The sequence below is a fragment of the Pedobacter sp. ok626 genome, assembly GCF_900100435.1.
GTDB lineage: Bacteria > Bacteroidota > Bacteroidia > Sphingobacteriales > Sphingobacteriaceae > Pedobacter.
Genome location: NZ_FNEX01000020.1, coordinates 57,672 through 143,013, shown reverse-complemented (window position 1 = coordinate 143,013; position 85,342 = coordinate 57,672). Strand labels below are relative to the sequence as shown.

Sequence of the window (85,342 nt, the reverse complement as noted above, 5' to 3'; positions counted from 1 at the left end):
ACATAACTACCTCCTTCGTATATTAATGATGCACGTTTCCAGTTTCTTGTCCAATGTTCATCTGTTTTAACATGTCCTTTACGCACATATTTAAATACATTTTGCGCAAAATCATCTGCGGTGTATCCGTCAGCATTCCTAGTAACGATCCCTTCCATAGTCGCTTTTACTTTGTGTTGAACATCATAAGGATCAAACGTACCTGAACCATTAACCAAGGTCAACATTTCTCTTTCAAACAGCTCTTTATTTTCCGGTTTCTGTTCCGTTTTAATAACCGGAACTGTGGACAAATCGATTAGATTAGCATAAAACTGAGTTTCTTCCCAACTTAACCAACGATCATGTTCGCGAATCCCAAATACATAAAAATGATGTTCTAAATTCCGGTATTCTATAGAATGGATTGCATACAGGTTCTCCATAAAGAACTCCAGATCGCCAAGATCATATTTAACGAGTTGCCAAAACCGTCTGAGACTCTCTGTCCAGGGCGATGTAGTTGGAGCGGCATGTGAGCGGGCAAATACACCATGTTTTGACAAACAGTTATTCTCTCCGTCTAGTTTCTCAGTATGTATTAGCGTCGGTATTTGTTGTAAATATTTCCAATAGTCGTGCTGAATCCTATCATCGCTCGTTGTCCCCGGCGAAAACGGATAGTGAAAAGTACGACCATATTTTTGTGAAATAGCCATATTGTAATAAGTAAAATTAAAAAAATAGTAATTACTCCCTCCCCGGCTGGGAAAGGTCATTTAACATTATATGCGAAATGATATTACATGACTCAAGACTTAAACAGTTGATATATTTACAAATGTAAACATTTTGAATAACTTGAATGATTTATTAAAAAATACGAACTTCTTATTTTAAGTACTGATAAAGGCGGAATACGAATGCAAGAAAGTGTACATCTCAAATGTCAATTTCTATTTGATAAGTTCCTCAATTATTTTGGTAAAGTAATTGCCTTTATCATTAAGATCTAAAGGGATTGAATTCGCATTTACAGGATAATTTACGAATATGTATCTTAGAACTCCGTCTTTATCTAGAAACAGGTTTCTTGGTAGTGCTCGCAATTTTAATTCCTTTTTATATAACTGACCATTTTCTAAAACTGGAAAATTGAAGTTTTTATCTTTTAGGAAGTCTGCTAAATGATCGTTAGTACCATTATTTTCTGTAATTGATATAAAGTTCATTTTATCTTTATATTTCTCTTTAAGCTTACTTAATTCTGGCATTTCAGCAATACAAGGGCCACAATAAATTGCCCAGAAATTTATCAATGTAGGCTTTCCTATTAATTGAGATAAAGAAACTTCCTTCCCACCTAATTCCTTCAGTTTAAATGCGGGAAGTCTATTATTTAAAAGCAAAAAGGTAGAATCTTGTTTATAGGTAAATTTAAATATCGGTTGTTCCCCGGCAACTCTTTTCCTAATTGCAAATTCAATAAAGTTGACTATAGTATCTTTTTTAGTTGTTGTGTGAAAAATGTTCGGTACGAGAATTTCGGAAGATGGCAATGATTGACTAACAGATTCAAACGCTTTTTTTATCTCTGCTTCAGTGAAAACAGAACTGGAATTGAAAGTATAAACTGTCGTCTGTGCGAAACTTTTCTGTAATGCGAACGTTAAAAATACAACGATTATTAATCTCATGTATGTAGTTTTATTTTCAACTAAGTTAGGATAATCTGTGAAAAAGCTGGAGCCACTTTAATATAAAAACAGTATACTATATAAAGCTGCTTTTTTCAAGAATCCAGCTTGATCCCAAGTTTAATAATAATTAACATTTCTTAACCCATCACACCTTAACTTCAGATGTATAATAACTTCTAGGATAGCAAAAAAGCCGCTTTTCTTATCGAAAAACGGCTTTTTTCGCTTGTGGGCCCAACTGGCCTCGAACCATTTCTTGTCTGATTTGCGTTTAATCGCGAATTTGTTTGATAAAAGATAACACCAACCGATTGCCTTTGAAGTAAGAAGTCTTGTATATTTGAATATTACATATTCCATTAGAATGGCAGGTTTTGATAAAGAAGTGCAGATAACCTATATCAGCAGCGTTAATAAGGCGTTGCAATTTATGGATGAAAATCTTGACACAAATTTGTCTCTGGAAACGATTTCAAAAGTTGCCTGTTTTTCCCCGTTTCATTTTCACAGGATATTCAAGGCCATTACGAATGAGACGTTAAATTCTTACATCAATAGAAAGAGAATCGAAAAAGTAGCCTCTGTTTTAATACACAAACCAGAAGTAAGTATTACCGAGCTTTCACTTCTATTCGGTTTTAATAGTAATTCTTCTCTTACAAGAGCTTTTAAAAAATATTACAGTATAAGCCCATCTGAATTCCGTAAACAAAAAAGCAGCAGATTTAGCAAGATCAGTCAAATTGAAAGCAAGAATGGACAAGAGCGGGTAGTCTTTGAGGAATACATTTGCAGCATTAATAATCTTAAAAATTGGATCGAAATGAATGCAAAAATTGAAATCAGGGAAATAGCTAATTTAGAATTGGCTTATGTCACAAGCATTGGAGAGCAGGGAATTACTACAGCTTATGACACGTTAGTCAAATGGGCAACCCCATTGGAATTGTTAAAGAATCCCGACACAAAAATGGTCACTATTTATCACGATAGTTTTAAAACCACAAATCCCGAAAAAGTTAGACTAAGTGCTTGCATTACGCTAACTGAACCCCTGAAGGTGTCAGGAAATATAGGAAGAACCTCCATTGAAAAAGGAAAATTTATTGTTGGAAGTTTTGTAATCGGCTTAAATGAGTTTGAAAAATCCTGGAATAGCCTTTTTGTATGGATGGCCGAAAATGGATATAAAAAGGCTGATAGAGATCCTTTTGAGATATATCATAATGATTACAGAGTACATCCTGAGAAAAAGTGTATTGTAGATTATTTTATACCGATTTTGTAATATAGCTCAATTATAAGAAAATTTTGAGCCGATTACGCGAAATAATCGGCTCAAAACCCAGATAATATCCTGAACAATATCCTCCGCGATGCTGTTGTCCTGCATTAATTTTCCAGAAAACCTGAATAAGAGTTGCCAGTACCTGTCATAGATTTCTCTATACGCAATTGCATCTCCTTTCTGAAATAATTTCAGTAGATCTGTATCGCTATATCTGGAATAATCTAACATTTCGTTGCTGCAGTTCGGGTTGCTAAATTAGCGAATAAACTTCATCCATTTGTTTCCCTTTCAAAAACTTACGTGGTGAGGAATTACAGCAAAAATTGCATGAAATATTAAACAATTAAAAACCCGGTTCAAAAATATTCGAACCGGGTTTTTAATTTTGTACCATTCTATTTCGCCGCTCTCCGTCAAGGCCAATATAGGGCTTTTAATTAAAATGTCAAATCAACGATTATCTTCATAGTGTATTTGCTTTTTTAACGGGACAACGCTATCATCGCAGAAAGTTCCTTAACCGCAGCTTCATCTGGCCACACCAATCCACTTTCCTTAAAGCGTATTTTGCCATTGCCATCAATGATAAATTTTGCCGGAATTCCCTTCACACCAAATGAAGATACTGCAGGATTGGCTTTTGTAACGGGGTCTTTAACATCCATGTATAGGGGCAGATCCAGGTTATGTGTCAGCAAGTAATTCACAGCATCCGATTTAGGATCTTTAACAGTCTCCCAGGTATGTATAAAAAGAAACTTTACATTCGGATCATTCTTGTATTTTTTGACCAGCATTTGCATCGCGGGAAGAGATTTTTTACAAGGTCCGCACCAGGTCGCCCAAAAATCAAGAACAACGATTTTACCCTTAAAATCTGACAATGACACTGTTTTGCCCTTGATGTCTGTCACTTTAAAATTTGGCGCCTGCTCATCGAGCATTTTGGCAGCTATTGTTGTCTTGTATTTTTCTTCAAACTGATTGGTCAATGCTGCGAGGTACGCATTTGAATCTTTTCCTGGATTCACTTTTGCGTAGGCTCTTTTTAATTCGGCCTTATAGTGATCATCGGCTAAACCTGCCAGCACTGCTTTTTCCAGCTCTGGAAGCGCTTCCTTGTATCCGCCTGTTTTGCTCATCAGGTAGTAATACTCTGCGGTCAAGCGCGCAGGTTTTCTTACAGCCTGCTCATAACATTCTTTGATAGCAGCAAAGGCTTTTTTATAATCTCCTTGCTTATCCATTACCTGACTATACAGATGCAACACGAACTGACGGTCTTCCGGCGCATTGGTCGAATTTGCCAGTTCTTGCTCAATTAAAGTTTCGGCAGCTTTTAAATCGAAAGCCATGATTCCTGTCGCCACAGATCCTACATACATGATCCTTGCAGTTTCTACGATCTTGTTAAAATGAAATAAAGCTTTTGCCGAGTTTTTTGCAACAACAAAATTATCAACAACTATAGCCCTGTATTGGTCAAAACTATTGCCAGGATGCGCTTTCACCAGTCGTTCAAGAATCGCTTCTTTTTTTAAAGGATCAATGAAGATCTTCAGAGAATCAAGACTTGCCTGATAAGCTGGTTGTGCCTGCTGACTGTATCCTGAGTATCCTGTTGACAGGATGCCGATGAGCATAAGTATCTTTTTCATATCGTCTACAGATTTTGTCTGGCTTGGGCAACTTGTACAATTTCACCAAAGCCGGTAAACTTTTTAGCGTAGGTATTATTGCTGAATTCTCCCCGGATATCAATGTCAAAATAATATACCTCGCCCACCGAACCATTATTCACACCAATCACCAGCTGTTTGCTGGTGCTGCGCAGCAACTCTATGTCTTTAATTACGTAGCCCGCAGGAAAAGTATAAATCAGGCGTGATGAATTTCCAATGATGTCGTATAAATACACCCTATTGCCTACAGTATAATAGAGTTGTTTTACAATTGACGATGTTGCAAAGTTAGTTGCACTGGCAATTTCCGGACTATTTACCATTTTTTGATTAACCCCAGGCTTGGTATTGAAAAAATTTTCATCATATGTCAGGGACATCAAGTAGCGGCCATTATTATCTTCCATGATAAAATACCACTCAATTTCTTCTCCAAATAGCGTTGAAATACCACGATCATGGGCAATCATTTTTCTTCCAACATTTGCCATGTCAAACGAGCCTGTTGTGCCAGGTGCATCTTCCAAAATTCTTGAAAAAATACCCATTCGCATAAAGCGCATATTCGCATTATCATAAAAATAGGTTATGTCATAAGTATTAGGAAACACACCCGGGAATAGGTCATAATCCCCAGGAATTCGTTGGCTGAAAGGGCTGATATCTTCTGAAGTCGAGCCTGAAATCCCGGCATATAAGCCGCCATCCGCAACAATGAACTGGTCAAACCTTGAGGCGTTCAAGATAAATACCGGTGTACTTTTAAACGGAAGCGGTGTAGCCAAATTAGGAAGTATAGAACTCTTATCACCAAGCTCCAGCCAGTCGTTCATGTTAAACCGATATACATTTTGATCGGTGAAATAATAAAAGAAACCACCTTTTCCAAAATTATATAAGGCCAATGGCTTTCCTGGATAGGTCTTATTATTGGCCACTTCCATAGGATTTTCAAAGATCACGTCATCGCTACGGATCAACGAAACCCTGCCTTTTCCATCTTTACTATTGACAATGTACCAGCCATTTGGATACACTCCATTTACCACAATGGTATAACGCTGTAGCGCATAAATACCATTTTTATTACTGGTTACCTTATAAGTTATCAAATACGTACCTGGACTTAAGGTCACTTTTATGCGCAAATTTTTAGATTGAGCAATCACTTTTGAGTCCATTGTCCAACTGTAGGTGAATGAATCACCTTCAGGCATTGTTTCTGTTAATGTTGGCGTAATGATCAGCGAATCCAGTTGAGGTATCGTAAAACTGGTTGTTGCATCGGTAATCTTAATGTCGTTAATTGGCTCGTATTTAGATAGATTGTTATCTTTACTACAGGCAAATGTTAGCATGATTGCAGCAATCATGCTAAGCTTAAAAATATGTTTTAAATACATCATATCTAAATTAAGGGAAAGAAATCGGTTGACTATTCTCATTTTCATCTAACCATGGACCATTTGCAGCTTCATAAGCGGCCAATGCGTTTCTCAGCGTCACGGGGAAGTTTAGATAACCGTCAAGCCCGATATTCTCGTAAGAGAAATCCGTTATATCGAGTACCTTAACCATGAATTTGTACTTTCCAGCACTAAATTCTCCAAAATCTCCCTCTAAAACATCCCAATAAGCAGGCCTGTTATACATATTGGATACCTCTATCTTCAGATATCTGAAGTTCTCCTCCGTCTGAACAGTGGTGGTCCGGGGCGTCTGGCCTAAAGTGCCTAAAGTAAAGTCCTTTGTTTCTGCCGGCTCCAACACGATTTTATAAACATTGCTTGCCATTCCAACAGAGTTGATCAGTATAAGGGGATAGTTAAACATGGAGACGCCAGGCGGAATGGTCACTTCTTTTAGCTCAAAATCGACACCCGCCGTTGCAGTCGTTCCCTCAGCTGTCTTTAGCAATACGGTACGCGGCTGATCGGACAGCTTTCCGGTAAGCCTCATAGGTATATACATGGTATCCCTTGTTTTTACAGTTTTTTGAAACGCAAAAGAGTAACTTCTTGTCGCTGTGGTATGTAATTGTTGATAGGTGTAAGCAAAAAAGCTAACACCATCTTTTCCTTGATAAGTTTCTACCGCTTCTTTCTTACACGAAAAAAGGGAGAAGACCAACGTCACATATAATAAGTATTTCATAATACGAGTGTGATTAATTAGCATAATTCGGATTAAATTGAAGTTCAGCACTTGGAATTGGCAGCACATACTGCTCTTGCGCCATACTTGGACCGAACTGCATTCTTGTTGACTTGATACGTTTATAATAAAAGAACAACTGCCCTTCCGCATAAAATTCCTTCTGGTACTCCTTGGTAATCTCCGCCTTCAGTGTGGCAGCTGTAATGGTTGTTGCCAGATTGGAAAGTCCCCTGTTTAGACGCACGGTATTTAAATATCCAACGCCAATGGCGGGAGTTGAAGCTGCTTCAGCCAGGATATAGTACATTTCGGCAAGTCGTATACCTGGCACATACTGATCAAGTAATTTGTCGGTAATCGGCGTTGTAGCAGTAGAGGCCTGCCAGAATTTAGAGGGGAACTTGTTTCCTGCCTCCTCCTCAAGGCGGAACCTGTACCTGATGTCTGTACCGCCGCCGCCTGATACGGTTTCATACAACGTATTGAAGTTGGCAGCGGTACGCGTAAGCGTTTCTCCTACACCGCCCCTAAACCTGAAATAACGTTGTACGGTCGGCAATATATCCCTAACCCTGATCATAAATATCTGCTCATTGAAATACAAGCGGTCGCGTACCACTAATCCCGAACTGACCACTCCAGCCGCTGCCTCGGTCACAAACTCATATTTCGTCGAGCTGATCACTACATTTGCGGCAGCAGCAGCACCGGCTTTATCACCACTGTATAATTTTATTCTTGCTTCCAGTGCTTTTACGCCATAATAATTCAGCTTATTCCGCCTGGTGCGCAAATCACTGGTCACAATAGGATCAGCTGGCAACAACAAAGCTTCGGCTTCTTTCAGGTCTGCCAGGGCGAATTTTACCACATCAGCAGTTACTGCCGGCGGATTTGCGTTTTCATTAACATCCTTTTTGTAAGGAATGGCCTTTAAATTGGCACCCTCAGTATACTCAGGCCCAAACATCCGCAATAAATCAAAATGTAAAAATGCCCTTAAGGCCAGAGCCTCACCGCGCAACAGTGCATACGAATCATTGTTGAGCACAGAACGGTTTTTTTCTGTATTTATAATGATCTTATTTGCAGCTGCGATTGAACTGTAACCGGCAGACCAGATGGCGTTGGTATAGCCGATCACTTCTGTTGAAGTGTAGTTCATATTTTGCGTTTCCTGCAGTTTAACCTCTGACTGGGTATTAATTGGTGAATAATTTTGTGCCAGCGCAGAAACGAAACCCATAGAAAGGTTATCTCCGTAAAGACTGTTACTGGCCAACTGGCCATATACGCCTGATAAAGCCTGTTGAAAACCCGGCTCTGAAGTAAATAACTGTTCTTCAGATAAATTTGTTTTGGGCTCTACATCCAAAAATTTCTTACAACTGGAAAACACTGCACCTAGTGCCAGAATTCCTATAATTAATGTTGTTCTTTTCATTGGGATATGAATTTGTTTTTTGAATTTAAAATCTTGCACTCAGACCAAATGTGTATTCTCTTGCAAACGGGTTATCCGTACCACGTTCAATTTCAATGGTGCTGAAGGTGGCCAGGTTATTCGTTGTTGCACTAAGAGTCAGGTTCTGCAAGCCTAATTTTTTAACGAATGGGTTTTTGAACTGGTAAGTCAAATTAACCGAGCTGAGCTGGATATTATTGTCGCGCTGAACAAAGCGTGAGGTAAGTTTTGTTGGCGTTGGCGACCCCGTAATCCTCCGGTATGGACTGATACTGCCAGGTCCGGTCCAGCCCAGATCATATGCCCTCCGGTCTACGTTATTTGAAGCATCAACAGCTTCAACCCTGTTTAACAACGTACTGTTATACAGATCGGCACCATAGTTATAACTGATGCTAAAGTTTAAACCAAACCCTGCGTACAGGAAATTGGAATTTACAGCTCCTGTCCACTTGGGTCGGCTGTCACCAACATAGGTCTTATCATTAACGTCCCAGACAAAAGTTGGGGTACCATCTAATTTCAGATAAACTTCCTGACCGGTAACCGGATCAATACCCAATGACCTCACTGCATAAATAGCCGTTGTTGACCTGCCTTCAATAAACTGGGCATTTTCAACAGTCTGATCGGCGTTATTGGTATTCAATGCAGCATTGAAAGCCTTAAGTTTCTCCGAAATTTCTTTTAACACAGATTTATTAGTGGCTGCGTTCACCGCAACGTTCCATTTTAAACCTTTACGGGGTTGAGACAGTATGGTATACCCCAGGTCGAGCTGAAGTCCCTTGTTCTGGATTTTACCTAAATTTTCGGTATATGAAGGAAAACCGGTACTGGGCGCCAGTGACACTGTAGTCAGGGCATTCTGGGTTACTTCGTTATAAAACTCCGCGTTGAAAGTCAACCGGTTATTCAGAAATGCTGATGCAATACCAACATTCGACTTCAGCACTTGCTGCCAGCTCAAATTCGGGTTTCCAAGTCCACCGGGAAAGGCACCTACTTCACCAAAATAACCCGTCGATGTGCCCAGGTTGTACCTGAATTGTGCTGCATAAGGATTTTGTACAGACGTACCCGTAGAACCGTAGCTACCGCGGATCCTCAACAGGTTAACTGTTTCGCTATCCTTCAGGAATTTTTCATTATTTATATTCCAGCCTAAACCTGCAGACCAGAAATTACCAAATTTATTATTTTGTCCATAAGCGGAAGAGCCGTCCCTGGTATAAGTGAAATCTGTAAAATACCGGTTATCATAAGAGTAGTTGGCACTTCCGGTATAAGAAAGATTGTTAAGTGTACTTTCGGTTCCTGTAGGCCTGCTGTTTAAATATTGCGCGGCAAACAGGATGTTATCTAAACGATCAAAAGGAAAACCCTGCGTAGAAACAGCATAGGAATTTAAGCGTGAGCTGGCCAGCCTGAATCCTGCGTAGACTGTAACACCGTGCATCCCGAAATTTTTGTTATAATTTACCGATCCTGTTCCGTCCATGGTAAAGGAGGTACTGTTGTCGATGGAATAAGTCCCCCTTGCATTTAAATCCGAGACACCATTGAACCGGCTATCCAGAGCCGAATAGAAATTATCTACCGTTCCGTTCACTTTTGTGATGCCCAGGGCACCATTAAACCACAATGATTTATTGACATCGTAACGCACCGTGGTATTGTTCCTTAAATTGAAATTCTTATTTCTATTGTCAATGGTATTGTAGGTAATATCCATCAATGGGTTTAATACAACGGAGCTTACCCCTGTTGCGCCGAAGCCTGTATTGATATTTTCCAGGTATTTGTTAACATTCCCATTTTCATCGTAAGGTTTCCAGTAAGGATTCAAATCCAGATACTGGCTAAATGTGCCGTAAGGTGAATCGTTGGAATTCACCTGAGTTGCTATGATATTATTTTGGAATGTCAGTTTATTCGTTCTGTAACTCAGCGTAAAACTTCCGGAATAATTTTTCCTGTCCTGTCCCTTCATCACACCCTGTAGCAGATTACCGCTGAAGGTCAGGTTAAAGGTCAACGACTCGTCACCACCCCGTAAAGACAAGTTGGTCCTGTTGTTGATCCCGGTTTGAACAGGAATAGATTTCCAATCCGTATTTACACCGCTCACCACCGCTTTATACCGTTCAGAATTGATAAAATCACCACTATAACTGTTGACAAATCCTACACGACGCTCAAAATCCAGTTTTTCTGTTGCATTCAACATGTTGTAAACAGACAGGTCTGGAGCAGATAAAGTAAAATTATTGCTGATAGAAACCTCTACTTTTCCTCTTGGTGGCAGGATTGTGGTCACAACCATCACACCATTACCCCCACGGGAACCGTACATTGCAGTAGCCGAAGCATCCTTTAATAAAGTTACTGAAGCAATTTGATTCATGTCTAAGTCTACAATTGCCTGTAATGAAACCTGAAATCCATCAAGAATGAACAGTGGTGTATTTGGGTTTCCGACAAGTTCTGACCCCAGGGTTGGATAGGATGTTTGTCCACGCATGGTTACGTCCGGAAGTGCATTGATGTTCCCTCCTATTTTGTTGTTGGGAATCATTCTAAAAGATGGATCAAGCACAGCAATACCGGCAAACACATTGATCGGATTCACGGCTTTAAGCTCAGCAGCCGTCATGGTTTTGGCGGCACCAGTATAAGTACTTAATTTCCTGTCCACCATCCCCGTAATCACCGTCTCATTCAGCACCTGCTGATCCTCCTCCATGTAAATTGTGTAATTCGAATTAGATGAGATGGGCACATCAACAGTCTTGTAGCCTAGAAACCTGAATTCCAAAGACTGAGCACCTTTAGGTATGCTCAAAGTAAACTTTCCATTTTTATCCGTCTGAACCGCAGATTTGGTCCCTACTATAGAAACCGTTACGCCTGGAATGGGTTTGCGGTCTTTGGCATCACCAACAAACCCGGAAATAATTTCCTGACTTGCCGGTTGGCCTGCTTTGATGACCACCGTTTTGTTGCGTATCAGAAAATCCAGGTTTTGCCCTGCAAAAATCTGTTTAAGCACAGCTGATAAATCAACATCTTTAACGTTGATGGTCACTGGAGACGAATTTTCCAGCAAGTTGTCCGTATAAAAAAAGTTGTAACCTGTCTGTTGGTTCAATTCCTTAAAGACGGACCGAAGTGAAGCACTTGACTTGTTTAACGTCACTTTTTGGGCAAGGCTCGACGCACTTACCTGCATAAAGCATGCTATTATGATTACGATGGTTAGGCGCATAGTTAGCAATAATTTTAGGTACAGCCGTTTAGGCATACCAAATTTCCTTGATTTTTGATACATTAGTAGTCGGTTTGGTTAAGCAGCCTCTTTTGCGTTGGACCGTAGAGAGGAAGCGATTATAACTTTGATTTTTAATTGAATGTTCCAAACTTTTACCAGGTCCGGATGTCTAGTCGGGGCCTGGTTTCGTTTACATTGTTTAGCTAGCGTAGTTTTCTTTTCATATGGTTTAGTTCTAGATTAGTATTCTGTTAATTAATAGGTTAGTTGTTTATTTTGACACATATACGGTTCGTCCTTTGACATCGAAACGGGCTTCCCCTGTCGATTCTACGATTTCAAGTACTTTTGACAATTTATCAAACCGTGACACTTTGCCGCTGAAGCGCTGGGTGGTTTTTTCGCCAATGTAAACAACCTCCACATTATACCAGCGACTGATCATTTTCATGATCGTTTCAATGTGCTCACTTTCAATTACAAATTCATTGTTTTTCCAGGCGACAGCAAGGTCTGTATCTGTTTCATTGATCTGGATTTTGCCGCCCGACAGCTTAGCCTGTTGCCCTGGTCTCAGCACTTTGGAACTACCTGCTGCAGACAATTTCACACTCCCTTCCAGCAAAGTGGTTTTTTCTACTTCATCGTCCGCATAACTGCTGATGTTAAAATGTGTTCCCAACACTTCTACTTCCTGCTTGTTTGTTTTCACAACAAATGGATGTTGTTTATCCTTAGACACTTCAAAATAACCTTCGCCAATAAGCTTAACTATACGTTTTCCATTTTCGATCAATGAGGTGGTATAAGTGAGGCTCGAAGCTGCATTCAGGTAAACGACTGAACCGTCGGGCAATCGTACCTGATAGGTCTCTCCCCTGGCGGTTGACAAGGTATTGGAGGCGTTAGGGTCAGCAACTTTTTCATCTATTTGATACACGAGTCTGCCATTACCGGATTTAGAGATGATGATCCCAGATTCCCGTCCAATTTCTCCATTCGACGCACTGGCTAAACTGATCTTCCGGCCATTTGCCAGGGTAAGTGTTGCTCCAAAATCACCCGGTTTAACATCATGTACCGCAATTGGGCTGACAGCGGCAACCTTTTTCGATTGATTGTTGAAGAAGTAAACTCCTGTGTATGCCAAGGCTAAAACAGCAGCAACACCAGCAATTTGTAACCAGAGTTTAAGCGTTTTATTTTTTCTGGTGGGAATAATCCCTGTTGTATCGTTAATCTGAACGAACAAATCGCGGTCAACCTTCGCCAGCACCTCGGCAACTGCATGGTTAGTTTCATAACTCTTGTCCTGATTTTCTAAAACGTCGATGATGATATCTTTTAACATTTCCTGATCTTCATCAAGCTCAAAATAATTCATCAGACGCTGTGTTTCTTCAAGGCTACACAAGTTGTCCAGGTATTTTTTAAAGAGAATACGGAGTTGATCAGATGGTTCCAAGGTTCGATTTTTACAGCTAATACGGAGCTGAGCAAAAATATCCTTAGTCTGTTAATAAAAAATTAACAATTAATTTCCAAAAATAACGATCAGGATCAAAAACCTTTGAATAAAACACTTATAACTACAGAAATTGTAAGTGCAGCCGAGTCCTTAAAATATGCCCTGAGAAATCTATTGGCCTGCAGCATATGGCTACTTATGGTTTTGGCATTGATCCCCATAATCTCTTCTACCTCTTTGTAAGATTTACCTTCTAATTTGCAGAGTGTAAAGACCATTTTACGCTGAGGAGGCATCAGATCTATCGCCTGCTGCAATTTCTGCCCTTCCTCTTTACTCAGCATATCTTCTTCAATATGAAGGTACAGCTCTGAGCTTGAAGCCATGATTTTAGCCAACAAACGTTTGTCTTTTGCCACTTTCCGAAAATAATCATACACCAGATTCTCTGCGACGCGAAAAAGATAAGATTTAAAAGACTTTTCGGGATCAATCTGTGTCCGCACTTCCCATATTTTGAAAAAAAGCTCTTGCAGGATTTCTTTGACAAGGTCGTCAGATTTGAGGAGTTTGAATAAGTTACCTGCGATCCGAAATTTATAATTGTTGTAAAGCATTTCAAATGCATGCTGATCACCGTTTTTCAGTTGAAGCAATAAAGCCTGCTCATCAATTTGATTAACGTTAACCATTCGTCCTAAAAATATACAATTACTAAAGAGCAAGGTAGAAATATTTTTCGAACTTTCCCTAAACCTTCCGTTTCGTAAAGTTCAAAGTACTATTGTTTGTTTAATGGCTGATTTAGCTAAAAAAATTGCTTAGGTTATTTATAAGTAATCAACGGTGTTAGTGATTTTAATTTTCAACTTATTTTTTGCCTTTTCGTTGAAAGGCTGAGTATACAATAATTACACTAGTAGCCATTAAAACTGATGCAAGGAAAAATGGCGCTCCTGAAAACTTGACAGGCGCTTCATCATGTGTGAAGTAATAAAACAAGTTTGTCATGATAGGTGGGGCTATGATTGAAGTTGCACTCACTAAGGCTGTTAAGGCTCCTTGCAGTTCGCCTTGTTCATTAGATAGAACATTTTTAGAAATTACTGATTGAAGTGCAGGGCCACAGATACCACCCAGACTGTAAGGTATAAGGAAAACAAACATCATCCATCCCTGATTTGCAAATGCAAATAATAACAATCCCACAGCATAGCATATCAGCCCATAATAAATGCTTTTCTGCTCTCCGAACTTAGGTGTTGTCCATCTTATTAAGATGCCCTGAACCAATCCTAGCAATAATCCAAGCGCCCCAAGAGAGAGACCGACCATTCGCTCAGTCCAACCAAATTTATACATGGTAAAGAAATGCCAATTGCTCTGTACAGCATGAATACCAATATAAATCAATGTCAGGGCCATGACCAAACCTGAAATTTCAGGATGCTTTCTTAAGAATTTAAAAGATCCAACTGGGTTTGCACGTTTCCAATCAAATGCCCTACGTTTGTCTTTATCTAAACTTTCTGGAAGAATAAAATATCCGTAAAGAAAATTTAACATGCATAGCCCAGCTGCAGCATAGAATGGAACTCTTGCCCCATAGTGACCTAGCAATCCTCCAATGGTTGGACCTATAATGAATCCTAGCCCCAAAGCAGCTCCAATCATACCAAAATTTTTTGCCCTATCCTTATCGGTTGAAATATCAGCTATATAAGCACTTGCAGTTGAGATACTAGCTCCCGTCAATCCGGCAATGACTCTTCCTAAGAATAGCCAACCGATAGACGGAGCAAAAGCAAGAAATATATAATCTACGGCAAATCCAAAAAGAGAAATTAAAATAATAGGGCGTCGTCCATATTTGTCACTAAGGTTCCCCACCACAGGTGAAAATATAAATTGTGTAAAAGCATAGGCAAAACCAAGCCAACCACCATATTTGGCAGCCTCAGTAATATCACTATGAATAAGTTCTTTAATAAGTTTTGGGACCACTGGAAGTATGATTCCCCATCCAGTAATATCAATCAGCAAAGTCACAAATATGAATCCAATAGCTGCTTTTTTCGTCGAATTTTTCATGGTGTAAAAATAAACAGCGCCTGAGCGTGTTTTTTTCACACATTTATGGTAGTTACATACAATTTGTAAGATACGGTGAGGTTGCTCACAAATGTTGCCTATTGCCCATTTCTAAAAACCCCTGGCGAAACTCCGGTGATTCTCTTAAAAAACCTGCAGAATAGGCTTGTTTCTCCAAAATGCAACTCATTGCTGATTTGCTTGATTGATAAACCAGAAGATTTGAGCAATGTCTTAGCATGCAATATCATGGCATGATCAACCCATTGCAAAACTGATTTTCCTGTTTTTTGCTTCAGAAAAGTAGAAAGATACTGAGGGGTTAAATGAAGTTTTTCTGCATAAAATTTAACACTCCGTTGCTGAGTTGCATACTTTGAAATCAATATGTAGAAATCGTCGATGATTTCATGTGTGCGGTTCTTCACTAAACTGTTATTGTCAGTTAGACCCGAATATGCTTCAGAAATCATATACATTAAAGCAATAACAAGATGTCGCAGCATTTCAGTTTTCCTGGGGCTCTGGCTTTTATGATAGAAGTTTTGTATAAGTTCTACCAGTTTATTCTTTAGCGTTACTTCTGCAGGTTGAAGTCTGACAACAGGTTGCCATCGAATTTGATTGTTCATTACAAACTCACGCAGGATTGGAAACGCCGCAATAAAATCTAACGAAAGGCCAATCGTCACTATTTCTGCATTTTTGCTCAGTGATTTTGTATCTATCATCAATTGTGGTTGCAAAACTGCGATGTCGCCTGCGTTGATTTCGTATTCTAAAAAATGTATTTGGGCTTTCATGGAACCCTGTATCATAAAGCCTAGCAGCAATCCATCAAATAGACGACTATGCTCTGTATACTCCTTTTCGGGGTGGTTCTGTTGATGCAGAACGACTATCCCTTCCATCTTTTTCGAAGGATCAATGTTGTACAGTTTATAGACATTGTCCAAGGTTAAGAATAGGGCCATGTTCAAATGTCGGAAAAATGCACATTTATATCAAAAATTGGCTGTCAAATGTTCAATCTCATCTTGTAAGGATCGAAAAAAATGAATTTGATTAATGGAATGAGTTTATGATAATTTCGATTTCAAAAATTCAAGTATGGAACTTACAACCTGATCAGGCTGCTCTTCCTGAATAAAGTGACCAGAGTTGTTAATCTCCCTTAGCTGTAAATTCTTTATATATCCCGGCAAGGAAGTTTTGAGCATTGCAAGTCCGGCACTACTGCCAAGTCCCAGGCTTGGTGCCTCAATCATCTTCATTTTTTTTATATCCTGGATATCTTCTGGAAATGCCTGGTACCAAGCATTAGAGCTCATGATCGCATCCTTAGTTTCATAAGCTTTTGCATATACCTTCCTGTCAAAATCATTTATACTCTTTTTGTCGACCAGCATTTTATCAAAGACCCAACTCTGAACAATATGAAAGCGTCCTTCCAACAAAAGCTCTGGTAATTCCTTTACCTGGTTGAAAGCCACCCACCATGGATGCACGGGCATACCGATTGGCAACATCGGCAGTTTATAAAGATCCTCTTCAGGGTGTGGTGTGTCCAGAACAATTAGTTTGTCGGTATGCTCGGGAAAGTGGCCCGCAAAGCTGATTGCAATGCTTGCGCCTATGTCGTGGCCTGCAATACTTACTTTATCAAGTCCCATTCTTTTAATAAGCGATGCGATGTCGCCTGCCATATTTTTCTTACTGTAACCTTCGCTTGGTTTGCTTGAAGACCCCATGCCCCTAAAATCGATAACGATTACTTTATGGTACTTTGCTAGCATCGGCATGATTTTGTGAAAGGCCCACCAAGTCTGAGGCCAGCCAGCCAGGAGTATCAATGGCGAGCCTTCACCACCCTCTACATAATGGAGCCTGGTTCCGTCTACATCCTGATAATGATTGGTGAAGCCTGGCAATAGACTCACAAGATGTTCGTCATCATATTGTTCTTTTTGCGGTAATGTAGGTTTTGAATTCATAGATTTTTTGATTTATTTTCATCCCGTTAATTGATTATTCCAATACTTCCTTTGAAAGCCGCCCACGAAAGCTTTTTAATGTCATTTACCGCTATATCTCCGCTTGCTTGTGCAGAGATTGCGATGTCTATCATTCCTCCAAAAAGGTTATAAATCCATGGAAGTGGAACGGCACTTCGTATTACACCTGTCTTCTGAAGTTTTTCTATTAGCATGAACCATTTGTATTTGACATTATCATAAACTTCCATTTCGCTATTAACCACATCAGAATATCCACTACGATCAAAAAGCTTTTTAACGAAGGAGTATTCTGTACCAATAGTCAACGCGGCATAAAACATGTTTTCGACCTGTTTCAGGGCGTCATCGCTACTTTCATAGGCTTCATTCATAGCTTTGTTACACGTGGCCATCATTTTCTCCCGACAACATTGAATTAAGGTACTTCGATCTTTGAAATACCTATGTATTGTTCTTCTATTTAAGTCCAGATGATTTGCAATCTCATCAATGCTTGCCTTTTCATTCCTGTTCAAGCAAAAAACGGCAGCATCAATAATTTTATCTTTTGTACTTTTCATGACTCAAATATAAGACAAATGTCTCAATTATGAGACATTTATTTAAAATAATCAGTCGTTTTCTGATGTACACTTTTGTATTTTCACATAACATCGTTCTCTTATGCTCCTATTCTAATCTTTAATACTTGGTCGGAATTGACCAGTCTATCTGAACAAAAAACCTCCATGGACTCGAATCAAAAAACAGCCTTTTCACTAACATTAAGGCCGATTAATTTTCCAGTAAAAAAACCAAACCCTCTTTACGGATTGTAAAGAGGGTTTGTGACCCAACTGGCCTCGAACCATTGACCAAAAGGTAATATGCATTGCGATAAAAACGAGAAATGACGAGCTTGTAATTTTAACTAACCCAGTCACAATATTTTTTTATACGCTTCCATCCCGAGCCATTTTTCTTATATAATAGACAAAAGAAAAGACTAAGGAAGACCTTAATCCTAATACCTGGATTCACTAACATATTTCAATAACCTAAAAATAATTTAAAGAAGACACATAAGGTAAAATTTAAATTCAAAATACTTAAATAAAAATTCATCAAGTTTACCGACCTACAATACGAAGGTAAAAAGCGTATGCAGGTTGACGAATTTTTAAGAGGAATGCGATTGTGAGTAGATTTATTTTATATTACCAATTATACATATTGAGCCAATTAAAATAATTAATCGGCTCAAGTATAAGAAAATTTTGAGCCGATTAAGCGAGATAATCGGCTCAAAATTTCGCCGAACATAGCTAAAACCGCTCCAATTGTTCAATCGCATCTGGATATGATAAATAAAATTCATGACAGTATGAAATAGGAAGTAATTAAGACAAGTACTTCAGATAATAATTGTATTTTACAATACAAAATCCATTTCAAAACCGTAAAAATATTTCGGGGGTTGCTTTACTGTTAAAACAACCCCCTGTCTAAACTTAAGTGGTAACAGATACTGCGCAGGCAAACGCAGCCAGCCGGGCATATTGTAATAGTTAATGTTTAACAGTGAGCCCAACTGTAACCCTACTGAAGGCACAAAGATCAGTGATGTTTCCCGATTACCATATTGAATGCCCCCTTCCATATATCCATAAATCCCAATAAACTTTTTATCGCTTAGCCAGTAGTCAAAATTACTCCTGAGCCCTGCTCTGAACTGATGGGTTGCACCCTTGTGGAACTCATCTCTGTAGGGACCTGTTTCTCCCCAGCTGTATGCTAATGTATATCCATGCCAGTAATCCCATACTCCCTTCTTCCCACCCTTAGAATTAACAGAATAGCGGTTTGAAATGGAACCTGCATTAATTCTAAAATCGAATGCACGATAATAATTTTTAGTAGAAAATGAAGGTCCGTTTATCCCAACAACGACAGAGTTTCCAATTCTGCTTCTTACAAAATTACGGTAAGGTAATATTTGGTTGGCTTTTTTCATGGAATCTGTTACCAAAGTGTTTTCAAACAAGGAAGGCAGGTCAGAGTTATAAGGGATGGGAACCAGTTTAAGCGCCGGAATATTATTGAGCAAATAGTTTTCCTGCATTTTTTTTTCTTCGGGAATGCGCGTTATGAAATCAGCCTCAGTCTGCGTCAAGGCAGCATTTTCATAAGCCATCCACAAATCGGATAATGATAGTTCAACAGCTTCAATTACCCTGGCCGATTCATTGATAAATTCAGGCTTGTTAAATGTTCCATCTCCATGTGCTTTCCAGATTTCGGCCTTTCTATTCAGCACAACCGTACCGTTTGCAGAATAAAAATCATGTAGCGCTTTATTGTTCACAACAGATGCAACCACAGTCCTTTTTACCACCAGGTGTCCCGAAGAAAAGGAGTCTTCTAAAAAGTGATCTGCAAAACCATTAAACAACAATGCAAACCTCATTAAGTTCCTTGCCTGCTCGGGCTGATCCTTGAGCCTCCCGCTTTGGGCTGCCCAATCCATAGCCACCAAGTGAAGCGTGACATACATGTTGATGGCGTTGGTTTTATTCAATTTGTTAAAGGCAGCCTTAACCAGTTCCGGGCGCTGACATTGCCGGATTATTGCCTGATCAAAAGGACGCAGTTGCTCTTGGAAAGATTTACCATACCGATAAAAATGTGAAAGATTTTTCATCGCCAACATGGCATATCCAAAGTCAAGTTTAACCAACTTGCCGTCGGGAGCCGCGCTAGAACCCATGGCGATGTATTCATCATGAAGGGCCATGATCTTATGAAGTGCAGAACTGCTGTCAGAAAGTAGTTCAATCAACGCGTAAGGATCACCTACATGATCTCCACTCAAGCCATTTAATGTCCCATAAGAAATGTTGGCACCTCCAAGTTTCAAATCCGAAAATGAAAGGAAAGTTACAGCCCTACCACTTTCCTGAAGCGAACGGACAAATTTTATAAATGCCTGGTCGCCTATTGCCTTATGCTCACCGTAGTTGTATGCACAAACACTGGCGGGCAAAAGAAACAACAACGCAACAAGTGCTAAAATCTTTATTTTTTTCATCATGCATCGGTTAATTTCAAAAGTCTCTTCTCATAGCCTAATCATTACCAATACAACTGCAAGTAAGTGAGGGGACTAGTTACATCTCAAATATTTTGCTTTATCATATCTTAATCTGTAAATTCATTAATTTAAGAAGAGCATTGGAGAATCCAGCCTACATTAATCATACTTTAGTAAGAAGACAACTTATGGATCAGTCAATTAACGATCTCTTGAATGATATAAAAAAGATCGAGCATGGTTTCAAGCATATCATTTCGGCAGGTAACAATATCCTACTTGATCAAAAAATCGATCATTTTAACCTCTCCATTACGTTGCTGGATGATGAAAGTTACCAGTCTAGAATGCTGGCAGTCTATCTTCTAGGCCAGCTCTCGACCGCAAATCCTGATGTGCTGTATATTCTTGAGAATAAAGTGGCTAAGGATGAAAACTGGAGGGTTCAGGAAATGCTCGCCAAGGCTTTTGATTACTACTGCCTAAAAACAGGATATGAAAGCTCACTACCAAAAATCAGGCAGTGGCTCTTTGATCAAAATCCAAATGTGAAAAGAGCCGTAACTGAAGGCCTCAGAATCTGGACTTCACGATCTTATTTTAAGGAAAATCCGCAGGTAGCAATAGAACTGATTAGCCAGAATCACTCAGATGAAAGTGAATATTTGCGAAAATCTGTCGGCAATGCACTTCACGATATCCGTAAAAAATTTCCTCAACTCATTAAAAGTGAAATCGAATCATGGGACCTTAGCAATAAATACGCCCGGTATACACAAAAAATAGTTCTTAATTGAATAATTACTCAATATTCTGGTTATCAATATTATTATAATTTATTGTGGCACCTGTGTTTAACCTATTTTTTCTGAAAATAGCGCGTAATCCCGTCACATCCTTGGAAGTGAAATTGACTGTATCCAAGTTTTTAATTACCCTGATATGAAACTTAATTTGGAAGGCTACAGGGCGTGTGAGCTCTGTTTTTTTCTCTGCAATTAGATTTTTTATTAACTGTTTTGCAGACACCTGATAAGTTGTATCTAAATGAATTGGGTAGTCTGCATTTAAAATATCTTGACCTGGCGCGAGGATGATATCGTTACGGGTACTAAAGTATTGAACCTGGCATTGATCCTGTGATTTAGTGATAGCTACGACCGCTTTACCAAACATTGTTCTATGACCGCTTACTATCTCAATTTTTACATGATCCTTTTTACTGAAGCCTGATTTTATCATATCAACAATTTGGTCGTAAACGGAGTCTACGGATGCTTTTTTACTACAGGAAAAAAAAAGAATAGCGTAAAGAGCAACAAGAAATAATCTTTTATTCATCAGGGGGTATTTTATGTCCTTTAATGGGATTCAATTTCTTTTGATTTCCATAATTTCAATTCATATAAGATAAACTATTCCGAACAGTCATCCCAGTAGGAGGAATTGCAACTACCACAACTGAGTTATACCGGAAATCAATGATGAAGCTATAAGTGAAGCTATAAGTGAAGTTATAAATGAAGCTATAAGTACACAAGTAAAAGAAAGATTTACTAGAGAAGTCAAATACATATATCAACAAGGCGGCGTTAACAGAAGAAAAGGTTTCAATCGGTAACAGGAATAAGAACTCATCTGGAACTATATTGTAAATATGTACAAAATTCTAATTACCTTTAGGCTACATTGAAAAAGTTAGCCGCAATATTGTTTCTCACTATTCATTTGTTTTCTACAAATGAGGTTTATCAATTGATGAAACTACCGATTTTCTTTGACCATTATGCAGAGCATAAAATACTAAGTCCAAACATCTCATTTTTTGACTTTCTGACCATGCATTATGTTAATGACAATGCAAAAGACATTGATCATGAAAGAGACATGCAGTTACCATTTAAAGCATCGAACAATTTTTCGGCACCAATTACACTAGCTTTTATTCCAGATTCTACAGTATCCTTCCACCTCAATTCTTTGCAAATCACCTCGTCAAAAATCTACATTTCGGACGATTATTTTATTCCATCTGATTTTATGCCAGGCATTTGGCAACCACCAAAATCCTGTTAATTAGTTTTCAATTTATTAATGATTTATGTCCTGTGACGCGTCCCTGAGGGAAGCTTTGCTGCATATCCTATTTACTAATTTTCTTGATTTTTTAAGTTATGCTGAATAACATTATTGCCTTTTCCATTAGGAATAAGCTCATCATTGCGCTTTTTATGCTCGCCCTGATCGGATACGGCAGCTACGAAGTGACTAAACTGCCCATTGATGCTGTTCCAGACATCACCGACAACCAGGTACAGGTGATTACCATTGCGCCTTCATTTGGTGCAACAGATATTGAACGCCTGGTAACCTACCCTATTGAACAGGCCAATAGCAATATATCTGGTCTTAAGGAGATTCGGAGCTTTTCAAGGTTTGGTTTATCACTGGTCACTATAGTTTTTGACGATGCTACCGATATCTACTGGGCCCGTCAGCAAGTTGCCGAACGTTTACAACAAGTACAATCACAAATCCCTCCAGGTATTGGAGTTCCTGAACTTGGCCCCGTCAGCACTGGCCTGGGTGAAATCTACCAGTACGTAGTAAAACCCAAACCAGGGTATGCGGGCAAATACAATGAAACAGATTTACGTACCATACAAGACTGGATTGTTCGCCGGCAATTACTCGGCGTAAAAGGAATTGCAGAGGTCAGTAGCTTCGGTGGTAAACTCAAACAGTATTCTATTGAAGTCAAGCCAAATGAATTATCCTCGCATGGCATCAGCATCACGGATGTCTTCAATGCGCTTGAAAAGAACAACCAAAATACCGGTGGCGCCTACATTGAAAAAGGACCAACCGTTTTGTATATCAGGAGTCAGGGACTTTTTAAAAGTACGGCCGATATTGAAAATACATTGATCAAAACTACTGCTGGAGGTGGTCCACTCTTCATTAAAGACATTGCTGAAATTAAAACAGGTTATGCTACGCGCTATGGAGCTATGTGCTACAATGACGAGGGCGAAGTTGCAGGAGCCGTAGTGATGATGCTAAAGGGAGCAAACAGCAGCGATGTGATCAAAAATGTTAAAGAGCGCATCGCACAGATCCAGAAAACCCTACCTGAAGGAGTGGTCATAGAGCCTTTTTTAGACCGCACCAAGATGGTTGACAACGCCATTGGCACGGTGACTAAAAACCTACTTGAGGGTGCACTCATTGTGGTCTTCGTACTGGTCTTATTCTTAGGTAATTTCAGGGCCGGAATTTTAGTTGCCTCGGTTATTCCTCTGGCCATGTTATTTGCCATCATCATGATGAATCTTTTTGGGGTTAGTGGTAATCTGATGAGTTTGGGGGCACTGGATTTCGGCCTGATTGTAGATGGAGCAGTGATCATCGTTGAGGCAGTAATGCACCGGCTGAGTCATGGCAAACACAGCAGAGCGAATGATCTGTTAAATCAAAAAGAGATGGATATTGAGGTAAATGCCTCTGCCAGTAAAATGATGAACAGCGCGGTATTCGGACAAATCATTATCCTGGTGGTTTACTTACCAATATTCACACTTCAGGGGATCGAAGGAAAAATGTTTAAGCCAATGGCACAAACTGTTGCCTTTGCACTATTGGGTGCTTTTATACTTTCACTCACCTACATTCCGATGATGAGTGCGGTTTTTCTAAGCAAAAAAACAAAACACAGTCCTAATGTATCTGATCGGATCATGGCCTCCATAGCGCAAAACTATCAGGCTGCACTCAACTACATCATCAACTTTCCAAAGATGGTGATGCTCGGTGTTGGTGCTTTATTTATCTTATCTATATTTCTGCTAAGCACTCTTGGTGGAGAGTTTATTCCCGCTTTGGAGGAAGGTGATTTTGCTGTTGATACCAGGGTATTGCCGGGAAGTAGCATTACAACTACGATCGCGAATACACAGAAAGCAGCCAAAATCTTAAAAGATCAATTTCCGGAAGTAGAAAAAGTAGTCACCAAAATAGGAAGTGGCGAAGTGCCAACAGATCCTATGCCCATGGAGGCAAGTGATATGATGGTAATCCTGAAACCCAAAAAGGAATGGACTTCTGCAAAAACCTTTAATGAACTGTCGGAAAAAATGGGAAAAGCCTTACAGGATGTACCGGGAATTACTGCCGGATTTCAGTTTCCTGTTCAGATGAGATTTAATGAGCTAATGACGGGTGCCAGGCAGGATGTGGTCTGCAAAATATTTGGTGAAGACCTGGATACCCTATCCCATTATGCCAATCAGCTCGGCAAAATCATCAACACTGTCGATGGCGCAAAAAACCTTTATGTAGAAACAGTAGTCGGTATGCCCCAGATCATCATCGATTACAACCGCAATACGCTGGCCCAATATGAGTTAAATATCGAAGATGTGAATAAAATTGTGAACACGGCCTTGGCAGGACAAAGTACCGGAATGCTGTTTGAGGGTGAAAAACGTTTTGAGATTGTGGTCAAAATTAGCGGATCGGAAAAAAAAGACCTCAAGGATATTCAAAATCTATTGATCCCAACACCTAAGGGTACGCAGGTTGCCTTATATCAATTGGCAGATGTGCAGATCAAAGATGGTCCCAATCAAATACAGCGGGAAGATGCAAAAAGAAGAATTGTTGCCGGCTTTAATGTCAGAGGTAGGGATGTTCAAACAATCGTTAAGGAACTTCAGCAAAAGGTAAATCAGCAGATGAAGTTACCCACCGGCTATTACATAAGCTATGGAGGTGCCTTTGAAAACTTAAATGCAGCAAAGAATCGTTTAATGATAGCGGTCCCTGTCTCCTTATTTCTCATCTTTTTACTGCTTTATTTTGCTTTCAATTCGCTGAAACAAGGCTTACTGATTTATTCGGCAATTCCACTATCTGCCATTGGCGGCATCTTATTTCTAGCCTTTAGAGGAATGCCATTTAGCATTAGCGCTGGTGTAGGTTTTATTGCACTCTTTGGTGTAGCGGTATTAAATGGTATTGTACTGATTTCAGAATTTAACCAGCTTAAGCAGGAAGGAATCAAAGACCTTAGGCGCATTGTGTTGATGGGTACCAAAGTGAGGTTAAGGCCTGTATTGATGACTGCCTTTGTGGCTTCACTAGGTTTTTTACCTATGGCACTGAGCAATGGAGCAGGTGCAGAAGTTCAAAGGCCGCTGGCCACTGTGGTTATTGGGGGCTTACTGATTGCAACCTTCCTTACCCTATTTGTTTTACCAACACTATACATCATGTTTGAAACAGGCTTCAAAACCGTTATAAAGAAACCGGCTATTACAGGGGCAGTCCTCCTACTATTCATCGGAATAAGTACTACTGCTCAGGCCCAAACACCAATCATCCTACAAGCTGCGATAGACACAGCAGTAAAAAACAATCTGAAGGTAAAAAATGAAAAGCTAAGGGCGCAGTACCGGCAAGCATTAATCAGCACTGCTGCAAACATTCCTCAAACAAATATTTTTGCTGAAGCCGGACAGATCAACAGCAGCTACACTGATACGAAATTTGGAATCAACCAATCCTTCAGCTTTCCGACTGTTTACGCAAGGCAAAGTAAATTGTTGCGTGAAGACTGGAAGAGCAGTGTGTTTGGCGTAGCATTCACAGAGGCGAACTTAAAGAAGGAAGTGAGCGGAGTATTCTATATGATGGTTTACCTGCAACAAAAAAAGAATCTGCTGTTGCAATCTGATAGTCTTTATACAGCATTTTACAAAAAGGCTGAACTCCGCTTTTTAAAGGGAGAAAGTAATATCCTTGAAAAAGCAAGTGCGGAAACCTTATTGGCACAAATTAAGTTGCAATTGAGACAAGTAGAATCCGATGAAGAAATTTCACAACTTCAGTTTCAAGTATTGCTCAATTCAACGGGTACTTTTAAACCAAAGGCTGAAATCAACCCGATAGCAGGCCCTGAACTGAATCATTTTGACCCTGAAGCGCATCCGGAAATTAAAGTTGCTTTGCAGGAACAACAAATTGCCAAAGCCGCTATCGCCGTCGAAAAAAGCAAGCTACTTCCAGAATTGTCATTGGGATATAACAACGGCAGCATCCAAGGTATCGGTGCCGATGAAAAGTTCTATAGCGCTTCAAACCGATTTAGTTCTGTACAGTTGGGCATAGGCATTCCGGTTTTCACCGGGCATCTAAAAGCCAAAATCAACAGTGCCAAAATCAATATGCAACTGGCAGAAAGTGACTATAACCTCCGTTTACAAAAACTATCCGAGACCTACCAATCTGCACTGGTACAGTATCGAAAAAACCAGCAAACTGTAGCATATTTCGAAACGAAATCATTGAAGAACGCTGATTTGATTACTAAAACAGCAAATCTACAACTCAACAATGGAAATATCAACTACCTGGAATGGGTGCAACTGGTAAACCAGGCCATTGCTGTAAAAAGCGATTATCTGGAAGCTGTTAAAAACCTTAACGAAACACTGGTGCTACTTAATTATCTAACTCATCCTTAATTTCATCAATCATGAGACTCCTTACCTACTTGTCCACAATACTTATATTACTATCCGGCTGTGGACAGCAAAACAATACTACACCTGAAGATGTGGCGATCGATTCGAACACTGTGAACCTAACAGCTGCGCAATTCAAAAATGCAGCCATTACCACCGGCAAAGTGGAACGGAAGCAAATTTACACGACCTTAAAGCTCAATGGAAAAATAGACGTTCCACCTCAAAATATGGTATCAATCAGTGTGCCTTTAGGTGGATATTTAAAATCCACCAACCTATTGCCGGGTATGCACATTAAAAAAGGCCAGGTAATTGGCACTGTAGAGGATCAGCAATACATCCAGTTACAACAAGATTACCTTACAGCAAAGTCAAAGATCAAATATTTAGAAAATGAATATAAAAGACAAAAGGACTTGAATCATAGTCAGGCCAGCAGTGACAAGGTCTATCAACAGTCGGAGGCAGATTATAGAAGTCAGCTCGTCCTGATCTCTGCTTTAAAGGAAAAACTATCCATGGCGGGAATCAATGTGAACAACATCAGTGAAACTAAAATCATCAAAAGTGTAAACATTTATGCGCCAATTAGTGGCTATGTGTCGAAGGTAAATGTCAATATCGGGAAGTATGTCACACCAACCGAGGTATTATTTGAATTGGTTGATCCTTCTGATATCCATTTGGCGCTGAAAGTATTTGAACGTGATTTGGATAAACTTTATGTTGGTCAGCAGCTATTTTCATATACGAACAATGAACCGGAAAAGAAACACAAATGTACAATTCTAATGATTGGGAAGGACTTATCTGATGACAGGAATACCGATGTACATTGTCATTTTGAAAGCTATGACAAGCTGCTCATTCCGGGCACCTACATGAATGCTGATGTGGAGGTAAAAAATGCAATGGCCACCGTACTTCCGACCGAAGCCATTGTACAATACGAGGGCAAGAATTTCGCTTTTATCAATAAAGGCAACAGGACATTCGAAATGGTCGAGTTGAAAACAGGCGAAAACGAAGGTGGTTATACCGCCATCCTATTCGCAAATAATAGCGGCCTTGAAAATCAAGATTTTGTGTTAAAAGGAGCTTATTCCTTATTGATGATGATGAAAAATAAAGAAGAATAAGATTTGGTTTAAATTGATAATCGGCATGGGCACCATCGTATTCGATGTAGCCCATGCCTTTGACCATCTATTTCTGATAAACGCGAACATAATCGATTTCAAAACGTTTAGGAAATTTAGCATCATGAGGTTCGCCACCGTTTATTCCGCCAATAGCCAAATTTAAAAGCATATAGTGTGGCTGTTTAAAAGGATTTATACCCTTCTCATCCTTATTGTGAAGTTTATCCATATTCACTTTAATAAGCAGCTCGTCATCTACATATAATGCAATATCTTTTTCTGTCCAATCCATGCGCCAGATATGGAATACGGAGGCCCATTCCTTGCCTCCTAATTCCTCAACGGACTTTGTTCTGCTGTGCCATTCTGCCGTATACCGCTTACGCGTACCTATAGCGATATTGGCCAGAATCTTTCCTTTATAATACTCCATAATGTCAATCTCTCCATTTGAAGGCCATTCACCTTTTTTACCCAATGTCCACCATGCCGGCCATAGCCCTGCGCTTACATCTATTTTAGCCCTCATCACAAAACGACCGTATTGCCAGGTATGCATCCCAGCGGTATTGATGCTAGAAGATGTATATTCAATATTTTTCCGGCTACTCCGCCATTGATCGCTCTCCATTTTATATGAAGGATTTAGCTTATTTTCTTTCCTGGCTTCGATGATTAGCAAACCATTTTCACACCAGGCGTTGTCTTCCTGGTACCATTGCTTTTCTTTATTCCGTACAAATCCCTTTTCATACTTCCAGTTGGCAGGATTGGGCCCATTTTCATTAAACTCATCCGCCCAAACCAGTTTATACCCTTCTTTAAGATAAGAATGAACTTGTTGATCCATATCGTTCTGAGCGTATCCAGTTATACACATGATAAAGACCGGAAGAAGAATACATAAGATTTTACATAAGTATCTCATAAAAGGAGTGTGCTTATTTATCTAGTAAACTAATGGTATAACTATAACTGTACTTTTTATCTAGTAAAAGATATTGACGATGCGGGTATGCGCCCCAGCTGTCATCTCCACCAACTCCGCGTTGTTTCAGGTCTATGTTAAGAAAAACCTGATTTCGTGGAGGCAAATCTGTTGGATGCTGCTGCTTCTTGGTTAGTCCAGGATCAAGATCTTCTGTACTGTGATTGATCGCTGTGAAAGCGATTGGCTGCAGCCCTTCAATTTTAATCCCCCGTCCCTTGCTATCCGTTAATGTCAGCCAACGGACATCCGTTTTATTCCCACTTTCCTGTGGACGGATGTATCCTTTATAATATTGGTTTTCAACTTTGTCGTTGTACACACCGATAAATGACCCCAGATTACGATCTGTGTAATTTTCATAAGGTCCACGACCATAATAATTTAAAATATTATGAGAACCTGCCAGCGTAGTACGCATTCCAAAACGTGGCAGCTCAGGTAAATCCCTCCCTGCCATATCTATACTGGCTGTAATCCGTATGGCTCCATCATTTTGGATGAGATAAATAACCCGATAAGGAACCCCAACATTTGAAAGTTGCCAGATAACCTCAATTGCTAAGCCATCTGCATTTTGCTGCCCAATGCTTACACTTTTTAATTGTTTTTGCTGATGTGCAGAACGCCATACCCCTAGTTTTGATGGCATTCCATTTCCAAAATCATTATCAGTAGGTGCCCTCCAAAAATACGGCTCCGGAAAATTGTTGAACCAACTGTTTCCCATATTATATCTACTAAATACCCCCGCTTTAAGATCAAATTCTCCATTTACCTTTCCTGCTGTAAAACGGATCTTTTTATCATCTTTAGAAAAGACCAATTTACTTTCATTGGGATTTTCCTTCGTAAAATAATCACCTCCATACTTAAACTGTTCCCCAGCGATTTCAAAACCAGCTGGTAACATTTCGGTTTTAGTCTTTGTAATCGTATAGATATTTAAGAAATATTCCATACCCGCAGCAGATTTGTATTTAGGAAAACTAAGTCTTACCTCCTTCCCCTGATGTGGCTGAAGCGCTACATTAAACTTACCTTCATTAATTTTCTCCCCATTTCTTAACAGTTCCCACTTAAAATCGTACTGATTTAAATTGGTAAAATCGAAGCTATTTCTAATACCAAGCAGCCCATTATTGAGATCTATAGCTGTAAATATGATATTTTGATACACTTTTTTAACTTCATAGGCACCTGGATCAGGTATACGGTCGGAACTGATAATTCCATCAGCAACACCGTTTTCATCATTTTGCAAGTAAAAACCACCAAGATCACCCCCATAAGCCCAGAAAGGTTTACCGTTCACATCTTTTGCTTTAATACCCTGATCTACCCAATCCCATATAAAACCACCCTGCATATTTTTACTATTCCTGATAATCTCAAAGTATTCCTGAAAATTGCCATTGCTATTCCCCATAGCGTGCGAATATTCGCACATTATATAGGGCCTTTTCTTGGTGGTATCCGCTGCGTATTTTTTCATACTCGCAATACTCGGATACATTGGACAAACAATATCGGTATTCCAGTCTTCTCCCGCTTGTTCAAACTGGACTGGCCTTGAACTGTCACGTTGTTTTATCCATTTGTAGCCATCATGGAATACCGGGCCGTTGCCACATTCATTACCCAATGACCAGATGATAATCGAAGGATGATTTTTATCCCGCTCTACCATCCTAACTATTCGATCCATATGTGCAGGTGCCCATTCTGGTAAATAAGCTGGATGTTTAGCCTTATCGAACCAGGCCTGAAACTCGGCCCCCATGCCATGTGATTCAATATTAGCCTCATCAACAAGATAGAGTCCATACTGATCGCACAATTTATACCATAGCGGGTCGTTGGGGTAATGTGAAAGCCTCACCGCGTTCACATTAAGCGCTTTCATTAATTTAATGTCCTTTAACATAAGCGCTCTAGTGGTGGTGTGCCCAGTAACGTCATCATGTTCATGTCTGTTAACCCCATGAATCGAAATGGCAACACCGTTCACCAGTAATCTTGCATTTTTTATTTCTACTTTCCTAAAACCCACTTTAGAAGCTACCACACCCAGAGTTTTACCCTCATCATCTTTCAGCGTCAATACACAATCGTATAAATTAGGTGATTCTCCGGTCCATTTAAGTGGTTTTTTAATTAAAGAACTAAAATTAATCGTCTGAATGCTGTCCAAATTCAGCTTAAAATGCTCCGTTTTGCTAAAAACTGACTTACCTGATTTATCCAGCAGCACCAAGGATAAACTGCCACGGTTAAGCGTATTACCTTTAAACTGTCTCACATCAATAGCCGCATTAAAACGTCCGTCTATATATCGTTCATCCAGATCTGCCTTGAAGAAAAAATCCCAGACAGAAAGTTTAGGCAAGGCGTAAAGATATACATCGCGTTCTATCCCACTCAAACGCCAGAAATCCTGATCTTCCAGGTAGCTACCATCGTGCCATCGAAAAACCTGTACCGCAAGCAGGTTTTGTCCCTTCTTCAGATAACTGCTGATGTTAAATTCTGATGGTGTTTTGGATGCTTTGGTCATCCCCACTTTATTACCGTTCACATAAATAAAGGCGCATCCGGAAATTGATCCGAAATGGAGCAATACCTCCTTCTGTTCCCAGTTTTCAGGAATAGCAAATGTTTTCCGGTAGGTACCCACTGGATTATCCGCACCTATAAATGGCGGGTTCTTGGGGTGCGGGTAAGTGATATTGGTGTAAATCGGCACACCGAAACCATTCAGTTCCCAATTGGAAGGAACTACTAAATTTGCCCAGCCGGAATCATCTGCATTAGTTTTGTAAAAATCAGTTGGTCTGTTCTTATGCTGGTCTACATAATTGAACTTCCACTGCCCATTGAGTGATTTGTAGTTGGCAGATTTAGTATAATCGTCAGCAAGGGCATCTTGCTGACGATCAAATGAGACAAAGGTGACGTGTGGCTTTTCCTTTCCATGGTCCACCATTTTTGGATTTTCCCAATCGTTGGTTTGCGCACTAGCCGATGTAAGGCAACCAGCAATTATCCATATTGCACTATTTTTTTTTAGATTCATTCGTATACTCTTGTATGCCAATCGATTTGAAAGAATTATCCTTCGCTTCGAGTAAACTTCCCTTTAAATTGCAGTGTAACCCCAGCCACAGTATAATTATACCACAAATCGAACACCCTCGTAGCAGGATTATAGGTACCGCCTCCGGCAGTAATCGCCAGGCTTCCCCAGGGCGTAACTGTCAACGTATTGTTGTCTTCAATTCGGACTTTAACTCCGGATTCGACCGCATTTACTACAGATTCCGGTGTGGTGAGGTGATAGAAGCGAACTGTCCGGTAATCAGTGGCTTTCATTGTTCTGATCAGTCCTACTGAAGTAGTATCTGTTAGTCCGGCATTGAACTTATAGGATTTTCCCTGAGCCTGGTAACTGCCAGAGTAGGCATTGCTGAGCGCAAAGGAAAGCATAAGCACTGTATCTATTTTGCGAATAGAAATGTAATTCGGTTCTGATACGGAAGCAATTTTTACGGTAACCGCATAAAGTGAGTCACAGTGTAATCCTGCGGTTTTGACGTAAACTGGTAGCGTGCCATAAGTATCACCAGAGTTGACCTGCACATTTTTCTGAGGAATGGCGTACAGCGTGGGAGCCAACATTTGGTAGCGGATATCGGTACCAAAGCGATATAAATAGTTGTATCTGGTGACCATTTCTATTCCCGCCTCGGCAAGGGTAACAGTTATGTTTCTATCGATACTTTTGCTTCCGCCCGTGCCGACAGCAACATAAGCGACCTGCTCTTCGTCGGCCGTCTTCCCGTAGGGTAATTTTACAGTGGAAAGCCCTTCGTTGTTGGACTGATTTGCGCCGACAATAAAGACCTGCTTAATGTACTGCTCATTGTCAAGCGGATTCTCTTCTTTCGAACAGCTGGTCATAACCGTAATCAAAGCTACCAGCATAGACGATGTAAATTTTATGTTCTTCATCATGATGAATTCTTGTTCTTTTTATTGATTAGTTGTTACCAGCTTGGGTTCTGTACCAGCTTAGCGTTTTTGTCCATTGAGTTTTTTGGGATCGGCCAGAAGTAGTTTTTGAAACTCCAGACCCGAACGGTTAACGGGTTGCTGAGTGTGGTACGGGTAAAAAAGCGATCACGTTGAGTACTCGTTGCCTTTACGTTCATGCCCACAACAGGTTTACTGTAGGCAGTCGGTGCATCCAGCCATCTGCGCAGGTCGTGATAGCGACGACCTTCTAAGGCAAATTCTACCTTACGTTCCAGTTTGATTGCATTCCTAATGGTTTCCTGGCTCGCCAGTTCAGCGGGCGACAGTCCCGGCAAACCTGCACGGAATCTAATCCGGTTCACCGCAGCCTGGATCTGTGACAAGTCGCGCATAACCGTAATCCCGGTAACAGCATCCGTGTAGGATCCGTTCAGTTCATTTAGCGCCTCCGCATAATTGAGCAATACTTCTGCATACCTGAAGATTGGAAAAACCTTGTTCATGATGGCGCCGGTCTGCTGCATATTGTCTAAATGATGGTTGTATTTGATACAGGTATAGCCGGTATGGTTGTAATCATTTGGAAAATTAACGGTAGGCGCGGCGGAACCATTGGAATAGTAGGTTACTTCCAGGTTCTTGAAGGCACCCGATCCGGTGTAGGAAGTTCCTTTCCAGTAAGAATGGTTAAACCCAATGGTTGCATAAAAACGGGCCTCCCTGTTGTTGTACATTCTCGCTGTGTTGGAAACCAGCTGCACATCAGAGATGTTTTTGGTCGCGCCGATAGGCTGATAAACCGTAGCCGCATTGGGATAAGGAAAAATTGCACTCGATGCATTGATGTCAAATCCGTCTTTCATTTTGTAGGAATCTACCAGGTCCTGGGTAATGTTCAGCCCATTTCCGCCGTTCAGCGACGCCTGAGAAGAAAGCCACAAAGGAGAATTATTGCCAGTGGGGTTCGACCGTGTGCACCAGATGATTTCCGGGTTATTGTTTGCTGGCACCTCGCCTATAAAAGTATATTTATAAGAACGGTAAGGGTCAATACCTCCAGCACCATTAGGGTAATTGGCAGTAGGCACATTATAAGCCAGGGGATCAGTATCTGCACTCAGCGGATAAGTATACAGCTCATAAACACCAGTTTCCATAATTCGTTTGGCTGCAGCCGCAGCAACTCCCCATTTGGCGTTGTCTTTTATTTGAGAGATGAAAGGTTTACCATCGCTACGTACCCATCCGGAATAAGACTGGTTGCCGTTGAACATCGGGCTGGCTGCTGTCAGCAATACCCGCGACATGGTGGCCAGTGCCGCACCTTTAGTGGGACGATAAACGTCACTTAGAGCATCCTGTGTATCAGGTAGATAGTCGTAAGCCTGCTCCATATTCTGAACGATATACTTCACACAATCGTCATAACTGCTGCGTTCTTTGGAAATGGCTGTGCCATCGGCATCCAGGCTCGGAACGATATCGTCTGGAATTACCGCTGGGCCATATTGCTGAACAAGCAGGTACATGAAATAACCTTTAAAGAAATGCATTTCACCCAGAAACTGCCGCTTTGTGGTCAGCGATAAAGATTTGGCTTCATCGATGCGGTTGATCACGGTATTTGCTTTGTTGATTCCTTTGTACCAGTTCGCATAGTTATTGTAATAGGAATTGGCGGTAAATGGCGTGATCTCCCCTACCATAAATTTAATAGCCGCATGACGGGAATCATTCCAGGAAGTAAAATTTTCATCCGTAGCCCCCTGAAAAGGCGACCAGGCCGAAGTCCAGAGCCGGTCTTCATCCGGCAGGTACAACGCAATCCCGTTGATATAGGTCAGCAGCTTTTCCTGGTCTGCAAAAACACTGTCGATATGTGTTAAATCATAGATATATTCATCCACGTTCAGGTAGTCTTTTTTACATGCGTTGAAGGTGGTACTGATCATGCCCGATACCAGTAATAAGGCAATTATAAGTTTAAGTCTTTTGTTCATCTGATTGGTTGTTATTAAAATGATACAAACATTTGCAGGGTATACATCCTTTGGAGCGGATAAACGGCACCATTATCGGATGCCTGTTCAGGATCCCAGAGCTTTACTTTATCCCATACCGCCAGGTTATCCCCTACCAGGCTGAAGGTAGCCGAAGAAATGCCATAACGTTTGAGCCAGGTGGAATCCCAACGGTAAGCGATCTCCGCATTTTTGAGGCGCAGAAATGAAGCATCCGCCGTCCAGAAAGTAGAAGCGCGGTTGTTGTTTTCATTCACCCCGTAAGTAAGTCTGGGAAAACGGGCATTTGGGTTCTCTGTGCTCGTTGTACCAGAGTAAGAGGCCGGGGTCCAGCGATTCCCCTGGTTGCCTACAATATTTAGAATATTGCCTGTCGCGCCGCCTTGAAAAGGATAATAACCCGATCCACCAAGGAAATAACTTACCTGGTCCTGTCCGGTAAAGAACACGTTAAAGGACCATTTTTTCCAGCTTACGGAAGTTGCGAAGCCATAGATAACTCTCGGCACACTGGAATAATCGAGCGGTACAATATCATCCGTATTCACAACTCCATCTCCGTTAACATCCCTGTACTTGATGTCGCCCGGCATATAATTATTGGTAAAAGTTTGTGTTGGGCTGTTGGCGATATCTGCCTGGTCTTTAAACAAACCAAGGGCGATCAGGCCTCTTTGTACTCCAAAAGGAACATTAGTGAAGGACTGGTAAGGAAAATTGATGCCGGTCTGCTCCCAGTGGGTCACTTTATTTCTGGCGAAGGTAAAATTACCTTTCAGGGTAAAGGAAAGGTCTTTAGTAACCGTCTGGTTGTAGCTCAGGTTACCATCAAGTCCCCAGCTCTTCATGGATCCGACATTGAGATAAGGCGCCTGCGGTGCACCTACCTCATCAGGAATACTCAGCCTTTGCTGATAGATGTCATCGGCTTTGGTCAGGAAGGCATCGACCGTAAAATCGATCTTGTTGTTAAATAGTTTCGCATCGATCCCCAAATCATATTTAGTGGAGGTCTGCCATTTTAATCCTTTTGTCCCGACTTTGGATTCGGCAATGGTAGTTCCCCAGTCATTCCCTTCGACATTAAGGATGGTCTGGTAAGGAAAGCGGACCAGCTTGTTGTCATTATTAGTGATTTTAGCATTTCCGACTTTACCCCATGAACCACGGATTTTTAAGTAATCGATAAAAGCTGCGTTTCTCTTCATCCAGTCGTATTGGGTAGGAATCCAACCTGCAGAAAGCGCCGGAAACAAGCCATACTGCGCACCCGGCTCGAAGTTTTCAGATCCTGAATAACCCACATTTGCTTCCAGCAAATAGGTATCTTTGAAGGAATAGGTTGCCCTTCCAGACAGCGCCTGGTAACGAAGCGGGATAATACTCATATAACGATCGGAATAGGCATCTACATCCGAAGTGATGTCTTCCTGACGGTAGACATGGAGTAACCCTGTCACATTGTGTACGGAATTAAACATGCGGTTGTAGTTTAGCTGTCCTTCCATATACATCTGTCTTTTGATCAATGAACTTTGAGCATAGTTGGCGCTAAGACTTGTAATCGTTCTCGAGGTGACTAGCGAGCCGTCATTTGCCCGGCCACTAGCCAGAAAAGATTCCTCTCCAATTTTTACGAGCGTAGACCCATTATTTCCGAAATAAGTCCAGGAGAATAGTCCACGTGCCGTAAGGCCTTCTGTCACAAATTTCAGGTCCTGTTCGAGGCTCAGCTTTGCATTAACATTATTTTCATTAGTCTTCCGGAATCCAGTATAATTTAACAGTGAATATGGGGTCATCGATGTTCCTCCACTCCCGAAACCGGCAAGTTGTCCATTGGAATACCTCAATGGCGTGCTCACCGGGGTAATATTGGCCTGGGAAGTCCAGAGGAACCTATTGTCAGTACCAAATGCCGGCGAGTTCTGCAATGTGATGGCATTGTCCAGGTTCAGCGCCATTTTGGTAGTTTTAGTTAAGTCTACATCAATATTGGCCCTGAAATTGTATTTTTTGTAATTCGTATTGACATCGTACTTATTGGCATCCGGATCCTGTTTAAAAATACCTTCTTTGTTGAGGTAACCTAAACTCATGTAATACCGGGCATTGGTACCCCCACCTGAGATGTTTAGGTTATACTGGCTATATCTCGTATAATCCTTCAGCATAATGTCTCTCCAGTTGGTGTTCGGATAAAGATCTGGGTCCAAACCGGTTTTAAAAAGCTCCATCTCCACCGGGCTATATACCGGGTTCAATCCTCTTACCACACGGGCTTCGTTGGCGAGTTCGGCATATAGCGATGCATCTGCATATTCCGGCATTCTGGCCGAATGGCTCAGTGTGCTGTTGGCCCTGAAATTTAACTTAATGTTACCCGCCTTACCTCTTTTAGTAGTGATCACCACTACTCCATTTGCGCCGCGGACACCATACACCGCCGTAGCAGAAGCATCTTTCAAAATGGAAAAACTCTCAATGTCCGAAGGATCAACATTGTTCAGGTTTCCTTCTACCCCATCAATCAAGATGAGAGCGGAAGAGCTGGCACCAAAAGTGCTAATCCCCCTTACCCAGAATTCTGAGAAGTCGCTGCCTGGTTCCCCACTACGGGTTACCGCAATGATGCCCGGTACACGACCACCCAGCATATTGCTTAATGAAGTTGCCGGAACCTGTAGGTCTTTTACATTAATGGTACTGATGGCGCCCGTTTGCGTGACTTTACGCTGTGTACCATAGGCCACTACCTGCACTTCATCGAAGGAATTTAATTTTTCCTTCAGTACAATTTTCAGCTTATCTTTTGAGCCTGCCACGGTGTACTCCAGGTTTTCAAAACCGATATAGGAGAACAGGAGCACACTATTCTGCCCCAGGTTCTCTATACGGAATTTACCTTCTGTATTAGATGAAGTTCCTTTCTTTGAATTGCCTTTTACCATAATGGATACGCCCGGAAGTTCATTTCCTTTTTCGTCCATAACTGTTCCTGCTACGCTGATCTGACCGTTATCCTGTGCAAAGGACACCGCATACGAGGAAAATAAACTGATCAGGACCAGATATAATATTTTTTTCATAAAATTTAATTATGCTTTACTCTTGTTAAATAAAATGGAGTTTTGATGCGTACCGGCGGTTATTCAATAGCTAGTTTTCGGATGGTACAGCCCCAGCTTTCCCCGATATAGATGTTATCACTGTCATCCAGATGTATCGAATAGGGGTAGTTGAAACTGGACAGCATTGGGGCGCCATTGGCACCTCCAAAAACACCTGCCGTTCCGGCAATGGTAGATACATACCCGGAGCTTTTGTTGATCTTCCTCACCAGATTGGTATTGGAGTCCAGCACATATAAATTGCCTTCACTATCTACTGCCATTCCAGTCGGAGAGTTAAAGGAAGCCTCTCGACGAGGCGCATCCTGTTTGCCGAGCCCGTTGAAACCGGCATATTCTTCTACCGTTTTTCCATCCTTACTTACTTTATAAACGCCGTTAAAGCTTTGCACGGTAAAAAAGAAACAATCATCTATCTTACTGTAGATCATGTAGCAATAGTCTGTATTGCCGACATTGCCACAGGCAGGATTTAAAATCTGTACATTGGTGGGTTTGGCAATTTCCAGGCGGCCAAATACTCCATTTTTATCCCTGAAATACAGCCATTCTTCTGTATCGTCTAGTGCTGCGGCGAAAATCACACCTGTAGAGCCAGGAATTTGGGCGGCTATAATCTGTGGCTGCCATAAACTATTTTTATCATAGGCATAAACCTTGTGTGGAACTGTCCTGCCTATAGCGTACATTTTATTCCTTGCTTTGTTCAAAGCAGGCTGTGTCCCGTCAAATCCTGTCTGAAGGGTAGCGATTTTATTGTCTGCAACCGAGATGTACCTAACCGAGCTGGAAAGCGTTTCAAAAGAAATCAATTCATCATTGTTCAGTGCGGCTATACCGAAAGTCCGCTGGATCCTGCCATCTCCCAGACTTCCGTTAACGGAACCTGCGACACCGGAAACCCCAACAATATTGGAGACACTCTCGGCTACGGTATATAAAAACAACTTTGATGACGCCCCGATAGTTGTCCCAACAACCACTTTAACGCTATTATTACCGCCGGCTTGTTTGGGCACCAGACAATAAATAGTTTCATTGTCTAAGCTAATTATAGTTGCTGGGCGTTCTTTTTCATTGTCTATAAAATATACCTTGACCTTGGTTTTATCTGAACCGAAATTAGATCCCTTGATAATAAATTTAGTCCGCACACCGCCTGAATCAGGCATAAAAGAATTTAGCTGGACTGGTAAATTTGGATCATATGTGTTGATTTCTTCAGTCTTATTCTTTTTACAAGCAAAAAGGAACAACAAAACTACAAATGTCAACACAACAGACCCGCTGCCAATTTTAACCGGAAAACTCGTGTAAAATCGATGGAGTAGATTTTTATTCATATTAAAATATTTGGTTTGAATGCAAATTAACTGCAAACAGCAAGCTGTTATGAGGGGTATAATGGTAAAATTAAAGGGGTAAAATCATTTTAACCACCGACTTTGGTCAGAATTGATATATTTGTTAAGACAAACCTAACCAAACCATTTCGCCTCCTTTCTTCATGAAAAAATATTTATGTGTAATATTCATGTCCTTTATTTATCTTTCCTCAAAGGCTATAAATAATCCATATCTATATTATTTAGGAATTGAACATGGTCTTTCTAATAATGCAGTAACCAGCGTATATCAAGACAAGTATGGTTTTATGTGGATTGGAACATATGAGGGGCTGAACAGGTATGATGGATATACGTTTAAGGTTTTCAGGAAGAATTTAAATGACAAGAATTCCCTTCTTAATAATTGGATTGTAGCCATTCACGAAGACAGTCACCATAATCTATTAGTAGGAACTAAAAAGGGGGCAAATTTATACCATGCAGCAACAGGCAAGTTCAGTATAATTAAATTCCGTTCGGCTAATAAAAAAAGTATACTTGAAGCCTCCTATCCAATAAACGCATTTGATAGTGATGTAGAGGGCAATGTGTTTATTGCAACCGCCGGACAAGGTTTGCTGATTTATGAAAAAAACAGTCTGATAGCCACACAGGTTCCCTATAACAGTAATAAAGGCAGGTTAAATTCTTACCATGTTCAATCTGTTAAGGTTGATAAAAACAAAAGGGTTTGGCTATTTATCCAGGAATATGGTTTATGCCTTTACAACTATAAGGACAAAAGCATTAAACAGGTTGAAGCATCTTTGCAAACCGCCTTGTGTATTGCACCTGATAATTTCGGCAACGTGTGGATTGGTAATGAAAATGGACTGTATAAGTATAGTATTGCGGGTAAAACATTAAACGGCTATACTGAGGCTGACGGCTTTTTATCGCATAACAATATCTATGGTTTAATGGTAGATAATAATGGTTTACTCTGGATTAGCACTGATGGGGGTGGAATCACAATATATGATATAAAAAACAACAGACTGAATTACCTGCGCCAAGGCAAAGAAAATGGTATGCTTACCAGTAGTGCCGTAAATACCGTTTTTGAAGACAAGGACCATAGAAAGTGGATTGGTACTCTACGGGGCGGAATTAATGTACTGGATAAAAACAAAAATAGGTTTAAGACCATTGCCTCCAACCCTTTAAGAAAAGACGGACTGATCAGTAATTTCATCATTTCCTTTTGTGAAGATCCCAAGGGGAATGTATGGATTGGCACGGATGGAGAAGGCTTAAGCTATTGGGACAGGAAGCATAATCATTTTTCCAATTACTGCCATAAACTTAATGAGCCAGGTTCCCTGACAAACAACAATGTAGCCCGTATTATTAAGGATGATAAAGATGAAATCTGGCTGGCAACTTATGGTGGTGGAATTAATAAATTCAATAAGCAAACCAGTGCCTTCAAATATTATCCTTGTTTCAATACTGCTACAAAATCTATAGACAGAAATGCCTGGAGCATTTACGAAGATCGATTTAAAAATATTTGGGTAGGGACCTGTACAGATGGGGGCCTCTACAAATTAAATAGAAACACGGATAAATTTGAACTTTTTAGTTCAAAACTTACGAATGTAATCTCCATAAATGAAGATAAACAAGGGACTTTATGGCTAGGAACTTTTTCTTCATTGATTCGTTTAAGCAAAGACAATAAGAATGTCAAAATATTTCAGCTTAACACCGCGGTAAGGGCAATCTATGAAGATAAAAAAGGAAACTTCTGGATTGGGACCGAGGGATCCGGATTGCTTCTATTCGATAGAAAGAAAGGGACTTATAAAACTTTCTCTGAAGAAAACGGACTTCCAGGGAATACAGTATTAAACATTCTGGAAGATAATTCCGGGCAATTGTGGATCTCCACCTTTAATGGATTGAGCAGTTTTAATCCCATTAGCAGGGAGTTTAAAAATTTCCATAAAACTGATGGTCTCCAAAGCAATCAATTTAATTACAATGCAGCGTTAAAGTTAAACTCTGGTGAATTTTTGTTTGGCGGAATTAAGGGTTTTAACATATTCTATCCTGAGGAAATAAAACCTCTTATTATGGAACCCCGCCTTTTAATTACCGGACTGAGAACCAATAATATTCCTTATGAACTCGATGAAAGTTTTACCGATAAAAAAAGTGTTTATGAGGTAAATGAAATAACTCTACCCTATGATAAAGCAATACTGTCAGTTGATTTTGCCGCTCTGGAGTATTCTTCGCCCGATAAAATCTCCTATTCCTATTATCTGGAAGGATGGGATAACAATTGGAATAACGCAGGAAATACCAGAACGGTCAATTATTCAAAATTACGTGAGGGAGATTATCGCTTAAGGATCAAATCAACCAATGCTGAAGGAGTATGGCTTAACAATGAGCGCGTATTACAGGTAAGTGTTTTACCACCATGGTGGCGGTCAATATGGGCATATATATTGTATGCCGCAGGTCTTTTGGGATCACTCTATCTCTACTCCCGCTATGAAAAGCGGCAAACGGCCTTGAAATATCAAATTGAGTTGGCAAACCTGAAAATTGAGCAGGAAAAAGATCTTAATGAGAAAAAGCTAGCCTTCTTTACCAATGTTTCTCATGAATTCAGAACTCCATTGACATTGATCATTAACCCCATCAAAGAATTTTTAAACAGCAGCAATCCAATTGATTCTAAGGAATTGACTGTGGTATACAGAAATGCCAGGAGACTGTTAAGCCTGGTTGATCAATTATTGCTTTTTAGAAAATCGGACACGGAGAATCTTAAAATCTCAAAGACTAATCTTGTTATTTTTTGCAAAGAGGTGCATGCTTGCTTTAGTCAGCAGGCAAAAACAAGAAACATCAGGTTCAATTTTTCTAGCACTAAAGAAACCATTGATATTTACGTAGATAAAGAAAAGATAGAAATCGCTTTATTTAACCTGATTTCCAATGCTTTCAAATTTACACCGGATGGCGGTAAAATTATATTGGCGATCAATGATTTATCTGAGGAGGTTGAAATTCATATCACAGATACAGGAAGTGGGGTTTCAGATGCGGTTGGCAATAAACTTTTTGACAGGTTCTACCAGGTTTTCGAGAAAAATGCCTCATCCAAACCCGGATTTGGGATTGGGCTTTATCTCGTTAATAAATTTATCAAACTCCATCTCGGAACGGTTACCTATACAAGTAAACCCGGTGTGGGAACAGATTTCCTGATCAAATTATTGAAAGGTAAATCACATTTCCCTTCGGAGATTATCCACGATAGCATGGATGAAGCCCTGGTATTTTTGGATGAGCTAATCGTTGATGAGGAAAATTATCTGTCTGCTGACCAGCTGGAAGATGAAGCAAATGAGATCATAACCGAAAAGCAAGGAATTCTGATTGTTGATGATAATGATGATATCCGGAATTACATTAAACAGTTATTTAGGTCGACTTACCTGGTTCACGAAGCCCGAAGTGGCGAAGAAGGACTGGTGATGGCAAGCAAACACATGCCAGACATCATTATCACTGATGTTGTAATGAAAGAATTAAGCGGGGTTGAGCTTTGTACAAAGCTAAAGAAAGACCCAGGACTAAGCCATATTCCTGTTATTTTACTTACATCAAGCTCCTCTGCAGAAATTAAACTTAAAGGAATTGAAGCCGGAGCGGATGATCATATGACCAAACCATTTGACAAGGATATACTTATTGCAAGGGTTTCCAATCTTTTAAAAAGCAGAACCACGCTACAGAGTTATTTTTTTAATGAGATTACCCTGCAATCAAACGATACTAAAGTATCTAAAGAAAATAAAGAGTTCCTGGAAAGATGTATCTCAATTACTGAAGATCATTTGAACAATTCGGATTTTAATATAAAAATTTTGGCTGATGAAGTGGGAATGAGTCATTCCGCACTGTATAAAAAAGTGAAGACAATTTCAGGAAAGTCGATAAACGAGTTCATCCGCTACATCCGTCTTCGTAAGGCCGCGCAACTGTTTATCAATTCTGCACATAACGTAAATGAGGTCGCTTTTCAATCAGGATTTAGCGACATCAAATACTTTAGAGAGCAGTTTTATAAATTATTTGAATTGCGTCCTTCAGAATATATCAAGAAATACCGCAAGAATTTTAACAAAGGTTATAAACTGGACAAAAAGATTCGTTAGTGCCCAAACATCATGATCTTTTGTTACATTACAATTACTTTAGGCGCTCGCTATGGTCATTTGGAAAATTCTCGCCAGTCCAGATTTTTTGCGCTGTCCATTTCTGATCAGCATCTGCCCAGAACGGATCTTTCTCCGATAATCCTAAAGGAAGGAATATACTGGTAGCGAGATATGGACTACCCTGATTATTGTAAAAATCACCCAGATTAGGTTGCAATCCATATAAACCCAGTGTAAGCCAGCCATCCTGATAGGTTGTTGGGCTTTCCAAAGTCTTCCTTAATACTGCTGTTAAAGCACATCGCACCTGAGATGCGCTCAATTGTTTGGGTAATGCTTTACGCCATGCCATATCTGCAAGATGGTGAAATGCAGCCCCACGATAGATTATGGAACGGCCAGTGGCGGGATAGGTCCCATCAGTATTGATAAGTCTCTCCTGAATAACGGCATAACGTTCATTACGGTTTCTTACCTTATCAAACATCAGCTGATAGACATTTGTCTTCTTTCCAATGATTTCTGCAATGGAAGCCAGATAAGGATGAATGACAAAACTATTGTAATAATCGTAAGCAAAAGATTCACCATCCATGTACATTCCATCACCCACATACCATTGTTCCATTTGTTGCAAGGCATAATCTACACGCATAGGATCCCATTCCGATCCAATTTTTGCCAGGAAAGCTTCATTCATAGCAGAAAAAAGCAACCAATTTGAAAACGCAGGTTTGAATTTTCTGGTCGTTTTTATTGCGCCCACCAGGCGGGCCTGCTCTCGTTTAGGAAGATGCTCATAAATCCAGGGTGCCCTTACAACCGCCACTGCCAAAAAGGAAGCATCTACCAGTTGCTGTCCACCAATATCAAATCGCATAAAATCTTTTGCATTGGAATCCAGCGCATTGGTTAAACCACTGAGCACCCATTTTCTGTACTGCTTACGCATTGCCATTTCTTCCTGATTACCATCTTCAAGCTGAAGCCATGGTGCAATACCCGACAGCACCCTACCTAAAATTTCCAGATACTGCACTTCTATACGGTGGGCTTTATTGTCCACATGAATAGATGTCACTTTGGGCATGGTGATTCTCAAACTATCCGCCGCCAGGTTTTTCAACACAGGTCTAACCATTTTGTCCATTTCTCCAAGCCAGTATTTCCGATCGTTGAGCACCGGTGCTTTCTTAGCGCGCGATTTTTTTTGCCCAAAAGAGAGGCCACCAATCTGCAAAAGCAAAAAAATGGCCATTACTACTTTATAATTTCTCATTTATCAACTATTGTTTATCCAAATACCTGTACAATTCAGCACCGGCCAATAAAAAGGCACCTACACCAAAATTGGCGGTGGATTTTGCATTGACAACCTGGCCTGGAATCGCTTTTTCCCCAATCGGCTGAACATAGCCAACACGACCATCCTGCTGTAAGGCTACTTCAGATAGATATTTCCAACTTTTCAATGCTGAATTTAGATATATCTTTTCTTTCAAATATCCGTTGTTAATACCCCACAATAAACCATAGGTAAAAAAAGCTGTACCGCTGGTTTCCGCTCCCGGCGCATGATCTTTATCCAACATACTTCTGGTCCAATACCCCTCAGGTTGCTGACTTTTCAAAATGGCCTTTGCCAATCTCTTGTATTTCGAGACATATAATTCACGATGCGGATCATCCTGAGGCAAGTCCTTTAATACCTTTGCCAGACCGGCAAAGACCCAACCGTCGCCTCTTGCCCAGAAATCCTTTTTACCATTTACGCTTTTGTGCTTAGGATATACATACTTGGCATCCCTGTAGTACAGGCCTGTTTTCTGATCAGACATTATGCTGTTTGCATACTCAAAATAGTCGTGTAGTTTTTCCAGATAAAATCGGTTTCCAGTCACAGCATACAACTTCGTCATCACCGGCATCACCATATACAACCCATCAGCCCACCACCAGTAATCGTTTGCAGCGGTGCTCATTTGGTATTCCATTACCTCTCGGGCCCTTGCTATTTTATGTTTTCCCGGGTTTAAATGATATAAATCAATGTAAGTCTGGAAACAGATTTGCCAGTCTCCAAAAAGCACATAATCATCCTTTTCACCGTATTTATACTTCCAGACTGATTTATCGGCAGATTTAGCACCCATCCATTGATTATAATCGGCCCAACGCTCTGAATATAATCTATAGCTTTCATCGCCTGTAAGGCTAAATGCTTCCATATTTCCTGTGTGATAAGCGGCCTCATCCCAGAATGCCCAGACTTCGGGTTGATGATTGGATTGCCAATAATTATTCGCCTTTTTGATCAGCTTGAGTACTTCAACTTTAACAGGTTGATTTTGGGCCGATACAGGTAGGTTAAATAACATTAACAAGAATGCAATTGATCTTATCATCATTAATAATTAGTTTTATACCATTATGGTTCCCTCTCCACTAAGAGCAATATAGGGCTTTTAATTAAAATGTCAAACTAACGATTAACGTTCCGTCTGTCTGTAATTGCTGTCCTTCGATAAGTAGCTGGACACTATCAAACCTGGTATAAAAAATGGATTGTTGTCAGACAGCTTTTTTAGAAATATCAATCATTGAGGATAATTCTGCAACCGCTGCACTGTCTCCTCCCGAAAAGCCCATCATTTTAAAACGAATTTTCCCGTTACCATCAATTACAAACTTAGCAGGAATACCTTTTACCCCAAAGGCAGTAACTGCCGGATTGGTACCAGTTTTCGCATCCTTTGTATCCATGTAAAGATCAAATTTATAATTGTTGCTGTTTAGATATGATTGAGCATCTGTGAGTGGTTGCTGAACCTTTTCCCAGGTATGGATAAATAAAAACTTTACGTTTGGGTCATTTTTATACTTATTTACTGCCATCTGCATAGCCGGAAAAGATTTCTTGCAGGGCCCACACCAGGTTGCCCAAAAATCGAGAACGATGGTCTTCCCTTTAAAATCGGCCAGCGAAACAGTTTTCCCATTCACATCCTTAACTGTAAAGTTAGGGGCAGCTTCGTTAATCAACATTTTGGCAACTTCAGCTTCAATTTTAGATTTCATACCCTGTTCTAAAATAGTCAAATAAGCTACAGCATCTTTATCAGGATTTACCTTAGCATAACTTTCCTTAAAAGCGAGCTTTAAATCCTGATTAGCCTTTCCTTCGGCAATTTGTTTTTCCAATAGCGGTAGTGCTTCCTGATGTTGTCCATTTTTGCTCAAGGCCAAACCGTAGTTTCCTGTCAGCTGATCTGTTTTACGGGATGAACCCAGGTAAGCTTCTTTCGAATACTTAAGTGCTTCCTGGTACTTGCCTGATTTTAACAGAATTGTGCTATACAAATCAAGGAATGCAAAATAGGAGGCTCGAGCCTCATTAGCAGGCGAAGGCGTACTACCAGCCGCTGGCTCTGGGGGAACACCCTCTTTCATTAGAGCTTCAATTTCCTTTCTTGTGATCCGCTCTGCGGCAGGCAAGTCGTATTTCATCACCGCCTCTGCGGTAAGGCGGGCCGCAGCCGAACGGAAGCGCACATCTTTAATCTGGTTTACATATTCACTAACTTTCGCAACGTTTTTATCATTCGCGTAAGCGTAAGCCACTGAATAAAATGCATAATCCAAATTATTTGCGGGGAACTTCGCTTTCATCTTCTTGAAAAGTATCTCCTGCTCAGCACCGCTTTGTGTGGTAAAAAGTTCATTCTGAACTTGATTAAATGCCATTTCACCTTTCGGGAAACGCTTTACCGCTAATTGAACAAGCGAATCTGCCTTCCCGGGAGTGTCATTATAAAATTGTATCAACAGCTGGAGCTCTTTTTCAGAACCATTTTCCAGTTTTTGTAATTTCTGCTTTAATACCCCAGGGTCCTTCTCATTCTTTAAAGAATCCAGGGCAGGGTTAGCCCTACGTTGCTGTGCAATCGCTAAATGGACGGTAAACAGCAGTAAGCCGATTGTCAATACTCTTTTCATTCTGGTATTTTTTAGTGTTTATTTACAATTGGCGCTTCTTGAGCTTTCTTTAGCATTTCTTTGGCTTTAACCTTATCTCCCGCCTTTTCATATAAAGCGGCCATATTTTTATAAGTTTCAGGAAAATTCATACTCCATGGATAATTGTCCAATTGCGCTTGATAACATTCTGCGGCAAGGACATACAGTTCCGGGATCAGCCCTTCTTTTTTATAGACTGCATCTGTTACGGTCGAATACCCCGGATAATCGTTGGCTGCAAACCACTCCCGGGCAAACTCCACCGCTTTTTTCTGATCTGTTTTAGTTAACGAATAAAATGTAAAATGCCCCATTTTTGGGAAGTACTTCAATCCAGGCTCAACAGTCAACATACTGTCTATCTTCTTCAAAGCAGCTGCTGGTCTGCCTGGGTTACCCATGTATGGATTCAATGTATTAACAACATTGTTCCCGTCTATGGGTGCCAACCTTTGGTATTCTTTTCTTTTTTTAGCTGCGAGCTGTATGTCCCAGTTTCCTTTTACTACCTGAGCTAGCACCTGGTCTAGATTTTTTGGAGGTCCGCACCAAGCTATCCTACCCTCCCTGTCCACTACAAATGAAAAAGGGATTCCTCTCTCGGCATATGCCGTCATCCAGTGCTCAGCCATCATTTTTCCTTTTTCAGCAGCAACATGATAGTCCATTTTATCACCCTTGTCAGCAACAAACTTTTCTATTACAGGCATCGTAGTCCCTCGCTCAAAAATACTAACCCCTATAACCGTTACATCTTTTTTATACTTCCGGGCCAGGTCAGATAGATGAGGCATTCCTGCAATACAAGGCAGGCACCAGGTGGCCCAAAACTCTACAACATACACTTGTCCTTTTTTAAATTCAGCAATGCTATCTCCTTTTAGCCATTTAGAAATATAGAGTGGCGGAGCAGGTTCTCCGATCGATTTTGGTATTACTGATTTTTCCTGAGCTGATGCGCCGAACGCAAGGAAAAGGCTCCACAACAAGAATATTACTTTTTGTTTTTTCATGTCTAATACTTAAAAAGCAGCATGTATATCCCATATGGGATACACATGCTGGGTGAGTAATAAATTATAAGCTTATTTCGGGTATCCGAGGTTTTGGCTAAGGTTTTTATTGTATAAAATTTGGGTGGCTGGTATAGGAAATAATACAGCTGTAGATGTCCAGGTTGGCTTTTGCGATCCAAGAACCGCATCCGCCCTACCTGTTCTTTTTAGGTCGAACCATCGGTGCCCCAATTCAGAAAATAGCTCATGTGCTCGCTCGTTCTCTATCGCAAGCAGCATGGAGCCCTGGGTGGTAGCCGTAGTCCCAAGAAGCCCGGCACGGTTTCTCACCACATTTAGATCTTCCGCAGCGCTAGCCGTTCCGGTGATCTTATTGAGTTGTGCTCTGGCTTCTGCCCGGATCAGGTATTGTTCTGCCAAACGCAACAACACGTTAAATTCATTTCCTGCTGTAGCATCACGCAACTTATATTTAAAAGGATAATAATAGGTTACAGCACCTACTGCAAGTGGCTTCATCCATTTCCCTGTACGCTGATCAGTTGGCTCAAAACTAGCCACAAGGGAGGGATAAAGTACATAACTAGGCGTGGCCCCTGAAGGGACAAAATTTCTGCCAAAAACGGTATATCCATTAAAAGTGAAACGCTGCCAGATCACTTCATTGCTCGTATTCAGGAAAGCATTATCCAGGCTTTCCATTTTATAAGCGTTGTTGTTTATAACCGTTGTAGCCTGAATTTCCGCATTTGAATAATCTTTAGTATACAAATAAATTCTAGCCAGCAATGCAGTTGCTACGGCTTTATTGGCCCTTGCCCGTTGCCCGGAAGGGTAAGCATCAGAAAGGTTGTTTTGCGCAATTTTCAGATCGCTGATGATCATCTGATAAATCTCCGCTTGCGGGGCCCGAGGCAATGTTAAATTCACGCTGGTTACCGTACTCGTAACCATGGGTACATCGCCAAACAAATTGCTGAGATAGAAATAGGTGAAAGCACGCATAAAATGGCTTTCGCCCAGGAGCTGCTGTTTCACTGCTGCAGAAACCCCGGTAGTACTATTTAGCCCTTCAATGGCCGAATTTGCAGCAAAAATAACCGCATAGGCGTTATTCCATGGATTATTGACATAATTACTGGTTGGAAGTACTGTATTTGTTTTAAATTGATCCAGGTAATCCAGCGAACTCAGATAAATGTCATCAGCGGCCATACCGCCTAAGCCAGTTACGGTACCAAGTAAAGAGTTTTCAAGATTTCCATTGGCGGGGATTAAATTCGTATTGGCATATAGGCCAAGCACCGAACTTAGAGCCGTAGCATCATCCTGAAAGGCCTTATCTGAACTAACCTGATCGATTGGAGGATCCACCTCAATAAATTTTTTACAAGAAGAAAGGGTCATGATCATGCCCAGTGTTAAAACTAAGCAGATCTTATGTGAAGGAAATAATTTCATGTCGATTTTTAGTTTTTAAGTTAAAAAGAAGCATTTAGGCCAACAACAATTGTACGTAGTGCCGGCATTCCCGGGCCACCTCCTTGTCCGGCACCCATTTCAGGATCAAGCACATTTTTATGATTGGAAATTGAAAAGAGATTTTGTCCCTGAGCATACACCCTTAAATTGGAAAGCTTTGCTGCCGAGATCCAATCTTTAGGAAAAGTATAAGCCAGGTTAACATTCTTAAGCTTTAGCCATGAAGCATTACCAAAAAAGGCTGTAGAACTGTTATATGTAAAGCTGTAAAGATTAAAAGCCGGATTACTCGAATTCGCTGTTGGCGCGCCAAATTGGGTATTATCGTTTGCTTGTCTCCAATGGTCAAGTGTACTACTGTTCTGATTGTTTAACGAACCCAAAGACCCGGTTACACTATTGATATAGCCCATTTGATGTTTGAATTGGAAAAAGAAACCAAAGTCAAAGCGTTTATAGGAAAAAGTATTAGTCAATCCACCATAATAAGGGCTTCCAACTGGAGTTGGCTGCTGATCAACGAGAAAAGTAGGTACGCCGTTTGCATTTGCAGTTTGATAAGTAATCGCCCCGTTGGCCGGATTTATCCCATTAAATATATATTGCCTACTAAAAGGTACCGGATAACCTACGATAAATGAGTTGGCATAGAAGTTCAAACTCGCCAGGTTATCAAATTTGACAATTTTTGAGTTGTTCAACGTAAAATTGAAAGCAGTGGACCATCTGAAATCACCCCTTTCAATATTCTTTGTATTCAACTCAAATTCAAGTCCCTGGGCCTGTATAGTAGCAGGAAAATTTCCCGTGTAACTAGAAAAACCGACCTGTCCGGCTGTTGAAATACTTAAAATCTGGTTGCCTACTCTATTTCTGTATGCAGCTACGTTAAACTGTATCCTGTTATTAAAAAGCCCCAGTTCAAGTGCTAGTTCTGCTTTTCTGTTACTTTCCCATTTGATATCCGGATTGGCTAACCTTGCAGGATTTTGAATTGTAGTTCCCTGATAACCGCTTGATGACCCAGCAGCATTGTAAGTCGCTAGGTTTTGATAATTGGATATCTGGTCATTACCTGTGATACCATAACTACCCCGTAATTTTCCGAAGCTTAAAAAAGGAAGATTGTCTTTAACGAAAGCCTCGTCAGAAAATATCCATGCCGCTCCTAACGCTCCAAAATTCCCGAAACTGTTATTCAACCCAAAACGGGATGAACCATCCCTTCTCATCGTCGCATTAAGAATATACTTTCCGAGGTAATTGTAGGTTACTCTTCCAAAAATAGAACTGAAATTGTAATTGTCGTATCTTGTACTGCCAGAAAGTGTGCCTGCAGCGCCAATACTCCCCAATAGTGCATCGTTAGTGTAATTAGCTCCGTTCACTGTGTTGGTTGTACTGGTATTACTTTGAAAAGTTGTTCCAACCAAAGCTGTCAGTTTACCTTTTCCAAGTTCTTTAACATACTCCACCTGTGGTTCTACAATGTAGGATCTGGCTGTTGTAGCAGCAAAAAATGCACTACTGGTTGCCGTATTAAAAGCTGGGTTAATTGTTAAACCCGGAGTTTGTCCGTTCTGATCAAAATTTAAAGTCGTATACCCTAAATTTGCTTTTAAGCTTAAGCCAGAAAGAATGGTATACCTAAGGCTCATATTACCAATAAGATTCGCTGTTGTGCCTTTGTATTTCTGAGCAAGGAGTGCATAGGGATTATACTGATAAGCACTAACAAAATTAAATGCCCCCGTAGCAGTATACGGATCATAGTTTGGAGCAAGATTGTAATAGCTGCTCAGGTCTCTTATAGGCAAATTATTTTTGTCGTAGGAATAGGCTACAGAAACCAATGCAGCGAACCTTTTGTCTCTTGAATTATGGTCCACATTTAATCTCGCCGAAATCCGGTCTTCAGCAGAGCTTCCTGGAAACACAGTCCCTTCGTGATGGTAACCAGGACTGAAAGCAAAGCGCGTATCCTCATTTCCGCCACTTAGGGTTGCCTGAGCGTCGGTATAGTGCGCAGTACCACCTATGAGATCATCTTGCCAGTCTCTGAAACTTGTCTGACTCCAGGAAGTTAAATCAGGAGCATTTACTATTGTTGGCGTAACCTTATCATTGGCAAAAGCTTCTTTACGCAGAGCCAGATACTGTTCACCACTCAGCATGTCAATCTTACGTCCGACTTTACCGATTCCGGAACTTAAATTGACATCCAATTTAGTTTTTCCGGCTTTCCCTTTTTTAGTTGTGATTAAAATTACACCATTACCACCTCTTGCACCATAGATTGCCGTCGCATCGCCATCCTTAAGTACATCGATACTCTCAACATCCGATGGGTTTAAACTATTAAGTGGGTTAACCGTGCCATTTGCTCCAGTCTGGAAAACGTTTAAACTAAAATTAAACGGAACGCCATCTATCACGTAGAGTGGCTCAACACCACTTTGAATAGAATATTGTCCTCTTATTTTAATAGAGGTTCCCGAACCTGGCAATCCGCTAGATTGCGATACCTCAACTCCTGCCATCCTACCTTGCAAGGCATTGATCACATTACCCACTGGTTGTTCCTGAATGATTTTCGCATCAACCCTCGCGACTGATCCAGTGAGATCTTTCCTTGTGGAAGTACCGTAACCAATAACTACAACCTCATTTAAGCTCCCGGATGATGGCTTCATACGTACCGACACCGAAGTTTCAGTGCCCAACTCAACTTCCTGCGTCTGGTAACCCATATAACTGAAAAGCAAAACCCGTACACCTTTTTCAGGTATATCTATTCCAAAATGCCCATTTTGATCTGTAGCCGTACTAACAGATCTATTGCCTTTTATCATCACAGATACCCCAGGCAAAGGGCTCCCAAATTCATCCAGAACAATTCCGCTAATCCTTACAGCAGCCAGGCTTGCAGATTTTGGAATAGACAAGATCTGAATATTGTTATTGTTTAACTGTGTAACTCTGAAACGCTGGTCGTTGAATACCAAACGCAGCAATTCTTCAACCGATCGCTTTTTTAATGGAAGCTCCAATTCCTTTAATTCCTTAATCTGATCGTTTCGATAAACAAATCTGAAATTTGTTTGGCTTTCAATCTTTTTAAGCACGGCAACTGCTGACTCTTTTTTCAGTTCAATATTTACCTCAACCTGGGACATTGATTGTCCGCTGGTGCGAGATGCAAGCATCAATTGAGTACTTGCGATTGTCAAAATAGCTGTAAATAAGCTTAAACGCATAATCTTATAGATTAATGTTTTCCTTACAATGCTGTATAGCCCAGGAAATACAATAGTCGTATACCCCGCTGACTTTGCAGAAAATTTCATAATTTTAAATGTTTAAATGATTCCCAAAAAATTTGTTTAAACAGCTTGCTTTAGTGGCAACTTAAGCAAACTCTTTTCTGACTCCCTGTTTAGCCACAGGGAGTTTCTTTTGCTCAAATACGTAACTGGTAGTTTTTTCTCATTGTGTTCTGGTTAATGGTTTAGGTATTATTGTTGATTATTTTCGCAGTTATTACCCGAGATGATGATTTGCCCGGGTTTGGTAGTATAAGTTGCCCCGTTAAAAGCGGTAATTACTTTAATGATCTCTTCTAAGTCTTGTGCCTTTAAAAAGGTAGCGGTGAATCGGCAGTTTTTACCGGCGTTGTTGTTAAATGAAATTTTAATATTAAATCTTTGCGAAAGCAGATCTGCTGCCTCCTCCATAGTTGCATCTTCAAAAAACAGGTCGTTTTTTTGCCAGGCGATTGATTCTTCTGCTTTAACTTTTAATGGTTCTATTTTCTTTCTATCTGCGCCACTTAGGGTCACCTGCTGGTTTGGTATAAGCACAGCTAAGAGCTTGCCTTCGTCCTCAACACTTACTTTTCCACGCGTTACGGTTACAACCACAGGTTTACCAACCAACGCCTTGACATTAAAGGCCGTACCTAAAACTGTAGTTTTTACCTTGCCCGAATGCACAATAAAAGTCCGCTTAGCATCGTGTTTAATATCAAAATACCCTTCTCCTGTCAATACAACCTCCCGGCTTTTTTCTGAAAAATCTCTAGTATAAGTTATAGAACTATGATCGTTCAGTATTACCGAACTTCCATCAGGAAATTTTACTTTCTTATGAGCTGTTCCGGAAAAAATCTTTATCGTTGCTACCTGTTGTAAGCTTTGTGGAGCCTTTGGTTCTTTCTCGTAGAAAAAGAAAACTGCTGCAGAGCAAAACAGTAACAATACCGCAGCCCATCCTATCCACGAAAAACGTCTGATTGAAGCCGATCTTGCACCGCCAACTACCTTTTCAAAAATCTGATCTGCATTGGCCTCGTCCATTTCAAACTGAGGTTGCTTATCGTCCCAAATCTGCACCATCAGCTCGCGAAGATATTCCAGGTCTTTACCAAAGTGGATAAACTCCATCAATTCAGCTTCCTCATTACCAGTAATCCCATTACTGGCATATTTTTTTACAAGGTATTGGAGTCTTTCGTTTTCCATAGGGGTATTTTAAGCTAGCGCCCGGAAGCAGCTTTATAGAGCTGACGATTGAAAAACAAAAAAGGAGTAGTTGTGTTAAAGAAAAATTAAAATAATGTTTATTTATCTTAACATTCCCAGAAAAAGAAAGGCAATCAGCGGTATGGACTCCCCGTTTTTAAGCAATGCTTTTAGGCCTTTTGTGGCCTCCCGTAAATGAACCTTAACGGTTAAAGGTGAAATATTGAGCTTTTCGGCCACTTCCTTTTGTTTTAATCCATCGATTTGGCACATCTGGTAAACCAACCGTTGCTGTTTGGGTAATTTTTCGAGAGCCAGGCTGATATAACTCTTGGCATCTTTAGAAAAAATAGCATCTTCAGTGGTATTGTCGAGGTCGGACCATTCCTGCAAACTTTCGTTTTGGTGTCGGTATTCCGAAGCTCTCTTTTTTAAGGCATCAAGGGTAGCGTTATTGGTTATGGTACGCAAATACCCACCAAAGTTGACAATCTCTGTTAAGCCTTCCCGTTTAAGCCAAAGCTTAAGGAATACATTCTGTACGATTTCCTCGGCCTGCTCTCTGGATTTAAGGTAGCGAACTGCATAGGTAAAAACCTTATTTCTATAGGCATCAAACAAACTACGAAAGGCCAACTGATCTCCAGCCGATACTGAAGCTAGTAAAGATCTATCGTCGTCCGGTCCGTTGTAATGCATACGCTAAGGTACGACATTTTCACCCAATTTTTTGAGGGTAAAACGAGCGCTACGCATCTATTACGTCCTAATCTTCCATTTTGTAAACTTTAAAGTACTGTTATCTTTGTAATCGATCCAGAACGCAAAAAGTTGCTTATCTTGAATTACCAATTTTTGATAGGCCCCTAAGTATTCATTAAACGTAGTTAATGCTGTTGGTTTTAATAAATTTTCTTCTTTAAGTAAATGGTACCTGGTATCTAACATCTTGTATCCCACAAAGAAATGCTGGTTTGCAAAGTCTGAGTAGATGCAATGAATATTTCCTTTTTCATCGAAAGTCGCCGAGGCCAGGTTTCCAAACGACGTTAGCATAATTGGTTTGGCCCAGCTGATGCCATCATCTTTACTATACGACAAATAGGTTTCACTTCTCTGATGTGGGTTTTGCCAGGTCAGGATCAATCCATTTTTATAAGCTGTTAATTCAGTCATTGCAGCCCCTTGTTTCGTCGAAATCGGACTTACAATGGTAGGCTTCTCAAAAGCAACGCTATCGGAATGGACCTTTCTGGTAATCAAAATGTCCTTTTGCCCGTATGCTCCGATAGAAATTATGACCTGCTTGTTTTTTGAGATTGCAATCGAAGGCCCTAAATGCCCGCCTATATTGCCGCCAAATACATCGACTGCTTTTGTCCAGGTTTTCCCTTTATCTTTAGACATCTGGTATTTCACAGCATTCTTCATCCTTTTTGGATAGGCAACATACACCAGGTGAATTTCATCTCCAGAGGTTGCAAAAGAAGGTTTATCCAGCAGATTATCATCACTTTTAATCGGAACGGATTTTAACTCAAACTTCTTTTTCCCGAAATCAAATTCATACAAAGATATGTTCCCGGAGTAAAAGTCTTTTCCGATGTGCATACAAACCAGATAAGTAGCACCTTTTTCATTGTTTGCAATAAAAGGATTCCCCGTAGCAAATGTACCCGGCAAATCTACAATCCCTTTTTCCGTCCAACTATTTCCGTTATCAGCAGAGGACTTGTAAGCCACTCGCATATCCGCAGCATTTTCATCATTATCTTTTCGTTCCGGCCTTTTTTCCATCCATACAGTCACCATACTCTTTTTAAAGGGATTGCAGGCTGATACCTCAAATGTTCTGGTATCACTTAAAATCTGTGCAGGTGCAGTTTGTGCTTTGATCTCTGAACTGGCCGACCATAGCAGGATTGTATAACTAAGTGTTAGTTTTAATAAAAATTTATAGGAATTCTTGCACATATTTTTATTTTAAAAACGGCCAGTGTTAGGCCGGCCGTCTTATCATTTAATTTAAGTAGTGTTTATTTAGTTGTTATTAACAGGCTTTTTTGCCAACTCAATCATTGTGCTGATTTCAGGTATTGCTTCGTCCAAGCCAATGAATCCCGCAGTCCTGAACCTAATGATCCCATCCTTATCAATGACCAGCTTTGTTGGCAACCCCCTGACTTGAAAAGCCGACAGCATGGGATTTTTACCAGTGGTTTTGTCTTTTAAGTCCATATACACGTCAAAATTGTGTTTTTTAGCGGTAATCATCTTCTTAGCTTCTTCTGTAGCATTGGCATTTTTTTCGGCGGTATGGACGAACATAAATACGACTGACTTGTCATTTTTATAATAGTCCACCGCCTTTTGCATGCCCGGGAAAGAAGCCACGCAAGGCACACACCAGGTTGCCCAAAAATCTATGAATATGGTTTTGCCTTTCAGGCTTTTTAAAGACACCGTTTTACCATTGAAATCCGTAACCTCGAAACCCGGGGCTGGTTCATTTACTTTCATCTTTTCCACTTTGGCCAACATCTTTTTAGACTCGGCGGCAGAAACAGAATCTAGCTTAGCCTTAAAGCCACTGTCATTGCCATATTTTTTGACATAAACGGCTTTTGCTTCTTTCTGAAAATCAGCTCCGAAATGTCCGGATTTGCCCATTATTTTGTTTATTTCAGCAAATGCCTGATCTATGTCGTCTGTACGACTCAATGCAATAGCATATAATTCCGGATTGCCATTTCTAATCCCTTCTACAGGCCTCAGGTAAGGCAAGGCGTCTTTATATTTCCCCTGCTTAAAACGAATGGTACCAAATAAGAATCCAAACTGCTGTTTGTCTTCCTCCCCAATCAGACTTTCGGCCTCGCTCAATTTACCTGCATCGATTAAGGTCCTGACCACATTGGAAAGTGTAGCGACTTTCCAATCAGCAGTCTGGACTTTAGTTACCCAATATTTTGCTTTGGCGATATTTCCTGCTTCAGCGAAAGCAACTGCCGTGTTCTGCGCACTCGCATCGATCAGCATCTGGTCGTGCTCGCCTGTTGATTTTTTGATCATTTCGTTGACCATCAACTCCATTCTCGAAGCGTCGACCTCCGACTTTACTGAATTAAACAACCCGGTAAAACTCGTATCAGCAGGTAAGGATTGTGCGAAAGCTTGGCCGGAGAACGTCAGCCCGATTGCTATTGCAATTATGTTTAAGCTATTTCTTTTCATATCACTACGTTATTACTGTTATGATTTCGGCAGAACGGGCTTCTTTGAAAATTCTATCATCGCGGAAAGTTCCATGACCGCGGTATCCGCATCTGGATGCGCACCTACCGTATTAAATCTGACAAAGCCGTCAGCATCAATGATGATCTTGGTAGGGATGGCTTTAATGCCAAAACTTTTGGCCACAGCTGAGCTCAGGGTTTCTTTGTTTCTGAAATCCATCAGCACATCGAAACTATAATTATTTTCTTTTATGTATTTCCGGGCATCCGCTGTCGGATCAGCAGCTTTATCCATAGTATGTACGAAATAGAACTTTACGTTAGGATCATTTTTATACTTGTTAACGGCCTTTTGCATGCCCGGGAAAGAGGCCTTGCAGGGACCGCACCAGGTGGCCCAGAAATCCAGCACCACAACTTTACCCCGAAGGTCTTTTAAGGCTACTTTATGACCCGATAGATCCGTCAAGACAAAATCTGTTGCAGATACTTTCACTGCCTTTTTGGCTACTTTCGCAGCCAGACTTGTCTCCATCCCCTGAATCAGTTTGTTTTCATAGGCGCTAAAATCAGCGTTGGCACCATTTACTTTTAAAAAAACGTCCTTAAATTTAGCCTTTGTTTCCGGTGAAACCGTCATTGCAACGACTTCCTTCTCCATTACAGGCAAAGCCTCAGCGTAGCGGCGGGTCTGAAGCAGGACCTGAATATACGCTTCATTTAAAATCGGGTTCTCCATTCCTTGCTCACCGATCAAACCGGAAATGTAATCATAAGCCTCTTTGTCTTTTCCATTTTTCAGCAAGGTTTGGGTATATATAGCACATGTAGTTTGATAATTGCGGGAAAAGACAGGCTTAACAGTACCATTGACCTTTGGTTTAGGTTTCTGTGAAACCGTCATTTCTTTAAGCAAAGGTTCGGCATCTTTAGGATTAGCACCAGCCAGCGACTGAACAGCAATCGCATAAGCTGCCTTACGATTAAACGAGTCAACTTTATTGTAGTATTCCATCATTTTTTTCGTATCACCAGCCCTGGCAAATTTAATCGTCATGTCAAAAACCAACAGGCCGAAATCCCGTTCATCATATTTTTTCGCAGCCTCTTTATACAGTTCCTCCATCTTTCTTAAATCAGGTTCAGCCTCTATTTTTTTCAGCAGATCGGCACTGATCTTCAGCGTGTCCTGACTTGATTCACTACCCGGTTGCTGACTATAAGCGGCAACTCCAATAAACAGATATAAGGCAGATAATAGTATTTTTTTCATAATTTTAAAATTTAATGTGTATTAATTTCTGTACCCCAGATGTACAATTTCCCCAAAGCCTTCGAATTTCTTAACATAGGTATTGCCCACAGCATTCCCCAGATTGTCGAGGTCAAAATAATAGACTTCACCCGCTGTGCCCTTGTTTACAGCTACCACCAGACGTTTGCTGGTGGCACGGAGCATTTTGAGGTCCGCAATCTTTGTGTCGGCAGGAAAAGTATACACCAGACGCGATGAGTTGGCTAAGATATCGTATAGATAAATTTTCTCACCGGATGCATAGTACAGATGTTTGACCACACTAGAAGTGGCAAATTTTGTAGCCGTGGCAATGTCAGGACTGTTGCCGATGAGCTGATTTAAGCCCGGCACAGTTCCATTTATGGACAACAAGTAACGCACTCCGGCATTATTTTGCATCACAAAATAAAACTCATCATTAGACGAACCCCTTACCCCATAATCGCATGCGATCATTGTCTTGCCCACATTGCCTAAATCAAAGCTTGCGGTACTGCTTCCTGTTGCAGGTACAATGGCGCGGTCCAGGTAAGCAGCCTGCATAAAACGCTGGTGTTTATTATCGTAAAAATAACTGGAGGTTTGCGTACTGGAAATGATCGCCGGAAACAAGGAATAATCTCCTGTAAACCGATCAGAATAAGGCTTTAAAACCTCTCCCGGAAAAAAAGACGGACCTAAACCTGCATAAAGGCCGCCCTCACTCACAATATATTGGTCTGTTACCAGCTTGTTCAATCCATAAACCGGCAAAGTACTAAACTGCTTTCCTTCAGGAAAAAGAGATGCGGTATTGCCATTTTGTGTAAAATCATTTGCATTGAACCTGTACACACCTTGATCGGTAAAAAACAGAACCAGCGCAATATTCCGGTCGATTCCGCTGTATGCAGCGATAGCCCGTCCCGGATAGCTGGTATTGTTCGCCGATTCTGCGGGTGCGGCAAAAACCACATCATCGGTACGGATGAAGGACATCCTTGCTTTGCCATCTTTGTTGTTAGAGACCAGCCAACCCTGGTAAAATGCGCCGTTTACCGTAACGCGGTATAGGTTGAACGAGGCAACACCTGTTTTTTTACTAGCCACCTTATAACGAAGTGAATAACTACCGGGAGGTACGTTAATTTTAGCCTTCAGGTCTTTCTCTGTAGATAAGATTTTCGCTGTGTCGGTACCGCCTACCAGGTACATCTTCCATTCGTAGGCGAACCCTTCACCGGAAGGTAAAGACTCAGTCAGCGTGGGCGAAACCTTTAAAGTATCCAGTTGTGTCACTGTAAAGGCAGTGGCACTGGTCGAGATCGTTACCTCATTTTGTTTTTCGTATACAAAAGACTGCTCGTCTTTCTGACAAGCCATCACCAGCATCACCATACTGATGAACAGGCTTTTTATGAAAATATGTTTGTGCATGAGCTTAAAAGTTTAATAAAAAATTAGAAGGTTACACGGTTTCCGTTCTCGTCAATGAGTGGTCCGTTGACGGCTTCGTAGGCTGCAAGCGCGTTACTCAGTTTAACAGGGAGGTTGTAATAGCCATCAACGCCAATGGCTTCATCTGAGAAATCGGTAAGACCGGTTACTTGGATCATGAACTTAAATTTAGCGACACTGAAGGGGCCAAAGCTGCCTTGTACAGAAGTCCAGTACGTAGGTTGTACGATCCGGTTGCTCACATCGATTTTTATCGATTTTAAAGCAACGGTCTCGCCTGTAATGTCGGAACCAAAGGCACCGGTCGCGAAATCTTTATTCGGTGCTACCTCCACAACAAGCCTATAAGTGTTGGTCAGCATACCGGGCGAATTGAGCAATACCACGGGATACATTAAGATTAAAGCACCCGCTGGAAGCTTCGCTTCAGACAACTGGTAATCTATACCTTCCCTGGCGGTAGTGCCACCGACAGCTTTGACAGCAACGGTCCTGGCATAACCCACTGCCGGGCCCTGCACACGCATTTTAAGAAAAATGGTATCTTTTTGTTTCGGTGTAATGGAAAAAGCAAAGGAATAGCTCAGGCTATCAGTTTCATATTGACCTCTGTAAAAGGTAATGCCATCTTCACCACTATAAGTAGCCACATCCTGTTTTTTACAGGCCAGTGTAAGGCACAATAGGCTAAAAAATAACAGATATTTCATGTTTATCAGGTTTATCGTTAATAATTTGGATTATATTCTTTCTCACTGTCCGGCACTGGCAGCTGATATTTGCTGAGTGGAATGTCGGCGGTCATAAATTGCATGCGGACAATTTTTTTCCGCTTGTAATAATAAAACAGCTGACCCTCTGCATAGAACTCCTTCTGATATTCTTTAGTGATTTCCGTGTTTAATAAAGCCGGTGTAATGGTGGTCGCAAGCGGAGCGAGTGCCCTGTTCTGCCTTACTGTATTGAGGTAACCTACACCATCCGACGTAACTGACGCTGCTTCTGCCATGATGTAATACATTTCAGACAATCTGATCAATGGCACGTGCTGGTCAAGGCGGTTGGTATCCAGGGTATTGAACTGGTACGTTTGCCAGAATTTAGAAGGAAATGGTGAAGTCTGGTCCTGCTCAATGCGGTATAGGTACCTGAAATCCGTTCCTCCACCTGCAGCGGTTTCATATAAGGTATTGAAGTTGGCCGTGGAACGCGTGAGCTTGAAATTTGCGCTACCATTAAACTTAAAATAACCTGGATCAGCCCAGGTACTGATGTCCCGCACACGGACCATGAAGACCTCTTCATTAAGGTATAGGCGGTCGCGCGAGCCTGCGGCGGCAGAGGCAGCGGCACTGGTTACAAAAGGAAATTTACCTGAACTGGTTACTACCTGTGCAGCAAGAAGAGCACCAGCTTTATCGCCTGAGTACAAGCGGACTCTCGCTTCGAGTGCCTTAACCGCATAATAATTCATTTTTGACCGTCTGCTCACCTTATTAACAACGATAGGATCCCTTTCCTTTAACAGTGTTGCTGCTTCAGTCAGGTCGGCAAGGACTAACCTGATCACTTCTTCTGTAGTTGAAGGCACTACGGCAAACTCGTCTACGGCAGTTTTATAAGGGATGGCTTTTTCAGCTGCCCCCGCAGTGAATTCAGGTCCAAACATCCGCAGGAGCTCAAAATGCAGATAAGCCCGCAATCCCAGCGCTTCTCCGCGGATCATTGCATAGTTCTGGTCAGAAAGCACATTTCTTTTCTCCAGGGTATTTTCCAGTACCTTGTTTAAACCTGCGATGGCAGAATAGCTGGTATTCCATATCGCGCTGGTATACCCCATCACTTCCGCCGACGTGTAGTTTAGTGCTCTGGTCTGTACAAATGGAGCTCCCGTACCGGAAACCGCATAATTTTGCGCCAAAGCACTTACAAACCCCATAGAAAGGTTGTCACCGTATAAGCTACGGGTAGCCATCTGCGAATAAACGCCTGTCAGCGCCTGCTGAAACCCTATTTCTGAATCAAAAAGCTGCTCTTCAGAAAGACTTGATTTGGGGTTCACATCCAAGAATTTTTTACAGGAAGTCAGCATCACTGATGAAATCAAAAATAATGTGATCAATATTTTAGTATTCATAATTCTATTTTTTTAAAAACCAACTCTTAAAGACAATGAATAAGTCCGGGCGAAAGGATTGCTTGTTCCCCGTTCGATCTGGATACTGCTGATCCTGAAAAGATCATTTGTAATCGCAGTGACCTGCATACTCCGCATGCCTATTTTTTTAAGAAAAGCCCTTCTGAAAAAATTGTAGCCGATGGAAGCGGAGCTTAAAGTCAGGTTGTTGTCATCCTGTACAAACCTTGAGGTTAATCGGGTGTCAGCTGTTGAGGTACCAATGCGGGTATAACGGCTCACATCGCCAGGGCCCGACCAGCCCAGGTCGAAAGCGCGGCGGTCTACGTTGAAAGCAGGATCTACAGATTCAACACGGTCAATCAGCGTCTGGTTATACAGCTGCCCACCAAACTGATAATTAAAGATGAGGTTCAGGTCAAAGCCTTTATACATAAAGTTAGAACCAAAGTTTCCGTTCCATTTTGGCTGAGCAATTCCAAAAGCGACTTTATCCACGGCATTCCAGGTAAAGGTTTTCTCCCCGTTTTTTGTCAGATATAATTCCGATCCTGTTGCCGGATCGACCCCTAATGAGCGCACGACATAGATGGTATTGAGCGACTCGCCTTCCTGAAACAACACATTAGGCACCACCTGATCGGTGTTTGCATTGTTTGCGATGTCATTGGAGGCTTTCAGTTTGTTAGAGATCTCTTTAAGGATATTTTTATTGGTGGAACCATTTACATTTACCGACCAGAGCAGGCCGTTGGCCGCATTTTCAAGGATCTTGTAGCGCATTGAGAACTCGAAGCCTGTATTCTGGAGTTGTCCGAGGTTTTCAGAATAGCTGGTAAAGCCCGTTGAGGGGGCCAGGGAGATGGTAGTGAGGGCATTCCTGGTGTTTTCCCGATAAAAGTCAACGCGCAAATCCAGTTTCTCTTTGAACAGGACTACATCTGCGCCGATATTGCCTTTATAAACGTTTTGCCAGCTCAGTTTTTCGTTCCCCAGTCCGATCAGTGTTGAGCCCAGTTCACCGTAATAACTGGTACTGGTACCAAAGTTATACCTGAATTGTGAAGCATAGGCAGGTAGGTTTTGTGAGCCTGTAGGGCCATAACTGGCCCGTATTTTCAGGCGGTTGACTACGTCGCCCTTTCTAAAGAATTTTTCATTGTGGATGTTCCAGCCAATACCTGTTGACCAAAAGGTGCCAAACCGCTTTTTAGAGCCGTACTGGGAAGAGCCGTCACGACGGAAGGATACATCAGCAAGAAAACGGTTGTCGTAAGTGTAGCTGCCACTATAAATCAGGCCCAAACTACGTACCGTACTCTCATCACCTGTTGGACGGCCGTTGGCCTGGTATTGTGTGGCAAAGAGCAGGTTATCCAGGCGATCGTATGGGAATCCTTCAGCGGTGATGCTATAATACTCAGAATTACTGTTCCTGATATCGAAACCTATATTTGAAAAGATCTGATGGGGGCCGTAACTCAGATTCAGGTTTGCGGTGGTCAGACTTTGGTAACTTCCTGTATTTTCATTCCTGACCGTATAGCTCCCTTTCCTGTTGAGGTCAGTAATTTCTGAAAAGCGGCTGTCTTCGGCAGAATAGAACTGATCTGCGGCCGAGTTTTGCTTATTGAGACTCAGTCTGCTTTCGAGGTAAAATGCAGACGAAGCTGTATATCTGACCGTTAGGTTGTTAGATAAACCAAAATATTTACTGCTGTTCACAGAATTTAAAGTCGCATCGTATACCGGACTGGTCTGGCTATATACCGTATTGTCTATGCGATAATCTTCCAGCATTTTTTTTGCTTTTCCGTTTTCATCATAAGGGGCCCAGTAAGGGTTCATCGTTACGTATTCACTAAAATTACCATATGGAGATTCATTCGCCTTATTCTGGAAAATACGGATGGAATTGCTGAACTGGAATTTTTTAACTACATAGTTCAGGTCAAACTGTCCCGAATAATTATTTCTCGTCTGCCCTTTCATGACGCCTGAGGCCATATCACCTGAAAACTGGAGGCCGTAACGGATGGTTTCATCTCCACCCTGCAGGTATAGCGAACTTCTGTTACTGTAGCCGTTCTGTACAGGTAAGGCCAGCCAGTCGGTGTTCACGCCACTAACCATCGCTTTGTACCGTTCGTTATACAGGACATCCAATTTGTTTTGCTGCTGGTTACTGCCACCGGCATAAACGCCGGCGCGTTGCTCAAAATTAAGTTTATCTTTGGCATCCAACAGGTTATACACCGACAAATCGGGTGTGGTAAACCTGAAGTCATTGTTAAAGGTCACCTGAATTTTACCAGCTTGTGGCACCACTGTGGTCACTACCATAATTCCATTGGCACCTCTGGAACCGTAAATAGCGGTGGCCGACGCATCTTTTAACAAGGTAATGCTACTGATTAAGTTCATATCCAGATCCACTATTCTTTGCAGGCTCACCTCAAAACCATCTAAGATAAAAAGCGGTGCATTGGGGTTCCCTGAAAGCTGTCCGGTAAGATTAGGGAATGAATTCTGCCCACGCATCTGAATTTCAGGCAACTGGTTGATATTACCACCTGCAACATTATTTGGTACAATGCGAAATGCAGGGTCTAGTGCCGCTACGGCTGCAAAAACATTATTGGAGCTTACTTTTTTCAGCTCAACACCGGTCAGCGTTCTTGCTGCCCCCGAAAAACTACCGGACTTCCGGTCAAATATACCTGTTATGACCGTTTCGTTCAGTACTCTCTGATCTTCCTCCATATAGATGGTGTAATCGGCATTTACAGTAATCGGAATTTCTATGGTCTTGTAGCCTAAATAACGAAATTCCAACGCTTTGGCACCACTGGGTACACTGATCGTAAATTTTCCGTTCTGGTCTGTCTGCACGGATGATTTTGTTCCCTTAATGGCAACTGTGACCATTGGAAGTGCCTTGCGGTCCTTTTTGTCACCCACAAAACCTGAAATGATATTCTGTCTTGTCACTGTGGCTGCTTTGACGATAACCGTCTTATCCCGGATTAAATAGTCCAGTTGCTGCCCGCTAAAAATCAATTCCAGTACATCGGCCAGGTCTGAATTTCTCACGTTGATACTTACAGGCCCGACATTGTCTAATAAATTGTCGGTATAAAAGAAATTATAACCTGTTTGTGCCTTTAACTCCTTAAAAATAGCCTTTAAAGGCGTATTTGATTTAGATAAGGTTACTCTTTGTGCAAGGCTCGAGGCACTAACCTGCATAAGACATGCTATTAATATCACGATGGTTAAACGCATAGTCAGCAATATTTTATGGTATAGCCGTTTAGGCATACCAAATTTCCGTGAATTTTGATACATTAGTGTTTAGGTTTGGTTGAGCAGACTCCTTTTCTTTCCAGGATCCAGGGATCTGCGGTTAACGTTGATTTTTAAAAATTAAATGTGCCAGACTGAAACCAGGGGTGCTAAAGGCATTTCTGGTTTCTTTTTCACGATGCGCTTATGGTAATCTTCTTTTCATGCTTTCAAATTAAAGGTTAATACTCTGTTAGTTTAGGTTATTACTTAGAGACGTAGATTTTTCTTCCTTTTACAGTAAAATGGCTGGCACCCGTCGCCTCCACAATGTTGAGCACTTTAGATATATTATCAAATCTTGACACACCGCCACTGAACCGCTCTGTGGTTTTCTCACCCACATAAATCACTTCAACATTATACCAGCGTTCCACCATCTTCATCAAGTCTTCAATGCGCTCACTTTCAAACATAAACTCATTGTTTTTCCAGGCCACAACCAGGTCTGTATCGGTTTCAATAACAGTCAGTTTTCCGTTTCTGAGTTTACCCTGCTGACCAGGTTTCAAAATCCTGGAAATACCCGCAGTACGTAGTCTGATACTTCCTTCCAGAAGTGTCGTTTTTTCTACCTCATCATCGGCATAACTGCTGATGTTAAAATGTGTACCGAGTACTTCGACTTCTTGTTTATCCGTTTTTACAATAAAAGGATGCTGCCTGTCTTTAGCGACTTCAAAATACCCTTCACCCTTCAAGCTAACCACACGTTTTCCATTTTCAATTAAAGAGGTTTTGTAAGTCAGGCTCGAAGCCGCATTTAAATGGATCAATGTACCATCAGGTAAGTGGATTTCATAGATTTCACCATTGGCGGTAGCAATAGTGTTGACCGCATTTTCAGCAGAAACCGATTTTTCAACTGAATAAACCAGCTGGCCATCGGCGGTTTTAGAAATAGAGATACCGGCTTCCTTCGCCAGTTCGCCCTTTGACACGTCAGCCAACCTGATCTTCCTGCCATTAGCCAGTGTCAGTGTAGCACCAAATTTCCCTGGTCCAACATCATTTCGTTGCTCATTTTTAACCATGGGTTTATCTGCAGGGGGCGTTGCAGTGTAGAAAAAGTAAACACCCGAAAGAATAAGCGCAATTGCTGCAGCTAACCCGGCAACATACAGATATAATGATTTATTCTTTTTCGGCTCCTGAATATCCAGAGATAAACGGGACCATATCGCATCCTTCGCTGAAATCACATCAAAATCGACGGGTTTGCTGGCCTCTTTTTTCGTAATGAAATTATACCATTCGTCGACAACCAGTCTTTCCTCCTGACTCGCGGTTCCATCCTGATATTTAGCGATTAAATTTTTGATGTCTTCATGCTCCATTTTACAAGTTTTTTTTTCCAGGATATATTGGTAAGACACTTTGCTAACCTGGAATGACTAGCCATCATCAAAAAATATTTAAAAAAATAATAAAAATTGAACCAGGAGCTAATAATCTACGCTGGAAAACAAAGTAATTGAGGAGGATCAGGGCTTTAACAATAATAAGATCAACAATGACGGTAGATCTAGCCGGTCCCGCAGGATATCTTTCGCCCTTTTAATCTGATTTTTGACAGTCAGCTCAGATTTATTGAGTTCGAGCGCGATTTCAGCGTTGCTCAAATGTCGCTTCCGGCTCATTTCGAAAACTTTTCTCATTTCTTCAGGAAGATTTTGAATTTCCTGCTCAATCAGCGCCTGCAATTCTTTTAAATGTACCAATTCATCCGTGGAAGTTGCTCCCTCCTGGTAAAACCGCTTTAGATCAGCGAGGTAGTTGGCCGCTACACGCTCATGACGGATGTCATTCAGGATCGCATTCTTTACGGTTCTATACAAATAAGAATTTAAACTGGTTGTTAGCTGAAGGTCAGCTGCTTTCTTCCATAACGTGGCAAACACATCATGCACAGTATCTTGCGCTAAATCATCGTCGTGCAGCAAACGCCTTGCATGGATGTATAATACAGACCAGTAGCGTTCATAGATTTCTGTAAAAGCGCTATCGTCTCTATCCTTTAATAAGGTTACCAATTGCTGATCTGTATAGCTGCCGTAGTCTTTCATAATTCCGAGCGCCATAAAAATACATATTTAATCGGTAAGGATCGAAGATAACGACTCGGTTAATGAAATATACTAGTCGGTTAGTTTATAGATATGGTTACCTCTTCCAATATTTCGAATGCCGTCTCAGCCATTCGATTGCCTTTGTTGTCCAGCAATGGATTAACTTCTACCACTTCAAAGCATAACACCTTTTGAGAGACAATGATCCTTTTTACAATAGCCACAATTTCATGCTGGTCAAATCCTTTTGAAACGGGGGTTCCGGTTCCATGAGAGATCAGATCGCAATCCATACTGTCTACATCAAAAGAAACATAGATCAAATCACAATCTGATAGTTTTTCCAGCGCTTCCTGCACACAGATTTCTAATCCTCTGAAACGTACTTCTTCTACCTTATAGTTTTTAATCCCTAAATTCTGGATTTGAAGATCTTCAGCTTCTTCCGTGTCTCGAACTCCAAAATAGATTAAATGTTCTGGTTTTAGTTTGTATGCAGTGGTTCCGATTGTTTTTAATTTATCCCAGAAAGCTAAAGTCTCTCCCTCAACCTGATTAACCTGGCAACTTAAATTATCGTTAGCCAAGGCAGCGGCAAGCGGCATTCCATGTATGTTTCCCGAAGGAGAAGTATAAGGCGAGTGCAAATCCGCATGTGCATCTATCCAGATTACACCAAGGGTTTTATCAGGATATGCAGTTTTGATGCCACTAATAGTACCCAAAGCAGAGGAATGATCGCCTGAAAGCACCAAAGGGAAGTAGTTATCCAGTAAAGTATTTTCAACCGTTTTGGCTACACGGGAGCATTGCTGTAATACATGCTCAATTCTTTTGGCAAAAGAATTCCGGTCTTTGTTATAGATCGTTTCATTATGTGTTTCTACATCTACAAAAGGGAAATTGTTAAAGTATTCACTCCCCTTGTTGATGGCCGCAATTTCAATGGCATCTATGCCCATATCAGATCCCCGGGTTCCTGCCCCAATATCGGATCTGTTTTTTATGAGCCTGATCGGTCTCTTCATAAATTTCTAAGCAAACTCCAGTAAAGATTTTTCGATGATGGCCAGACTTTCGGTAATTTGTGCTGCTGTAATAACCAACGGAGGAGCGAAGCGGATTTTATTGCCATGGGTAGGTTTGGCCAGTAAACCATTCTCTTTAAATTTCATGCAGATGTCCCAGGCCATGTCAGATTCTTCGCTACTATTGATTACGATTGCGTTAAGTAGCCCCTTTCCTCTCACCAATTGAATTAAATCTGTTTTTTCAGCAATGGCTTCAAGGCCAGACCGGAATTGTTCACCAAGCTTCTGGGCATTTTCAGCTAAGTTTTCATCAATCACGACCTGCAAAGCCTCCTTCGCCACGGCACAAGCCAATGGATTTCCGCCATAGGTTGACCCATGCTCGCCAGGTTTGATGGTCAGCATAATCTCGTCATTGGCCAAAACTGCCGAAACAGGCAACACACCTCCTGAGATGGCTTTCCCCAGTATTAAAATATCAGGTTGATCGCTTTTTTCCTCAGTATTGACATCATATGAAGCCAACATACTTCCGGTACGCGCAATTCCCGTTTGGATTTCATCCGCAATGAAGAGTACGTTGTGGGCCTGACAAAGTGCTTTAATGCGTTTTAGATAATCGCTATCGGGCACAACAACACCAGCTTCTCCCTGTATCGGTTCGACAATAAAGCCTGCAATATTATGATCAGTTTTCAATAAGGTTTCAAAAGCATCTACATCATTATACGGAACATGTGTTATTCCAGATACGAAAGGTCCAAAATCTTTTCTTGCACTTTCATCGTTAGAAGCTGAGATCACTGAAATGGTCCTGCCATGGAAATTCCCATCGGCAAAAACAATTTTAGCCTGATTTGCTGGAATTCCTTTGATTTGGTATGCCCATTTCCGACAAAGCTTCATGGCTGTTTCCACAGCCTCAACGCCTGAATTCATGATCAGGGCCTTATCATAACCAAATAAGTTACAGACAAACTCTTCAAAGTCACCTAATTTATCGCTATAAAAAGCTCTTGAAGTCAACGTGAGTTGCTCTGCCTGGTTTTTGAGGGCATCAATAATTCGAGGGTGACAGTGTCCTTGATTTACAGCTGAATAAGCCGAAAGAAAATCGAAATATTTCATTTCCTCTACATCCCATACATACACGCCTTTTCCACGGGTTAATACAACTGGTAACGGATGATAATTGTGCGCGCCATACTTATCTTCCTTAGCGATTAACATTTCACTAGCGCTTTTTTCTATTAAATTCTCCATTGTCGAATACTTGTCAGCCGAAGCGAAGTTAGCAAAATTTCATATTACTAGGCTTAAAAAAGTTTTATTTAACTTATTTGCTACACTTATAAAGTGAATTTAACTTAAAATGTTCGATATTTGGATTTGTATTAAACTGCAAAAAACATGAATGGTATTGACGATTTTGATATTCAAATTTTAAAAGAACTTGAAAAGGACGGCCGAATGGCGTATTCAGCTATTGCGACTGCCCTGGGTGTATCCAATACAATGATACATCAAAGGATATCGAGGTTAACTGAACAAGGCATTTTAACAGGTATCAAACCCGTGTTAGACGAAAAAAAGATTGGTTATGACTGGGGCGCATTTACCGGAATAACACTGGAAAAAGATCAGGATTCAAATCGCATTATAGCAGAACTAAAGAAAATCCCTGAGGTTACCGAGTGTTATTATATTACCGGTAATTATACGCTATATATTAAGATTGTGGCTAAAAATCATGAGCACATGAGAAAGGTGCTTTATGAAAAAATTGATAATATACCTGGTATTGCCAAAACAGATTCTATTATCGAGCTGGGCTGCGCCTTTAAAAGAAATCTCATTTTATAGAATCTGTTACTGTATAGCGATTTTTAAAAACTGTTCAGCTTTGCGCTTAACAGCTTAGTCATCTCGTTAAAATAACGTTTACGGCCATAGCCCATTACCCAACGTATACCACTAATGGCATTGGTGATGAATACCTCTTCGGCAGCTTTTAATATTTCTGGATTAATCTGTGCCTCAATCACAGGGATCTCGTGTGCTTTGGCCATGCTCATTACTACATTACGCATTACGCCAGCCACACAGCCCTCAGATAATGCAGGGGTGTAGATCTTTTTATCGTAAACAACAAAAATATTAGAACTAATACTTTCGCATAAAAAACCATGTTGGTTTAAAATAAAGGCATCATCAAGGCGCTGCTGTTTCTTATAAAGTCCGGCCATTACATACAGCAAAGAATTGCTTGTTTTATAGTTAGAAAGACTATTTACAGGCTTAGTCAATTCATCAAAAACATCAATGATCAGCCCTTTTTTATTCAACTCGTAGTTACCTTCTTCAAGTGCAGAAGCTTCTAAAACATAACCCGACTTATTAACATTAGGTGTGTATAACCCGTCTCCGGCACGGTAAACCGATAGCCTGAAACGGACATTATCTTTTAATTTATTCTTTTTGCAAAGTTCGGATGTTTTCTGCTTCAAAAAATATTCATCAAGCAAAGCGCTACCATCCATTTTCAGGGCCATCATCCCTGCACGTAACCGATCCGCATGTAGCTCGGCAAATTTTAGCTTGCCATTGCACATGCGCATCGTCTCAAAGAGCCCATCGCCGTATTTAAATCCACGGTTACCGGCCGTAAATATTGGGTGATTGATGGCTACAAACTCATCATTATGTAAAATATATTCTTGCATCTATCTGCGCCAGCGTATTAGGAAGGTTGTACAATGTAATTTCTCCATTTATTCAATGCCGAGTCGAAATCGGAAGGCAAAGGTGCTTCAAATTCCATATATTTTTTAGTCCTCGGATGAATAAATCCTAAAGTTTGTGCATGAAGTGCCTGACGCGGTAAAATATTAAAGCAGTTTTGTACAAATTGCTTGTATTTGGTAAAAGTTGTTCCTTTTAAAATTTTATCTCCACCGTAATTGGCATCGTTAAATAAAGGGTGACCAATGTGCTGCATATGCGCTCTGATTTGATGTGTACGGCCAGTTTCTAGCTGGCAACTAATTAAGGTTACATAACCTAAACGCTCTAACACCTTATAATGTGTTACCGACCACTTACCTTTTTCTTCATCATCGTATACATCCATTACAATTCGGTTTTTTAAGCTTCTGCCTATATAACCCGTAACGGTACCGTCTTGTTCTATATCACCCCAAGCCAAAGCCACATATTTTCGGGTAATGGTATGGTCAAAAAACTGTTTAGCCAGCTTCGTCATCGTCATCTCATTCTTGCTAATCAGCAACAAACCAGATGTATCCTTGTCTATACGGTGTACCAAACCAGGTCTCCCCTCGTTACCTGGTAACTGTGGCAATTGTTCAAAATGAAAAGCCAAAGCATTAACCAGGGTTCCTGTATAATTGTTAAAACCAGGGTGCACAACCATCCCAGCAACTTTATTTACGACCAATAGGTCCTCATCCTCATACACAATATCCAATGGAATATCCTCAGGATAAACTTCAGTATCACGAGGTGGATGCGGAAATACAATGGAAATCTCGTCTAGCGGTTTTACCTTATAGCTAGGTTTAACTGTTTTCTGATTAACCAGTACGTTGCCGGCATCAATTGCATTTTGGATACGGTTACGCGACGCATTTTCCATGCGTTGCATCAAAAACTTATCTACGCGCAACAAAGACTGCCCCTTATCTACAACAATGTTAAAATGTTCGTATAAATCTTGCTCTTCTAATTCCGGCCCTGAGTTGCTGTTTTCCATTTAGTTTTTAATTCTTATTTATCCATAATGGAATTTGCAGCAGCTTTTAACATCGCAGATTCCAAGCTGCAAAACTAATCTTTAAGTATTACATATTTAAAAAGAAATTGGTCTGCTTTTTGTTAAGTTACTGCACATACCTAATATTATAACTTATGAGACAGTTACAAACCACTCGATATACCATGTATCCGGAGCATAACCAACTCGTAATTAATGAGAAACACAAACCTACTACTATGAAAAATTTTACTCAAAATGTTAAAATCATCTTAAATTTCTTCCCCTACTTACTTAAAAAGATTTATTTCAAACCATAATAGCTAAGTAAAGGCGGCTATATTTGTAGCAATGTTTATAAATATACCAAGCCCTCTTCAACAATTAAAAGATTTCGCGGGACATCAGGTACTGGTAAAAAGGGACGATTTAATCGATCCTTATGTATCTGGCAATAAGTGGCGTAAGCTAAAATATATTTTGGCTGCAGCTGATGCGCAACAAAAAAATCATTTGGTAACTTTTGGTGGTGCCTACTCCAATCATTTGGTTGCAACCGCTGCCGCTTGTTCAAAAGCCGGTTTAAAAAGCACAGCCTTTGTGCGTGGCGATGCGGTGTCCTGTATTCACAACGAAATGTTGATGTTGTGTAGGTTATTTGGTATGGAGCTGATTTTTACAGACAGACTAAGCTACAAAAACAAAAAATTATTATTTGAAACGCAATTTACTGAGGATCAAAATGCCTTTTTTGTCGATGAAGGCGGTGCTAGTCCGGAAGCTGTTAAAGGCTGCGCCGAGATTATCGCCGAATTACCGGAAGATATTGATCATTTATTTTGTGCAGCAGGAACGGGTACTACTGCCGCTGGCCTATTAACCGGCATCCATCAAAGGGGATTAAAAACAAAATTACACGTTATACCTGTTTTAAAAGGTGGCGATTTTATTGCCGATGAAATTTCAAAATATACCGGTGGCACAGCCCAACTGATATTGCATACCGACTATCACTTTGGCGGCTACGCCAAAACCTCCCCCGATTTAATCGATTTTATAAAGAATTTTACCGCAGCTGAAGGCATACTGATAGACCCCGTTTATACTGCAAAAATGTTTTACGCTATTGAGCATTTACATGCCAGTGGCTATTTTAAGCCTAGCGACAAGATCGTAGCTTTGCATACCGGCGGATTACTTGGCTTACTGGGAATGAAAGATAAATTTGAGCAGATATAAATGAAAAAAAATATAGCGCTGATTGTACACGCCTGTGATAGATATGAATTGCTATTTAAAGCTTTCGATTATTTCTTTGCGAAAAATTGGGATTTTGAAATCCCCGTAAATTACTACTTTGCTACAGAAGAGAAATCTGTCGACTTCAAGAATTTCAAAAATATTAAATCAGGAAAAGGAGAATGGAGTAACCGTTTGTCCAACCTGCTTGATCAGATTGAAGAAGAATATGTCATTTATTTCCAGGAGGACATGTGGCTAAACAAGCCTGTAGATAAAGACGTATTTACGGAGCTATTTAAGCTCGTATTGGCCAACAAATGGAACCTGGTAAAGCTCAACTCATCTGATGTGTTTAAGACAACCAGCACCGACATATTTATCAAGGGTTTTAATGTTTCTAAACTAAATAACCAGGAGAGTAACTTTTTAATGTCGCACCAGGTATCCCTGTGGAACAAAGCTTTCCTGAAGCAACAACTTAAACCCAATGAGCATCCATGGCGGAATGAAAGAAAGGGAACAAAAAGGCTAAGAAAACTGGATCCTGAGATTTTCCATATTGATTATTTTGCAGAGAATGGCAGTTTGCCAATCAATAAAAATGCAGCCGATATAGTGATAAGCGAATATCAGAGTATTTCTTTTAATGCAACGCTTAATCACAACGCAGCCCCTTTTTTAGAAGCGCTTAAATCAGACCCGAGTTTGGCTGCATATACAGAAAAACTGATCTATAACTACACAAATCAGATCACGCACGACGGGAAACCGAAGCCGCTTAAAAAAGACTTATTTAAAAGGCTAAAAGACTGGATAAAAAGCAAATAATAATTAAAACTTAATCAGTAATATTCCGTATATTATATAAAATATTGCATACGCTTGTATGGAATACAATAGGGATATAAATATTTTATCGGCATGCTAAAAAATAATGATTTGGCAAATCAGCACCTCAGTGAGAAACTAAGGCTCAGCGAAGATAGGTTTTCGCGTGCATTTGAAAATGCGGCAATCGGTATGGCCATTGTAAGCCTAAAAGGCAAATGGCTCCGTATCAACAATAGTATCTCTAAAATCCTTGGATATACCTCGTCAGAATTACTGAAACTCACTTTTCAAGACATTACGCATCCGGATGACCTAGATAAGGACTTAGACTTGCTGCATGACATGCTGGACGGAAAAATTGAATCCTACCAAATGGAAAAAAGATATTTCCATAAAAATGGCCACTTGGTTTGGGTGATTCTTGCGGTATCCATCATCAAAAACAGCAATGGCAAACCTTTGCACTTCATTTCGCAGCTTACTGACATCAGTAAGGTTAAAGAGGCTGAGTACGAAATGAAATCTGTTTTAGATGTAACCAACGACCAAAATAGACGACTACTTAATTTTGCTCATATCGTTTCTCATAACCTCCGCTCCCACTCCGGAAACCTCACGATGTTGCTGAACTTTATTGAAACCGAGACTGATGAGAATTCGAGGAAAGAATTGTTTAACATGTTCCGTCATGCAGCTTCTAACCTTCAGGAAACAATAGGACATCTAAATGAAGTGGTAGCAGTTAATACCACCATTACCCAGACGCTAACTAAAGTTAACCTTAAGAAGGCCATCAATGGAGCTATTGGTAATATTGAAGCCTTACTAAAAGCGGAAGATGTAATCTGTATCAACGATGTAGAACGGGATATTAATATAGGGGTAGTCCCTGCCTATCTGGATAGCATACTACTTAATTTCTTAACCAATTCAATCAAATATCATGCTGCCGGAAGGACGCCAGTCATTAAACTTTTTGCCGAAATTGAGGATAATTTAGTGGCGCTGAGTATCCAGGATAATGGGATGGGGATAGACTTAAGGCTTAACCGGGATAAAATATTTGGTATGTATAAAACCTTCCACAACAATAAAGATGCTAGAGGAATAGGTTTATTCATCACTAAAAATCAGATAGAAGCGATGGGTGGAAAAGTAAGTGTAGAAAGTGAAGTTGATAAAGGAACTACTTTCAAAATCTACTTTAAGCAGGGCTAATAAGCTCATGAGTTGTTTCATGATCGCTAAATCAAGAGGGCTTCCATTTCTGGGGTATATTCTGCCCTGCGGGCAGCGCTATTACAAGCGGCACGGTGCTGCAACATCTTTTGTGCAGCCTCTTTGTTTTTATCCTCACCTTTCCAAATCTCCAAAGCAGGTTGCTGAATGGCCCTTGAAAAAGAAAATGTTAAAGACCATGGCATCAATGTACCAAACCTAAGCTGCATCATATTTAAACGTTCTGAAGCCAGTTGATAGGCTTGTCCACCAGACAGAAATGCAATACCCCCGACCGCAGCAGGAATCAATTTAAGAAAAGCAGAAACGGTCTCGGAGGAGATTTCCTCTGTATCACTTTGATCGGGGCAGTTTAATCCTGGCAAAATCATGTTCGGTTTTAAGATCATCCCTTCCAGCGAAACCCTTTGTTCGTATAACTCATTAAATACGGCATGCAATACATCTTGTGTAACTGCGGCACATTGTTGAAGCGTATGATCTCCATCCATGAGCACTTCAGGCTCTACAACAGGTACAATTCCGGCTTCCTGACAAAGTGCAGCATACCTTGCTAAAGTAAAAGCATTGGCTTTTATACAGGTTTTTGTGGGGTTCCCTTTATCAATGGTAATGACTGCACGAAACTTGGCAAAACGCAAACCTAATTTATAATAGCCGGCTAAACGCTCCCCCATTCCATCTAAGCCTTCCGTAATTTTTTCGCCAGGAAATGCAGGTAAATTTACTGTGCCCTGATCTACTTTTATTCCGGCAATAATTCCTTTACGCTCTAATATCTCCAAAAATGAAATACCGCTTTCTGTTTTTTGATAAATGGTTTCATCAAAAAGAATGGCTCCACTAATACTTTCCTCCAGACAAGGCGTAGTCACAATCAGTTCACGATACTTTCGCCTAAACTCTTCAGTTTGGGGAATCCCCAACGCCTTAAATCTATTGTTGCAGGTGCCCAGACTTTCATCCATTGCCAACAATCCTTTATCGTCGGCCATCAGCCTTTGAGCGATGTTTTTAAGTTCTAATGCGTACATAATGATGTGTATAAATTAAACGGAAGATTTAATCTCCTCCAATATTGTTTTAGTGCTTAAAAAATCCTTGTGATGAACACTTCTGATTCCTAATTTTTGCGCTGCATGGGCCAGCATAATCCGGTCATCAAAATACATGCATTCTTCTGTAGACACCTGGGCAATTCCCATCGCCAGTTTAAATATCCCCGGATCTGGTTTGCGCATGCCTACTTCGCAGGATGAAATAAAAGCATCAAAACAATCATGTAAACCAAACTTCTTGATCCGGTAATCATTGAGCTCTTTACCTTCATTATTGATAGAAATGATTCTAAAGCCACAGCTGCGCTTCCAGTCTTTTAGCCACTGCAACAAACCTGGTAGTTCTTCAGATTGCGCAAACATAAAGGTCTTGAAGTCTTCTTTTGTAAAATCTCTTGGGTGATTAAATACGACGATATCCAGATACTCATCCAGCGTAATTTTACCAATCTCATAAATATTGAAAATAAAACTATGCAAGACTTCCATTTCCGAATGGTCGAGATTGAATAACCTGGCGGCCTCTTGTCGGGACAAGTGCCCCCAACCATTGTTTAGCAGTACGCCACCAACATCAAAAAAAACAACTTTTATTGTCTCCATATTAAGTCCATTACTCTTTTTACTACATTTTCTGTGCTGAAACCATATTCCTTCATCACTTCATCACCCGGGGCAGATTCACCAAATTTATTAATACCAATTACATCCCCCTCATCGGTTACATACTTATGCCATCCCAATGCAGAGCCTGCTTCTACTGCCAATCGCTTTCTTAAAGCTTTTGGAAAGATCTTTTCCTTATAAGCTGCATCTTGTTTTTCGAACAATTCCCAGGAAGGTACACTCACCACCCTTGCAGCAACATTTTTATCTTTTAATTGTTCCTGTGCAGATAATAACAACTGAACCTCTGAGCCCGTACCCATCAATATAATTTGTGGTTCTTTCTCAGATTCTGAAAGGATATAAGCGCCCTTTTCGAGTTCGGTTGCCTTAGTATATTTTTCCTGATCAATCACAGGTAATTCCTGCCTGGTTAAAATCAAAGCGACCGGACCCTCCGTATGCTCTAGTGCCACGCGCCATGCGTTAGCGGTTTCATTTGCGTCTGCCGGACGGATCACTGTTAAATTGGGCACGGACCTTAAACCGATGAGTTGTTCTACAGGTTGGTGGGTAGTGCCATCTTCACCCAAACCGATACTATCGTGGGTATAGATAAATATAGGCCGAATTTTCATAATCGCTGCCAACCGGATAGGCGGTCTCATATAATCTGAAAAGATAAGAAATGTAGCTCCGTAAGGAATAATGCATTTACTGAGCGCCAGCCCGTTTAATATGGCCCCCATGGCATGTTCTCTAATTCCGAAATGAAAAATACGACCACCAGGATTTGTTGAAGAAAATGATTCGTACGCTTTTAAATCTGTATCTGTTGAGGGAGAAAGATCGGCCGAACCGCCCATTAAATGGGGCAAGTCATCAGCAATTGCATTCAGTACTTTTCCTGATGCTTTTCGAGTGGCTATTTTTTCTTCACCAGCTTTAAAAACAGGTAATTTCTCTTTCCATCCTTCAGGCAGTTTTCCGCTGCTTATTAATTCGTATTCATTGGCCAGATCTGGATATTTTTCTTTGTAGCGCTTATACAATTCATTCCAGTCTTCTTCCTTTCTAATCCCTTTCTGCCCCGCCTCACGATAATAATGCAAAACATCAGTAGGTACTTCAAAATGTTTGTCGGGATCAAATCCAAAGTGCTCTTTGACTAATCGCACCTCATCTTCGCCCAATGGCGCACCATGAGCAGCCGCTGTATCTACTTTGTTTGGGCTGCCAAAACCAATATGAGTCCTCACTTTAATCAATGAAGGTCGTTTGGTTTCCATTTGAGCATTTTTAATGGCGGCAAATAATGCGGCGAGATCGTTTCCATCTGCCAGGACCTGCACGTGCCATCCATAGGCTTCAAAACGTTTTGCGACATCTTCATCAAAAGCCAGGTCTGTATTTCCTTCGATCGTAATATGGTTATCATCGTATAGATAAATGAGATTGCCCAACTGGAGGTGGCCTGCGATAGAAGCTGCTTCAGAAGTAACTCCCTCCATCATGTCCCCATCACTACAGATGGCATAAATTTTATAATCAAACAGGTCAAAATCCGGCTTATTGTAACGGTTGGCCATTTTCTTTTGGGCGATGGCAAAACCCACCCCATTGGCAAAACCCTGCCCCAAGGGACCTGTAGTTACTTCTATACCTGCCAACAAACCATACTCAGGATGCCCGGCAGTTTTGCTATGCAATTGCCTGAAATGCTTAATATCATCCAGGGAAATATCGTAACCTGTTAGGTATAAAAAGCTGTATTGTAACATGCAGGCATGGCCGGCAGACAGTATAAAACGGTCGCGATTTGCCCATTCAGGATTTTTCGGATTATAGGTCATACTTTCGGCCCACAAAACATGGCCTATGGGTGCAAGCCCCATTGGTGTTCCCGGATGACCTGAATTTGCTTTTTGAACGGCATCAATGGACAATACACGAACGGTATTGATGCCCTGTTGTTGGATAGAATCAGTCTTCATTTGATAGTTTTTCACGTTCTCTAGTAGTATCTTTCTTCATATTTATGGGGAGCACGCCCGCCATTTCGCCAATAACATTTACCAGTTCGGTTCCTGTAGGGATAACAATTTTGGCGTTAGCGCGCAGGGAGTTCTCTACAGTCTCCAGTTTTCTCAGCAATTGTGCATTGCCAACAAAGTATTGGTTGGCAGCTTCATTTACCAGCTTAATTGCTTCGGCATCACCTTCGGCATGTAATATTTTGGCTCGTTTCGAACCCTCTGCTTCTTTTATCTTTGCCCGTTTTACACCATCTGCAGCAGTCTCTGTTGCTGTAGCATAATCGATGGCAGCAATCTTTTCGTTCTCTGCTTTTACCACCTTATTCATGGTCTCCTGCACATCTCTAGGTGGGTCTATTTCTTTTAATTCTGTACGCACAATGACAATTCCCCAGCTGGCAGTTTCATTTCGCAGGGTGTTGTGCAATTCGGCGTTGATCTTTCCTCTTTCGCTATTTGCCGATCTTAAGGTGAGTGTTCCTATAATGTTACGCAGTGTAGTGCGTGCAAGATTTACGATCTGCAATTTGTAGTTGTTTACATTGTATTGAGAACTTTTTACATTCTCCTCAGTCTCTATAACCCTGAAGTAAACCTGGGCATCAACACTTGCATTAAGGTTATCATTCGTAATAATTTCCTGAGGCTGCGCATCTACCATCTGTTCGGTGGTATTGATGACATACATTTTATCAATAAAAGGAATTATCCAATGGAATCCGGGTTGTGCGAACTTGATATATTTCCCCAGTCGCTCGATTAGTCCCCGATGTGTGGGCCGGACTATTTTGACCCCCATGAAGAATAATATGACGATTGCGGCAATGATGATGATAACTTGTGTTCCCATTTCCTTTTATGTTTAATTTTACTTAGTCGGACCAGGCATGAAATTGCATAAGACATTCTCCATTTAGCTGATTATTAATAGGGAACTTGCTACATAAACATAGGAAATCGGGGAATTGTTTTATATTGACAGGATTAAACTATTAAGCCAGATATTATTCTAAATGGCTTTAAACCCAGGTCCCATGAGAAGAAAAATCTTATTTTTTGCTACAATGCTGTTGTTTGCTGTTCATGTTAAAGCACAATATGTGAGTTTAAATGATAATGAGGTTCAGAAATTAAAAAAGCTGATCAGCGATGATACCAATGCGAAGAAATTATACACTAAATATCAAACTATTGCCGATGCTGCCGTAAAGGAAAACCCGCAGCCAATTGACACGATACGCACTGAGGGTTTATTAAAAGGCAACCCCAAAAAAAAAGCTACCGCTAATGCTTTGCGCGATATGAGTAAAATGTATGCATTGGCCATTTGCTACCGTGTAGAAGGTAAAAAGAGTTACTTAGAAAGCCTTGCTTCATATTTAACTGCCTGGGCAACAGCCAACACCTCGCGTGGCAACCCTATTGATGACACCAATCTGGAAGATGGGATTATAGCTTATGACCTGGTGAAAACAAATTTACTACCAAAGGATAATGAGTTAATAGTTAAATGGCTAAGCCAAACGGCTAATGCGGGGATAACGTTTTATGGCAAGTCATCAAAAAAAATGACATCTTATAACAACTGGCGGTCGCATCAACTAAAAATTGTTGGCTTGATCGCTTACGCCATTGATAATGCCGAATATAAGAAATACATAGCGGAGCATTTAACAGACCAGATAGAGAAAAACCTTTATGCTGATGGATCGGGTGTTGATTTTAAACACAGGGATGCACTGCACTACCATGTTTATACCTTAGAGCCACTGCTTAGGCTAGCTATTGTTTTAAAGCGTGCCACCGGAGTTGACACTTATAGCGCTCAATCAACAAGTGGAGCATCTATCAAAAAATCTGTGGAATGGCTGATCCCTTATGCTACCGGTGAAAAAACACACGGTGAGTATGTAAACTCTACAGTTAAATTTGATCAGGCCCGTGCCAAAAATGGGGAAAGTTCCTTTCAAGCTGGTAATTTATGGCAGCCTAAGTCGGGACTTGAAGTATTGGCCTTATCCGCTTACTTTGATCCGCAATATAACAGCATCATTAAAACAGTTGCAGGTACCACGAATAGCTATAGCGATTGGCAATTGGTGTTGAATAAAGTGATGATGTAATAAAGGTTTTGCACAAATTCTTCAAAAAAATCACCAACATCGGGTAGACCAAAATCGATTCCATTTCAAAAACATACTTTAAACAGTTTAAAGTATGTTTTTGCATAAAAGCCTGAAATAGTGCCCGTATTTGTTAATTTGGGGCTTTTCGTTACATTTGGAATATACCAAAAACAAAAACTATGTATCAACTAACTGTAGCTCCAGACAAGGTAAATGAAACCCTGAGCAAACACATTTTAGCAGATGGGTTTGATTTAACTTTCGACATGGAACAAAGTCAGGGCACGTATATTTACGATTCCAAAAACAAGCGTACCCTCCTTGACTTTTTCACTTGTTTTGCTTCAGTTCCACTAGGGTATAATCACCCAAAGATGATCAACGATGAAGGCTTCAAAAAGAGCCTTTTGCAAGCTGCTTTAGCCAATCCATCTAACTCTGATGTTTATACACAGCAGTATGCACAATTTGTTGATACTTTTGCTAAACATGGTATACCTGATTATTTACCACACGCCTTTTTTATTGCTGGTGGAGGATTGGCGGTAGAAAATGCGATAAAAGTAGCAATGGACTGGAAAGTTCAGAAAAACTTTGCCAAAGGCTATAAAGAAGAAAGAGGCTTTAAAGTACTGCATTTCGAAAAAGCATTTCATGGTCGCACAGGTTACACTTTAAGTTTAACCAATACACTTCCTGATAAAACCAAGTGGTTTGCTAAGTTCGACTGGCCAAGGGTTTCTGTACCTGTAGTTAAGTTTCCATTACAGGATGAGAATTTAAGAGTAGCTATCGAGACTGAAGCCATTTCTATCGCTCAAATTAAACAAGCTTTTGCGGATAACAAAGATGATATCTGTGCAATTATAGTTGAACCTATACAATCCGAAGGCGGTGACAACCACTTGCGTGAAGAGTTTTTAATTCAACTTAAAGCCCTTGCGGATGAGCATGATGCTTTTCTGATATATGATGAGGTGCAAACTGGTGTAGGCCTAACCGGAAAGTTCTGGTGCCATCAACATTTTAGTGAGCAGGCCCGTCCGGATATTGTAGCTTTTGGTAAAAAAATGCAGGTATGCGGTATTTTGGTAGGCAACAAAGTAGATCAGGTTGAAAACAATGTATTTAAAGTTCCTTCCCGTATCAATTCTACATGGGGCGGCAACCTGGTAGACATGGTCAGATCTTCTCAGATTCTGGATATCGTTGCCGAAGACAACCTATGCGAAAATGCAAGAATAGTTGGCGATTATTTAAAAGCAGGTCTGGAAGCACTCGCCGCCAAATACGATAAAATAAGTAACGTTCGCGGAAGGGGCTTGCTTTGCGCCTTTGATTTTTCAGATAAAGCTAGCCGCGATGCCTTTGTACAAAAAGGGCTGCAACACAATGTGATGTTCCTCGGGTGTGGCAGTCAAACCATTCGTTTCAGACCAGCATTATGCATCGAGAAAAAGCATATTGATGAAGGCTTAGCAGTTATGGACCTTATATTACCAACGCTATAATGGGTAATACAAAATTTAACACTTTACTATCTATTCTGGTCATTGCATTAATCGTATGGATGGTAAAAGGCACATTTATGCAACCTGGAATTAATGATTTGAAAGGTGGATTTAAAGAGGTTGCCCGTTACCGCAATGAGAACAATACCGGCCCCATCCAACATGTATTTTCGGTTACCGTTAAAGATACTGCTGTGGCCGAGCTGGAGAATTATGGCAACTTTATGCCGCATCATAAAGGCGGGAACACCAAAGTATATTTCTTTTTAGAGGGGACTGAAGTGCCTGATAAGCTTTATGCAGGGAAAATAAACTTTGATCCTCAGTATAATCCATACTGTATTGCCCTTTACGAAAAAACTGCGATGGGCAATACCAGTATAGAAAAAGGTCCTTTTAAGTGATAATTTAAACGAAAGCAGAAAAGCCTGTAATGGCCCGTCCTACAATCAATGTATTGATCTCTTTGGTGCCTTCATAAGAATAGATGGCTTCGGCATCGGCCACAAAGCGGGCCACATCATATTCCAATAGAATACCATTACCCCCCATAACTTCTCGTGCCCGGCTAACGACATCCCGGGTACGCATGGAGCAGAATACTTTTGCTAAAGAAGCATGTGCATCGGTCAGTAAATCTTGATCCTGCAATTGCGAAAGTCTGAAACAAAGCGTTTGCATGGCTGTAAGATTAGAAAGCATTTCGACAAGATGGTTTTGAATCAATTGGTAGGAAGCTATGGGTTTACCAAATTGCTTTCTGGTTCTGGTATAGCTTAAGGCACTTTCGTAGGCGCCTCTTGCGCAACCTACCGCTTGCCAGGCCACTCCTGCCCTGGTCATCTTTAACACTTTGGCCGTATCTTTAAATGAATTGGCGTTTTGCAAACGATCTTCTTCGTCGACCTCACAATTGGTTAGCGTGATCAAACCATTCTGCACAATACGCAAAGCCATTTTATCTTGCATCTTCTCAACAGCAAACCCCTTATTCCCTTTTCGAACCAGGAAACCTTTAACCTGTTGGTCATCAAGATCCCGGGCCCAGATGATGGTGACATCAGAAAAAGTAGAATTACCTATCCATTTTTTCTGACCATTTAAGATCCACTTATTTCCTGTTCTCTTGGCCGTAGTTGTTAAACCTCCAGCTACCCCAGAGCCGACTTCTGGCTCGGTTAAGCCGAAAGCGCCAATAGTCCTCATCTGCTGCATATCGGGCAACCATTCTTGCTTTTGTGCATCGGAACCCAGCAGATAAACAGAGCCCATGGCTAAGCCACTCTGAACACCAAAAAAAGTAGACATAGAAGTGTCGATTCTAGCCATTTCCATCGCCAGCATCCCTTCCATTAAATTGGATTTGCCCATGCAACCATAGCCCTGATAGGTAAGACCGCAGATATTTAATTCAGCAATTTTAGGAATCAACTCAAAAGGAAACTCTGCCTTAAGCCAGTATTTATTGACAATAGGCTTCACTTCCTTTTCCAGAAAGGCCCGAACTTTTAGCTGCAATGCTCTGTCTTCATCATTTAAAGCTTCATCACCAAGATGATAAAAATCCCCTTCAATTGGAGGTAATTCACGCTCTTTATGTGGTGTTCCAATCATCTTCATCAAGCCCTGTAATTGGGTCTCATCCAGATTGGAAACTGAATCTACAATTTTTGTAAGGTCTACCTTTTTGGAGAGCGCTTCTAGTTTCTGAAAATCTACACTTTTA

General features: G+C 40.8%; 60 protein-coding genes (1 of these 60 running past the window's edge). 13 read left to right on the top strand and 47 right to left on the bottom strand.

The genetic code is table 11. The annotated features are described in order from the left end of the window. Together BLS35_RS23645 and BLS35_RS23640 are read right to left on the bottom strand one after the other, a co-directional pair. The coding region (locus tag BLS35_RS23645) for an RNA ligase family protein (RefSeq protein ID WP_090780382.1) at positions 1-698 on the bottom strand (698 nt) is incomplete at its 3' end. A gap of 237 nt (positions 699-935) precedes the next feature. Beyond that, positions 936-1,676 carry a TlpA disulfide reductase family protein gene (locus BLS35_RS23640; RefSeq protein ID WP_090786012.1) on the bottom strand — a complete coding sequence of 247 codons (741 nt, stop codon included), beginning with the start codon at positions 1,674-1,676 and terminating at the stop codon, positions 936-938. A gap of 343 nt (positions 1,677-2,019) precedes the next feature. On the opposite strand from BLS35_RS23640, the gene BLS35_RS23630 reads away from it, so the two are divergent. Then, positions 2,020-2,967 carry an AraC family transcriptional regulator gene (locus BLS35_RS23630; RefSeq protein WP_254779083.1) on the top strand — a complete coding sequence of 316 codons (948 nt, stop codon included), beginning with the start codon at positions 2,020-2,022 and terminating at the stop codon, positions 2,965-2,967. 485 nt (positions 2,968-3,452) lie between these two features. Here the strand turns inward: BLS35_RS23630 and BLS35_RS28335 are convergent, their stop codons facing one another. From BLS35_RS28335 to BLS35_RS23565, 12 genes are all read right to left on the bottom strand, one after another. Then, positions 3,453-4,628, bottom strand: coding sequence for a redoxin domain-containing protein (locus BLS35_RS28335; protein WP_090786004.1), 1,176 nt, complete (start codon positions 4,626-4,628; stop codon positions 3,453-3,455). Positions 4,629-4,633: 5 nt separating this feature from the next. Next, on the bottom strand, positions 4,634-6,058 hold the full coding sequence (locus tag BLS35_RS23615; protein WP_165973384.1) for a PKD-like family lipoprotein: 1,425 nt from the start codon (positions 6,056-6,058) through the stop codon (positions 4,634-4,636). A gap of 7 nt (positions 6,059-6,065) precedes the next feature. Then, positions 6,066-6,806 (bottom strand): DUF4843 domain-containing protein, encoded by a 741-nt coding sequence (locus tag BLS35_RS23610; RefSeq protein WP_165973385.1) that lies wholly within the window; start codon positions 6,804-6,806, stop codon positions 6,066-6,068. 13 nt (positions 6,807-6,819) lie between these two features. Further along, positions 6,820-8,253: a RagB/SusD family nutrient uptake outer membrane protein gene (locus BLS35_RS23605; RefSeq protein ID WP_132226052.1), complete on the bottom strand. Its 1,434-nt coding sequence runs from the start codon at positions 8,251-8,253 to the stop codon at positions 6,820-6,822. Between the two features lie 25 nt (positions 8,254-8,278). After that, the gene (locus BLS35_RS23600; RefSeq protein WP_090785996.1) at positions 8,279-11,605 is read right to left on the bottom strand and encodes a SusC/RagA family TonB-linked outer membrane protein; all 3,327 of its coding nucleotides are present in this window, start codon (positions 11,603-11,605) and stop codon (positions 8,279-8,281) included. A 211-nt stretch (positions 11,606-11,816) separates the two neighbouring features. Then, positions 11,817-13,010 (bottom strand): FecR family protein, encoded by a 1,194-nt coding sequence (locus BLS35_RS23595; RefSeq protein ID WP_090785994.1) that lies wholly within the window; start codon positions 13,008-13,010, stop codon positions 11,817-11,819. Between the two features lie 95 nt (positions 13,011-13,105). Beyond that, entirely contained in the window at positions 13,106-13,705 is a 600-nt protein-coding gene (locus BLS35_RS23590; RefSeq protein ID WP_090785992.1) for an RNA polymerase sigma factor, read from the bottom strand. A 178-nt stretch (positions 13,706-13,883) separates the two neighbouring features. Further along, positions 13,884-15,143, bottom strand: a complete 1,260-nt coding sequence (locus BLS35_RS23585; RefSeq protein ID WP_371328259.1) for a TCR/Tet family MFS transporter — start codon at positions 15,141-15,143, stop codon at positions 13,884-13,886. A gap of 59 nt (positions 15,144-15,202) precedes the next feature. Further along, positions 15,203-16,078 carry a helix-turn-helix domain-containing protein gene (locus BLS35_RS23580; protein WP_090785987.1) on the bottom strand — a complete coding sequence of 292 codons (876 nt, stop codon included), beginning with the start codon at positions 16,076-16,078 and terminating at the stop codon, positions 15,203-15,205. A 105-nt stretch (positions 16,079-16,183) separates the two neighbouring features. Then, positions 16,184-17,098: an alpha/beta fold hydrolase gene (locus tag BLS35_RS23575; RefSeq protein WP_090785985.1), complete on the bottom strand. Its 915-nt coding sequence runs from the start codon at positions 17,096-17,098 to the stop codon at positions 16,184-16,186. A gap of 26 nt (positions 17,099-17,124) precedes the next feature. Continuing rightward, positions 17,125-17,682: a TetR/AcrR family transcriptional regulator gene (locus BLS35_RS23570; RefSeq protein ID WP_090785982.1), complete on the bottom strand. Its 558-nt coding sequence runs from the start codon at positions 17,680-17,682 to the stop codon at positions 17,125-17,127. Positions 17,683-18,533: 851 nt separating this feature from the next. Beyond that, positions 18,534-20,192 (bottom strand): hypothetical protein, encoded by a 1,659-nt coding sequence (locus BLS35_RS23565; protein WP_132226053.1) that lies wholly within the window; start codon positions 20,190-20,192, stop codon positions 18,534-18,536. A 188-nt stretch (positions 20,193-20,380) separates the two neighbouring features. Between BLS35_RS23565 and BLS35_RS23560 the strand changes: the two genes are divergently transcribed. Continuing rightward, positions 20,381-20,989, top strand: coding sequence for a DNA alkylation repair protein (locus BLS35_RS23560; protein ID WP_090785978.1), 609 nt, complete (start codon positions 20,381-20,383; stop codon positions 20,987-20,989). A gap of 4 nt (positions 20,990-20,993) precedes the next feature. Here BLS35_RS23560 and BLS35_RS23555 read toward each other — a convergent pair whose 3' ends face one another. Further along, on the bottom strand, positions 20,994-21,533 hold the full coding sequence (locus BLS35_RS23555; protein WP_090785976.1) for a hypothetical protein: 540 nt from the start codon (positions 21,531-21,533) through the stop codon (positions 20,994-20,996). 417 nt (positions 21,534-21,950) lie between these two features. Between BLS35_RS23555 and BLS35_RS23550 the strand changes: the two genes are divergently transcribed. The 3 genes from BLS35_RS23550 to BLS35_RS23540 all read left to right on the top strand — a co-directional run bounded on the left by BLS35_RS23550 (position 21,951) and on the right by BLS35_RS23540 (position 27,858). Beyond that, positions 21,951-22,268 (top strand): hypothetical protein, encoded by a 318-nt coding sequence (locus tag BLS35_RS23550; RefSeq protein WP_090785973.1) that lies wholly within the window; start codon positions 21,951-21,953, stop codon positions 22,266-22,268. A gap of 98 nt (positions 22,269-22,366) precedes the next feature. Continuing rightward, positions 22,367-26,716: a CusA/CzcA family heavy metal efflux RND transporter gene (locus tag BLS35_RS23545; RefSeq protein WP_090785970.1), complete on the top strand. Its 4,350-nt coding sequence runs from the start codon at positions 22,367-22,369 to the stop codon at positions 26,714-26,716. An 11-nt stretch (positions 26,717-26,727) separates the two neighbouring features. Beyond that, a complete protein-coding gene (locus BLS35_RS23540; RefSeq protein ID WP_090785968.1) occupies positions 26,728-27,858 on the top strand; it encodes an efflux RND transporter periplasmic adaptor subunit in 1,131 nt (376 codons plus the stop codon). A gap of 67 nt (positions 27,859-27,925) precedes the next feature. On the opposite strand, the gene BLS35_RS23535 is transcribed toward BLS35_RS23540, so the two are convergent. The 6 genes from BLS35_RS23535 to BLS35_RS23510 form a co-directional block, all read right to left on the bottom strand. Beyond that, positions 27,926-28,711, bottom strand: coding sequence for a glycoside hydrolase family 16 protein (locus BLS35_RS23535; RefSeq protein WP_254779080.1), 786 nt, complete (start codon positions 28,709-28,711; stop codon positions 27,926-27,928). 91 nt (positions 28,712-28,802) lie between these two features. Further along, positions 28,803-31,925, bottom strand: a complete 3,123-nt coding sequence (locus BLS35_RS23530; protein WP_090785963.1) for a beta-galactosidase, LacZ type — start codon at positions 31,923-31,925, stop codon at positions 28,803-28,805. 35 nt (positions 31,926-31,960) lie between these two features. After that, positions 31,961-32,863 carry a BT_3044 domain-containing protein gene (locus BLS35_RS23525; protein WP_090785961.1) on the bottom strand — a complete coding sequence of 301 codons (903 nt, stop codon included), beginning with the start codon at positions 32,861-32,863 and terminating at the stop codon, positions 31,961-31,963. Positions 32,864-32,895: 32 nt separating this feature from the next. Further along, positions 32,896-34,884, bottom strand: coding sequence for a RagB/SusD family nutrient uptake outer membrane protein (locus BLS35_RS23520; RefSeq protein ID WP_090785959.1), 1,989 nt, complete (start codon positions 34,882-34,884; stop codon positions 32,896-32,898). A gap of 14 nt (positions 34,885-34,898) precedes the next feature. Next, positions 34,899-37,994 carry a SusC/RagA family TonB-linked outer membrane protein gene (locus BLS35_RS23515; protein WP_090785957.1) on the bottom strand — a complete coding sequence of 1,032 codons (3,096 nt, stop codon included), beginning with the start codon at positions 37,992-37,994 and terminating at the stop codon, positions 34,899-34,901. A 59-nt stretch (positions 37,995-38,053) separates the two neighbouring features. Beyond that, positions 38,054-39,379 carry an IPT/TIG domain-containing protein gene (locus BLS35_RS23510; RefSeq protein ID WP_090785955.1) on the bottom strand — a complete coding sequence of 442 codons (1,326 nt, stop codon included), beginning with the start codon at positions 39,377-39,379 and terminating at the stop codon, positions 38,054-38,056. A 191-nt stretch (positions 39,380-39,570) separates the two neighbouring features. Between BLS35_RS23510 and BLS35_RS23505 the strand changes: the two genes are divergently transcribed. Further along, on the top strand, positions 39,571-43,605 hold the full coding sequence (locus BLS35_RS23505; RefSeq protein WP_165973386.1) for a hybrid sensor histidine kinase/response regulator transcription factor: 4,035 nt from the start codon (positions 39,571-39,573) through the stop codon (positions 43,603-43,605). A gap of 34 nt (positions 43,606-43,639) precedes the next feature. Here the strand turns inward: BLS35_RS23505 and BLS35_RS23500 are convergent, their stop codons facing one another. The 19 genes from BLS35_RS23500 to rocD all read right to left on the bottom strand — a co-directional run bounded on the left by BLS35_RS23500 (position 43,640) and on the right by rocD (position 70,458). Further along, positions 43,640-44,887 (bottom strand): DUF2264 domain-containing protein, encoded by a 1,248-nt coding sequence (locus BLS35_RS23500; RefSeq protein ID WP_254779077.1) that lies wholly within the window; start codon positions 44,885-44,887, stop codon positions 43,640-43,642. Positions 44,888-44,894: 7 nt separating this feature from the next. Next, positions 44,895-46,016 carry a glycoside hydrolase family 88/105 protein gene (locus BLS35_RS23495; protein WP_207909163.1) on the bottom strand — a complete coding sequence of 374 codons (1,122 nt, stop codon included), beginning with the start codon at positions 46,014-46,016 and terminating at the stop codon, positions 44,895-44,897. Positions 46,017-46,179: 163 nt separating this feature from the next. Next, positions 46,180-47,604 (bottom strand): redoxin domain-containing protein, encoded by a 1,425-nt coding sequence (locus tag BLS35_RS23490; RefSeq protein WP_090785950.1) that lies wholly within the window; start codon positions 47,602-47,604, stop codon positions 46,180-46,182. A gap of 11 nt (positions 47,605-47,615) precedes the next feature. Further along, positions 47,616-48,638: a TlpA disulfide reductase family protein gene (locus tag BLS35_RS23485; RefSeq protein WP_090785947.1), complete on the bottom strand. Its 1,023-nt coding sequence runs from the start codon at positions 48,636-48,638 to the stop codon at positions 47,616-47,618. 72 nt (positions 48,639-48,710) lie between these two features. Continuing rightward, positions 48,711-50,102, bottom strand: coding sequence for a RagB/SusD family nutrient uptake outer membrane protein (locus BLS35_RS23480; RefSeq protein WP_090785945.1), 1,392 nt, complete (start codon positions 50,100-50,102; stop codon positions 48,711-48,713). 20 nt (positions 50,103-50,122) lie between these two features. Next, positions 50,123-53,470 carry a SusC/RagA family TonB-linked outer membrane protein gene (locus BLS35_RS23475; RefSeq protein ID WP_090785943.1) on the bottom strand — a complete coding sequence of 1,116 codons (3,348 nt, stop codon included), beginning with the start codon at positions 53,468-53,470 and terminating at the stop codon, positions 50,123-50,125. A 168-nt stretch (positions 53,471-53,638) separates the two neighbouring features. Then, positions 53,639-54,643: a FecR family protein gene (locus BLS35_RS23470; RefSeq protein WP_090785941.1), complete on the bottom strand. Its 1,005-nt coding sequence runs from the start codon at positions 54,641-54,643 to the stop codon at positions 53,639-53,641. A gap of 102 nt (positions 54,644-54,745) precedes the next feature. Then, positions 54,746-55,342, bottom strand: coding sequence for an RNA polymerase sigma factor (locus BLS35_RS23465; RefSeq protein WP_090785939.1), 597 nt, complete (start codon positions 55,340-55,342; stop codon positions 54,746-54,748). Positions 55,343-55,402: 60 nt separating this feature from the next. Beyond that, positions 55,403-56,617 (bottom strand): sialidase family protein, encoded by a 1,215-nt coding sequence (locus BLS35_RS23460; protein ID WP_090785937.1) that lies wholly within the window; start codon positions 56,615-56,617, stop codon positions 55,403-55,405. A gap of 66 nt (positions 56,618-56,683) precedes the next feature. Next, positions 56,684-57,877, bottom strand: a complete 1,194-nt coding sequence (locus tag BLS35_RS23455; protein ID WP_090785935.1) for a TlpA disulfide reductase family protein — start codon at positions 57,875-57,877, stop codon at positions 56,684-56,686. Between the two features lie 18 nt (positions 57,878-57,895). Beyond that, the gene (locus tag BLS35_RS23450; protein WP_090785933.1) at positions 57,896-59,152 is read right to left on the bottom strand and encodes a TlpA disulfide reductase family protein; all 1,257 of its coding nucleotides are present in this window, start codon (positions 59,150-59,152) and stop codon (positions 57,896-57,898) included. Between the two features lie 21 nt (positions 59,153-59,173). Further along, positions 59,174-60,592, bottom strand: a complete 1,419-nt coding sequence (locus BLS35_RS23445) for a PKD-like family lipoprotein (protein ID WP_090785932.1) — start codon at positions 60,590-60,592, stop codon at positions 59,174-59,176. 23 nt (positions 60,593-60,615) lie between these two features. Then, a complete protein-coding gene (locus BLS35_RS23440; RefSeq protein WP_090785930.1) occupies positions 60,616-61,323 on the bottom strand; it encodes a DUF4843 domain-containing protein in 708 nt (235 codons plus the stop codon). A gap of 17 nt (positions 61,324-61,340) precedes the next feature. Then, positions 61,341-62,750, bottom strand: a complete 1,410-nt coding sequence (locus tag BLS35_RS23435; protein ID WP_090785928.1) for a RagB/SusD family nutrient uptake outer membrane protein — start codon at positions 62,748-62,750, stop codon at positions 61,341-61,343. A gap of 12 nt (positions 62,751-62,762) precedes the next feature. Further along, a complete protein-coding gene (locus tag BLS35_RS23430; RefSeq protein ID WP_090785927.1) occupies positions 62,763-66,098 on the bottom strand; it encodes a SusC/RagA family TonB-linked outer membrane protein in 3,336 nt (1,111 codons plus the stop codon). Positions 66,099-66,301: 203 nt separating this feature from the next. Continuing rightward, positions 66,302-67,432 carry a FecR family protein gene (locus BLS35_RS23425; RefSeq protein WP_132226055.1) on the bottom strand — a complete coding sequence of 377 codons (1,131 nt, stop codon included), beginning with the start codon at positions 67,430-67,432 and terminating at the stop codon, positions 66,302-66,304. Positions 67,433-67,579: 147 nt separating this feature from the next. Then, the gene (locus BLS35_RS23420) at positions 67,580-68,176 is read right to left on the bottom strand and encodes an RNA polymerase sigma factor (RefSeq protein WP_090785923.1); all 597 of its coding nucleotides are present in this window, start codon (positions 68,174-68,176) and stop codon (positions 67,580-67,582) included. 65 nt (positions 68,177-68,241) lie between these two features. Then, positions 68,242-69,192 (bottom strand): arginase, encoded by a 951-nt coding sequence (locus BLS35_RS23415; RefSeq protein ID WP_090785921.1) that lies wholly within the window; start codon positions 69,190-69,192, stop codon positions 68,242-68,244. Between the two features lie 6 nt (positions 69,193-69,198). After that, positions 69,199-70,458 (bottom strand): ornithine--oxo-acid transaminase, encoded by a 1,260-nt coding sequence (gene rocD, locus BLS35_RS23410; RefSeq protein WP_090785920.1) that lies wholly within the window; start codon positions 70,456-70,458, stop codon positions 69,199-69,201. 147 nt (positions 70,459-70,605) lie between these two features. Here rocD and BLS35_RS23405 point away from each other — a divergent pair, with 147 nt between their 5' ends. Continuing rightward, on the top strand, positions 70,606-71,058 hold the full coding sequence (locus tag BLS35_RS23405; protein WP_090785918.1) for an Lrp/AsnC family transcriptional regulator: 453 nt from the start codon (positions 70,606-70,608) through the stop codon (positions 71,056-71,058). Between the two features lie 23 nt (positions 71,059-71,081). Here the strand turns inward: BLS35_RS23405 and BLS35_RS23400 are convergent, their stop codons facing one another. After that, complete coding sequence (locus tag BLS35_RS23400; protein WP_090785916.1) at positions 71,082-71,918, bottom strand: aminotransferase class IV; 837 nt, start codon at positions 71,916-71,918, stop codon at positions 71,082-71,084. A gap of 17 nt (positions 71,919-71,935) precedes the next feature. Continuing rightward, positions 71,936-72,967, bottom strand: coding sequence for an RluA family pseudouridine synthase (locus BLS35_RS23395; protein ID WP_090785914.1), 1,032 nt, complete (start codon positions 72,965-72,967; stop codon positions 71,936-71,938). A gap of 351 nt (positions 72,968-73,318) precedes the next feature. On the opposite strand from BLS35_RS23395, the gene BLS35_RS23390 reads away from it, so the two are divergent. From BLS35_RS23390 to BLS35_RS23380, 3 genes are all read left to right on the top strand, one after another. Next, a complete protein-coding gene (locus BLS35_RS23390) occupies positions 73,319-74,206 on the top strand; it encodes a 1-aminocyclopropane-1-carboxylate deaminase/D-cysteine desulfhydrase (RefSeq protein WP_090785912.1) in 888 nt (295 codons plus the stop codon). Next, positions 74,207-75,037 (top strand): hypothetical protein, encoded by an 831-nt coding sequence (locus BLS35_RS23385; RefSeq protein ID WP_090785910.1) that lies wholly within the window; start codon positions 74,207-74,209, stop codon positions 75,035-75,037. It abuts the gene before it with no gap. A gap of 93 nt (positions 75,038-75,130) precedes the next feature. Continuing rightward, a complete protein-coding gene (locus tag BLS35_RS23380) occupies positions 75,131-76,258 on the top strand; it encodes a sensor histidine kinase (RefSeq protein ID WP_090785908.1) in 1,128 nt (375 codons plus the stop codon). Between the two features lie 26 nt (positions 76,259-76,284). Here the strand turns inward: BLS35_RS23380 and BLS35_RS23375 are convergent, their stop codons facing one another. From BLS35_RS23375 to BLS35_RS23360, 4 genes are read right to left on the bottom strand one after another with little or no spacing between them, the layout of a single operon-like run. Beyond that, the gene (locus tag BLS35_RS23375; protein ID WP_090785906.1) at positions 76,285-77,313 is read right to left on the bottom strand and encodes a class I fructose-bisphosphate aldolase; all 1,029 of its coding nucleotides are present in this window, start codon (positions 77,311-77,313) and stop codon (positions 76,285-76,287) included. A 15-nt stretch (positions 77,314-77,328) separates the two neighbouring features. Next, positions 77,329-77,940 (bottom strand): HAD family hydrolase, encoded by a 612-nt coding sequence (locus tag BLS35_RS23370; RefSeq protein WP_090785904.1) that lies wholly within the window; start codon positions 77,938-77,940, stop codon positions 77,329-77,331. Continuing rightward, positions 77,928-79,937 carry a transketolase gene (gene tkt / locus BLS35_RS23365; protein WP_090785902.1) on the bottom strand — a complete coding sequence of 670 codons (2,010 nt, stop codon included), beginning with the start codon at positions 79,935-79,937 and terminating at the stop codon, positions 77,928-77,930. Before tkt ends, BLS35_RS23370 begins: the two co-directional genes overlap by 13 nt. Then, a complete protein-coding gene (locus BLS35_RS23360) occupies positions 79,927-80,829 on the bottom strand; it encodes an SPFH domain-containing protein (RefSeq protein WP_165973387.1) in 903 nt (300 codons plus the stop codon). The genes tkt and BLS35_RS23360 overlap by 11 nt, the downstream gene beginning before the upstream one ends. 184 nt (positions 80,830-81,013) lie before the next feature. Between BLS35_RS23360 and BLS35_RS23355 the strand changes: the two genes are divergently transcribed. From BLS35_RS23355 to BLS35_RS23345, 3 genes are all read left to right on the top strand, one after another. Next, the gene (locus BLS35_RS23355; RefSeq protein ID WP_165973388.1) at positions 81,014-82,102 is read left to right on the top strand and encodes an alginate lyase family protein; all 1,089 of its coding nucleotides are present in this window, start codon (positions 81,014-81,016) and stop codon (positions 82,100-82,102) included. A gap of 182 nt (positions 82,103-82,284) precedes the next feature. Then, positions 82,285-83,616 carry an L-lysine 6-transaminase gene (gene lat, locus BLS35_RS23350; protein WP_090785897.1) on the top strand — a complete coding sequence of 444 codons (1,332 nt, stop codon included), beginning with the start codon at positions 82,285-82,287 and terminating at the stop codon, positions 83,614-83,616. Beyond that, complete coding sequence (locus BLS35_RS23345; protein WP_090785895.1) at positions 83,616-84,020, top strand: hypothetical protein; 405 nt, start codon at positions 83,616-83,618, stop codon at positions 84,018-84,020. The genes lat and BLS35_RS23345 overlap by 1 nt, the downstream gene beginning before the upstream one ends. A gap of 4 nt (positions 84,021-84,024) precedes the next feature. On the opposite strand, the gene BLS35_RS23340 is transcribed toward BLS35_RS23345, so the two are convergent. After that, positions 84,025-85,342, bottom strand: the 3' portion of a protein-coding gene (locus BLS35_RS23340; protein WP_090786019.1) for an acyl-CoA dehydrogenase family protein. 44 nt of this gene lie beyond the right edge of the window; only the last 1,318 of its 1,362 coding nucleotides appear in the window; the start codon falls outside the window, past its right edge — the gene reads right to left on this strand; the stop codon is at positions 84,025-84,027.

Excerpts from the sequence above, each read along its gene's own strand:
- BLS35_RS23515 (WP_090785957.1), bottom strand. The coding sequence starts at position 37,994 with ATGAAAAAAATATTATATCTGGTCCTGATCAGTTTATTTTCCTCGTAT.
- BLS35_RS23420 (WP_090785923.1), bottom strand. The coding sequence starts at position 68,176 with ATGGCGCTCGGAATTATGAAAGACTACGGCAGCTATACAGATCAGCAA.
- BLS35_RS23575 (WP_090785985.1), bottom strand. The coding sequence starts at position 17,098 with ATGAATTCAAAACCTACATTACCGCAAAAAGAACAATATGATGACGAA.
- BLS35_RS23610 (WP_165973385.1), bottom strand. The coding sequence starts at position 6,806 with ATGAAATACTTATTATATGTGACGTTGGTCTTCTCCCTTTTTTCGTGT.
- BLS35_RS23510 (WP_090785955.1), bottom strand. The coding sequence starts at position 39,379 with ATGAATAAAAATCTACTCCATCGATTTTACACGAGTTTTCCGGTTAAA.
- BLS35_RS23615 (WP_165973384.1), bottom strand. The coding sequence starts at position 6,058 with ATGATGTATTTAAAACATATTTTTAAGCTTAGCATGATTGCTGCAATC.
- BLS35_RS23435 (WP_090785928.1), bottom strand. The coding sequence starts at position 62,750 with ATGAATACTAAAATATTGATCACATTATTTTTGATTTCATCAGTGATG.
- BLS35_RS23485 (WP_090785947.1), bottom strand. The coding sequence starts at position 48,638 with ATGAAAAAACAAAAAGTAATATTCTTGTTGTGGAGCCTTTTCCTTGCG.
- BLS35_RS23370 (WP_090785904.1), bottom strand. The coding sequence starts at position 77,940 with ATGGAGACAATAAAAGTTGTTTTTTTTGATGTTGGTGGCGTACTGCTA.
- BLS35_RS23465 (WP_090785939.1), bottom strand. The coding sequence starts at position 55,342 with ATGCATTACAACGGACCGGACGACGATAGATCTTTACTAGCTTCAGTA.
- BLS35_RS23505 (WP_165973386.1), top strand. The coding sequence starts at position 39,571 with ATGTCCTTTATTTATCTTTCCTCAAAGGCTATAAATAATCCATATCTA.
- BLS35_RS23540 (WP_090785968.1), top strand. The coding sequence starts at position 26,728 with ATGAGACTCCTTACCTACTTGTCCACAATACTTATATTACTATCCGGC.
- BLS35_RS23480 (WP_090785945.1), bottom strand. The coding sequence starts at position 50,102 with ATGAAATTATTTCCTTCACATAAGATCTGCTTAGTTTTAACACTGGGC.
- tkt (WP_090785902.1), bottom strand. The coding sequence starts at position 79,937 with ATGAAGACTGATTCTATCCAACAACAGGGCATCAATACCGTTCGTGTA.
- BLS35_RS23455 (WP_090785935.1), bottom strand. The coding sequence starts at position 57,877 with ATGAAAAGAAATAGCTTAAACATAATTGCAATAGCAATCGGGCTGACG.
- rocD (WP_090785920.1), bottom strand. The coding sequence starts at position 70,458 with ATGGAGAATTTAATAGAAAAAAGCGCTAGTGAAATGTTAATCGCTAAG.
- lat (WP_090785897.1), top strand. The coding sequence starts at position 82,285 with ATGTATCAACTAACTGTAGCTCCAGACAAGGTAAATGAAACCCTGAGC.
- BLS35_RS23430 (WP_090785927.1), bottom strand. The coding sequence starts at position 66,098 with ATGTATCAAAATTCACGGAAATTTGGTATGCCTAAACGGCTATACCAT.
- BLS35_RS23415 (WP_090785921.1), bottom strand. The coding sequence starts at position 69,192 with ATGAAGAGACCGATCAGGCTCATAAAAAACAGATCCGATATTGGGGCA.
- BLS35_RS23385 (WP_090785910.1), top strand. The coding sequence starts at position 74,207 with ATGAAAAAAAATATAGCGCTGATTGTACACGCCTGTGATAGATATGAA.
- BLS35_RS23535 (WP_254779080.1), bottom strand. The coding sequence starts at position 28,711 with ATGGATCAACAAGTTCATTCTTATCTTAAAGAAGGGTATAAACTGGTT.
- BLS35_RS23555 (WP_090785976.1), bottom strand. The coding sequence starts at position 21,533 with ATGAATAAAAGATTATTTCTTGTTGCTCTTTACGCTATTCTTTTTTTT.
- BLS35_RS23530 (WP_090785963.1), bottom strand. The coding sequence starts at position 31,925 with ATGAATCTAAAAAAAAATAGTGCAATATGGATAATTGCTGGTTGCCTT.
- BLS35_RS23405 (WP_090785918.1), top strand. The coding sequence starts at position 70,606 with ATGAATGGTATTGACGATTTTGATATTCAAATTTTAAAAGAACTTGAA.
- BLS35_RS23520 (WP_090785959.1), bottom strand. The coding sequence starts at position 34,884 with ATGAACAAAAGACTTAAACTTATAATTGCCTTATTACTGGTATCGGGC.
- BLS35_RS23425 (WP_132226055.1), bottom strand. The coding sequence starts at position 67,432 with ATGGAGCATGAAGACATCAAAAATTTAATCGCTAAATATCAGGATGGA.
- BLS35_RS23490 (WP_090785950.1), bottom strand. The coding sequence starts at position 47,604 with ATGAAAAGAGTATTGACAATCGGCTTACTGCTGTTTACCGTCCATTTA.
- BLS35_RS23345 (WP_090785895.1), top strand. The coding sequence starts at position 83,616 with ATGGGTAATACAAAATTTAACACTTTACTATCTATTCTGGTCATTGCA.
- BLS35_RS23470 (WP_090785941.1), bottom strand. The coding sequence starts at position 54,643 with ATGGAAAACGAAAGACTCCAATACCTTGTAAAAAAATATGCCAGTAAT.
- BLS35_RS23590 (WP_090785992.1), bottom strand. The coding sequence starts at position 13,705 with ATGGTTAACGTTAATCAAATTGATGAGCAGGCTTTATTGCTTCAACTG.
- BLS35_RS23395 (WP_090785914.1), bottom strand. The coding sequence starts at position 72,967 with ATGGAAAACAGCAACTCAGGGCCGGAATTAGAAGAGCAAGATTTATAC.
- BLS35_RS23390 (WP_090785912.1), top strand. The coding sequence starts at position 73,319 with ATGTTTATAAATATACCAAGCCCTCTTCAACAATTAAAAGATTTCGCG.
- BLS35_RS23360 (WP_165973387.1), bottom strand. The coding sequence starts at position 80,829 with ATGGGAACACAAGTTATCATCATCATTGCCGCAATCGTCATATTATTC.
- BLS35_RS23570 (WP_090785982.1), bottom strand. The coding sequence starts at position 17,682 with ATGAAAAGTACAAAAGATAAAATTATTGATGCTGCCGTTTTTTGCTTG.
- BLS35_RS23560 (WP_090785978.1), top strand. The coding sequence starts at position 20,381 with ATGGATCAGTCAATTAACGATCTCTTGAATGATATAAAAAAGATCGAG.
- BLS35_RS23640 (WP_090786012.1), bottom strand. The coding sequence starts at position 1,676 with ATGAGATTAATAATCGTTGTATTTTTAACGTTCGCATTACAGAAAAGT.
- BLS35_RS23580 (WP_090785987.1), bottom strand. The coding sequence starts at position 16,078 with ATGGCCCTATTCTTAACCTTGGACAATGTCTATAAACTGTACAACATT.
- BLS35_RS23460 (WP_090785937.1), bottom strand. The coding sequence starts at position 56,617 with ATGTGCAAGAATTCCTATAAATTTTTATTAAAACTAACACTTAGTTAT.
- BLS35_RS23400 (WP_090785916.1), bottom strand. The coding sequence starts at position 71,918 with ATGCAAGAATATATTTTACATAATGATGAGTTTGTAGCCATCAATCAC.
- BLS35_RS28335 (WP_090786004.1), bottom strand. The coding sequence starts at position 4,628 with ATGAAAAAGATACTTATGCTCATCGGCATCCTGTCAACAGGATACTCA.
- BLS35_RS23355 (WP_165973388.1), top strand. The coding sequence starts at position 81,014 with ATGAGAAGAAAAATCTTATTTTTTGCTACAATGCTGTTGTTTGCTGTT.
- BLS35_RS23380 (WP_090785908.1), top strand. The coding sequence starts at position 75,131 with ATGCTAAAAAATAATGATTTGGCAAATCAGCACCTCAGTGAGAAACTA.
- BLS35_RS23600 (WP_090785996.1), bottom strand. The coding sequence starts at position 11,605 with ATGTATCAAAAATCAAGGAAATTTGGTATGCCTAAACGGCTGTACCTA.
- BLS35_RS23500 (WP_254779077.1), bottom strand. The coding sequence starts at position 44,887 with ATGAGAAATTATAAAGTAGTAATGGCCATTTTTTTGCTTTTGCAGATT.
- BLS35_RS23605 (WP_132226052.1), bottom strand. The coding sequence starts at position 8,253 with ATGAAAAGAACAACATTAATTATAGGAATTCTGGCACTAGGTGCAGTG.
- BLS35_RS23450 (WP_090785933.1), bottom strand. The coding sequence starts at position 59,152 with ATGAAAAAAATACTATTATCTGCCTTATATCTGTTTATTGGAGTTGCC.
- BLS35_RS23565 (WP_132226053.1), bottom strand. The coding sequence starts at position 20,192 with ATGATGAAAAAAATAAAGATTTTAGCACTTGTTGCGTTGTTGTTTCTT.
- BLS35_RS23495 (WP_207909163.1), bottom strand. The coding sequence starts at position 46,016 with ATGATGATAAGATCAATTGCATTCTTGTTAATGTTATTTAACCTACCT.
- BLS35_RS23525 (WP_090785961.1), bottom strand. The coding sequence starts at position 32,863 with ATGATGAAGAACATAAAATTTACATCGTCTATGCTGGTAGCTTTGATT.
- BLS35_RS23475 (WP_090785943.1), bottom strand. The coding sequence starts at position 53,470 with ATGAAATTTTCTGCAAAGTCAGCGGGGTATACGACTATTGTATTTCCT.
- BLS35_RS23445 (WP_090785932.1), bottom strand. The coding sequence starts at position 60,592 with ATGCACAAACATATTTTCATAAAAAGCCTGTTCATCAGTATGGTGATG.
- BLS35_RS23375 (WP_090785906.1), bottom strand. The coding sequence starts at position 77,313 with ATGTACGCATTAGAACTTAAAAACATCGCTCAAAGGCTGATGGCCGAC.
- BLS35_RS23440 (WP_090785930.1), bottom strand. The coding sequence starts at position 61,323 with ATGAAATATCTGTTATTTTTTAGCCTATTGTGCCTTACACTGGCCTGT.
- BLS35_RS23550 (WP_090785973.1), top strand. The coding sequence starts at position 21,951 with ATGAAACTACCGATTTTCTTTGACCATTATGCAGAGCATAAAATACTA.
- BLS35_RS23545 (WP_090785970.1), top strand. The coding sequence starts at position 22,367 with ATGCTGAATAACATTATTGCCTTTTCCATTAGGAATAAGCTCATCATT.